This is a genomic window from Nocardioides sp. Z21_20 (assembly GCF_059766585.1).
Genome location: NZ_JCBAJX010000006.1, coordinates 1 through 114,500, shown reverse-complemented (window position 1 = coordinate 114,500; position 114,500 = coordinate 1). Strand labels below are relative to the sequence as shown.

Here is a 114,500-nt window from a genome sequence, read left to right as displayed (position 1 = left end):
CCTGAGTCTGGCCGACTACGGCCGGACCGAGATCACGCTCGCCGAGCACGAGATGCCGGGCCTGATGGCCATGCGTGAGCGCTACGGCAAGGACAAGCCGCTCGCGGGCGCCCGCATCGCCGGCTCGCTGCACATGACCGTGCAGACCGCGGTGCTCATCGAGACCCTGGTCGACCTCGGCGCCGAGGTCCGCTGGGCCTCGTGCAACATCTTCTCGACGCAGGACCACGCCGCCGCGGCGATGGTGGTGGGCCGTGAGGGCACCCCGGAGAACCCGCAGGGCGTCCCGGTCTTCGCCTGGAAGGGCGAGTCGCTGGAGGAGTACTGGTGGTGCACCCAGCAGATCCTGCTGTGGCCCGGCGGCGAGTTCGCGAACATGATCCTCGACGACGGCGGTGACGCCACGATGCTGGTCCACCTCGGCCTCGAGGCGGAGAAGACCGGCCAGGCCCCGGACCCGGCCAGCGCGAAGAGCGTCGAGCAGAAGGTCGTCTTCGAGGTCCTCCAGGCCTCGCTCGCCGAGAGCACGGACCGGTGGACCAAGGTCGCCGGCGAGCTGCGCGGCGTCACCGAGGAGACCACCACCGGCGTGCACCGCCTCTACGACATGATGCGCGAGGGCTCGCTGCTCTTCCCGGCCATCAACGTCAACGACTCGGTCACCAAGTCGAAGTTCGACAACCGCTACGGCTGCCGCCACTCGCTCATCGACGGCATCAACCGCGCCACCGACGTGCTGATCGGCGGCAAGGTCGCGGTGGTCTGCGGCTACGGCGACGTCGGCAAGGGCTGCGCCGAGTCGCTGCGCGGCCAGGGCGCCCGGGTCATCGTCACCGAGATCGACCCGATCTGCGCGCTGCAGGCCGCGATGGACGGCTACCAGGTCTCCACCCTGGAGGACGTCCTCGACGTCGCCGACATCGTCATCACCGCGACCGGCAACAAGGACGTCGTGTCCGCCGAGCAGATGTCGCGGATGAAGCACCAGGTCATCATCGGCAACATCGGTCACTTCGACAACGAGATCGACATGGCCGGTCTGGAGTCGTGGCCCGGTGTGGTGCGCAAGAACGTCAAGCCGCAGGTCGACCTGTTCAGCTTCCCGGCCGCCGACGGCCGCGACGGCCACACGGTGATCATCCTCTCCGAGGGCCGGCTGCTGAACCTCGGCAACGCGACCGGTCACCCGTCGTTCGTGATGTCGAACTCGTTCACCAACCAGGTGCTGGCGCAGATCGAGCTCTTCACCAAGCCCGAGGAGTACCCGGTCGGCGTCTACGTGCTGCCCAAGCACCTGGACGAGGAGGTCGCTCGCCTGCACCTCGACGCGCTGGGCGTGAGGCTCACGACCCTCAGCGAGGAGCAGGCGTCCTACCTCGGGCTCGACGTGTCCGGTCCCTTCAAGCCGGACCACTACCGGTACTGACCGCCTGCGGGCAACCGGCCGCAGGCACATCCGCAGCTCGGTGAGGGAAGAAACCAGCATGAACGACTTCACGCCGCGGGGGCGCGTCCTCGTCGTCGACGACGACGCGTCCCTCGCGGAGATGCTGTCGATCGTCCTGCGGCAGGAGGGCTTCGACAGCCGGGTCTGCCTGCGCGGGGACCAGGCCCTGGCAGAGTTCCGCGACTACCGCCCGGACGTGCTGCTGCTGGACCTGATGCTCCCGGGCAAGGACGGCATCGACGTCTGCAAGGAGGTCCGCGCCGAGTCCGGCGTGCCGATCGTGATGCTGACGGCCAAGGGCGACACCGTCGACATCGTGGTCGGGCTGGAGTCGGGCGCCGACGACTACGTCGTGAAGCCCTTCAAGCCCAAGGAGCTGGTGGCGCGGATCCGGGCCCGGGTGCGTCGACTCGACACACCCAGCCCGGAGACCCTCACCGTCGGCGACCTGACCATCGACGTGGCCGGGCACTCGGTGACCCGCGACGGCGCGCCGATCAACCTGACCCCGCTGGAGTTCGACCTGCTGGTCTGCCTGGCGCGCAAGCCCTGGCAGGTCTTCAGTCGTGAGGTGCTGCTGGAGCAGGTCTGGGGCTACCGCCACGCGGCCGACACCCGGCTCGTCAACGTCCACGTGCAGCGCCTGCGCTCGAAGGTCGAGCACGACCCGGAGAACCCCGAGATCGTGCTGACCGTGCGCGGCGTCGGCTACAAGGCCGGCGGCGCCTGAGCGGATCCCCCCGTTCAGCCGCGCGACCTGTCACCCTTGCGTCATGGCTGCGCGCATCCCTCCCGCCGTACGGCGGGGGCTGACGTTCTGGCGCCGCTCCATCCAGGCGCGCGTCGTGGCGAGCACCGTCCTGCTCTCCGCGGCCGTGGTCGGCGTGGTGGGGTGGTTCCTGCTCCAGCAGACCCGTGAGGGGCTGCTGGACCAGCGCGTCGAGCAGGTGCTGGCCGAGGCGGCCAACGAGACCGACGAGGCCGCGCAGCGGTTGGCGGCGGTGCCCGGCACCGACATCGACGTCGCCGGCCAGCGCTCCCAGTTGGTGGAGCCGATCATCCTGCGCGGGGCCGGCCGCGGCTTCAGCGTGGTGCTCGCGCCCCCCGCCGCCCCGGCCGGCGACCTCGCGGAGGCGGGTGCCCTGCGCACCCAGGGGCTGAGCCCGGGCAGCGTGCCCACGTCGCTGCAACGCCACTTCCAGGGCGGTGGGGACACGGCCTGGACCTACACCCGGATCACCAGCACCGACGAGGCCGGCGCGACCACCAGCGGCCCCGGCGTCGCGGTCGGCTCGCAGGTCATCCTGCCGGCCGACGGAGAGACCTACACGCTCTACTACCTGTTCCCGCTCACCGAGCAGGAGGAGACCCTCAGCCTGGTCACCCGGGCCCTGCTGACCGCGGCCGGGCTGCTGCTGGTCTTCGTGGCCGGGTTGACCTGGCTGGTGACCCGCCAGGTGGTGGCCCCGATCCGACTCGCCCGGCAGGTGGCCGAGCGGCTGGCCTCGGGGCAGCTGCAGGAGCGGCTCAAGGTCACCGGGGAGGACGACCTGGCGCGACTGGCGACCTCGTTCAACCAGATGGCCTCCAACCTCCAGCGCCAGATCCGCCAGCTCGAGGAGCTCAGCCGGATGCAGCGCCGCTTCGTCTCGGACGTCTCCCACGAGCTGCGCACCCCACTGACCACCGTGCGGATGGCCAGCGACGTCCTGCACGACGCCCGCGAGGACTTCGACCCGGTCACCGCGCGCGCCGCGGAGCTGCTGCAGCAGGAGCTCGACCGGTTCGAGATGCTGCTGGTGGACCTCCTCGAGATCAGCCGCTTCGACGCGGGCGCCGCGGTGCTCGAGCTCGAGGACGTGGACCTGGTCGACGTCGCGCAGCGGATCGTCGACACCCTCCAGCCGCTGGCGCGCCAGCGCGGCACCCGGGTGATCGTGCAGGCACCGCAGGAGCCCTGTCTCGCGGAGGCGGACGTACGGCGCGTGGAGCGGATCGTGCGCAACCTGGTGACCAACGCCATCGACCATGCCGAGACCGGAGACATCGTGGTGCATGTGGCCGGAGACGACCATGCGGCGGCCATCGCCGTACGCGACCACGGGGTGGGCCTGGCGCCGGGGGAGCCGGCGCTGGTCTTCAACCGCTTCTGGCGCGCGGACCCGGCCCGAGCCCGCACCAGCGGCGGCACCGGGCTCGGCCTCTCGATCGCGTTGGAGGACACCCACCTGCACGGGGGCTGGCTCCAGGCCTGGGGCCGCTCGGGCGAGGGCGCGCAGTTCCGGCTGACGCTGCCTCGCCGGGCCGGCACCACCCTCGGCCAGAGCCCGCTGCCGCTGGTTCCGCTGCCGGACGTGGAGCGTGCGCGATGACCGGACCTGGTCGTCTGCGAGGTCGTCGCCTCGCCATGGCGCTGCTGCTGGTGGGGATCACCGCGCTGCTCAGCGGGTGCGTCACCCTGCCGGAGAGCGGTCCGGTCCGCGAGGGCGACGCCGAGACGCAGGGCGCCGACGTGCCCGGGATCAGCTACGAGCCCCGGCCGCCGCAGCCCGGCGAGTCGGCGGCCGAGATCGTCAGCCACTTCATGGAGGCGATGACCGCCACCCCCGTCCAGACCGGGGTGGCGCGCAAGTTCCTCACCCAGGACGCCCGCAGCGTCTGGAACCCCGAGCTGGAGACGATCCTGTACGAGGACGCGGGGACCCCGCGTGGCTCCGGCGTCCTCGAGGTCGAGCTGAGCGGGGCCCACCACCTGAACTCGCGCGGAGCCTGGCTGGGTGCGCTGCCCCGCGAACGCCGCACCCTGCGGTTCACCATGGCGGTCGAGGACGGGGAGTGGCGCATCGCCAACGCGCCGAACGCGCTGGTCGTGCCCACGTCGTGGTTCGAGCAGAGGTTCCGCCAGGTCTCGCTGTTCTTCCTCGACCAGAGCGCGCGGATCCTGGTGCCCGAGCCGGTCTTCGTGCCGCGCGGGGACCAGCTGGCCACCACGCTCACCCGGGGGCTGGTCAACGGCCCCGGGCCGGGGCTGGCGCAGGTCTCGCGCACCTTCTTCCCGGCCGGCACCCGCTGGGAGCTGTCGGTCCCGGTGAGCAACGCCGGGATGGCGGAGGTCTCCCTGCAGGGGGAGCCGGGGGCGCTGACCCCGGAGGGGGCCGAGCTGGTCATGGCCCAGCTGGCCTGGACGCTGCGACAGGTGCCGACGATCCGCTCGATCCGCCTGCTCGTGGGTGGCGAGCCGGTCGCCACCCCCAACGGGGCGACCGAGTTCCCCGTCACCTACGGCACCGAGGTCGATCCCACCGTGCTCACCGCCAGCGCCCAGGTCTTCGGACTGCGCGAGGGCCGGGTCGTGCTGGCGACGCCGGACGCCGACGACGAGAGGCTGGACGGGCCCCTGGGAGCGCCGGGAGCCCGGTTGCGCGACTTCGCCGTGGACCTGCAGGCCACGCACGTCGCCGGCATCAGCCGCGACGGCAGCCGGGTACTGCTGGCCTCGCTGAACGAGCACAGCCCGGTCACCACGGCGGTCGTCGGCGCGCGCGACCTGCTGAAGCCCGCCTGGGACTTCGCCGACCGGCTCTGGCTGGTCGACCGGACCGGACGGGGCGCGGAGGTGTCGGTGCTGGTCGGCGATCGGCGGCGCGTCGTCGATGTGCCCGGCATCAGCGGGCGCCGGGTCAGTGACTTCGTCGTCTCGCGCGACGGCAGCCGCCTGGTCGTGGTCATCGACTCCGCGGCCGGCGACTCGGTGATGGTCAGCCGGATCATCAGCGACGAGCGCGGCCGGGTGCTGCGCGCCGCCCCGGCCGATCGCATCGGCTGGCCGCGCGACGAGGCGCTCGACATCCGCGACATCGGGTGGCGCACCCCCACCGCGCTCGCCCTCGCCCACGTGGTCACCCAGGACCTGGCCGAGATCCGGACCATCTCGGCCGACGGCTCCCCGGGAAGCCTGGAGGACCAGGTGGCGCCGATCCTGCTGCGCGAGGACGTCCGGCGGCTGATCAGCTCGCCGGACCTGACCGAGGAGCTCTACGTGGCCACCACCGCCGGGGTCTTCGACCTCAGCGACCGGGAGCGGGGCACCACCACCATCGACCCGGCGATCACCGCGCTGAGCTACGTGGGCTGAGGGATCGCGGGCGTCCTCCACAGGGCCGGCCGCGGGCCTTGCCAGCGCGGCCCCGGCGGGCTGCGATGGCCGCTGTGATCGATGCCGCGGCCGACCTGCTCACCGGCTCCTCGTGCGTGGGCTGCGGGCGACCCGGCAGGCTGCTGTGCCGGGCCTGCGCCGCGGCGCTCCCCGATCGCCCGTTCCCGGCCTGGCCGACCCCGGTGCCGCCCGGTCTCGCCCCGCCGTGGGCGGCCGCGGAGTACGACGCCGCGGTGCGCGAGATGGTGATCGGACACAAGGAGCACCGGCGGCTTGCCCTGCGCCCGCACCTGGCCCGGCTGCTGGCGCTCGCGGTCCACGGCGCGCTCGCCTGCGCGACCGGACCGGTGGTGCTGGTGCCGGTGCCCTCGCGCCGGGCCACGGTGCGGGCCCGGGGGCACGAGCCCACCTGGGCTCTGACCCGCGATGCGGCGCGCGTGCTGCAGGGCGACGGGCTCGCGGTTGCGGCGCGCCGGGTGCTCGCCGTACGGCGCGGCGTGCTCGACCAGGCGGGGCTGGGGGCCCAGGCCCGTGCGGCGAACCTGGCCGGCTCGCTGTGCTGCCCCACGCCCGCGCTGCGCCGACTGGGCAGGCAGCATCCGCGCGCGTGCCTGGTGGTGTGCGACGACGTGCTCACCACCGGTGCCACCGCGCGCGAGGCGCAGCGGGCACTGGAGGCGGTCGGGCTCAGCGTCCTCGGCGTCGCCGCGGTCGCGGCCACCCGCCGTCGGCACCCGCCGCGCCTCGGCGAAGGCCCTGCAGAGGTGCCCGGCGAGGGACCCGTACGGCGTGGTGACGACGGTCACCGACCACATTGAGACACCCCTCCTTTCTTCCGTCAGGCCGACGGACTAACGTCACGTCATGGAGTCCGTCCGGGTCCGTGGTTGCGTCACTGGGACGCTTCGGGTCTGCCCGGACGTCAGGTGGCAAGCCGATGCCAGTCGCAGGCGAAACGGCCCACGTAAGGCCCGCACGCGCACCTCGTCCCTGCGGGGGTCCGAGGTGATCGGGCAGCTGATCACGGTGCGGCTTAGAAGTAAGTCCTGCCTCGCCCCCGCCGTCAGATACGGCGACGGGCGGGAGAAGGTGGGTAGTGGCATCAAGCTGCGAGAACCTCAGCAGGCGATTGTGGGGACGAAGACCAGGTCGGCCGGGCGGACTCCATCCCACCCGAGCACCGGGCCCTGCGCGGCCCGCGCTGCGCCCTGCTCCCGCAGGGACATGCCCGGGAGGTGGAACAGCCATATTGGTTGCTACATGAGAAGCACGGAGGTTCACCATGGACGTCGTGGTCACCAGCAGGCACTGCGAGGTGTCGGATCGGTTCCGCAGTCACGTCGACGAGAAGCTCGCCCGGCTTGAGAAGCACGATCACCGCATCCAGCGTGTCCAGGTGGAGGTGGAGAAGGAGCGCAACCCGCGCCAGGCCGACCGCAGCGTGCGCGTCGAGCTGACCGCCTTCTCCAAGGGACCTGTGATCCGCGCCGAGGCGGCCGCCGAGGACAAGATGGGGGCCCTCGACCTCGCGATCGACAAGATGGCCGCGCAGATGCGCCGTGCCGCGGACCGGCGACGCGTCCACCGTGGACGGCACACGCCGGTCTCGGTGGGGGAGGCCCTCGCCGACGTGGTGCCCAGCAGTGACGAGAGCGACGAGTCCGAGGTGACAGAGCGTCGCGTCGGGCCGATCGCGGTGACCGGCGACGGGCCGCTGGTGGTGCGCGAGAAGACGCACGCGGCCTCGCCGATGACGCTGGACCAGGCGCTGTACGAGATGGAGCTCGTCGGCCACGACTTCTACCTGTTCGTGGACAAGGAGAGTGAGCGTCCTTCGGTGGTCTACCGCCGCCGCGGCTACGACTACGGCGTGATCTCGCTGGACCTCCAGGCCCAGACGACCGAGCTGGGCTGAGCATCCGGGGCCGCTGGCGGTCCTGAACAGCTGAGCGGCGGGGCGGTCCCTACGGGGCCGCCCCGTCGGCGTCCGGCGGGGCGTGCGCGCGTGGGCGCGGGTGGTCCTCAGCCCCGAGGGCGGGCATGATGCGTCTGTGAGCGACCCAGATGGCACCGCCGGACCAGAGCCGATCCGCGTCCTGGTCGTCGATGACCAGGAGCTGTTCCGTCGCGGGCTGACGATGCTGCTGGGGGTGGAGCCCGGCATCGACGTCGTCGGCGAGGCCGGGGACGGGATCGAGGGCACCGACCTGGCGACCCAGGTGATGCCCGATGTCGTGCTGCTCGACGTGCGGATGCCGCGCCGCTCGGGCATCGAGGCGTGCCTGGCCATCAAGGAGGCGGTCCCGTCGGCGAAGATCATCATGCTCACCGTCTCCGACGAGGAGGGCGACCTCTACGAGGCGGTGAAGAGCGGCGCCGCGGGCTATCTGCTCAAGGACTCCTCGATCGAGGAGGTGGCCCAGGCGGTCCGTCTGGTGGCCGAGGGGCAGTCGCTGATCAGCCCCTCGATGGCCGTCAAGCTCATCGACGAGTTCAAGCAGATGTCACGCTCCGAGCGCAGCCAGGTGCCGGGCCTGCGGCTCACCGAGCGTGAGCTCGAGGTGCTGCGGCTGGTCGCCCGGGGGCTCAACAACCGCGAGATCGCCCGGCAGCTGTTCATCAGCGACAACACGGTCAAGAACCACGTGCGCAACATCTTGGAGAAGCTCCAGCTGCACTCCCGGATGGAGGCCGTGATGTACGCGGTGCGGGAGAAGCTGCTCGACCTGCCGTGAGCGAGCCGAGATGAGCGGGACGAGCCTCTCCCTGGCCCAGGCCCGACGGGTGGTGCTGGGGGCCCAGGGCTTCCTGGACCGGCGCCACACACCGCCGACGATGCGCACCCTGGACCGCACCCTGACCCGTACCGGCGTGCTTCAGGTGGACTCGGTCAACGTGCTGACCCGCGCGCACTACATGCCGCTGTACTCCCGGATGGGGCCCTACGACACCGACCTGCTGCACCGCGCCAGCGAGCGCCGTCCCCGGCGGATGGTGGAGTACTGGGCGCACGCCCAGGCACTGATGCCGGTCGAGCTGTGGCCGGTGATGCACCACCGCCGCGAGCACTACCGCGCCGCCCGGGGCAAGTGGTCGGGGATGGCGGCTCGCCCCGAGCTGATGGCGTCGGTCCTGGAGCAGGTGCGGGTGCGTGGGCCGGTGACGGCTCGCGACCTCGACGACGGGCGGCCCCGCGCTCGCGAGCACTGGGGCTGGAACTGGTCGGAGGCGCGCAAGGTCCTCGACTACCTGTTCCTGGTCGGGGACGTCGCCATCGCGGGCCGCAACCGGCAGTTCGAGGTGGTCTACGACCTGCCGGAGCGGGTGCTGCCGCGCAGCGTGCTGGAGCTGCCCGTGCCCGGCGAGGCGGAGGCCCACCGCGAGCTGGTGCGCCGGGCCGCCCGCTCGCACGGGATCGCCTCCGCCCCGTGCCTGCGCGACTACTACCGGCTGCCGGCGGGGGCGGTGGAGCCGGCGATCGCCGAGCTCGTCGGGGCCGGCGAGCTGCTCCCGGTCTCCGTGCAGGGCTGGGGCCGCCCGGCGTACCTGCACCGCGACGCCCGGCTGCCGCGCAAGGTGCGCGCCCGGGCGCTGCTGAGCCCCTTCGACCCGCTGTGCTGGGAGCGCAGCCGCACCGAGTCGCTGTTCGGCTTCCGCTACCGCATCGAGATCTACGTTCCCGCCGAGCGACGCGTGCACGGCTACTACGTGCTGCCGTTCCTGCTCGGCGAGCGGATCGTGGCCCGGGTCGACCTCAAGGCCGACCGGCCGACGGGGCGACTGCTGGTGCGCGGCGCGTACGCCGAGGAGCACGCCCCCGAGGAGACGGCCGCCGAGCTGGCCGCCGAGCTGGTCCAACTGGCCGGCTGGCTCGGGGTGGGCGAGGTGGTGGTGGAGCCCCGTGGAGACCTCGCGCCTGCCCTGGCCAGCGCGCTGACCTGCCCAGACGCGCCGTAGTCGGGTTCCGTGGGCGGTGCTGGGTAGCATGACCGCTGGGGCGCCGTGTCGCGGTGCCTGCACCGTGCGGCAGCAGCTGCGCCCAGTCCACCATCCAGGAGTTCAGCCCGTGGCCATCCTCGACAGAATCCTCCGCATCGGCGAGGGCAAGATCCTCCGACAGCTCGAGGCCGTCGCCAAGGCCGTCAACGCGATCGAGGACGACTTCGTCAAGATGAGCGACGAGGAGCTGCGGGGCATGACCGCGGAGTTCCGCGAGCGCCTCGAGCAGGGCGAGAGCGTCGACGACCTGATGCCGGAGGCGTTCGCCACGGTCCGCGAGGCCGCCAAGCGGGTCATCGGCCAGCGTCACTACGACGTGCAGGTGATGGGCGGCGCCGCGCTGCACCTGGGCAACATCGCCGAGATGAAGACCGGTGAGGGCAAGACCCTGGTCGCGACCATGCCGGCGTACCTGAACGCGCTGCCGGGCAAGGGCGTGCACATCGTCACCGTCAACGACTACCTGGCGAAGTACCAGTCCGAGATGATGGGCCGCGTCTTCCACTTCCTGGGCCTCAGCGTCGGCGTCATCCTGCCGAGCATGCGCCCCGACGAGCGGCGCGCGGCGTACAACTGCGACATCACCTACGGCACCAACAACGAGCTCGGCTTCGACTACCTGCGCGACAACATGGCCAGCTCCATCGAGGAGTGCGTCCAGCGCGCCCACCACTACGCGATCGTCGACGAGGTCGACTCGATCCTGATCGACGAGGCGCGGACCCCGCTGATCATCAGCGGCCCCACCCAGGACGAGGTCCGCTGGTACGGCGAGTTCGCCAAGATCGCGCGCAAGCTCACCAAGGACGTCGACTACGAGGTCGACGAGAAGAAGCGCACGATCTCGGTGCTCGAGCCCGGCATCACCAAGGTCGAGGACCACCTCGGCATCGACAACCTCTACGACTCGGTCAACACGCCGCTGATCTCCTTCATGAACAACTCCATCAAGGCCAAGGAGCTGTTCCGCAACGACAAGGAGTACGTCGTCATGAACGGCGAGGTGCTCATCGTCGACGAGCACACCGGCCGGATGCTCGCCGGCCGGCGCTACAACGACGGCCTGCACCAGGCGATCGAGGCCAAGGAGGGCGTCGAGGTCCGCGAGGAGTACCAGACGCTCGCCACGGTCACCCTGCAGAACTACTTCCGCCTCTACGAGAAGCTCTCCGGCATGACCGGAACCGCGATGACCGAGGCGGCCGAGTTCGACAAGATCTACAAGCTCGGCGTGGTGCAGATCCCGACCAACAAGCCGATGCTGCGCATCGACCAGCCGGACCTGGTCTACCGCACCGAGGAGGCGAAGTACCTCGCCGTCGTCGAGGACATCGCCGAGCGCCACAAGAAGGGCCAGCCGGTGCTGGTCGGCACGGTCTCGGTGGAGAAGTCCGAGCACCTCTCGGCGCTGATGAAGAAGAAGGGCATCCCGCACACGGTGCTCAACGCCAAGGTGCACGCCGACGAGGCGGCCATCGTGGCGATGGCGGGTCACCGCGGCGCGATCACGGTCGCGACCAACATGGCCGGTCGAGGCACCGACATCATGCTCGGTGGGTCCGTGGAGTTCCTGGCCGACCAGGAGCTGCGCAAGAAGGGCCTGGAGCCGGTCGGGGACACCGCCGCGGAGTACGACGCGGCCTGGCCCGAGGTGCTCGAGCGGATCAAGGAGCAGGTCGCCTCCGAGCACGAGGCCGTCACCGAGCTCGGCGGGCTCTACGTCGTCGGCACCGAGCGGCACGAGTCGCGCCGCATCGACAACCAGCTGCGTGGACGCTCGGGCCGCCAGGGCGACCCGGGCGAGTCCCGCTTCTACCTGTCGCTGCAGGACGAGCTGATGCGGCTGTTCAAGTCCGACTGGGTGGACCGGGTGCTCACCGTGCTCAAGGTCCCCGACGACGTGCCGATCGAGAACAAGCGCGTCACCGGCGCGATCGCCAGCGCCCAGGGCCAGGTGGAGTCGCAGAACTTCGAGTCGCGCAAGAACGTCCTCAAGTACGACGACGTGATGAGCCGCCAGCGCGAGGTGATCTACCGCGAGCGCCGCGAGGTGCTCGAGGGCAAGGACCTCGCCGAGCAGGTGCGGACCTTCATCGAGGACGTGATGACCGGCTACGTCAACGGGTCCACCCAGGACTACCCCGAGGACTGGGACCTCGAGGGCCTGTGGACCGCGCTGGGTCAGCTCTACCCCGTCTCACTCGATCTCGAGCAGCTCGAGAAGGAGGCCGGTGGTCGCGCCAACCTGAGCCGCGAGCGCCTGGTCGAGGACCTGCGCGCGGACGCCCTGGACGCCTACGCCAAGCGGGAGGCCGAGGTCGGCGCCGAGGTGATGCGCGAGCTCGAGCGTCGGGTGCTGCTCTCGGTGATCGACCGCAAGTGGCGCGAGCACCTCTACGAGATGGACTACCTGCGCGAGGGCATCTACCTGCGGGCGTACTCGCAGCGCGACCCGCTGGTGGAGTACCAGCGCGAGGGCTTCGACATGTTCTCGGTGATGATGGACGCCATCAAGGAGGAGGCCGTCGGCTTCCTGTTCAACCTCGAGGTCCAGGTCGACGAGGTCGACGAGGAGGACCCGGCCGAGGCGGCCCAGGAGCCGGCCCAGAGCGGTCTCGGCGCGCCCGCGGTGGAGCTGGAGAAGAAGCGCGAGGCGCCGCAGATCCGGGCCAAGGGGCTCAGCAAGCCCGCTGTCCCGCAGCAGCTCACCTACTCGGCGCCCACCGAGGACGGCGACGTCGAGGTCGTCACCGAGGAGGCCGACGACCCCTACGCCGGGACCGGGCGCAACGCGGACTGCCCCTGCGGCTCGGGCAAGAAGTTCAAGAAGTGCCACGGCGCACCGGGCGGGCCGACGGGTCTCACCACGCGCGTCAACGGCTGAGCCGGGCTCAGGCGAACTCCAGGGCGGTGCACTGCCAGCGCCCGGCCAGGATCTCGAAACGGGCCGCGAGGGCACGCGAGCGCGCGCCGTACCTGACCCGGGCGCTGACCTCGGCGACGTCGCGGGAGACGAAGCTGGCGTGGATCGTCTCGACGTGGGGGCGCAGCTCGGGGCGGCGCTCGCGCCCGTGCCCGGCGCGGTGCAGGCCCGCCTGCGCCACCAGCACCGCCCGCCGGGAGAGGTCGTCGTGGACGCGCGGCGCGGTCCAGCGCACGAGCTGGGACACCGGGCGGTCGCCGTACACGATCTCGACGGCGGCCTGGGTGTAGCGCCGGGCCCACCTCTCGAGGTCGTCGCGCACGCGGACGTCGATGGAGATGACGTCCGCGCCGGCGCCGCGCGGCTCTCCGCCCGTCTCCGGCGGGTCGAGCCGCGGCTGGAGATCGAGAGCCAGGGTGCCCTGCACGCTCGCGAGAGGCACCTGCCCGCGCAGCGGCGTGACCTTGTCGTGGAAGGGCGTCATCGGATCCTCCTGGGGAGCCGCAGGGTGGTGGTGGGCAGGATGAGGTCGGGATCGGGGCCGATGCGCTCGCCGTTGGCGGCGTAGATCGCGCGCCAGCGCGCGTCGACGACGGCGGGCGAGGCGTCGTCGGGCAGCGCCGCGGCCGCGATGTCCCACAGGCTGTCGCCGGGCCGGACGACCACGACGTGGCCGCCGCGGGCCGCGGGCTGCTCCGTCCCGGGGGCGCTGTCGGGGGCGGTGGGCTCCGGGCGCTGCGGGGAGGGCGACAGGGGCCTCGGCGTGTCGCGGGGGCTCGAGGGCCGCTCCGGGAGGGGCAGCCCCTCGAGGGCCGAGCTGCCGCCCTCGTCACCGTGCACGTGGGTCGGTACGGCGTGCGCGGGCGCGGCGAGGCCGCCCACCAGGGCGACCCCGCACGCGGTGAGCAGGAGCCGGCGCAGCGCCCTGGGGCAGCCGACGGTGCGCGTCGTGGCCCGCCCGCGCGCGGCCTCGGCGGCCACCGCGGTGGTGATCAGCCACAGCCACAGGGCAGCGCCCAGGGCGAGGAGCGCGGCCAGCCAGACCAGCAGGACGTCGAAGGGCTGGGCGGCCAGCGTGGCGTGCGCCCAGGCGTGGCGCGCGGAGCGCAGCTCACCCGCGGTCGCCGCCGCGAGCAGGGCGACCAGTCCGGTCACGGCCAGCCAGACCGCGAGGCAGCGCCCGAGTGGTGCGCGTTCGACAGGTCCGGCCATCGCCCTGATCCCTTCGTTTGCGTGCGTTTACCTCATTCAAAGTCCGTTCATGGCGTTGGTCAATCGTTTGTCCACAGTGGATTCGGGAAGGCCGGCGTGGCAAGGTCGGCACATGTCCTGGGAGGAACAGCTGTTCGCGCTCTTCGACGACCTGGAGTCCCAGGCGGACACGCTCTTCCAGGCCGAGCGGGAGCTGGAGCTGGCCGACCGGATCCGCGCGGAGTACCAGCACGTCGACCTGGACAGCCGGTTGATGGCCTCGCTGGAGCGCGAGCTCACCGTGTCCCTGCGCGGCGTGGGGCAGGTCGGTGGCGTGCTGCAGCGCGTGGGCCCGGGCTGGTTCCTGCTGCAGGGTCCGGGCCAGGACTGGATCGTCGCGAGCGCCGCCGTGCTCACGCTACGGGGAGCCTCGCCACGGTCGGTGCCGCGGGAGGCCTGGTCACCGATCCACCGGCTGGGGCTGTCCTCGGCGCTGCGCCGGATCGCCGACGCCGGGGAGCGGTGCGTGGTCCACCTCGTCGACGGCGCCCGGCACGACGTCACGTTGTCCCGGGTCGGCCACGACTTCGTGGAGGTGCTCAGCGGCGAGGGACGCTCGGCGCGCTCCGTCCTGGTGGCCTACGCCGGGCTGGCGGCCGTGCAGAGCCGTGACTGAGCGCCGACGCAGCGCTCAGGTGGCGTCTACGTCGTAGGGCGGGAGCTCGCCCTCGGCGAGGGGGCGCAGGCCCTTGCGAGCGGGTGCCGCGGCGGCGGCGTCGTCGTCCTCCAGCGCCTCCATGATGTGCTTGCGGACCACGTTGCGGGGGTCGAGGTCGGTGAGCTCGAGATCGGAGAACTCCGGGCCCAGCTCGGTGCGCAGCTCGTCGCGGGTGGCGTTGGCGAAGTCACGCGCCTTGCGGACGAACTGGCCCAGCTGCTTGGCCACCTCGGGCAGCCGATCGGGGCCGAAGACGAGCACGGCGACGAAGGCGATCACCGCCAGCTCGGTCAGCCCGACACCCCACACAGGTCAGAACTTACTGGTGGGCGTGAGCCCCAGCTGCATGCCGGCCAGGCCGCGGCCGCGGCCCGCCAGTCCCTCGGCGACCTGACGCAGCACCTGGGCGGCGGGGGCGGCGGGGTCGGCCTCGACGATCGGCTTGCCGGCGTCGCCTCCCTCGCGCAGGGAGATGTCCAGCGGGATCTCCCCGAGCACGCGCACGTCGTAGCCGAACCGCTCGGAGAGCGTCTTGGCGACCCGGGCGCCACCGCCGGATCCGAAGACCTCCAGGCGGTGCTCGGGCCCGCAGTGGGGGCAGGGCAGGAAGCTCATGTTCTCGACCACGCCGACGACGCGCTGGTGCATCATCGAGGCCATCGTGCCGGCTCGCTCCGCGACCTCGGCGGCCGCCTCCTGCGGCGTGGTGACGACCACGACCTCCGCGTTGGGCAGGTGCTGGCCCAGGGAGATCGCGACGTCGCCGGTGCCCGGGGGCAGGTCGAGCAGGAGCACGTCGAGATCGCCCCAGTAGACGTCGGAGAGCATCTGGACCAGCGCCCGGTCCAGCATCGGGCCACGCCAGGCGACGACCTGGTCGCGGCGGGGCTTCAGCATCCCGATGGAGATCACCGAGACGCCGGACGCGGTGGGGACCGGCATGATCAGGTCCTCGACCTGGGTCGGGCGGGCGTCGGCGACCCCGAGCATGGCCGGCACCGAGTGGCCGTAGATGTCGGCGTCGACGACGCCGACCTTCAGGCCCAGCTGGGCCATCACCAGGGCGAGGTTGACCGTCACCGAGGACTTGCCGACGCCGCCCTTGCCGCTGGCGATCGCGAACACCTTGGTCAGCGAGCCCGGCTGGGCGAACGGGATCTCGCGCTGCGCCTGGCCGCCGCGCAGCACCTCCTGCAGGCCCTGGCGCTGCTCGCCGGTCATCACCCCCAGGTGGAGGTCCACCCCGGTCACCCCGGGCACCCGGCGCAGCGCCGCCTCGACGTCGCGGTTGATGGTGTCCTTCATCGGACAGCCGGCGACGGTGAGAAGGACGGTCAGCGCGACGGTGCCGTCGTCGCGGACCTCGACGGCCTCGACCATCCCGAGCTCGGTGATGGGGCGCTTGATCTCGGGGTCGTTCACGGTCGCCAGCGCAGCGGTGACCTGCTCGACGGTGGGGGTGCTCATGATGCGCAAGCGTAGACCTTGCGCCTCAGCGCTCCCGCCTCGGAGGGCCCTCCGTCGCACCGGCGACGCTCTCACCCTCCTCGGCGGAGCCGGACCGGGCACGCTCGTCGAGCTCGTGCAGCAGGGTGCGCAGCTCCGAGCGCAGGTAGTCGCGGGTCGCCACCTCGCCCAGCGCCATCCGCAGCGACGCCACCTCGCGGGCCAGGAACTCCATGTCGGCGTGGGCGCGTGCGTTGGCCTGCCGGTCCTGCTCGGCGATCACCTTGTCGCGCATCTCCTGGCGGTTCTGCGCGAGCAGGATCAGCGGCGCGGCGTACGACGCCTGCAGGCTGAGCATCAGCGTCAGGAAGATGAACGGGTAGGCGTCGAAGTCCATGTCGCCGGGGGCGGCCCAGTTCCAGCCCACCCAGACCAGCACGAACAGCGTCATGTAGATCAGGAAGCGCGCGGTGCCCATGAACCGGGCGAACTGCTCGGCGAAGACGCCGAACGTGTCCGAGTCGTAGGAAGGGCGCCGGACGAGGTGGCGACGGGTGTCGCGGGGCGTGTCCAGGCGCGGCGTGCGGGAGGTACGGCTCTCTGCCATCGCTCAGATCACCGACCCCGGGGCCTTGCGGTGGGCGGCGGGGCGCCCCCGTCTGGCCACCCGGTCGCGCCAGCCGTCGGGCAGCATGTGGTCGAGCAGGTCGTCCACGGTGACCGCGCCCAGCAGCCGGCCCTCCTCGTCCACGACCGGCGCGGCGACGAGGTTGTAGGTGGCGAGGTGCGCGGCCACCTCGTCGATGCCCGCCTCCGGGCGCAGCGGGTCCATCGAGGAGTCCAGCGCCGCGGCCACCAGCGTGGAGGGCGGCTCGCGCAGCAGCCGCTGGATGTGGGCGACGCCGAGCAGCTTGCCGGTGGGCGGCTCCAGCGGCTGACGACAGACGTAGACCAGGGCGGCCAGGGCGGGGGAGAGCTCGGGGTTGCGCACGTGGGCCAGGGCGTCGGCGACGGTGGCGTCGGGGCCGAGGATCACCGGCTCGGGCGTCATCATCGCGCCGGCGGTGTGCTCGGCGTACGACATCAGCCGCCGCACGTCCTCGGCCTCCGAGGGCTGCATCAGCTCGAGCAGCTGCGCGGCGGTCTCGGGCGGGAGATCGGCGATCAGGTCCGCCGCGTCGTCGGCCGACATCTCCTCGAGGACGTCGGCGGCACGCTGGGAGTCGAGGTGCTCGAGGATCTCGACCTGGTCCTCGTCGGGCAGCTCCTCGAGGACGTCGGCGAGGCGCTCGTCGTCCAGCGCGGCCACCACCGCGGTACGCCGTTCGGGGGGCAGGTCGTGGATCATGTTGGCGGCGTCGGCCGGGCGCATCTCGTTGAGCGCCGCGATCAGGTGGGTCGCGCCCTGGGAGGCCTCGCGCTGGGTGAGGTTCTCGACCTCCCACCAGTCGACGACGTGCGACTGACCCCGGCGGCGGAACCCCTTGCCGGGCTCCTGGATCGCGACCCGACTCAGCACCCAGTCGCGGTTGCGGGCCTGCTCCATGGCGACGTCGTAGACGGTGCCCACCGTGCCGGTTCCCTTGACCCGCACCTCGCGGTCCAGCATCTGGCCGATCACCAGGGTCTCGGTGGGGCGCTGCTCGAAGCGGCGCATGTTGAGCAGCCCGGTGGTGTAGACCTGACCGCTGTCGATGTTGGTGACGCGGGTCATCGGCACGAAGATCCGCCGGCGGCCGAAGACCTCGGCGACCAGGCCGAGGACGCGCGGCTGGTTGGCCTCGGTCCGCAGCGCTACGACGAGGTCGCGGACCTTGCCCACCTGGTCGCCCTGGGGGTCGAAGATCGGCAGGCCGACGAGCCGGGCGGCGTAGACGCGGGGAGGGGTGGTGCTCACCAGCGTCACGCTACCGGGTGTCCCGGGCGCGGTGCCTCAGCGGCGCCGCAGTCGGCGCAGCGCCCCGCCCACTCGTCCGGCGCCCGAGGCGGCGCGCCCGCGCCAGCCGCCGTGCGCGCGCGCCGCGGGCGTCCCCGCCGCCCCGCTGCGCTCGCGCACATCGGCGAGCAGCCGGGCGGAGAGCTCGACGGCGACCCGGGCCACCTCCGCGTCGGTCACCGAGGAGGGGTGGCGCCGCGGCGGCAGGGCGTCGGGGACCAGCAGGGAGTCCAGCTCGCCCACCACGTGGAAGCCACGTGCGCGCACCAGCTCGACCGAGGCGCGGGCCCGCTCACGGCACTCCTCCTGCTGGTCGGGGCCGGGCCAGAACCGGTCGCCGCCGCGCGGCACCAGCCGCTCGTCGGCGAGGAAGGAGCGGATCCACACGCCCCGGTCGTGGGCGCGCGAGAAGTCGTCGAGGTGCTCGTTGATCCGGCGCAGGGTCTCGGCCTCGACGACCCCCATCGAGCTGTTGGCGAAGGCGGTCGAGACCTCGAACCCGGACGGGTCCAGGCCCAGGACGCCGGCGAAGCGGTCCCACAGCGTGCTGCGCGGCGCACCGGGCGGGGGCGTGGTCAGCACGTGCACCCGCTCGCTGGGCACGAGGTCGCCCCAGCGCTCGAGCACCAGGCGCAGGTCGAGCGCGCGCCAGTCCCAGACCGTGAGCGGGTCGGGGGAGACCGTGCGCGCGTAGTCCTCGATCCGGGTGGTGCTCTTGTTCTTCAGCGACTCCTGCCAGCTGGAGGTGAACAGGCTGAGCGGCTCACGCGCGGTGACGATCACGTGCACCTCGGTGGGCGCCAGCGCCTCGACCATCTCCCGTGCCTGCTCGGCGGTGGCGGAGCAGAAGAACTCGTGGCTGATCACGGCGTCGTGCGGCCACGCGGCGACCTCGTCGCGCAGCACGTCCCACGAGGACGGCGCCCGCGGGTTGCGCCTGCCCACATGGGGGTCGCCGCGGACCACCAGCGAGGCCCAGAGGTGATCGCGCCGCTCCCGCCCCGGCAGCAGCATCCCCGCCTCGCGCAGCTCCTCGCGCTGGGCCCACATCACCGTCTGCAGGTAGCTGGTCCCGGTCTTGGGCAGCCCGATGTGGACGAAGACGCGGCGGCTCATCCCAGCTGGCTCGAGTATCGCTCGAGGAGTGTCTCCAGCTTCTCCTGGTCGCGGCGCGCGACCGGGAGCAGCAGCTCCTGGACGATGTCGGTCAGCTCGGCGACGCGCAGGTGCAGGCTCCGGCACTCCTGGACCTCCGCCTCCAGCTCGTCGAGGCGGGCCTCGAGCCGGGCCGTACCGCGAAGCCGGTCAACCAGTTTGCTCATCGTTCTCACTCCTGCCACGTGACGACCATGCGGCACGCTCGACGGTGTTGGGCCATGGCCGCGGGGTTGGGTGCCTTCATCTGCGAGGAGTCGATCGTCTCCTCGCTGAGGATGCGCGCGCCGCGTTCCTCGAGCTCGGCGCGGATCACCGCGGGGTCCAGCGCTCGCACGCCGTGCCACTCGGGCCAGGGGTCCTCGGGGTGGGTCTCGAGGAGGAACTGCAGGTGCAGCCTCCCGCCGCTGCGCCCGACGATCTCGGCGAAGCGCCACACGTTCGGGCGACCGTCCGCGGGCATCGCGTCGATCAGGTGCCGGGCCAGCACCGCGGTGGGCCCCGGCTGGTGCGCCAGCAGCGCGGCGTAGGACAGCACGTGGCGCGTCTCGAACAGGTTCATCTCGGCGAACCGCACCGGCAGCCCTTCGGCGCGCGCCTGCGCCTCGAGGGTCGGCCAGCCCAGCGAGGAGTAGTCCAGCGCCAGCACCTGCGCCCCCTGGGCGGCCAGCCAGTAGGCGTTGTGGCCGCGGCCGCAGCCGAGGTCGACGACCCGGGTGCCGGGTGGGTTCTGCTCCAGCACCTGGGCCGCGATCGGGTCCGGGCGCTGACGCGGCTGCTCGTTGCGCTGGGTGAGGTAGCGGCGGTCCCAGTCCGAGCGCCCCGGGCGGGTGCCGCGGAACCAGCCGTTGAGGCGGCGCGAGGTGGACTCGGGGGTCTCGAAGTGGAAGGCCGGGTCCGGCACCCGCCACGACGTGCCGTAGGTGACGTCGAGGAGACGCTCGGGGACGGCCGGGGCCGGCAGGGTGCGCCCGTTCAGTTCGGTGGTGCCGAGCGGGTAGAGCCACTCCTCGCGGAACGGCGCGCGGATCTCGCCCATCAGCACCAGGTAGCCGTCGGTGCCCAGGAAGCCGCCGAACACGTCGAGGCCGCGCACCCGGCCGTCGGACTCGCGGACCAGGACCTTGACCGCGGCCCCGCTGTAGCGGACCACGTCGTAGCCCATCTCGGCCAGGCGCCGCTGCAGCTGGAAGGACTCACGGATCACGTCGACGGGGGTGGTGTGCCGGCTGACGTAGCAGAGGTCGGCGTCGTTGTCGTGGCCGATCACCTTGCCGTCGCGCACCGCGCCCAGGAGCGTTCCGTAGCCGGGGAAGGCCCGCACGCCGGCGCTGGCCAACGCGCCCAGCACCTCCTCGATGGCGTCCAGGAGGGGCTCGAGGTGGGCGGCGCTGCGGGTCTCGAAGGTGAGCGTGAGCCGCCCGGACTTGTCGATGCCCAGCGGGTCGCCCTCGGCGTTGACGATCGCGATGCGCCCCTCGCCGTCGCCGAACTGCAGCTCCTCGTCGTACATCGGCTGCTCGGCGCCGTGGGCGCGCACGGTGATCCGCGCTCGCCCGTCCAGGTAGCGCTGCAGGCCGGGGGGCCAGGGCACGTGGTGGGTGTCGGGCGAGGACGCGACGGGCTCGCCGTCGCGGATCAGCCAGAAGGACCAGACCCGGCGCCCGTCGAACATCACGTCGAGCACCTGCTCCTCGGCGGAGCGCACCTGCACCCCGGTGTCGTCCACGTGGACCGCACCGAGGGCGTCATCGGCTCGGGACACGAGCACTCCTGTCGTCGAGGCGCGACCGGGTGGTGACACGCAGCAGCGGGCGCATGAGGGCCCAGTATGCACGCGAGCCGGCGCGCAGCCAGGGCGGCGCGGCCAGGCCCTCGACACCCGGCGCGAAGTCGCCGGTGAGCAGGTCGACCAGGGCGGCGTCGGGCTGCAGCCTGGACTCCTGGACCAGCCGCCGCCGGCGACGTACCGCGCCGGCGTTGCGCACCAGCCACCACCAGCCGGCGCGCTTGCGCGGTCCCCAGCCCTGCTTGGTGGCCACCGCCAGCATCGCCAGCTCCAGGGCGAGCAGCGAGGGAGCCAGCAGCAGCAGCGTGCGGGTCTGCAGCACGGTGAGCAGCATCAGCAGCCGGTTGCGCTCGAGCAGGTAGAGCTTGAGGTCGTTGCGGGAGAACTCGTAGCGGTGCAGGACCACGGCGTCGGGGACGTAGACGACGCGCCAGCCGTGCTGCCAGGCGCGCAGGCTGAGCTCGGTGTCCTCGCAGTAGGCGAACATCAGCTCGCAGAAGCCGCCGAGCGCCTCGAAGACCTCGCGGCGGCACAGGGTGGCGGCCCCCGAGGCGACGGTCACCTCGCGTCGCTCGGCGTACGACGTGGCGGGCTCGCCCAGGCCGCCGGCCCAGCTGAGCCCGGAGTAGTGCAGCGGGTTGCCGGCCGAGTTGATGGTCTGCGGGGCGTCGTAGAGACGCACCGAGCCGGTGACCAGGCCGACCTCGGGCTCCGCGGCGACCGCGGCCATCCGGGCCAACGCGGCGGGCTCGACCACGGCGTCGCCGTTCACGAAGGCGAGGTAGTCACCGCCGGCGCGCTGGGCGCCCAGGTTGCAGCCCCCGGCGAAGCCGACGTTGCCCTGGCCCTCGACGACGACGACGCCGGGCTCGGTGCGCAGCTGCTCGACCGCGTCGGAGGTGCAGCCGTTGTCGACCAGCACCACCTCGACGTCGACGTCGGTGGAGGCGAGCGCGGCACGCACCGAGGTGGTCAGCAGCGGCTCGTCACCCCAGGCCAGCACGATCGCGCTCACCCGGGGAGCGTGGGCCTGGGTCATCCGAGGGGCTCCGGGTTGCCGGGGAGCGCCGTGGGCCCCGGACACGGGCGAGCTGACGTCGCGGGGCTGGGCATGCAGGCATACTACTGACGCCTTACCGGGCCGGAGTGTGCGCGGGGGCGGACGAGGGGAGTGGCGAGTGAGCGTGGCGCTCGAGGAACGAACGGTGCGGCCCACGGCGCTGCGCAGCGTGCTCGACGCGCTGAGCGACGCCGCGGTGCTGTCCTTCGCGCTGTGGACGCTGCTCTACTGTCTCGGCCTCGCCACCCAGTGGTCGCTGTGGCCCAGCGGCTGGCTGTGGCTCCTCGCGACGCCGGTGATCATCGGCTGGCGGGTGTGGGCCGAGCTGCGCGCCCGTCCCGACTCGCCGCCCGAGCCCGCCGCCCCGACGGCCGCACCCCCCTCCGGTGCCCGACACGCCCGGCCGGCCCCCCGCAGCCTGCAGTGGGTGCCGGTGGCGGTGCTCGTCCTGGCCGCGGGGGCGGCCCTGGCCGGCCTGGTCTGGAGCCGCACCAGCTTTTGGGGCGCCTGGGTGGCCACCGTCCTGGCCGGCGTGCTGGCCCTGCTGTGGGCCTGGAGGTCGGGGTGGCTGAGCCCCGGCGAGGGCGCCCCGGACGAGGACGGCGCGAGCGCCGCGCCGCAGGCCGGTGCGCTCAACCGCTGGGGCGCCGACGTCTTCGCGCTGGTCTCCTCGCTCGGGCTGGGCGCGCTGGCGGCGTTCCTGCACCTGGCCGACACCGACGACCCCTACTACCTCAACCGCTCGGTGTGGGTGGCCGAGCGGGGCAACGCCGCGCTGCTCGACACCATGTTCACCCCGGAGATCCTCAACTCGCCGTACGGCGGGGGCATCCCGATCGCCTCGATCGAGGGACTGATCGGCGTGGTCGCGCACATGAGCGGGATGCGCGCCGGCGCGGTGACCTACCTGGTGGCCGGCCCGGTGGCGGCCTTCCTGGCGGGCTGGGCGCTGTGGCGCCTGGTCCGGGCCTGGGCGCCGCGGCGACGGGCGCTGGTGCTCGCCGGCGCACTGGTCTTCCTCCTGCTCAGCGGCGACTCGATGCTCGGCAACTTCTGGGTGCCCCGGATGTGGCAGGGCAAGGTGATGGCGGTGGCGGTGCTGATGCCGTTGCTGTGGGTCTACCTGACCCGGATCCACGAGCGCACCGGCACGCAGCGGCGTTGGGCGGGAGTGATGCTGCTCGCCGGCGGCGTCGCGTTCTTCGGTCTCACCCCCACCGCGGTGGTGTGGGGCCCGCTGATGAGCGGCGCGGCGGTGCTGGCGGCGCTGCTGCTGCGGGCCCGCGCGCTCGCGGTGGGGGCGGTGCTGCTGTCCGTGGGCCCGGTCGCCAGCGGGCTGGCGGTGATCGCGTTCTCCACCGACGTCGGCGGCAAGGACCCCGTCGCGCTGCCCGCCTTCGACTCCTTCGTACGGATCCTCGGCGAGCAGGGCCCGATGGTCGCGCTGTCCTTCTTGGCGCTTGGCCTGGCCACCCTGCTGGCCCGGCGCGGGGTGGCGGCGGCGCTGGCCGGGGCCTCGGCGCTGGTCAGCACCCTGGTCTTCGCGCCGGGGGTGCTCGAGCTCGTCAACGCCGTCACCGGCTCCGGGCCGGTCCTGTGGCGGATGCTCTACTGCGCGCCGATCCCGGTGCTGGCGGCGCTGCTGCTCGCGGTGGACGTGCCCGACCCGCGCCGGGTGCCGGCCCCGGTCGCCGGGGCCGCCCGGGCGCTGCCGTGGGTCGCCGCCGTGGTGGTGCTGGTGGCGTTCGTCGGCGGAGGCAGGCCGATCTGGGCCTACACCGGGCACGGCGGACCCGTCTCGGTCAGCTCGACCCCGCAGTGGAAGCTGGACCGGCCGGCGCTCGCGGACGTCCGCATTCTCGACGAGCAGGGACTCCAGGGGACGGTGCTGCTGCCGCCGCGTTGGATGAAGGTGCTCACCATGTACACCACCGACGCCTTCCCGGTCGTCCCCCGGGAGTGGTTCGTGGGCAACATGGAGGAGCCCCGCGAGGTACGCCGGGCGCGGATGCTGCTCTACGACCTGGCCGGCCAGAAGGCGCCGCTGCCCTCGGCCGGCAAGGTCCGTGCGGCGGTGCGGCTGCTCGACCTGAGCCTGGCCTGCGTCGGCCCGGGCCCCTACCGCGAGCGGGTGCTGGAGCTCTACGAGCAGGCCGGGCTGACCGGCGAGCGCACCGCGGGCACCCTCGAGTGCCGCACCCCCGCCGGCGCTGGTTGAGAGGCCGGCTGAGGGGCCGGGACCGTTCCCGGGCGGGCGCGGCGGCGCCTGTAGCCTGAAGGGCGCGACACGCAAGAAGCACGGCTCACTCAGAACAGGGAGAACCTCGATGCCCGGCAAGGTCTTTCTCCACCTCGGCCTGCCGAAGACAGGCACCTCCTTCCTGCAGAAGGTGCTCCAGCACAACGAGGCGCCCCTGCGCGAGCACGGCGTGATCTTCCCGAACGGGAAGGGGATGCTGATGTTCCGCGCGATGCTCGAGGTCACCGAGCGGGCGCCGAACTGGGGCCGCACCGTGGAGAGCGTCGAGGGCACCTGGCGCACGATCGTCCAGGCCGCCCGGGCCCACGACGGCACCACCGTGGTGAGCAACGAGCTCTTCTGCCTCGCCACCCCCGACCAGGTCGAGCGGATGCTCGCCGACCTCGCGGGGCTGGAGGTCCACGTGGTGCTGACCGTGCGCGACCTGGGCCGTCAGCTGCCCGCGGAGTGGCAGGAGGGCGTCAAGCACGGCCGACGGGTGGGCCTCGACGACTTCCTCTCGGTGGTCTTCGACGAGCCCAGCCCCGACCCGCGGCTGCACCAGCGGTTCTGGAGCGTCCAGGACCCGGCGGCGATCCTGCAGCGCTGGTCCGCGGTCCCGCCCGAGCGGGTCCACCTGGTCGTCAACCCGCCGTCCGGAACGCCCTCCACGCTGCTGTGGGAGCGCTTCGCCGAGGTCATCGACGTCCCCCCGGAGGCGGTGACGATGCCCGACCGGGAGGTCAACACCTCGCTGGGGATCGCCCAGACGGAGGTGCTGCGGCGGGTCAACCAGCGCCTCGACCGCGGCGGCAACCAGGTCGTCTACGGCGAGGTCGTCAAGCGTCTCTACGCCGGCCGGATCCTGGCCCCCGGCTCCACCCGGCGCGCCGGGCTGCCCGAGAAGTGGCACCCGGCGGTCCACGAGCGCGCCGCGCGCATCCTGGAGGCTCTCTCCGAGCAGCCCTACGACGTGGTCGGCGACCTGGCCGAGCTCACCCCGCGGCTGTCCGGTGGCGCTGCGCAGAGCGACACCACCACCGAGGAGCTGCTCGAGGTCGCCGTCGACGCCACCGCCGCCCTGCTCCAGGAGATCGTCGACCTGCGGGGCACCGTGACGGAACTGCGCGGCAAGGGCCCCCGACGTAGCATCAACCTCCTGCGGGCTCGCAACTGACCCGATCCGCGTCGGGCGGCCGGCGGCGACGAGCAGCAGGGGACGGAGCACGATGGTGGACGCACGCGTGGCCCTCGCCGGGGCTGCCGCCGTCCTGACGGTGGTGGCGCTGGGCGCCTGCTCGACGCCCGACGCGGGTGAGGCGGGCGACGCCGGCTCGCCGAAGGACACCGGGTCCTCGTCCTCGTCCGGCCCCGGAGCCGACGCGCAGAGCGACGCCCCCCAGGCCGTGGCCCGCCGGGTGCTCACCACCTGGTCGCGCAACGACGTCGGGTACGCCGCCTGGTGGTCCGCGCTGCGCCCGCTGCTGAGCGCGGGTGCCCGCGAGGCCTACGCGTTCACCGACCCCGCCGCCGTGCCGGACCTGGAGCTGCCCGCCGGCGGCGAGGTGAGCCCGGGGCCCTATCCGGGCACCACGACCGTGCGCTTCAAGACGACCACCGGCGTCTTCGGGGTCGACCTGGCCCGGGTCCGCGGCACCGGCCCGTGGCGTGCCGAGCGCATCATCTTCCCCGACCAGCCGTCCCTCTACTCCGAGTGAGCGAGTCAGCCGTGAAGCGTCGTTCCCGCCGTCCCCTGCTGGTGGCGCCCGCCCTGGTCCTCGCGCTGCTCCCGGCCCTGGCCGGAGCCAGCGCACCCACGGTCTCGACGCGTGCGCCGGCGCACGCGGCGCCGGGGGCGTGCGCGGCTCCCGCCCTGGCCGGCAGCATGTCGCTCACGGCGCGGGCGCCGGTGGCGGCGGGCTACGACCGCGAGCAGCTCGACCGCGCCCTGACGATCCTGGCCGTGGGGGAGCGCAGGAAGGTCCCGGCGCGCGCCCAGGCCCTGGCGCTGACCGCGGCTCTGGCCGAGTCCGGCCTGAAGCGGGGCGGTGGGCGCGCCCTCGCCGGCGTCTTCCACGGCTCCGGATCGTCCCCGGCCCTCGAGCGCCTCGGCGTGGCCGAGTTCTACGACCGGCTGCTCGCCGTACCGGGCTGGAGCACGCTGCCTGCCGAGATCGCCGTGCACCGGGTGACCCGCAACGCCGACCCGTTCCGCTACGACCCGTTCTGGGCGAGTGCCCTCGACCTCCTCGACACGCTGGCCCGCGGCCGGATGGACGTCCCGGCCACGGTCCAGTCGGGCGCCCGCTCACCGCAGTGGTGCCGCCCGGACGGCACCAGCGACGTCGCCGCGCCGTTCCCGCCGGGCACCGGCTACCGGGTCACCTCGCGCGCCAAGGTGACGCCGGCGCGCCGGGCGGCCGCGCCGCTGGAGGTGCGCAGCCACTGCGGCAGCGCCGTCCTGGCCGCCAGCTCGGGGTCGGTGGAGGTCGGCAAGCCCACCCGGACCGGGTGGGAGGTCCAGGTGGTGAACGAGGCCGCCGAGGTGGTCACCCGCTACCAGGGCCTCGTCGGGCTCACCGTCTCCGACGGCCAATCCATCGGCGCCGGCCAGCAGTTGGGCTCGCTGGGCTCGCTGGGCGCCACCGACGGCTGCTCCCTGGGCTTCCGGGTGCTGGGCGGGACCGGGCAGGACCTCACCCCGATCGACGCCTCCGCCTGGCTGCAGCGCAGCGTGACCCCGCGCTCCCGCCGCCCGGCGGCCCCCGAGCAGGAGACGGCGGCTCCGGCCCGGCCGACCACGCTGCGCCTGGCCAGCTACAACGTGCTGGGCGCCCACCACAGTGCCCCGGGGGGCAAGAACGCCGGTATGGCCGACGGTGCCTGGCGGATGCGGCAGTCCCTGGCCCGGTTGGAGGCCAATAGCGTCGACATCGCGGTGTTCAACGAGTTCGAGGGCCCGCAGGCCGCGGTCGTGCAGGGCGACGGCGACTGGACGCTGCTGCGCGCCACCGGCAACTCGCGGCTGCGCGGCGGCGACTTCTCCGGCAACGCCATCGCCTGGCGCAGCGCCGAGTGGAGCCTGGTGCGCAGCGAGGAGGTGACCGTGCCCTGGGACGTCACCCTGCACCTGCCGGTGGCTCACCTGGTGCACGTCGAGACCGGCGCCGCGGTCGTGGTGATGGGCGTGCACAACCCCGCCAGCACCCAGCGCAAGGGCAACCAGCAGGGCGCCCGGGACCGGGCCCGCGCCATCGAGAAGGCGGCGGTGAGCCGGCTGGTCGCCGAGACCGGCAACCCGGTCTTCCTGGTCGGCGACATGAACGAGCGCGCCACGGTGTTCTGCGACTTCACCTCAGACGGCCTGATGACCACCCCGTACGGCGCGGCGAGCGGCGGCGGGTGCTCCACGCCGCCGGGCTTCCACGGCGGCGTCGACTGGATCTTCGGGGCCGGCCCCCTGGTCTTCGGCGGGGGACTGGTGGACCGCTCCACCAAGGGCACGCTGAGCGACCACCCGCTGGTGATGGCCGACGTCACCGTCGGCGGCTGACCTCGCGTACTCCCGGGGCGAACGAGGCGGGCGCGAGCAGCACGATCACGCCGGTGGCGCCGAGCAGCATCGCCACCTCGACGCGCAGGAACAGCTCGAGGGGGAGGGCCAGCGCGAGGACGGTGAGGCCCACCCCCACCACCCAGGCGGTGACCACGTGCCGGTGCCGGCGCCGGGCGATGGCGGCCGACTGCAGCGTCATCGCCATCATCAGCAACCCGCTGGACGCGGCCAGCAGGGCCAGGTCCTGGCGCGGCATGTCGTAGGCCGAGCCGAACAGCAGGTGCATCGCCCACGGGCCCAGCGCCCAGGCGCCGAGCGCACCGGCCGTCGCCAAGCCGGCGGTGACCAGCACGAAGGCCCGCAGCTGGGCTCGCATCCCGCTGTGGTCGCCCACGGTGAGGTGCGCGGTGAGTCGGGGCACCTGGATCGCCTGGATCGCGGCGAAGAGCAGCATCGGGATCCGGGCCAGGGTCAGCCCCGACAGGAAGATGCCCGCGGCGGCCGACTGCTCCGGCTCGGCCAGCAGCCGCACCGCGATCGCCCCGACGTTGGCGAGCAGCTGCGAGCACAGCGCGGAGAGGACCAGCAGGCCGATGCCGCCGGCGACCTCCGCCCACGCGGCCACCGCCTGGCCCGGGGACGCCGGGGCCAGCCGGCTGACCCGAGGGGCGACGACCAGGGCGGAGAGGAGGGGAGCCAGGGCCAGGACCAGGGCGTAGGCGAGGGCGTTGTCCACGCCCAGCGCGAACAGGGCCAGGCAGGCGACCGCGCGCATCGTGCCCTCGGTCGCCAGCTGGACGCCGTACCCGGTGAAGTCCTCCCCGGCGGAGAGCACGCCGCGCTGGAGGTACTGCACCGCGAACCCGGTGCAGGTCAGCGCGGCGGCGAGCAGGAAGGGGCCGGGGCGGTCGAAGAGCAGCCCGCCCACGGGCGTGGCCAGCACGACCAGGCTCAGCGCGGCCAGCAGCGCCACCAGGACCAGGGCCGCGGTCAGCGCCGTGCGGCGCACCAGCGGACGCAGCGGGAGGCCGGCGGCGCGACGGACCACCGCCGCGTGCGACAGCTCCTGCTCGAAGGGCAGGAACAGGCCCACCCCGACCGTGTAGACGAGGGTCCACAGCACCGCGACGTTGGAGAACTCCGCAGGATCGGTGCCGCGCGCGGACACCACCAGGAAGACGCTGGCCGAGATGCCCAGGATCGCCACGCCGGCGCCGGTGCGCAGGGTGGCGTTGGGGCGCCGCGCGGAGCGGGTGCCCGGTGCCGGGTCAGTCATCCTGGTCGAGACGGTCCCGTCCCTGCTCCTCGAGGCTGAGCCGCAGCAGCGCGACCTCCTCGGCCAGCGTGCGGGTCTTCTCCTCGAGCCGGCCGAGCTCGTAGGAGTGCTGCAGGGTCAGCACCAGCAGCACCATGCTCGCCGCGAAGAACAGCAGGTTGGCCGGCACCTCGACGCCGACCACCTCCGCGGCCCAGTTCAGCGCCCCCGGGAAGGCGGAGACGCCGAGGACGCCCAGTGCGACCAGGAACCACAGCACCGCGTACTTCTCGCGCAGCGAGTGCCGGCGCAGCATCTCCAGGAGCACGGCGACGATGATCAGCGAGCCGATCAGGCCCAGCACCATGGTGGCGCTCATCGCAGGTCTCCCGCCGCGGCCGGCTCCGCGACCGCCGGCGTCTCCGGCCAGCGGCGCACGAGCGCCAGCACCAGCGCGACCACGGCGCGGGCCAGGTACAGCGTCGCCTTCAGCGTGGTCTGGCTCGCCGTGCCGGCCTGACGTACCCGCATCTCCACCGGCTCCTGGCGGATCACGCAGCCGCGCCGGATGGCGATCACCATCGACTCGACGGTGTCACCGAGGTACTCGGCCGGGTAGTGGGTGGCGAAGGCGGCGATCGCCTTGCGGTTGGCGACCCGGAAGCCGCTGGTGACGTCGGTGAGCCGGGTGCCGGCCATCCGGGACAGCACCCGGGCCAGCACCACCATCGCGAGCTTGCGCGGCAGCGACACCCGGTACGGCGTGCCCTCGCCGGCGAACCGGGCTCCGATCACCACGTCGGCGCTGTCGAGTCGGGCCAGCAGGATGGGCAGGTAGCGCGGGTCGTGCTGCCCGTCGGCGTCGATCTGCACCGCGACGTCGAAGTCGTGGCGCAGCGCGTAGCGGTAGCCGGTCCGCATGGCGCCGCCCACGCCCAGGTTGAACGGCAGCCGGCAGACCTGGGCCCCGGCCGCGCCGGCGAGCTCGGCGGTCCGGTCGCTGGAGCCGTCGTCGACGACCAGGACGGTGGAGCCCGGAACGTGCTCGTGGATCTCGCGCACGGTGCTCGCCACGGCACCCTGCTCGTTCCAGGCGGGCACGATCACCAGGATCCGGGGCGGGGTCTCGGTCGGGCCGGGCACCTGCTGGTTCATGGGGGGCACTCTAGTGGCCGGGACCCGGCGGCCGACGAGGACTGGGGCAGGGACCGGTGCGCAGGGTAGTGCCAAGATGGAGCGCATGATCTTCCAGCTGCGTTCGGGCCGGCTCGGTGAACCGAGGCGGGCAGTGGCCACGGGCTCGCAGGGCGGGCGTCGTGGCTGAGCGGATCGTCCTGCACATCGGGGCGCCGAAGTCGGGCACGACCTACCTGCAGACCATCCTGTGGCGCAACCGCGCCGCCCTGCGCAGCGCGGGGGTGTTGGTGCCCGGACAGTCGCTGGGTGACTACAACCGGGCTGCCAAGGCGCTGCGGTCCTACCGCCGCGGGAACGGGCCGGCGGTGGGCGCGTGGCGCAGGATCTGCGAGGAGAGCGCGCAGTGGCCGGGCACCGTGGTGCTGAGCAGCGAATGGTTCTGCCTGGTTCCCGAGGACCTCGTCGCGCGCGCCGTCGAGGAGCTTCCGGACGCCGAGCTGCACGTGGTCTTCACGGCGCGGGCCTTCCTCGGCCAGGTGCCGGCGGCCTGGCAGGAGACGCTCAAGCTCGGCACGGGCCAGTCCCTGGACAGCTTCGTCGACGACCTGGACAAGGACGGCGAGCGCTGGAGCTGGTGGGCGATCGACCCCGCGGAGGCCCTGGCGCGCTGGGCGGGCGCCGTACCCGCCGAGCGGCTGCACGTCGTCACGGTGCCACTACGCGGGGCGGACCCGGACCTGCTCTGGAAGCGCTTCGCCGGCCTGTGCGGGGTCGACCCGGCGCTCGCCGACACCGAGGTGGCACAGGCCAACGAGTCCCTCGGCGTCGAGGCGGCGGCGCTGCTGCAGCGCCTCGGACCGCAGGTCCACGAGCGCATCGACTTCTCCGGGCTGAGGTGGACCGAGCCGTACCGCTGGCTGCGCCGCTACCTGGGCCACGAGCTGCTGGTGCCGCTGTCCGGGGGACGGATCGCCCTGCGCGACGCCCAGCGTGAGGCCGTCCAGGCACGCAGCGAGCGCAGCGTCGCGACGCTGCGGGCGGCCGGCTACCCGGTGACCGGGGACCTCGACGAGCTGCTCGGGGGCAACCCCGCGGGCAGGCATCCCGACGAGGTGACCGCCGCGGAGATGCTGGAGCGGGCCCTGCCGGTGGCGGCCGACCTGCTCGCGCAGGTGCGCACGCAGACGCTGCGGGCCGAGGCCGCCGAGGAGCGGCTGCGTGAGCTCGAGCCGCCCCGCACCGAGGCAGCCGTGAGCGACGGCGCGGCGAGTGACGGCGCCGGCAGCGACGGCGCCGGGGATCGAGCGGCCGGGCTGCTGGCACGGGTGAGGAGACGCCGGTGAGGCCGCTGACACAGGCACGCGACATCGCCGGGCGCCGGCTGCGCTCGCTGAGGCACGCCGTACGGCCGGCGCGTCCGCGCACCGACCGGGTCTACTTCCTGATCGCCGACGCGGCCGGGCGCGGGGGAGTGGCGCGCACCGTGACGAACCTCGCCGACGCGCTCGCCGCGGACCACCAGGTCGAGATCATCAGCGTCAACCGCAACAAGCGCGAGCCCGTCTACCCCACCCAGCGCGAGGTGCCGGTGCGCTGGCTGGTCGACAAGCGCGGGCGCGCGCTGCGGCAGCTGCGCGAGAGCGACCCCACGGAGTTCGCACGGCGCCAGCGCCTGGCGGCCCAGCCCTCGCAGTACGGCGGAGGCGACGCGGCGATGACCCGCTACGCCGACGAGCGCCTCGAGGAGCTGATGGGCAGCCTGAAGCCGGGGGTGCTGATCACCACCCGGCCGAGCCTGCACCGGGCCGTCGTCCAGTTGGCGCCGCCGCACCTGCTCACCGTGGGCCAGGAGCACCTGAACTTCATCACCCGCAGCCAACGGCCCGGTCCGTTCCAGACCATCAAGCAGGCCGCCCCCGGTCTCGACGGTTTCGTCGTCCTCACCGAGGCGGACCGGCAGGACTGGGCCCGGGAGCTGGCGGGGACCGACGCCTACGTGGAGGCGATCCCGAACGGGCTCACCTGGGATCTCGGGCCGCAGGCGCCGCTGCAGGCGAAGGTGATCGTGGCGGCCGGGCGCTTCGAGGAGCGCAAGGGCTTCGTGCGGATGGTGCAGGCCTACGCCCCGCTCGCGCGCGAGCGCCCGGACTGGCAGCTGCACATCTACGGCGGCGGCGAGGAGGCGCCGGCGATCAGGCGGTGCATCGAGGAGCTCGGCGTCGGCGAGCAGGTCCGGCTGATGGGCTTCACCGACCGGCTCCAGGACGCCTTCCAGGGGGCCTCGGCGTACGCCATGACCTCCTACTTCGAGGGGCTGCCGATGGTGCTGCTCGAGGCGATGAGCCAGGGCCTGCCGCTGGTCAGCATGGACTGTCCGCGCGGGCCGGCCGAGCTCATCGAGGACGGCGTCACCGGCCGCCTCGTCGCGGACGGCGACCTGACCGGCTTCGCCGAGGCGCTGCGTTCGCTGATGGACGACGCCGACCTGCGCGCCCGGATGGGCGCGGCCGGGCTGGCCCGGGCCGCCGACTACCGCGTCAGTGCGGTGGCGCAACGCTGGACGCGCCTGTTCGAGACGCTCCTCGAGCGCCGCTCGGCCCCGCGCAGCTCCTGACGCGCGCGGTGAGCAGGGTCACGTTCTCCCCTGCCTACTCGACGGTAGGCTTCGCGCGTCACTGCTGAGAAGGGACCAGACATGAGCCGGTTGTGCCAGACCGAGGGCCTGAGCGACATCCAGGAGGAGATCCTCAAGACGATCCGTCAGTTCGTCAACGAGAAGATCCTGCCTGTCGCCACAGAGCTCGAGCACAAGGACGAGTACCCCACCGAGATCGTCGAGGGGCTCAAGGAGCTCGGTGTCTTCGGGCTGATGATCCCCGAGGAGTACGGCGGGCTCGGTGAGTCGCTGCTGACCTACGCGCTCGCGGTCGAGGAGATCGCCCGGGGCTGGATGAGCGTCTCCGGCGTCATCAACACCCACTTCATCGTCGCCTGGATGCTGATGCACCACGGCACCGAGGAGCAGAAGCAGCACTACCTGCCGCGGATGGCCACCGGCGAGGTCCGCGGTGCCTTCTCGATGTCCGAGCCCGGCTGCGGCTCCGACGTCTCCGCGATCAAGACCAAGGCCGTCAAGGGCGAAGACGGCGACTACACCATCGACGGCCAGAAGATGTGGTTGACCAACGGCGGCTCGGCCAACCTGGTCGCGGTGCTGGTCAAGACCGACGAGGGCGGATCCTCGGTCTACAAGAACATGACCACCTTCCTGGTGGAGAAGGAGTCCGGCTTCGGCGAGACGGCTCAGGGCGTCACCGTCCCGGGCAAGATCGAGAAGATGGGCTACAAGGGCGTCGACACCACCGAGCTCATCTTCGAGGGCCACAAGATCGCGGCCACGCAGATCCTGGGCGGCGAGCCGGGCAAGGGCTTCTACCAGATGATGGACGGCGTCGAGGTCGGCCGGGTCAACGTCGCCGCCCGGGGTTGCGGCGTGGCCAACCGCGCCTTCGAGCTCGGTGTCGCCTACGCCCAGCAGCGGGAGACCTTCGGCAAGAAGATCGCCGATCACCAGGCGGTGCTCTTCCGTCTCGCGGAGATGGCCACCAAGGTCGAGGCCGCCCACCAGATGATGGTCAAGGCGGCACGCACCAAGGACCTGGGCCAGCGCAACGACCTCGAGGCCGGCATGGCCAAGTACCTCGCGAGCGAGTACTGCTCGCAGGTGGTCGAGGACTCCTTCCGCATCCACGGCGGCTACGGCTTCTCCAAGGAGTACGAGATCGAGCGTCTCTACCGGGAGGCGCCGATGCTGCTGATCGGCGAGGGCACGGCCGACATCCAGCGGATGATCATCGGCCGGCGGGTGCTGGAGGACTACAAGCTCTCCTGAGCCCCAGCGGCGCTGTCGGACGGCTTCTTATCGTCACAACTGATTACTGACACCACATCAGTCCCACGGTTACCCTCGTGTCCGTGATGCTGAGAATCCGCGCGGGACACGCCGCAGCCCTGATGGCCGTGCTCGCCCTGGTGGTGCCGATGCTGGCCGTCGGGGGAGCCGCGGCCAGTCCCGCGTCGGCCGCGACGGCCAGGTCGGTCGCGCCGGCGGCCCGGGCGGTGGTGGCGTGCAGCGACGTCCTGGTGGTCGGTGTCGGCCGCGGCGCGCCGGGGTGGCGGGGCAGTGCCTCGCTCGCCCCGGCGCTCAACACCGTGACCGGCGCGTTCGCCTCGCTGGCCGAGCAGAACGGCTCGCGCGTCTCCGTGCGGCACCTCGGGGTGCGCTTCAAGCCGGCCACCGCGCTGGCTCCGGCCCGGGCCAAGAACGCCGCCCGTGCGGTCACCCGGGCGCGTGCTCGCGCCTGGGCCACCGGGGTCGACGCGGCGGTGGGCTCGGTCCTCAGCGAGCTGCGCAGCGCCGCGGCCACCTGTCCCCAGCAGTCGATCGCCCTGGTCGGGCAGGCGCAGGGCGCCAGCGTCGTGCACCGGGTGCTGGCGCGCGACGGCGACGTGGCTGCCCTCAAGGAGCTGCTGGTCGGCGCGGTGCTGGTCAGCGACGGCGACCGCCGCGCCTCGACCCGCGCCACGGTGATCGGCCGGCGCGCCGCGCTCGCCGCGGGACGCGGGGTGCTCAACCAGCGCACCAAGGCGGTGGCCGACGTCCCGACGCCGGCCCACGACCTGCGCGTGATCTCGGTCTGCTCGCGCCACGACCTGGTCTGCGACCTCGGCAAGGTCCCGGTCCGCAAGGCGCTCGCCGCGCACCGGTCCTACGACGCGGCGCCGAGCCGGGCGATCCTCCAGCGCGGCGCGGACCTGCTCTGGCAGCGGGCCGCGGCCTGGCCGCGCGTGAGCGCCGGGCAGAGCGTGATCACCCGGCCCGGCATCGCCTTCTCCCAGTCGGTCGCGGTCCGGGTGGGCTCGTCGTACGCCGCCAGCACGGTCTTCGACCAGGTGCAGGGGCTGCCGGACGGGGTGACGCTGAGCTCGGCCGGCGTGCTCTCCGGGGCGGTGGGCGCCGCCGGCAGCTGGGACGTGACGTTCCGGGTGCGCAACACCCGCCCCGGCACCGCGCCGGTCACCGGCACGGTGACGATCGTGTCCGCCGACACCGGGGCCACCTCCCAGGTCGACGCCGGGGGACAGACCTCGTGCCAGGTGAACAAGGAGGGCACCGCGTTCTGCGTGGGCAGCAACGCCGCCGGACAGATCGGGGACGGCACCAAGACCGACCGGCTCGAGCCGGTCCAGGTCGGAGCCACCGGGGAGTGGCGCTCGGTCAGCACCAGCGGGGCCACCACCTGCGGCATCAAGGTCACCGGGGCGCTGTTCTGCTGGGGGATGAACAACCGCGGCCAGCTCGGCAACGGCGGGGCCTTCCGGCTGACTCCCACCCAGGTCGGCACCAGCACCGACTGGACCCAGGTGGCGGCCGGCTGGATGCACACCTGCGCCCTCAGCGGCGCCGGTGCGCTGTGGTGCTGGGGTGAGAACTCCGACGGCCAGCTCGGCATCGGCAGCCGTGCGCAGCGCACCACGCCCACGCGGGTCGGCACGCTCCAGGACTGGACCGACGTCACGGTCGGCGGCTGGCACACCTGCGGCGTACGCCGGGACGGGTCCGCATCCTGCTGGGGGCGCAACGACCTCGGTCAGCTCGGCGTCGGCAGCACCGCGGCCCAGCTGAGCCCGGCGCGCGTGCGCTCCTCGGCCGTCTGGTCCTCGCTCGACGCGACCTGGTCGTCCACCTGCGGTCGGACCCAGGACTCGCAGATCCAGTGCTGGGGCCTCAACGACCAGGGGCAGCTCGGCGACGGGAGCCGCACCAACCGGACCGCGCCGGTGGCGCTGTCGGTGGGGCGTCGCTGGTCGACGGTCTCCCTCGGCGACGCCCACGCCTGCGCGGTGGACCTCGACGGCGCCGCCTGGTGCTGGGGCGGCAACCGCTACGGCCAGCTCGGCGACGGCACCGAGCGCACCACGCTCCGGCCGGTGGAGGTGGCCGGGAACCGACGGTGGATGGGCATCGACACCGGATGGATGCACACCTGCGCGCTGGCTCTCGACGACACCCTCCAGTGCTGGGGCAACAACGAGCGGGGCCAGCTCGCGCGCGGCGGGGCCGCTCGCGCCGATCGCGCCACGCCGCCGGGGGTGCGCGCCGCGCCTGCGCCGAGTCCCCGGGTGCGCGCCGTGCCCGAGTTCACGATGGTGTCCTTCAACGTGCTGGGCAGCCAGCACACCGAGCCGGGCGGAGGCGCTCGGAACTACGCGCCCGGCCGGATCCGCTCGGAGTGGTCCACGAACCTCCTGCAGGGCCTGAACGCCGGAGTCGTCGCGCTCCAGGAGCTCCAGGTCGACCAGTACCGCGACCTGAAGCGCTCGGTGGGGGAGACCTTCGACTTCTACCCCGCCAACACCAACCGCCCCCGCGTCGTGTGGCAGAGCGTGATGTGGAACAAGTCCCAGTGGCGACTGGTCGAGGCGGTCGACGTGACGATCCCGATGAACGGCACCACCCGGCCCAACCCGATGGTCCGGCTGAGGAACATCGCCACCGGACGCGACGTCTGGGTGCTCAACGTGCACAACTCCGCGCGCAACACCCCGCAGCGCCAGCGCGAGCGCAACCAGGCGCTACGCATCGAGATCGCCAAGATCAAGGAGCAGCGGCGCAACCAGGTCCCGGTGGTCTTCGCCGGTGACATGAACGAGCGCAAGACGGTCTTCTGCAAGGTGACCGGGCAGACGGATCTGCGGGCGGTCACGGGGGGCTCGCGCACGGCCAAGGTCTGCACGCCTCCGCGTCAGATGCGCCTGGACTGGATCTTCGCCTCGCCCGAGCTCACCCGGCGCAGCGCGGGGTTCCTCACCGATCCGCTGGTGCGCAGGATCACCGACCACGCCGTGCTCCAGGCGCGGCTCACCGCACCCAACGGCTGAGGCCGGCCGGGCGTCGTACGGCGCCCGGCTCGGCCCCGCGGCCGGTCTCCCAAAGAATCCGAACCAGCGCGTGGCCTGGGTTAGAGTCATCTTTTGGTCGACGCCCCCCAGCAACGTAGGAGTTCCACCGTGCGCTCTGCACACCTGACTCGAGGCGCCGTTCGCGTCACGCTGCTCGCGGTCCTCGCCGCGCTGCTGCCGCTCACTTTCAGCGGGGCCGCAGCCCAGCCGCAGACGAGCACCGCCAGCACCACGAAGGCGGCGAGCCCCGCGAAGGCCGCCGCCGCCGCCAAGGCTGGGCGCTGGGCCCCGCCCACCGGCGTGCTGCTCAACGACCCGACCAACGCCAGCCGGCGGGTGATCCTGGCTCGGGTGATCAAGGCGATCAACCTGACGCCGCGCGGGGAGTCCATCCGCATCCTCACCTGGAACCTCGACGACCGTCCGGTCGTCAACGCCCTGATCAAGGCTCGTCGTCGTGGGGTCACGGTCCAGGTCGTGGTCTCCGGCGTCGTCGACAACCCGAACTGGACCCGGTTGAAGACGGCGCTCGACCGCAACCGGACCGACACCAGCTTCGCCAAGAAGTGCCGCGGGGCCTGCCGCAGCAGCGGGCCGATCAGCCACTCGAAGGTCTACCTCTTCAGCCGGGTCAACAACGCGCGCTACACGTCCATGTACGGCTCGTCCAACCTCGCGACGCCGGCCGGCAACCGCCAGTGGAACGACCTGGTGACGGTGCGCAAGCAGGCCCTCTACAACTACTTCGTCAAGACGTTCAACGAGCACTCCCGCGACCGTGCGGTGGCGAACCCCTACGACGTGCGCTCGTTCGGCAACACCCGGGTCACGCTGTTCCCGGCGGGCGAGCGGAACCCGGTGCTCGAGGAGCTGCGCCGGGTGCAGTGCACCGGCGCCACCGGCAACACCGGCAACGGGGGCCGCACCCGGATCCGGATCGCGATCGCCGGCTGGTTCGACGCCTACGGCGGTGCGATCGCCAACCGGGTGCGCACGCTGTGGGATCGCGGCTGCGACGTCAAGATCGTGACCACCCTCGCCGGTGGCGGCGTGAACCGGACGCTGAAGGCGAACACGGGCCGCGGCCCGGTCCCGATCCGCAACATCAGCGTGGACAACAACGGCGACGGCGTGCCGGAGCGCTACCTGCACCTCAAGGCGCTGGCGATCAGCGGCGTCTACGACGGTGACACCTCGGCGTCGGTGTTCTTCACCGGCTCGCCGAACTGGAGCAAGCGGGCCCAGAAGTCGGACGAGGTCTGGGTCCGGATGCTCAACCGGCCCGGGATGGTCGCCCAGTACACCCGGCTGGTCAACAACCTCTACGCCTCGCCGTCCGCCTCGGCGCGGATGACGGATCCCGGCCTGACCGCCAAGCGCGGGGAGACCGACGGCGCCCCGGGCGTCTTCGAGATCAACTGATCGCTCGATCCACGCACTGGGCGGCACCGGGTCTTTATCCGGTGCCGCCCAGTGCGCATCGGTGCCATGCTGGGGATCCGCCCGAGCAGAGGAGCACCCGGTGCCGAACAGCGATGGTCCCCGCGAGGACCTGAAGGCCAAGATGCGCGCGGCGCTCGCCCGCAAGCAGAGCAACGACCGCGGCGTGGACCACGCGGCCGGCCCCCCGGAGAAGGCCCACGGCTCGGAGGTCGTGGGGGGTGCGCCCAAGATGCACCGCCGCAAGGCGGGTGGCGGAGGCTCCTGAGCCGAGCGTGACGTAGCGCACGGGCGTTGCGCCTCCCCCTGGGCCGGATCTTTCGGCACGATGGGCCCAGCCCGGGAGGCGGGCTGGAGTCGACCAGGAGGAGCACGTCGTGCAGTTCGGCCGCAGCTACGAGGAGTTCGAGGTCGGAGCGACCTACAAGCACTGGCCCGGCAAGACGGTCACCGAGTTCGACGACCACATGTTCTGCCTCCTGACCATGAACCACCACCCGCTGCACCTCGACGCGAACTACGCCGAGGAGACCACGCAGTTCGCCAAGAACGTCGTGGTGGGCAACTACGTGTACTCGATCCTGCTCGGCATGAGCGTCCCGGACATCTCCGGCAAGGCGATCGCCAACCTCGAGATCGAGTCGCTGCGCCACGTCGCCCCGACGTTCCACGGCGACACCCTCTACGGCGAGACGACCGTGCTGGACAAGTGGGAGTCGAAGTCCAAGGACGACCGCGGCGTCGTACACGTGGAGACCATCGGCTACAACCAGGACGGCAAGATCGTCTGCATCTTCCGCCGCAAGGTGATGGTCCCCAAGGACAGCTACCTCACCGCCCGCGGCGGCGAGCAGCCCGGCCGTCCGGTCCCGCAGCCGGACAAGAACTGGTCCGGCCCGCGGGGGGAGTGATCACCCGAGGATTCACGAGGTAACTCGTGGTTCCCGCACTTCCCACGCGTTCCGACGTGTGGGAAGTGCGGGTTTCACGAGGTAACTCGTGAAAGCGCGGCCGGCGCGAACGCCCGCGCCAGCGGCACGATGCCCAGCACCAGCACCATCGGTACGGCGAAGCCGACGCGCAGCGAGCCGGAGCCGACCAGGCCGATCAGCACCGAGCCGAGCAGGGCGCCGGCGTAGTTGAACTGGTTGAAGCGGGCGATGACCGCGTCGACGCGGGCCTGGCGCTGCACGGGCGCAAGCGCGGCGTCGTCGGCGATCGCGGCCGCGGCCGAGAACGACAGCGGCGCGATCACCGCGACACCGAGTCCCAGCAGCGTGAAGCCGACCACGGCGACCTGCCAGGTGGGGGCCAGGACCACCAGCGCCAGGGAGCCGGCCGCCCCCAGCGCGCCGGCCCGCAGCACCCGCACCGGCCCGTGCCGGGCGACGAGGCCGTCCCCGGCCGTCCGCATCAGCCCGGTGGCCACCAGGTAGGGCAGGGTCGCCATCGCCACCCAGCGCTGCGGCGCACCGAAGGTCTCCTCCAGATGGGTCGGGCCCCAGGTCGCGGCCGCGGTGTCGACCATGTAGAAGAGCACCAGCGCGACGCCCACCAGCAGGACGGGACGCCAGGGGAGGGCCACCGCCGGTCCCGAGGGATCGCCGACGCGCGGGAGCAGGGGCCCCAGGGACACCAGCAGGGGCACCACCGCCAGCACCGCGACCACCCTCAGCCCGGCGTCCCCGGACGCCAGGGTGCCGGCCGCGCCGACCACGCCGCCCCAGGTCCAGGCGCCGTGGAAGGACGGCAGCAGCGGGCGAGCGGCCAGACGCTCGATCGCGACCGCCTGCATGTTGCCGCACGCGTCGACCATCCCCAGCGCCACGCCGTACGCCGCGAGCCCGGCGACGAAGACCCCGAAGGCCGGCGCGAGCGCCAGCACCGGGACGGCCACCGCCATCAGCAGCAGGCCGGCCCGCAGCACCCAGGCGCTCGGGCGCCGCGACGAGAGGCGCTCGCTTGCCACGGAGCCGGCGCCGGCGAGCAGCACCATCATCAGCAGGAGCAGGGACAGGTCGGTCTCATCGACCGACCAGGTGTCCTTCACCTCGGGAAGCCGGGTGGTGAGGCTGATGAACACCAGCCCCTGGGTGAAGAAGGCGGCTGCAGCGGCCAGTCGGGCTCTGCCCAGGCGGGTGGTGGGATCCGGCTCGTCGCGCACGCTGGCATCGTGTCAGCACCCGGGTCTCGGCGGGGGACTTTCCGCCCTTGACGCATCCCCGGCCCCCGCGCACGGTGGGGCCATGCCGCTCACAGCCGCGTGTCCTAGATGTGTCTCGCCGGTGATCGAGCGCGACGACGTGTGGTCGTGTCCCGAGCACGGGAGGGTCGCGCCGCTGTGGCGCCCGCGCGAGGTCTCCTACGATGCGTTCACCGCACACCTGCGTCTGGCGGACGGCTTCCCGACCTATCTGTCGTGGCCGCTGCTCTCGGGGTGGTCCATCGCCGACTTCGGGGTGGTCTGGCAGTCGCCTGGCCAGCCCCTGGCCACCATGGCCTGCTGCTCGGGAACCAGCGCGGCGGACGGCCCGGTGGACGTCTGCGTGGTGGCCGAGGAGGTCGGGGTGGGGCTGGGCGCCCGCCTGGCCGGACGGCCCGGCGACGACCCGGGACCCGAGTTCGGCCAGGGGGCACCGGTCACCCGGGTCCGGATCGGCTCACAGGCCGTCCCCCTGTGGTGGGTGGCCACGGTCGCCGGGGCGGGGGAGGTCGACCGCGCCGTCCTCGCCGGGGAGGCGGGGGGACGGTGGCTGTGGATCCTGGTGCGCCCCGCGCCCGCGACCCTGCTCCTGCCCGAGGACTGGCTCCTGCGGGACGTGTCCGGTCTCGGAGCCGCGCTCGTCGATCTTCCCTTCGGGGGGCACCGTCCGAGCCTCTGAGGAGCGTGCCGCGGCGGGCCCGGGCGCGGCGGGCGGGGGCGTGGAGGGTGGCGTACCCCAGCCCACGCCTCGCAGCAGCGTCAGGTGCAGGTCGAGGGTCTGCGGCGACGGGTCGATGCCGAGCTCCTCGGCGAGGCTGGCCCGGTAGGTCTCGAAGACGCGCAGCGCGCTGCCGATCTCACCGAGCTCGGCGTGCGCGCGCATCAGGGCCCGCTGGGCGCGCTCGGCCGAGGGATCGAGGCTGATCGCGGCACGGGCGTGGTCGAGCGCGTGGCGATAGCGGCCCAACTCGAGGGCGGCCTCGGCCGCATCGGCCAGCAGGCTGTGCCGCTTCTCGCTGATCACCGCGCGCACCGCCACTGCCCAGCCGCTGTCGTCGTTGGAGGCCCGGAACTCTCCCGCGTACAGGTGCTCGGCCGCCTCGGTCAGCTCGAGGGCCGTGCGGAAGTCCCCGTCTCGGCAGGCCGCATGCACCTGGGCGGCGCAGATCTCGAAGGAGGCCACGTCCACCCAGGCGTGGTTGAGCACCACGCCCACCTCACGGCGGACCACGCACTGCGGGCCCAGCACCCGGCGCAGATGGCTGATCGCGGTCCGCAGGCTGGCGCGGGCGCGGTCCTCGGTGACGTCCGGCCAGAGCTTGTCGATGATGCCCGCCACCCGGACCGGGTGGCCGTTCTGGAGCGCGAGCAGTCGCAGCAGGTCGCGGTTCTTGCCGGTGCGCCACTCGTGGTCGGCGATCGACGAGCCGTCCCGGCGCAGCACGATGAAGTCGCCGAGCAGGAAGATGCGGATCCACGGCTCCCGATGCATCGACTGCCCCCCGGCTCTGTTCGGCTGGCCCGACGTTTGCAAACCCAACACAAGCGTCGCCGGCTAGAACGCTGTTCACAACGGTAACGCCGTACTCAAGGAATGTCGCCGATCGATCGGCGAGCCCTCGGCCAAGGAGGGGGCCACGCCCCTCGCCCGAGCCGGAAATGCCAGCCGGCTCACCAGCCGCTATCGGCCGCCACGACCTCCCGCCGGGGGACGGGACGGGGGGTCTACGGGGCGGGGTGACCAGACCGCGATCGGTCCGCCGCAACGGACTCGAACAGGCCGGGCTCCGCGCCTTCGAGCGGCACGGCTGGTGAGCCGGGGCAGTGCGCCGAGCCGAGGCCCGACGAGTCCACGATCTGCCAACGGGGGCTATCGGGGCATCCCCAATTCAGGGGTTCTCGGCGGCCTCGCCCCCGAGGGGAGAGCGTCAGTAGGCGCCGCGGTGGGTCAGCACCGCTCCGAGCGTGCGGCACACGATCCGGGCGTCCATCACCAGCGACCAGTTCTCGACGTACTTCAGGTCCAGGCGCACCGACTCGTCCCACGGCAGGTCCGAGCGACCCGAGACCTGCCACAGACCGGTCAGGCCCGGCTTCACCGCCAGTCGCCGGCAGGTGTCGGCGTCATAGCGGGCCACCTCCGCCGGCAGCGGGGGACGCGGGCCGACCAGCGACATCTCACCGCGCACCACGTTGACCAGCTGGGGCAGCTCGTCGAGGGAGTAGGTGCGCAGGAACCGGCCCACCCGGGTGACGCGGGGATCGGCGCGCATCTTGAACAGCACGCCGGCGCCCTCGTCCCGCTCGCGCAGCCTGGTGAGGTGGACCTCGGCGTCGGTGGTCATGGTGCGCAGCTTGAGCATGGTGAACGGGCGGCCGTCGCGGCCGATGCGCACCTGGCGGAAGAAGGCGGGGCCGCGCGAGTCGTACCTGACCGCGATCACGAGGGCGAGCAGCAGCGGTGCCGTGAGCACCAGACCGGTGGCCGCGGCGAGCCGGTCGGAGCACCCCTTGGTCACCCGGCGCACCCCCTGCAGCTCGGCGTGGCGCACGTGCACGAACGGGATGCCGCCGGCGGGGGCGAGCGTGGTGCGGGAGGCGTCGACGTCGAGCAGGCCGGGGCCGATGAACAGCTGCCGCCCCTCGCCCTCGAGCTGCCAGCCGATCCGACGCAGGGTGACCGCGTCGAGCTCCGGGCTGGGCAGGGCGATCACGGCATCGGCGTCGTGGTCGGCGACCACGTCACCCAGGGCGTCGACGCCCACCGTGCAGGGCAGGTCCGCGAGAAGCGCGGACGCGGGGCCCGAGGGCATGGACGGGACCGAGACCGCCACCACCTCGAAGCAGTGGTCGGCGGTACGGCGCAGCGCGGCGAGCACGTGGGCGACGTCGCGCTCGTGGCCGGCCAGGACCACCCGGGTGGGCCGACCGCCGAGAAGCGGCAGCCGGGTGCCCAGCCGGCCCACGACCAGGAGCCGCATCAGCACGGTCAGCGTGGTCGTGGCCACCGCCAGGGAGAGGACGTCGATCGGCGGCGTGGACAGCTGGGACAGCGAGAGCCCGGCCCAGCCCAGCAGGGCCAGGCCCACCCCGGCTCGGCCGATCCGCCGGACGTCCTCGATGTCGAAGCGGGTCCCGCGGGACTCGTGGGCGCGGGTGACCACCAGCAGCAGCGTCCACAGGACGGGCAGCACCACCACCGAGAGGGCGTCGAGGGCGACCAGCGACGTGCTCGCGTCGGGCAGCAGGTCGACCGTCGGCGTCCCACCCTGGACGACGGTGAGCGCCAGGACCGCGGCCAGCGCGTCGCAGGCATGGCCCAGCCAGGGGCTCGTGCGAGGGCCGATCCGACGCCCGGCCGGCTCGCGCTGCTCCGCGTGCTCGAGCCTGGCCACTGCGGTCATCGGCTGTTCCCTCCCCGGTGCGTGCTGCGCTGGAAAGCGCTGTCACGAACCTAGGAAGGGTGCTCGCGCGATGCATGCCGCAATCTGGGCATCTCAGCCGCCGGCGCTCAGGCCGGCACCTGCCAGCCCGCCCGGTGGGCGATGCCGACGGCGGCCAGCTGCGAGGAGACCCCGAGCTTGGCCAGGATCGACTTCACCTGCGTGCGCACGGTGGCCTCGGAGACGACCGAGCGCACGGCGATGTCGCGCACGTTCAGGCCGTCCATCAGCAGACCGAGGATCTCCGACTCCCGCCGCGTCAGCGAGTCGAGCCGCTCGCGGATCTCCTTCACCTCGTGACGCTCGCTGTGGTAGAGCCGCAGCAGGTCCTCGCGGTCCTCGTGCGAGAGCACCGAGCGCCCGTCGTTGATCAGCCGGACCGTGGCGAGGATCCGGTTGAGGGGCGAGGTCTTGCTGAGCACGATGCGGGCGCCGTTGCGCAGGCACTCGCCCCAGCGGATCTTGTCGTGGCTGGCGGTGACCACGACCACCGCGGCGCCGGTGCGCACGATGGGCTCGATCAGCGGGATGGCGCTGCCGGCCGGCCCCAGGTCGAGGTCGAGCAGCACGATCCGGGGCTGGGCGCGCACGATCGCGGGCAGCAGGGTGCTGGCGTGCGTGACCGACTCCGGCGGCGAGATGCGGCGGACGTCGTAGCCCTCGATGGTCATCGCCACGTCCAGCGACTCGGCGAAGAGCTGGTGGTCCTCGACCAGCACCACCCGGGTCAGACCGCGTGGGCGTGCCATGCCGCGTCCTCCTCGGCCAGGTCCAGGGTGATCACGAAGGCCGCGCCTCGGGGGCGTCCGCTGCGGTCGAGCTGCAGCGTGCCCCCGAGCTCGCCGACGAGCCGGCTGGCGATGTGCAGACCGATCCCGCGTCCGCGCGAGCCCGGCCGCTGCGTGCCCCACTCGAAGAGGATGCCGCTGAGTTCCTCGGGCACACCGGGTCCCTCGTCGGCGACCGTGATCCGGGCGTGCGGGCCCGCGCTCGTCACCTCCAGGGTGACCGCGGAGCCCTCGCTGTGCCGGGCCGCGTTGTCCAGCAGGATGTGGACCGCCTCGGCCACGTGATCGGCGCGTCCGAGGGCCCGTACGCCGGACGCCTCGCACCGCACCTGGTGCCCGCGCGCACGTACCGAGGTGACCACGGGCAGCAGCACGTCGTCGAGGTCGAGCGCCGTGAGGGGCTCGTCGGCGCCCCCGGCGAGCAGCCGCTCGAGGCGGGCCAGCTCGTCGGCCTGCATCCGCTCCAGGCGTGCTCGAGCGGGAGCCGGCACGGCGTGCTCGGCGCCGTGCAGGAGGCGCGAGGCGGCGGCCAGCCCGGCGACGGTGGAGCGCAGCTCGTGCAGGGTCTCCTCGTAGTGGCGCACCTCCGCGGCCAGGGTGGAGGCCCAGTCGGTCGCCGGCGGGTCGCTGGGCGAGGTGTCCCGTACGGCGCCCAGGATGCTCAGCGCGGGCACGGTGCGGCACAGCGTCAGCGCCACCCAGGCCACCAGCGCGGCGCCCCCGATGTGGGCCACGGCGATCGGCAGCCCCAGCGCCGGGGCGTCACCCAGGCTCGGTGCCGCCGCATCGGTCAGCACGATGACGAGCACGCCGGTGCTGAGCTGGGCGCCCGCCCACCGGGGCAGCTGTGAGAGGCCCGCGAGGGTGACGGCGATGGCGAGGCCGGCGCAGGCCGTGGCCAGGTGCAGGGCCGTGGCGGCGGCCGTGGACGGGTCGGTGCCGAGCTCCAGGGTGAGCAGCGTGGCCTGCAGCGTCACCGCTCCCAGGCCCAGCAGCATGCCCAGCGCCACCGGGTCCAGCGACGACGGGAGCGCGACGCCGCGCACCGCCATCACCACCAGGCCGAGCGTGGTCACCACGGTGACCAGCTCGGCGATCCCCGGGAGCGCCAGCGACGTCGTGGTTCGGGCCCCGGCGACGTCGAGCAGCGAGAAGGGGATGCCGTACGTGGCGACCGCGAAGGCCGCCGCGGCGAGCCATCCGCTGACGTCCCTGCCGCACAGGCGCCAGTGGACGTAGAACGTGACGCCACCAGCACCGAGCACGATCTGCGCGATCGCTCGGCTGATGACCTGGACGGACGCGAACGGCGCCCCTTCGTGCAGCAGGACCATGGTGGCGACCAGAGGCGGCGCCAACACGATGGTCACGAACAGGATCGTGAAAAGGCCGGTGGTCCGGCGCGAGTGCGCAAGTGTGGTGGCGGACCTGCGGGCCGCGTGTACAACGTGCATATCTGTCCCTCCGTCTCACCACAAGTAGGGATGGCGGGGCTCAAACGAACGTCAACAACGCGCAAAACCGCAGCCTTCGACGCTCACCAGCGGTCTAGAACTCCCGGCCCACTACGCTGAGCGCCGTGCGCATCGACCTCCACACCCACTCGCAGGTCAGTGACGGGACGGAGGCTCCCGCGGACGTGGTCCGAGCCGCCGCCGCCGCCGGGCTCGACGTCCTGGCCCTGACCGACCACGACACCGCCGCTGGCTGGGCGGCCGCGGCCGACGCGGCGCAGGAGGTCGGCATCACCCTGGTCCCGGGGATGGAGATCAGCACCCAGCTCGAGACGACGACCGCCGCGGGCCCGCATCGCCGTGGCGTGCACCTGCTGGCCTACCTGCCCGACCCGACCTACCCGCCCCTGGGGGCAGCCCTCGGCCGGGTCCTGGACGGGCGCAACGAGCGGGTCCCCGCGGTCCTGGCCAGGCTCGCCGACCTCGGCATCGAGGTGCCGTACGCCCACGTGGCCAGGCTCGCCGGCCCCACGGCCGCGATGGGCCGTCCGCACATCGCCGACGCCCTCGTCGACCTCGGCCTGGTCCCGGACCGCACCGAGGCCTTCCGCAGGTTCCTCAACCCCGGCCGACCGGCGTACGTCGACCGCTACGCCGCCGCGCTCGACGACATGGTGCGCCTGGTGGTGGAGGCCGGCGGGGTCGCCGTGATCGCGCACCCCTGGGGGCGCCACCGTGCCGACGGCCTGGGCGAGGAGGAGCTGGCCCGGCTGCAGGGCCTCGGGCTGTCCGGCATCGAGGTCGACCACCAGGACCACGACCCGGTCGACCGGGAGCGGCTGCGCGCCATCGCCGGCAACCTCGGGCTGCTGGTGACCGGCTCCAGCGACTACCACGGCACCGGCAAGATCGACCACGACCTGGGCTGCAACACCACCCACCCCGACGAGTACGCCCGCCTCCTGGAGCTGGCCCGCGCGGCCGCGACCCGCGCCGGCCGCAGCGGCGGCTGGGTGGTGGGCCCGTGAGCGAGTGGGTCAACCTGGTCCTGCTCACCGAGGTCTTCGTGACGCTGTTCGTGATCATGGACCCGGTCGGGACGGTGCCGGTCTTCCTGTCGCTCACCTCGGGCCGCGCCGTGGACACGGCCCGGCGCGCGGCCTGGCAGGCGGTCGCGGTCTCGTTCTCGGTGATCGTGGCGTTCGCCCTCTTCGGCCAGCAGATCCTGAGCTACCTGCACATCTCCCTGGCGGCCCTGCAATGCGCCGGCGGGCTGCTGCTGCTCATGGTGGCGCTCGAGCTGCTCACCGGCGACCAGGACAAGGAGCCCACCGCCACCTCGGGCACCAACGTCGCGCTCGTCCCGCTCGGCACCCCGATGATGGCCGGACCGGGGGCGATCGTGGCCACCATGCTGTTCGTCGAGCAGATCGACGGCGGGGCCGACCTGCTGGGAGTCAGCGCCGGCGTCGTCGGCGTGCACCTGTGCCTGTGGGCGGCGATGCGGTTCTCGCTGCCGATCCTGCGCCTGATCAAGGACAGCGGGGTCCTGCTGGTGAGCAGGATCGCGGGCCTGCTGCTGTCGGCGATCGCGGTCCAGCTGGTCGCCGACGCGGTGCGCGCGTTCGTGGTGGGCGAGGGCTGAGCGGCTACTCCCGGGCGCTGCCCGAGCGACCGAGGCTCTGCGCGCGCTGGAGCAGCGGTCCGGGCACGGCGCGGGCGGCCGCCGCGATCACCTTGTAGCGCTTGCTGGGCACCGACATCGCGACCCCGCGGTCCAGGTCGGCGAGGGCCTCGCGGACCAGGTCGTCGGCGTCGAGCCAGAGCATCGACGGGGCCGAGGCCCGCGAGACGTCCATCCGCTGGTGGAACTCGGTCTTCACGAAGCCGGGGCACAGCGCCATCACCCGCACCCCCTGCGTGCGGTACTCGTGGGCGGCCCAGGCGCTGAAGCTGTTCACCCACGCCTTGGCGGCGCTGTAGGTGCCGCGCGGCAGGAAGGCCGCCACGCTCGAGACGTTGACGATGGCCCCCTGGCCCCGCTCGGCCATCGGCCCCAGGGCGGCGTGGCTCAGTCGCAGCACCGCGGTGACCAGCACGTCCAGCATGCGCTGCTCGTCGGTGATGCTGTTGTCGGCGAAGCGCCCCTTGAGCCCGAAGCCGGCGTTGTTCACCAGCAGGTCCACCGGTCGCGCCGGGTCGCACAGCCGGTCCTCGACGCGGGCCAGCTGGTCGCGCTCGGCGAGGTCGGCGGGGAGCACCTCCACCTCGACGCCGTACGACGTGCGCAACGCGGCGGCCACCTCCTCCAGACGCTGCCGGTCGCGTGCCACCAGCACCAGGTGGTGGCCCCGGGCGGCGAGCTGGTGGGCGAACGCGTGGCCGATGCCCGCGGTGGGACCGGTGATCAGGGCGGTGCCGACGGGGATCGGGGCCGGCGTGGAGCGGCGCGCGGAGAAAGACATGCGAGGAGCCAACCGGGTCTGCTGCCTGCGGGCAAGCGAGTCGGGCATGATGGGCGCGATGACCACGACATTGGCGGTCGCCAACCAGAAGGGTGGCGTCGCGAAGACCACCACCGTCGCCTCGCTCGGTGCCGCCCTGGCCGAGCTGGGCCACTCCGTGCTGCTCGTGGATCTCGACCCGCAGGCCTGCCTGACCTTCTCGCTCGGCATCGACCCCGAGGACCTCGAGCTGTCGGTGTACCAGGTGCTCACCCAGGGGCTCGATCCCACCGAGGTGATCGTGACGACCGAGGAGGGCGTCGACCTGCTCCCGGCCACCATCGAGCTGGCCCGGGCGGAGGCGGACCTGCTCACCCGGACCGGACGCGAGCACGTGCTCGCCGGCGTGCTCGAAGCGCTGGAGGAGGCGGACGCCGGCTACGACTGGGTGCTGCTGGACTGCCCGCCCTCCCTGGGGGTGCTGACGGTGGCCGCGTTGACGGCCGCTCGAGGCGTGCTCGTCCCGCTGCAGTGCGAGACCCTGTCGCACCGCGGCGTCGGGCAGCTGCTGGACACCGTCCACGACGTACGGCGCTTCACCAACCGCGCCCTGGAGGTCTGGGGCGTCCTGCCCACGCTCTACGACGGGCGCACCAACCACGCCCGTACGGTGCTGGAGACCATCTCCGAGACCTACGACCTCGAGGTGATCGGGCCGCCGATCCCCAAGACGATCAAGTTCGCCGAGGCCCCGGCCGCCGGGCGCTCGATCCTGGCCACCAGCCGCGCCAGCAAGGGTGCCCTGGCCTACCGCGAGGTCGCGGTCGGGCTGGTCGCCCGCGCAAAGCGCCCGGCGGCGGGCCCGGCGAAGCGGGGTGGGTCGCCAAGCGCTGCGCCGCGGGCCGGGACGAGGGGCTGAGGTTGGCCCGACACCGGCGCGCGAGGACCAGGCCACGCTACGGGCGCCTGACGTTGGTCGCCTGCGCTTTGGGGATCACCGGCGTCGCGGTCCTGGGCGGTGTCGGCGTGCTGCCCTCGCCCACCGACGACTACTCCACGAGCTCGCAGGCCGCCGACGTCTCCGCCGGCGTCGCGGGCGCCGACGACCAGGCCCCCCGGGAGCCCGTGCGGGCGGCGGGCAGCGACGCCGACGACAGCGACGCCGCGGGAGGGCGCACCGCCGACCTGCGGGAGGTGGTGGCGGGAGCCCTGGAGGGCGCGTTCTCCGGCACCGCGCTGCTGCGCCACGACGTCACGCTGCCGGAGCGCTCGGGCCAGGGGCGGCGCGTGGTCTTCAGCGAGTCGCGCCAGCGGGTCTGGCTGGTGGGGGCGGACGGCCGGGTGCAGCGCACCTACCTGGTCTCGGGCAGCGTCTACGACAATCTCGACCCCGGCACCTTCGAGGTCTACTCGCGCTCGGAGCACGCGTGGGGGATCGACGACTCGGGCACGATGCGCTACTTCGTCCGGTTCACCGAGGGCGACAACGCCGCGATCGGGTTCCACGACATCCCGGTGCACGAGGGGGCCCGCGTGCAGACGCTGCGCCAGCTCGGCACCCCGCAGTCGCACGGCTGCATCCGTCAGCGTCCCCGCGACGCGATCGCGCTGTGGAGGTTCGCCCCGGTCGGCACCACCGTGGTGGTCACCCCCTGAGACGAGCCGACCCGCCGCCCGTGGTGGGCGGCGGGTCGGCGCGTGGAGCTGGGCGGGGTCAGTCGGTGCCCGAAGTGGTGCTCTCGCCGCTCGTGGCGGTCTCGCCGTCGCCGCGCGTGCCACCGGTACGACGCCGGCGGCGGTTGCGGCTCGGGCGCAGGTCGTCGGCACCCGACCCGTCGCTCGGGGCGTCCTGACGGCTCGGCGGCGCGCTCGAGGCGCCGGTCTCCGGGGAGCCACTGCCGGCGGAGCCCGAGGCGGCGCCGCCGCTGCGCGTGCGGCTACGGCCGCGGCTGCGCGGGGGACGCTCGCCACCCTCGCGCGCGGCCTCGCCACCCTCGCGGGCGGACTCGCGCGCGGTCTCGCCGCGGCCGCCGCCATCGCCGCGGCCACCGCGCTCGGGGCGGCCGCCGCGCTCGGGGCGGCCGCCCCGCTCGGGACGCTCGGAGCGCTCGCGCGGGGGCTGAGGCGCGGGGTCGACGATGCGGCCCTTGGTACCGGGGGCGATGCCCATGTCGTGGAAGAGGTGCTCGGAGGTGGAGTACGTCTCCTGCGGCTCGTCGAAGGGCAGGTCGAGCGCCTTGTTGATCATCTTCCAGCGGTGCACGTCGCCCCAGTCGACGAAGGTGACCGCGATTCCCGTCGCGCCGGCGCGGCCGGTGCGGCCGATCCGGTGCACGTAGGTCTTGTCGTCCTCGGGGCAGGTGTAGTTGATGACGTGGGAGACGCCGGCGACGTCGATGCCGCGAGCGGCGACGTCGGTGGCGACGAGCACCCGGATCTTGTCCTCGCGGAACTTGGCCAGCGCCTTCTCGCGGGCGACCTGGGCCATGTCGCCGTGCAGCGGGCTGGCCGAGAAGCCGCGCTCGGCCAGGTCGTCGGCGACGCGCTGGGCCTGGCGCTTGGTGCGGGTGAACACGATGACCTTGCCGGCGCCCTCGGCCTGCAGGATCCGGCCGATGATCTCGGGCTTGTCCAGGTCGTGGGCCTGGTAGATGAACTGGGCGGTCGCCGGCACCAGCGTGGTGTCGTAGGACGACTCGGCGCGGATGTTCATCGGGTGGCGCATGTGGGTGCGTGCCAGCGAGACGATGGCCGCGGGCATGGTGGCCGAGAACAGCATCGTCTGCCGGGTCTCGGGGGTCAGCTTGAGCAGCTTCTCGACGTCGGGCAGGAAGCCCAGGTCCAGCATCTCGTCGGCCTCGTCGAGGACCAGCGCGTGCACGTGGGAGAGGTCGAGGGCCTTGCGGTTGGCCAGGTCGATCAGCCGGCCGGGGGTGCCGACCACGATGTCGACGCCCGACTCCAGCGCGTCGAGCTGGGTGTCGTAGCCGACGCCGCCGTAGACGGTCAGCACCCGCAGGCCGCGGTCCTTGCTGGCCAGGTGTAGGTCGTTGGAGACCTGGAGCGCGAGCTCGCGCGTCGGGGCCACGATCAGGGCCTGCGGCTTGCCCTGCGGCAGGTCGGCGTAGTCGGGGTCCTTCGGCGCGACGCTGCGCTGGAGCACCGGGATGCCGAAGGCGAGGGTCTTGCCGGTGCCCGTGCGGGCCTGGCCGATCAGGTCGGTGCCCATCAGGGCGACCGAGAGGGTCATCTCCTGGATGGCGAACGGCGTGATGATGCCGGCGCGCTCGAGCGCGTCGCAAATCTCGGGCAGGACCCCGAGCTCTCGGAACGTAGTCAGTGTCTTTTCGCTTTCGTGAGTGGCTTCTGAGCGGCTGACTCATCGAAAGGGATCGAAGTCGTCTCGACAGGGTCTGCCGCGCACATGCTCGGCGGTGTCGGTCCCGAGGACCTGTCGGTGACAATCCTGTCGGTGACAGTGCGGACCGTCTCGCCGGTCGCGGGCCATCCCGGGTGACCGTGCACGGCTGACCCTGCACGGACGAGGTCGGCGACGCTGTCGTCGACCCGGTGGGCGGCACTCGATGAATCCACTGTATCGGTAGGGTGCGGGCATGTCTGAATCCCCGCTCGGGTCGGGCGCGCCGTCGGCCGCCCAGGACCCCCAGTACCGCGCTGCCGTGGTCGACCTGCTGGGCGTGATCGCCTACGGCGAGATCTCGGCGTTCGAGCGGCTGGCCGAGGACGCCAAGCTGGCGCCCTCGCTGGAGGAGAAGTACACGCTGGCCGCGATGGCGGCCACCGAGGTCGGCCACGTCGGGCCGTTGCGCGAGCGTCTGGTCGCGCTCGGTGCCGACCCGTTCGAGGCGATGGCGCCGTTCCGGGTGCCGGTCGACTCCTTCCACGAGCACACCGCCCCGGCCGACTGGTACGAGGGCCTGGTCAAGGCGTACGTCGGCGACGGGCTCGCCGCGGACTTCTACCGCGAGATCGCGCAGTTCGTCGACGCCCAGACCCGCGACCTGATCATCGCCTCGCTCAGCGACACCGGTCACGCCGGCTTCGTGGTGGACCGGGTGCGCGCCGGCATCGCCGAGGACCATCGGCTCGGGGGGAGGCTGGCGCTGTGGGGCCGCCGACTGATGGGGGAGGCGCTCTCCCAGGCGCAGCGCGTCGTCGCGGAGCGCGACGCGCTGGGGGCGCTGCTGGCCGGTGGGGTCGACCGGCCCGGCCTCGACCTGGCCGAGGTGGGGCGGATGTTCACCCGGATGACCGAGCGCCACGACCAGCGGATGGGCGAGCTGGGGCTCGACTCCTGAGCCGCCACTACCCACGACGAAGCCGACCCGGCAGAAGCGAGCTTCTGCCGGGTCGGCTCTGTTCGTCGGGGCGCTGCGCTCAGCTGCGGAAGCCGACCTGCTTCGCGCTGGGGTTGCCGAGCTCGACGTAGGCGATCCGGGAGCCGGGCACGATCACCCGCCGGCCGCGGCTGTCGGTCAGCGCGAGGACGGTCTCGCTGCTGACCGCCTCGGCGACCAGCTTCTCCACCGCCTCGGCGCTCTCGTCGCTCTCGACGAGCAGCTCACGCGGCGCGTTCTGGATGCCGATCTTGACCTCCACGGTCTCCTCCTGAAGTTCTCGGTGCTGCTGGATGACGAGGTTACGGGGTGGGTGTTCAGGCGTCCTCGGCGCGCGGGTAACCGCGGATGCCGCGCCAGGCCAGGGCGGCCACCAGCGCGGCCGCGTCGTCCTGGGTGATCCCGGATGCCTCGGTGAGCCAGAACCGCGCGCTCACCTGCGCCATTCCCACCAGGGACACCGCGAGCAGACGCGACTGCGTCGGGCTCAGGCTGGTGTCGTCGTGGATGACGTCGGCGATCATCGCGGCGGTCTCGGTGGTGACCCGCTCGACGTGCTCGCGGACGGTGGGCTCGTTGGTCAGGTCCGACTCGAAGACCAGCCGGAACGCGCCGCTCTCGGCGGCGACGTAGTCGTAGAAGACCTTGATCGCGGCCTGCACACGCTGCTTGTTGTCGTCGGTGGACAGCAGCGCGAGGCGGCAGTTCTCGATGATCGCGTCGCACGAGCTGTCGAGCAGCGCCAGGTAGAGCTCCATCTTGCCCGGGAAGTGCTGGTAGAGCACCGGCTTGGAGACCCCGGCGCGTTCGGCGATGTCGTCCATCGCCGCCGCGTGGTAGCCCTGGGCGACGAAGACCTCGAGGGCGGACTCGAGCAGCTGCGCGCGACGCTCACGGCGCGGCATCCGGGCCCCGCGCGGGCGGGGGCGGTCCGCGTCGAAGTGATCAGCGCTCAACTCGGTGCTCCTCGGGCCTCGCGGCGGGCGGCGTACCCGCGTCGTGCGGGAAGCCTACCGGTCCGTAACCTCCGTCCGGATGACGGGATGCCGCGCGGCGCGCCCCTGCGGGCGGGGGAACATCGGGGGGTTCGCCGGCGTTGTGCCGAGAACCATCGATCGTCCGCCCTGAGGAGTTACCGCCGTGTCCTTTCCCGCGCTCGTGGAGCCGGCCGCCGAGCTGACCGTCGACGAGGTACGCCGCTACAGCCGCCACCTGATCATCCCCGACGTCGGGATGACCGGGCAGAAGCGGCTCAAGAACGCCAAGGTGCTGGTGATCGGCGCCGGCGGGCTGGGCAGCCCCGCGCTGCTCTACCTGGCTGCCGCCGGGGTGGGCACGATCGGGATCGCCGAGTTCGACGAGGTCGACGAGTCGAACCTGCAGCGCCAGATCATCCACGGCCAGTCCGACATCGGGCGTCCCAAGGCGGAGTCCGCGCGCGACGCCATCAAGGAGGCCAACCCCTACGTCGACGTCGTCGTGCACGGGGAGCGCCTCGACAACGACAACGTGCTGCAGGTCTTCGAGGGCTACGACCTCATCGTCGACGGCACCGACAACTTCGCGACCCGCTACATGGTCAACGACGCGGCGTACTTCCTGCGGATCCCCTACGTGTGGGGCTCGATCTACCGCTTCGACGGTCAGGCGTCGGTCTTCTGGCCGCACGCGGTGAAGGAGGACGGCCAGAGCGCCGAGGCGCCCTGCTACCGCTGCCTCTACCCCGAGCCGCCGCCGCCGGGGATGGTGCCCTCCTGCGCCGAGGGCGGCGTGCTGGGCGTGCTGTGCGCCTCGATCGGCTCGATCCAGGTCAACGAGGCGATCAAGCTGCTGACCGGCATCGGCGACCCGCTCGTCGGCCGGCTGATGATCTACGACGCGCTCGAGATGGAGTACCGCAAGCTGCGGGTGCGCAAGGACCCCAGCTGCGCGCTGTGCGGGGAGAACCCGACGGTCACCGAGCTGATCGACTACGAGACGTTCTGTGGCGCGGTCTCCGACGAGGCGGCCGACGCCGCCGCCGGCTCGACGATCTCGGTCACCCAGCTGGAGGGCATGCTCAAGGAGCGCGAGAACGGCGAGCGCGACTTCGTCCTCATCGACGTCCGTGAGCCCAACGAGTACGAGATCAACCAGATCCCCGGGGCGGTGCTGGTCCCCAAGGGCGAGTTCCTCAACGGCAACGCGCTCGCGACGCTTCCCCCGGTCGACTCCGGGAAGCAGGTCGTCCTGCACTGCAAGAGCGGGGTGCGCTCGGCCGAGGCGCTCGCGGTCGTGAAGGGCGCGGGCTACTCCGACGCCGTCCACGTCGGCGGCGGCGTGGTGGCCTGGGTCAACCAGATCGACCCCAGCCAGCCCTCGTACTGACCTCCGCGGTCCAGCCGCCGCAGCGCAAGGCCCACCCGGGCTCTCGTAACCCGGGTGGGCCTTCGTCGTTGAGGGGTGAGTCACATGGCGTCGGCTGCACAGGTGCCGGCCCCGCGCGGGCGGTCCACGGGGCCGAGGCAAGGTCTCGGTCGTCGCTCCCGGTCACGGGGTGGGAGCGACGCCCCGGGCCGTCCGCGCAGCGCGCCCGCCCCCCTCGCCGCTAGCGTGGTGGCCATGAGCAGGATCGACCCCGAGCTGTACGCCGAGCGCGTGCTCACCTGCGTGGAGCGGGTTCCGCGCGGCCGGGTCACCACGTACGGCGCGATCGCGGAGGTCCTCGGCGCCGAGCTGGGCGGCGGGGGACCGCGCACGGTCGGCGCGGTGCTGGCGTCGTACGGCGGACCGGTGCCGTGGTGGCGGGTGGTCCGTGCGGACGGCTCGCTGCCGGCCTGCCACGAGGGCCGGGCCCGCGAGCACTACCTCGAGGAGGGCACCGCGCTGCGCCCCTCGGGCCGGATCGACCTGCGCACCGCCTTCTGGCAGCCGTAGCAAACGCCGAGTCGGCGCAGGCTCGGGAGCCTGCGCCGACTCGGCGGTTCACAGCGGCGAGTTCACGCCGACTCGGCGGTCAGGCGCGCTCGCGGGTACGGCGCGCGAGGGCGGCCAGCGCCTTGGGGAAGATCTCCTCGGGCGGGTTGACCAGACCGGCCCCGACCTGGCCCACGCCCGCCTTGGCGCCGGCCATGCCGGTGTTGATCTGCGGCAGGATCCCGGTCCGGCAGACCAGGCTCACGTCGATCCCGCTGGGGACCCCCTGGAACTCCAGCACCGGCACCGACCAGCGCGGGCTCTCGCCCAGGCAGATCTCGTGCATCCGGCGGGTGGTGGCCAGCGCGTCGGGCACGGTGCCGCCGACCAGCCGGACGATCGCCGGGGCGGTGGCCATCGCGAAGCCGCCGATGCCGGCGGTCTCGGTGATCGCGGAGTCGCCGATGTCGGGGTTGGCGTCCTCGGGCCCGTAGTCGCCGAGGTAGAGCCCCTCGGCCACCTGGGCCGGGCCGGTGAACCACTCGTCGCCGGTGCCGGCGGTCTGGATGCCGAACTCGGTGCCGTTGCGGGCCATCGCGACGACCATCGTCGAGCCCTCGATGCCGCGGGCGGCGTCCAGCGCCAGCTTGCAGGCGGGCATCGCGAGGTTGAGGAAGAAGTGGTCGTTGCCGCCGATGAAGCGCATCGCGTCGGCCACGTCGGAGGTGGCGAAGCCCGACTCGACCATCGCCGGAGCCAGGTCGCGCATCATCATCAGCGTGCCGGCGCGGTTGCGGTTGTGGGCCTCGTCGCCCATCTGCAGCATCTGGGTGAGGATGCCGGTCACGTCGACCGGGCCGCTGGCGGCGACGGTGGTGCGCACCGCCTTCTGCAGCAGCGGGCCGAGCACCCCCGACATCCAGCGCAGCCGCTCGAGCACGTCCGGGCCGTAGGCGCCGTAGCGCAGCACCTTGCCCAGGCCCTCGTTGAGCGAGCAGTAGGTGCGCTTGCCGGTGGCGGGGTCCTCGAGGACGAACATCCACATCGAGGGCGAGACCAGACCGGCCATCGGGCCGACCGCGTTGCGGTGGTGGCAGGGCCCGAGGGTGAAGCCCTTGCCGGACTCGAAGAGCGCGACCGCGTCCTCCGGGTCGTCGACGAGGCCCTCCAGCGCGGCGGCGCCCATCAGCGCGCCGCGCAGCGGGCCGGACGCGGTGTCCCAGCCGATCGGCGGGCCGGCGTGCAGGAAGTCGCCGCGCTCCAGGCCGAGGACCTCGGAGGCGGGGGCGACGTCGACGAGGACGGCCTGTACGGCGAACATCGCGGCCAGCGCGCGCTGGTTCGCCGCCAGGCGCAGCGGGTCGGCGGCGACCGTGGCGAGGTCGGCCTCGGTGCCCGGCATCGGCGGGCGCCAGTCGACCCGGCTGACCGGGACGGCCTGGGCGGCGACGGCGTCGGCGAAGAGGTCGACGCCGGTGCCGACGACGTGCCCGGGGGTGCCGGTGGTGGGGGTGCCGGTGGGCGTGGTGGTCATCGGGCGGCTCCGATCAGCTCGACCGCGCGGCGGGCTGCGGCGGCATTGGACAGGTGGACCTCGGCGCCGGCCTCGGCCAGCGTCTTGGCCTGGCGCTCGAGCTCCTGGGGGTCCAGCGAGGTCCCCACGAGCGCGATGACGACGGGCTTGCCGACCTCGGCGATCGCCGGGGCGAGCGCGGAGGCGGGGTCGGCCTCGGCGCCGTGGCCGAGGACGACGTCGAGCAGCAGGACGCCGGTGAGCGGGTCGGCCGCGGCCCGGGCGAGGTGCTCCAGGCGCAGGGTCGGGTCGATCATCGGGTGCGCGCGGCCCTGGGTGAGGCCGTCGTCGCCGAAGTCGATCATCAGGTGGGCCTCGGCGGTGAGGTCGGAGCCCAGGGCCAGCTCGGGGGAGAGCGGGATGTTGCTGCGGATCGGGCCGAGGTCGGCCCGGGCGACGAGCATCGCCTCGTCGCACAGGGTGCCGCCGGCGAAGAGCCCGCGCAGCAGCGGACCGGCCGCGACGATGGCCGGGTCGCCCCAGGTCGGCCACGTCGGCACCGGGCGCCCGAGCCGGGTCAGCACCCGCTCGGCGGCCGAGGTGAGGTCGGGCTGTCCGTCGCCCAGCAGCGCGAGCTCCACGGGGGTGGACAGGGTGGCGGCGAACTCGGTGATCGCGGCGGCGACCTCGGGGGCCGGGGGCTTGGAGACCAGCACGATCATCTCCACGGCCGGGTCCTCGTCGAGGCGGCGCAGCGCGGTGCGCGTGGACAGCCCGCCGACGTCGGTGGACAGGTCGCGACCGCCGACGCCGAGCGCGGAGGTGACCCCGACGCCGGCGTGGTCGAAGAGCGCCAGCAGCTGCTGGCAGCCGGTGCCGGAGGCGGCGACCAGGCCGACCGGACCGGGCGCGGTGATGTTGGCGAAGCCGAGGCCGAGGCCGCCGACCAGGGCGGTGCCGCAGTCGGGGCCCATCACCAGCAGGCCGCGCTCGGTGGCGGTGTGCTTGAGCGCCAGCTCGTGCTCGAGCGGCACGTTGTCGCTGAAGATCATCACGTCGCGCCCGGCGTCCAGGGCGTCCATCGCCTCGACCAGGGCGGCCTGGCCGGGCACGCTGATCAGCACGACCTCGTCGCCGGTGGCGCTGCGGCGCAGGGCGCTGCGGGTGGTGCGGGGCGCGGCGAGCTCGCTGGCCTCGGAGGACGAGGAGGAACGGGTGGCGGCCGCCAGGGCCGCGTCGACGCCGGCGAGCGCCCGCTCCAGGGCGTCCTCGGTTGCGTCGGGGGCCAGCCGGACGGCGACGACCATGTCGTTGCCGGTCGCCTCGCCGGGCACCGTGAAGCCCATCTGCTCGAGGACCTCGAGGTTGAGCGCGGTGGCCATGGCGACCTGCGCGGCGGCGACGCCGTCGATCGCGGCGACGGTCCGGCTCACCTGGAGCAGGGTGACCGAGTCCGCGTACGCGCCTCGCCTGAGCTCGACGTGAGGTGCGGTCGGCTCCACTGAGGTGGTGGTCATGCGCAACGTCTCCCTTCGGAGATGGGGATGGGGGTGGAACGGGTGAAGAGGTCAGGGTGGGCCAGGTCGCCCTCGGCCAGGTCGCCGCCGGCCAGCGCGTCGGCGGCCAGGGCGGCGGCGGCCAGGGCGGCGCCGAGCAGCAGGCCGGCTCCGGAGGTGTGCCCGACCGTGGTCAGGGCGCGGGCGGTCTCGCGCAGGCCGGTCGCCTCGCCGTCCGGCAGCTCGGCGCAGCGCAGCAGGTCGGCGAACTCGGGGAGCACCTCGCCGTGCAGCGCACAGTCCAGCAGCGCGGCCGAGAGCAGCCCGGTGCGCTCGAGCCCGTCGCGGACGGCCGCCTCGAGCGCGGGGGCGGGGACGCCGGCGGCGCGGCGCAGTGCGAGCCACCCGCACAGCACGTCGTCGCCGAGCGGGGTCAGGCCCTCGCCGAGGCCGAGCAGCGCCGCCACGGCGCCGGGGTCGCCGGTGGCCAGGCGCTGGAGGCTCCGGCGGGGCAGGGCGTGCCGGACGTGCGCGGGCACGGCCCCGCCCAGCCCGGCGAGGCGCTGCAGGCCCGCCGCGGTCAGGGGCGGCGCCTGGACGTCGAGGACCCGGCCGATGCGCAGCACGGTGTCGTCCAGCTGCAGCGCGCCACGTGAGACCCGGGCCGCGCGCGTCGAGGCGAGGGCGCCCAGCTCCGGGGAGGCCAGGCGCAGGGCGCACGGTACGGCGCTCGCCGCGGTGGAGACGACCCCGACGCAGCGGCCGGCGACCTCGACGTAGAGGGCATGGCGACCGCGGTGCACGATCCTCGCCGGGCCGTCGCTCTCGGCCAGCAGGCGGCGCACCCGGGCAGGGGCGGCGACGGCGAGAGCGAGGGGAGGCACCTGCTCGACGCTATCGGGGCACGCTACGGTTTGCCGATGTGAGGTTCTGACAAACCAATCGTGATCGAGGTGCAGAAGTTGATAACGCCCAGGCCGGCAACCGCAGAGAACGCCGCGTGGGCGCTGGCGCGGGTGGACACCCTGCACACGGCGCTGACGCAGATCGTCCTGGAGGGGGGGAACCTGAGCCAGATCACCGCCGAGGTGGCCCGGGTCCTGGACGTGGGGGTGCTGGTGACCTCGACCGACGGCCGCGAGCGCGCCGGGGTGCTCGACCCGGACATGCGCGCCGCGATGGAGGAGCTCGACCTCTTCGACCACACCGGCCGGTTCCGCGTCGAGCGGACCAGCACCCAGGGCACGCCGGCCGGCGCGGGGCAGGTCCGGATGCTGCGCGTGGTCGCGGGGGGCGCCGACCTGGCCCGACTGGTCTGCTTCCGCCCGGTCGGCGAGATCCCCTCCGACGACGTGCACGCGATGGAGCGCGCCGCGGCGGTGGCCGCCCTGCTGATCACCCGCGAGGAGGCGGTGACCGCGGTGGAGAACAAGTACCGCGGCGACTTCCTGCGCGACGTCTTCCTCGGCCGCGCCGGCGGCATCGACTACGTGATCGAGCACGCCGAGGGGTTCGGCTGGGACCTGGACCGGCCGATGGTGGTGGTGGCCGCCGAGATCGACCCGCTGCGCCCCGAGGAGGCGCCCGTCTCCAGCCGGGTGCGCCGCCGCTGGCAGGAGCGCTTCTCCTCGGCGTGGAGCCAGGTGATGCAGGGGTACGACGCCGCCGCGCCCAGCGTGGACTTCTCCTCCGAGGTGGTGACCCTGATCCCGGTGGGGGAGCCTTCCGAGGACGCCGGCGAGGCGGTCGTCAGGCGGCTGGTGACCGGTGTGCGCGGTGACAAGGGCGGCGGGCGCCGGGCGTTCTCGGTGGGGGTGAGCCGGGTGGTCACCTCCCTCGACCAGCTGCCCGAGGCCTACGCGCAGGCCCGGCGGGCGGTCGAGGTGGGGCGCCGCGTGCACGGCGGCGGCTCCACCACGCACTTCGACCAGCTCGGCGTGCACCGGCTGATCGCGCTGGTGCCGGACACCGGCGAGCTGAGGGCCTTCGCCCAGGACGTGCTCGGCCCGCTGTCGGGCGCCACCACGGAGGCGGTCGACCTGCGCGAGACCCTGCAGGTGCTGCTCGACACGAACTTCAACGTCGCCGAGGCCGCGCGGCTGCAGTTCTTCCACTACAACACGATGCGCTACCGGGTCAGCAAGCTGGAGCGGCTGCTGGGCCCGCTCTCCTCCGATCCCCATCTGCGCCTCGACGTGGCCGTCGCGCTGCGGGTCCTGGAGATCGTGGACTGAGCCGGTTCGGCTGCGATCGGGTAACCGTCCGGTCACGAGTGCAATAAATCCGGCGTTCTGCTGCGCCCACCCGTCCTCCTCCCCACAATGTCTGCCACGAGTCTCCTGGGGTGTTCGGCAACACTCGCCGTGTCTCAGGTCTCGCCCGGACTACTAGGTTCGGCACCCACATGGGGTGTGGCCCGGACCGTGACCCTCACGGTCCCCCCTAAGGAGGCAGCACTGTGTCGATGTTCAAATGGGACCTGGTGGACCCGAAGCCTGGGGAGGCGGTGGCACCCCACCAGCGATTGAGTTGGGGCAAGACCACGGGCCTCGGCGCCCAGCACGTGGTCGCGATGTTCGGTGCGACGTTCGTCTTCCCGATCGTGATGGGGCTCAACGCCAACCTCGCGATCATGATGAGCGGCATCGCGACGATCTGCTTCCTGCTCATCGTCAAGGGCAAGGTACCGAGCTACCTCGGCACCTCCGCGGCCTTCGTGGGCGGCGCAGCCGCCATCTACGACCAGGATGGCGGCCCCGCTGACGTCACCGGTGCCATCCTCGTGGCCGGCGTGGTGCTCGCGCTGGTCGGCCTGGTCATCCACTTCTTCGGCGCCGACGTGGTCAACGCGGTCCTGCCTCCCGCCGTGACCGGCGCGGTGGTGATGCTGATCGGCTTCAACCTGGCCCCGGTGGCGACCGGTACCTACATGCCGTCCGACCCCTGGCTGGCGATCCTCACGATGACCGCGGTCATCATCATGGCGGTCGCCTTCCGCGGCTTCCTGGGGCGCATCGCGATCGTGCTCGGCCTGGTCTTCGGCTACGTCGCCTCGTTCCTCGCCGACAAGATCTTCGGCAAGACCGACGCCCCGCTGCCGAGTGATGCCGACCCCGGCCCGCACTGGCGCGTCGACTGGGCCTCGGTGAGGGAGGCCGACTGGTTCGGCCTGCCCGGCAAGACCGCCGACGGCCTCGTCGGCAACCAGGCCCAGCTGGACAATCTCGGCGCGGTCGGTTGGCACCTGCCGAGCTTCTCCGTGACGTTCACGCTGCTCGTCATCCCGGCCGTCATCGCGCTGGTGGCGGAGAACGTCGGACACGTCAAGGCCGTGGCCGAGATGACCGGCAGTGACCTGGACCCCTACATGGGCCGCGCCGTCGCCGCCGACGGTGTCGCCACCGTCGTCGCCACCTCGGTGGGTGGCTCTCCCACCACCACGTACGCCGAGAACATCGGCGTGATGGCCGCGACCCGGGTCTACTCGACGGCCGCCTACTTCGTGGCCGCGCTGGTTGCGATCCTGCTCGGCCTGGTGCCGAAGTTCGGTGCGATCGTCAACGCCACGCCGCCGGCCGTCCTCGGCGGGATCACGCTCGTGCTCTACGGCATGATCGGCCTGCTCGGCGCGAAGATCTGGACCGAGAACAAGGTCAACTTCGCCAACCCGGTGAACCTCGTGCCGCTGGGCGCCGGAATCATCCTCGCCATCGGTGACGCGAAGCTGAAGTTCACCGATGACTTCGTGCTCAGCGGCATCGCTCTCGGCACCCTGGTGGCGGTCCTCGGCTACCACCTCGCCCGTCTGGTGTCTCCTCCGCGCAACTCCGACGGCAGCCTGATCGTCGTCGGTGGCCCCGGCACGAACGTCGAGGACCACGCGGCCGCGCACCACCACCCCAAGCACTGACAGGAAGTCCCCCTGTGAAACCAGCACCCTTCGCGTACGCCCGCCCCGCCACCCTCGAGGAGGCGCTCCACACCCTGGCGAACAGCCCGGAAGCGAAAGTGCTGGCCGGAGGCCAGAGCCTGGTGCCGCTGCTGTCCATGCGACTGGCAGGACCGCGCACCCTGGTCGACATCAACGCACTGCCCGACCTGGACCACGTCAGCGTCGACGCTGACGGGGTCCGGGTCGGGGCGCTGGCCCGCCACGCCGCGGTGCTGGCCCACCCGGGTGCCCGCGCCGCCCAGCCGCTGCTCGCGCTCGCGCTCGACAACGTCGCGCACGCCACCATCCGCAACCGCGGCACCACGGTCGGCTCGATCGTGCACGCCGACGCGGCGGCGGAGATGCCGGTGGTGCTCCGCCTGCTGGGCGGCTCGCTCGAGGTCGCCTCCAGCACCGGACGGCGCACGATCGCGGCCGACGACCTGTACCTCGGCCCGATGGAGTCCTCGCTCCACCACGACGAGATCGCCGTCGAGGCGTTCTTCCCGGCACTGCCCGCCGGCGCCGGGGTCGCCTTCGAGGAGCTGGCCCGCCGCCACGGCGACTACGCCATGTGCGGCATCGCGGCGCTGGTGCGCCTGGACGGCGAGTCGGTCGTCGAGGCGCGCGCCGGCTACCTGTCGGTCTGCGACGTGCCCACCGTGGTCGACCTGACCTCCGATCTGGCCGGCGGCTTGCGCGAGGAGTCCCTGGCCGCGGCGGGGGAGTCCGCGCTGGCTCAGCTCGACCCGGTCGACGACATCCACGCCACCGCCAGCTACCGCGCCCAGCTCACCCGGGTGCTCACCGCGCGCGTCCTGCGTGCGGCGTACGACGATGCGCGGGCGCGCGCGGCCTCGGCCGGCGCCCACGCGAAGGAGGACCAGGCATGACCACCGAGCAGCACATCGACACCCACACCGGCGAGGAGCTCCACACCGTCCGGCTCAGCGTCAACGGGAACGCGCACGAGATCGAGGTCCCCGCGCGCCGGCTGCTCAGCGACGCGCTGCGCCTCGACCTCGGTCTGACCGGCACCCACGTCGGCTGCGAGCACGGCGTCTGCGGCGCCTGCACGATCCTGCTCGACGGCACGCCGGTGCGCGCCTGCCTGATGTTCGCGGTCTCCGCCGAGGGCGCCGAGCTGACCACGGTGGAGGGGCTCACCGAGCCCGACGGCTCGCTCAGCCCGGTGCAGCAGGCGTTCAGCGACTGCCACGGCCTGCAGTGCGGCTTCTGCACCCCGGGCTTCCTGACCACGATCACCGCCGGGCTGCGGGAGAACCCGTGTCCCAGCCACGAGCAGGCCCGCGACATGATCGCCGGCAACCTGTGCCGCTGCACCGGCTACCAGAACATCGTCCGCTCGGTCGAGCGGGCCGCGGAGATCATCGCCGAGCGGTCCGCGCAGACCCCGCCCGGCGACGGCGACGACGAGGAGGCACCCCGATGACCACGAAGCTCTTCGGGACCCGCGTCGCCCGGGTCGAGGACCAGCGCTTCCTGCGCGGGCAGGGCCGCTACGTCGACGACGTCGGCGTCGACTCCGCGACCGACATCCTGCACGCGGCGGTGCTGCGCAGCCCGCACGCGCACGCCCGGATCCTCGACATCGACGTCGCCGACGTGCTCGAGGTCGAGGGCGTCCACGCCGTCTACACCTACGAGGACCTGCTGGGCCCGGCCGCCGAGCCGCTGCCCCTGCTGATCCCGCACCCGACGCTGACCCACGGCCGCACCCAGTACGCCCTGGCCCGCGACGAGGTCAACTACGTGGGCGAGGCGATCGCCTTCGTCGTGGCCGAGGACCGCTACGTCGCCGAGGACGCCGTCGGCCGGATCCGGGTGCAGTACGAGGTGCTGCCGGCCGTGGTCGGCATCGAGGCCTCCCGCGCCGCCGAGCACCTGGTGCACGAGGACGTGCCCGGCAACGTCGCCGCGCGCAGCGAGCAGCACAACGGCGACGCCCCCGCCGAGATCGCCAAGGCCCCGCACACGCTCTCGCTGGACCTCAGCATCGAGCGCAGCGCCTGCACCCCGATGGAGGGGCGCGGCACGGTGGCCCGCTGGGACGCCGACCAGAACCGCCTGCAGCTGTGGACCTCGACGCAGACCTCCACCGGGGTCCGGGCGGCCGTCGCGGCCAAGCTGGGCCTCGACCTCGGCCAGGTCGACGTGATCACCCCCGACACCGGCGGCGGCTTCGGCGTCAAGATCAACCACCCCTGGCCCGAGGAGGTGCTGGTGCCGCTGGCGGCTCGCGCCCTGGGCCGGATGGTGAAGTTCACCGAGGACCGTCGCGAGCACTTCATCTCCTCGGCGCACGAGCGCGGCCAGCTGCACCACGTCGAGGTCGGCTTCGACGACGACGGTCGGGTGCTGGGCCTCGACGTGATGTTCTGGCACGACCACGGCGCCTACACGCCGTACGGGCTGATCGTGCCGATCGTCGCCTCGACGCAGCTGCTCGGCCCCTACAAGCCCAAGGCCTACCGGGTCACCTTCGAGAGCATCTACACCAACACCGTCATCGTCACCCCCTACCGCGGCGCCGGACGCCCGCAGGGCTGCTTCGTGATGGAGCGGACCATGGACGCGATCGCGGCGTACCTGGGCAAGGACCGGCTCGAGGTCCGTGCGGCGAACTTCATCCAGCCCGACGAGTTCCCCTACGACCAGGGCCTGATCTTCCAGGACGGCCGGCCGCTGATCTACGACTCCGGCGACTACCCGCAGATGCTGGAGAAGACCAAGGCGCTGATCGGCTGGGACGAGTTCCCCGCCATGCAGGCCCAGGCCCGCGCGGAGGGACGCAAGCTCGGCATCGGCCTGGCCTGCTACGTCGAGGGCACCGGCGTCGGGCCCTACGAGGGCGCGCACGTGCACATCGAGACCAACGGCAAGGTCAAGGTCGCCACCGGCCTGACCACCCAGGGCCAGGGCCACCAGACGGCGTTCGCCCAGATCGTCGCCGACGAGCTCGGGGTGCCCTTCGAGGACGTCGAGATCGTCACCGGCGACACCCGCCGGATGCCGTACGCCGTGGGCACCTTCGCCTCCCGCGCCGCGGTGATGAGCGGCTCGGCGATCCACAAGGCCGCCAAGCGGACCAAGGAGAAGGCGCTGCGGATCGCCGCGGACGCGCTCGAGGTGGCCGAGGCCGACCTCGAGATCGTCGGCGGCGTGGTGCGGGTCAAGGGCTCACCCGGGTCGGCGATCGCGCTCGGCACCGTGGCGGTGCTGTCGAACCCGCTGCGCTACGCCTTCGACGAGTCCTCCAAGCAGGCCACCCAGTTCAGCGTGGGCGACCCCGCCAAGACGCCGGTGGCCGAGGGGGAGGAGCCCGGGCTGGAGGGCAAGGACTTCCACTCCGTGACCGGTGCGACGTACGCCGCGGGCATGCACGCGGCCATCGTCGAGACCGACCCGCTCACCGCGGAGATCAAGATCGTGAAGTACGTCGTGGTCCACGACTGCGGGCACCTGATCAACCCGATGCTCGTCGAGGGCCAGATCCACGGCGGTGTCGCGCAGGGCATCGGCGGCGCGCTGTACGAGAAGATGGCCTACGACGAGAACGGGCAGCTGCTCAACGCCTCCTTCATGGACTTCCTGATGCCCTTCGTCACCGAGATCCCCGACGGCATCGCGATCGACCACCTGGAGACGCCGTCTCCGTCCAACCCGCTGGGCATCAAGGGCGCCGGCGAGGCCGGGGTCATCCCCACCTCCGCCGTGTTCGCCTCGGCCATCGAGGATGCCGAGGGCTTCGACATCACCGCGATGCCGATCTCGCCCTCGGAGCTCTTCCACCTGCGCCTCGCGCACACCACCACTGACTAAGGAGCACCATGAAGATCTCCGGAGAGCACGTCCTGCACGCCCCCGTGGCGGCCGTCTGGGACGCGCTGCTCGACCCGCAGGTGCTGGTGCGCACCATCCCGGGCTGCGAGCGTCTCGAGGCGACCGGCGAGAACGCCTACGCGATGACCGTCACCGCCGGCGTCGCGTCGATCCGCGGGACCTACAACGGGGCCTGCGCGATGACCGACCTGGTCGAGCACGAGTCGCTGCGGATGAAGCTCGACGGCTCGGGCGCCCCCGGCACGGTCGACGCGACCGTCGACGTGACGTTCAGCGAGGCCGGCGAGGGCACCACGAAGATCGCCTACACCGCCGACGCCGTGGTCGGCGGGATGGTCGGCGGGGTCGGCCAGCGCATCCTCACCAGCGTGGCGCGCCGGATGGCGGGCGAGATGTTCGGCAACGTCGAGAAGGTGATCGCCGCCGGGGGAGTCAGCGCCCTGGCCGGCGAGCCGCCGGCCGCCGGCTCGGCCCCGGTGGCCCCGGTGGCCGCAGCGGGCGCCGCGGGTGTCGCTCAGCCGGCGGCCTCCGGCGCGGCGTCCGACGCAGCGCAGGTCTTCAGCGCGCCGAGCCGGCCCTCGGCCGTCGGCGGCGGCTCCGGCGAGGACTTCCTCAAGGGCGTCGGCGTGGGTGCCGGGCTGGTGCTCGTCGGCGTGCTGGTCGGCGCGCTGCTGGGCCGTCGGCGATGAGTGATCTCACCGCCGACTCCACCGCCCGGGAGATGGCGGCGGCGGTGCGGGCCAAGGAGGTCTCGGCGCGCGAGCTGCTCGAGCTGCACCTGACCCGGATCGCCGAGCGCAACCCCGAGCTCAACGCGATCGTCTCCCTCGACGAGGACCGCGCCCGGGCCGGGGCTCTCGCCGCCGACGAGGCGCTGGCCTCCGGGGAGGAGCCGGGTCCGCTGCACGGGCTGCCGTTCGCGGTCAAGGACACCCACGCGGTCGCGGGCTGGCGCACCACCTACGGCTCCCCGCTGTACGCCGAGCACGTCCCCGAGCGCGACGAGCTGCTGGTGGAGCGGATCCGGGGCGCCGGCGCGGTGCTGATCGGCAAGACCAACGTGCCGGAGTTCGCGGCCGGCTCGCACACCTTCAACAAGGTCTTCGGCACCACGCTGAACCCGCACGACCCCTCGCGCTCGGCGGGCGGGTCAAGCGGGGGAGCGGCCTGCGCGCTGGCGGCCGGCATGGTCCCGCTCGCGGACGGCTCGGACATGGGCGGCTCGCTGCGCAACCCCGCGTCGTTCTGCGGGGTGGTGGGGCTGCGCCCGTCCCTGGGCCGGGTGCCCGAGTGGCCGCTGTACAACCAGTGGGAGACCACCTCGGTGGGCGGCCCGATGGCGCGCAACGTCGGCGACCTGGCACTGCTGCTCTCGGTGCTCGCCGGCCCCGACCCGCGGGCGCCGCATGCTCTGGGCGAGCCCGGCGCCAGCTTCGCCCCGCCGCTGACCGGCTCGCTGGCCGGCTCGCTGACCGGTCTGCGGGTGGCGCTGTCGGTCGACCTGGGCGGCGCGTTCGAGGTGGACGACGAGGTCGCCTCGGTGGTCGAGGAGTCCGCGGTGGCGTTCGCCCGCGCCGGGGCCCGGGTCGTCGCCGCGACCCCGGACCTGCACGAGGCCGAGGACACCTTCCGCACCCTGCGCGCGTGGCACTTCCAGGCGAAGTTCGGGCGGCGCCTCGCCGAGCACCCCGACGCCTTCAAGGCCTCGCTGGCCGACAACATCCGGGCCGGGGAGGCGCTCACCGGCGTCGACGTGGCGCGCGCCTACAGCCAGCGCACGGCTCTGTCGGAGCGGATGCGGGTCTTCTTCGAGTCCCACGACGTGCTGGTGCTGCCGGTCTCGCAGGTGCCGCCGTTCCCCGCGGACCAGGAGTTCCCCGCCTCGATCAACGGGCGGCCGATGGAGACCTACCTGGACTGGATGCGCTCGGCGTACTTCATCACGGTGACCGGCTGCCCGGCCATCGCCGTACCCGCCGGGCTCACCTCCGACGGCCTGCCGGTCGGCATCCAGATCGTCGCGCCGCACGGCGGAGAGCGACGACTGCTGGAGGTCGCGGCGGCGTTCGAGGCGCTCAGCTCGCGCTGAGCCCCTGCGCCGGGGCCGGCTCGACGAGCCAGGCGCGCTTGCCGGGACTGTCCCAGCGGCGCAGCCTGGTCGCCGTGGCCGGCAACGGCGCGTGCTCGGTGAGCAGGTCCAGCGCCGTGGCCACCTGGGCGCTGGTCAGGGCGTGGGCCAGGCTCACGTGCGGCACCCAGCCGCCCGGCGCGCTGAGCGGCGAGCCGCCTGGCCCGAGCACGGCGTGCGCCCGCCGGTGCAGCTCCATCAGCTCGGGGGTCACCAGCACATGGCGCACCAGGACGTGGCCGCGCCGGTTGTGGAACAGCAGCGGCGCCCCGATCCGCACCTCGACCGGCAGCAGCCGCGCCACCTGCCAGAGCTCACGCTCGCGCTCGGCGGGCACGTCGTCGCGCGCATCGAGGGTGAGGTGCGGGCGGTTGGTCGCCGAGGTGTGGTGCGCCAGGCTCGGCAGCCCGGCGCCGGCGAGCACGTCCCACTGACGGCGGATCCGCTCCTCGCTCGACGGGTCGAGCAGCAGCTCGAGGGACTGCACGCGGTCAGCGGTAGGGGCCGCGCACCGCGATCGCCTGGTGCGGCATGCACGCCATCACCAGTGCCACCACCCAGCCGACCGCGGTCCAGCCGAGGAGCAGGTTCACCCAGAAGATCGCCCCGGCGTTGGACTTGCCCCGCAGCGAGGCCACCATCCAGGGCAGCATGTAGCCCAGGGACAACACGGTCACGAGGATGCTGACCAGCGCGCTGACCGGGCGCGGGCGCTGGTCGGTGACGATGCGATTCATGGCTCCACGCTACGACCATCCTGGTCGCTGCGCAGCCGAGTGTCGGTGGTGGCCGCTTGAGTGGATCCATGACCCGGACCGCGACTCCTGACACCGCTCGTGCGGTGCTGGACGCCGCCCGGGTACGGCGCACGACCGCGGATCGCGCGGAAGCCGAGCAGCTGCAGTTGGCGGTGGACTGGGCGGCGATGCACTCGGTGGAATCTCTGGAGGCGGCCGCGGTCATCCACGGGCCGTACGGCGACCACGGCATCCCCGTCGCCGGATCAGGAGCGCCGTTGGTGGCGGAGTTCGCGGTCACCGAGTTCGCCCTCGCGATCGGGATGTCCACCGACGCCGGACGGCGGTATGTGGGGCAGGCCCTGGAGCTGCGCCACCGGTTGCCAAGGGTCTGGGCGCGGGTGGTGACTGGGGACCTGGTGGCGTGGAAAGCACGACGCATCGCGGACGCGACGATGAGCCTCGTCCCGGCCGGTGCGGGGTTCGTGGACACCCACGTCGCTGCGGTGGCGCACAAGATCGGTCTCGCCGCCCTGGACCGGTTGGTCGAGGAGGCGCGGGTCCGGTTCCAGCCCGAGGAGGCTGAGGCGCGGCGCCGGGCCGCTGCGGACGGGCGGTGCTTCGACATCGACACCGATCAGGTCTCCTACGACGGCACCATGACCGTGCGCGGGGAGCTGGACCTCGCCGACGCGTTGGACCTCGACGCTGCGGTGGCTGCGGGTGCGGCCCAGCAGCAGGCGCTCGGATCGGTCGACTCGCTCGGGGTGCGGCGGGCGAAGGCCGCCGGGGAGCTCGCCCGGCGCCAGCTTGCCCTCGATCTGAACGTCGCGACATCGACTGAGGCGACCGACGGCGCGGACACCGATCAGTGCGGTGGATCCAACGCGCCAGGTGCTCCCGATCAACCGCACAACCCGCATAACGCGGGTTCTCCCGCCCACCGGTCGAGTGCAGCAGCCCGACGCCCGCGGCAGGTGGTGCTCTACGTCCACCTCTCCCACGACGCGCTACGCGCCCGAGGCCTCGACGACACCGGCGTACACCTGGCCCGCGTGGAGAACACCGCCTCCTTCGTCTCCGTCGACCAGATCCGCGACTGGTGCGCCACCCCCGACACCCAGGTCACCGTCAAGCCGGTCATCGATCTCGAGGACCACGTCCACGTCAACGCCTACGAGACCCCCGACCGCCTCGCCGAACGCCTGACCCTCATCGAGCACACCTGCGTGTTCCCTTGGTGCACCCGACCCGCCCGCAGCGTGACACCAGACGGCCACCGCGCCGACTGCGACCACATCCAAGACCACGCCACCGGCGGCACCACCTGCTCATGCAACCTCGCCCCGCTCTGCCGACGACATCACCGCCACAAGACCCACAGCCCCTGGAGCTACACGCACCTCGACACGGGCAGCTACCTCTGGACCAGCCCCCAGGGCTACCAATACCTGCGCGACCACACCGGCACCCTCGACGTCTCCCACGACCGCCGTCCGGCGCGCGCCGACCCGCCCGGCGCCGCGCACGCCGTACCTCGGCCCGACGAGTAGTGCGACCACCCGCCCCGGCGCGCCCGACGGGTGAGAGCATGAGCGCCAGATGATCTATCGAGCGCTCCACACCGTCGTCCCTCCCGTCGCCAAGGCGATCTGGCGTCCGAGCGTGCGCGGGCTGGAGAACGTGCCGGCCACCGGCGGCGTGATCCTCGCCAGCAACCACCTCAGCTTCGCCGACAGCGTGGTGATCCCGATCGTGGTGCCGCGCAAGGTGGTGTTCCTGGCCAAGTCCGACTACTTCACGGGCACCGGCGTCTCCGGGGCGCTCTCACGTGCCTGGTTCGAGGGGCTGGGAATGCTGCCCGTCGACCGCGACGACGCCAAGGCCGCGATGAGCAGCCTGGGCACCGCGCTCGAGGTACTCGCCCGGGGGGAGGCGTTCGGCCTCTACCCCGAAGGCACCCGCTCGCGCGACGGGCTCCTCTACCGCGGGCGGACCGGCGTCGCGCACCTCGCGCTGACCGCCGGCGTACCCGTCGTCCCGGTCGGACTGCGGGGCACCGAGCAGCTGCAGCCGGTCGGCGCGCGACTGCCCCGGCTGGCGAAGGTGGAGATCGAGTTCGGGACCCCGCTCGACTTCACCGGGCGGTTCGCGGGGGTGGCGCCCGGGCGGGCCCGCCGCGAGGCCACCGACGAGATCATGGCCGCCATCCAGGCCCTCAGTGGCCAGGAGATCGCCGGCGTCTACAACGAGCGCCCCGTCGACGCCTGAGGGCGCTGAAGCCTGTCGGATTCCCCGGTCGACCGGGGAACGCTGAACTTGGCGGCCGAAACCTCGCCCGACAACATCAGGGATCGCCTGCCTCAGGCCCCTCCGAGACCTCCCTCGAGCCATCCGAGACCCCAGTACGCCGCCCACCAGGAGTCGACGTACAGCATCTGCCAACGAATCGGGCTTTCGTTGGCAGATCCTGCCGTCGCCGCGGGGGTCGTGCGGGCGCTTGAATCGTGCCATGGCTGACACTGCTGCACAGGGCGCTTCGCGCATCCCGAGCCGGGTCCGGGTCGGGATCGACACGGGCGGCACCTTCACTGACGTGGTGGCCTTCGACGAGGACAGCGGCGAGCTGGTCACGACGAAGACCCCCTCCACCCCGAGCAACCCCGCGGACGGCTTCATGGCCGGGATCGACAAGGTCCTGGGCCTGCTGGGTCTGCCACCGGGCCACGGCGACGCGCTGAGCGCGGTCAGCCACGGCACCACGGTGGCGACCAACCAGCTCCTCGAGGGCAAGGTCGACGCGCTGGGCTTCATCACCACCGAGGGCTACGACGCGATGCTCGAGATCGCGCGCCAGTCGGTCCCCGACGGCTACGGCAACTCCTACTTCTGGGTCAAGCCCCCGCGGATCGTGCCCCGGCACCTGGTCAAGGGCGTCGGCGGACGGCTCGACCACACCGGCGCCGAGGTCCGGCCCTTCGACGAGGCCGGCGCCCGCGAGGTCGCCCGCTGGTTCAAGGCCCAGGGCATCGACACCCTCGGCGTCTGCTTCCTGCACGCCTACGCCAACCCCGAGCACGAGGAGCGGATGCGTCAGGTCCTCCGCGAGGAGCACCCCGAGGCCGTCGTCTCGATCTCCAGCGAGGTGCTGCGCGAGTACCGCGAGTACGAGCGCGCGATGACCACGCTCGTCGACGCCGCGGTGAAGCCCAAGCTGAGCCGCTACGTCACCAACATCAAGAACCGCCTCGAGGAGTACGTCGTCGGCGAGGGCGTCGCGGCCACCGGGGCCCGCAAGACCGTCCCCTTCTACGTGATGAAGTCCAACGGCGGCGTGCTCAGCGCCGACGAGGTCGTCCACCAGCCGATCACCACCGTGCTCTCCGGGCCCGCCGCCGGCGCGCTCGGCGCGGCCATGATCGCCAAGGTCGCCGGTTTCGACAAGGTGCTCACCAGCGACGGCGGCGGCACCTCGACCGACGTCAGCGTCGTCATCGACGGCGAGCCCACCCTCACCACCGAGGGCAGCGTCGGCGCGTTCCCCTCCAAGATCCCGATGATCGACGTCGTCACCGTCGGTGCCGGCGGCGGCTCCATCGCCTGGCTCTCGCCCGAGGGCACCCTGAAGGTCGGCCCGCACTCGGCCGGCGCCGACCCGGGCCCGCTGTGCTACGCCAAGGGCGGCAAGGACGTCACGATCACCGACGCCCACGTCTACCTCGGCCGGATCCCTCCCCACCTGCTCGGTGGCGAGATCCCGCTGGACGTCGAGGCCGCCAAGGTCGGCCTCGAGCAGCTGGCCGCCGACCTCAAGATCACCCCCGAGGCCTGCGCCACCGGCATCCTCGAGATCTCGGCGTGGAACCAGGCCAACGCGCTGCGTCAGGTGACCGTCAAGCGCGGGCTCGACGTCCGCGACTTCACCCTGACCACCTTCGGCGGCTCCGGCTCGCTGCTGCTGTGCCGCCTGGTCGACGTGCTCGGCCTGCAGGCCGTGCTGGTCCCGCCGAACCCGGGCAACGTCTCGGCGTTCGGGCTGCTCACCGTGGACGTCAAGAACGACTACGTCCGCACCCACGTGTCGCTGGCCGACCAGCTCGCCGCGTCCGACGTCCGCGAGATCATGGACGGCCTCGCCGAGCAGGCACGCGTCGCGCTGGACAAGGAGGGCTTCGCCGCCTCCGAGCACCGCTTCCAGCGCACCGCTGACCTGCGCTACTTCGGCCAGGCCTTCGAGGTGCGGGTGCCCGTACCGGAGGGGGAGATCGACGACGCCGCGCTGACGCAGGTCGCCGACCGCTTCCACGCCGAGCACAAGGCGCTCTACGGCTACGACTTCTCCGCCGACCCGACCCAGCAGGTCGAGTGGGTCAACCTGCGCGTCTCGGGCATCGGGCCCATCCAGCGCCCCGACATCGCCCGCCACGAGATCGTCGCCGACGCCGGCGCCCCCGAGCCCCGCTCGCGGCGCGAGGTCTGCTTCGAGGCAGCCGACGGGTACGTCGACACGCCGGTCTTCTGGCGTGCCGACCTGCTCCCGGGCCAGGAGATCGCCGGCCCGGCGATCATCGAGGAGTTCGGCTCCACCGTGCCGCTGCACCCGGGCTTCCACGCCCGCATCGACGCCTACCTGAACATCATCGTCACCCGCGAGGGGGAGAAGTGAGCGCCACGCACACGCACGCCCAGGGCTACGTCGACGGCGAGAGCCGTCGCGCGCCCACCGACTTCCCGTTCGGGACGCTGACCGACGACGCCGGGCGCAGTGCCGACCCGGTCGTCGTGGAGATCGTCCAGGGGAGCCTGGCCGCGGTCGAGATGGAGGTCGAGACCGCGATCGGGCGCACCTCGCGCAGCCCGATGATCCGCGACGCCCACGACTTCCGCGCGGGCATCCACGACCGGCTGCTGCGCAAGCTCACCGGCCGCTCGTACTCGGCGCTGGTGCACCCGGTGGCACGCGACTTCCCGCTGGAGGAGATGAAGCCCGGCGACGTCTTCTTCCACAACGACGTCTACCGCTCCGAGGGCGGCATCGGCCACCTGCCCGACCTGTGCGTCACGGTCCCGGTCTTCCACGACGCCGGCAACGGTCCCGAGGTCGTCGCGTTCGTGCAGGCCTTCGGCCACCACGACGACATCGGCGGCTGCGTGCCCGGCTCGATGCCCAGCGGTGCGACCACGGTCTACGAGGAGGGCCTGATGGTCCCCCCGATCAAGCTGTGGGACGCCGGGGTGCCCAACCGCTCGGCGCTGGCGATCATGACCCGCAACTCGCGGATGCCCGACAGCCTGGCCGCCGACCTCGACGCCGAGTGCTCGGCCTGCCTGATGGGCGCCCAGCGCCTCGGGGAGCTCTTCGACCGCTACGGCCGCGAGACCGTCGAGTCCTGCTTCGACGCGATCATCGACCGCACCACCGAGACCTACCGTCGCGAGATCCTCTCCAAGATCCCGGTCGGCGAGTGGGTCTGGGAGGACTACGCCGAGCACGACGGCGTCGACGACCCGCAGCTGTTCACGCAGCGGATCACGCTCACCCGCACCGGGCCCGAGGACCCGGACGGCGAGCGCCTGGTCATCGACTTCGGCGGCACGTCCCCGCAGGCCAAGGGCCCGATCAACCACTGCGGCGACTACTCCGACGGCAACTTCCTCAAGAAGTGGCTCGCGCCGATCCTGCGCAACCTCGCCGACACCCCCGAGCGGATGGCCGAGCTCGACGTCAACGAGGGCATCGTGCCGCTCATCGAGATGAAGTTCCCGCCGCCCGGGACGCTGCTGACGCCGGTCTTCCCGGCGCCGACCAACGCCCGCACGTTCGTGATCCTGCGCCTGCTCGGCGTGCTCGCCGGCGTGGTGGCCAAGGCCGTCGACGGCAAGATGCCGGCCGACCAGGAGACGATCCGCTACACCGGCGTGTACGGCGAGGACACCGAGGGCCGCTCCTACCTGATGCGCGAGGTGCTGGGCGGCGGGTCCGGCGGGCGCTACTACGCCGACGGCGAGGACACGATCCACGTCGTGCCCGACTCGCGCAACCTGCCCTCGGAGTTCACCGAGTCGCGCTTCCCGTTCCTGGTGGAGCAGCTCGGCCTGGCCATGGACTCCGGCGGCGCCGGCAAGTTCCGCGGCGGCCTGGGCTACGAGAAGCACATCCGGATGCTCAAGGACGGCCACTTCATGTCCATCGCGGACCGGTCGATCCTGGCCTGCTGGGGCGTCAAGGGCGGTCTGGCGGGCAAGCCGTTCGAGGTCGTCATCGACCCGGGCGGCCCGAACGAGCGCACCGTCGACGCCCTCGCCGACGACGAGCCGGTCAAAGCCGGAGAGGTGATCCGGATCCGCACCACCGGTGGCGGCGGCTGGGGCAACCCGCTCGAGCGCGACCCCGAGCTCGTGGTGCGCGACGTGGTGTGGCGCAAGGTCTCGCCGCAGGCCGCGTTCGCGGACTACGGCGTGGTGCTCACCGGGTCGGTCGAGGACGACACCCTCGGCTACGACGCCGAGCAGACCGTCACCGAGCGGGCCGGGCGCCCGGCCGCGTCGGAGGCCTTCTTCGACCGCGGCCCCGGCTACGCCCAGCTGGCCACCGACGGCGCCGCCTCGGCAGCGGTCGACTGGTTGTGACCGCCCGCATCGCCGTGGTCGGCGCGTCCGGGAAGACCGGGCGCGCCGTCACGGCGGCGCTGGCCGCACGAGGCGCGGAGGTCGTCCGGATCGGTCGCGCCGAGTGGCCGCACCTGGCCGACCGGCTCGCCGGCTGCGCGGCGGTGCACCTGATCGCGCCGAACCTGCACCCCGACGAGCCGGGCTTCGTGGGCGAGGTCCTCGCCGCGGCCCGGCTCGCCGGGGTGGCCCGGGTGGTCTACCACTCGGTGGCCTCGCCGTACGCCCCGGACATGCCGCACCACCTGGCCAAGGCCTGGGGCGAGGACACGGTCCGGCGCTCGGGGCTGGCCTGGACGATCCTGCAGCCGTGCGCCTACGTGCAGAACTTCGTGCCGGCGCTCGCCGCCGGTGGCGACCTGGTGGTGCCCTACGCGCTGGAGCGTCCCTTCGGGCTGGTGGACCTGGCCGACGTCGGGGAGGCCACCGCGACGGTGCTGCTCGACGACGCGCACGTGGGGGCGACCTACGAGCTGGGCGGACCGAGCCTGGTCACGGTGGCGGACGTCGCCGCGGCCGCCGGCAGGGTGCTCGGGCGACCGGTGCATGCCCGCCGCACGTCCTCGCAGGAGTGGGTGGCCACCACGGGGGGCCACCTCGACCCTCGCGAGCGGGAGCTGCTGGTGGCGATGTTCGGCTACTACGACCGCCGCGGCCTGCCGGCGGGTGGCCTGGTGCTGGGCGCGCTGCTCGGCCGGTCGCCGCGTCGACTCGTCGACGTGCTCGCCCGCGAGCTGCCGCGCGCCGGCTAGCGCTGGCCACCTCCGGCGCTACCCACCCCCGAACCCCGTCTCGGCCCGAGCCGTCGGCCTTTCCGACACTCACTGGCACAAGTTGCCAGGGCCAGCGGGGTTCGTTGGGTTTAGTTGCCGATGCCCGCGGTGCGTTCGGTCACTAGGTTTTGGCTCATGAGGGTCCTGCTAGCGCTCGGCGGAAACGCCATGACATCCCCCGACGGACGTGCGCGTCCCGAGGACCAGATCTCCGCGGTACAGACGGCGATGGCCGCCGTCGCGGAGCTGGTGACGCGTCCCGACCCGGTGGACGTCGTGCTCACGCACGGCAACGGTCCCCAGGTCGGGAACCTGCTGGTCAAGAACGAGGTGGCCGCCAGCGTCGTCCCCCCGGTGCCGCTCGACTGGTGCGGCGCCCAGACCCAGGCCACCATCGGCTACGTGCTGATGAACGCGCTCGACCACGAGCTGGCCGTGCGCGGCTCGCAGCGGCGCAGCGCCACCGTCGTCACCCGCAGCCGGGTGGACGCCGACGACCCGCTGCTGGCCAACCCGACCAAGCCGATCGGCCGCTACCTCACGCGTGAGGAGGCCGCGGTGCTGATCGAGCACGGCGAGACCTGGGAGGACCGCGGCGAGCGCGGCTGGCGCCGGATGGTCGCCTCCCCGGAGCCCGTCGAGATCCTCGACGCGGCGGCCGTGCACGCCCTGGTCGAGGCCGGCTTCATCGTGGTCAGCAACGGCGGTGGCGGCATCCCGGTGGTCCGCACCGACGAGGGGCTGGCCGGCGTCGAGGCCGTCATCGACAAGGACCTCGGGGCCGCGCTGCTGGCCGCCAGCGTCGAGGCCGACGTGCTGGTCGTCGCCACCGACGTCCCGAACGCCATCCTGCGCTTCGGCACCCCCCAGGCCGAGGCGCTCGGCAAGGTCACCGTCTCGCGGATGCGCGAGCTGGCCGCCGAGGGTCACTTCGCGGGCGGGTCGATGGGCCCCAAGGTCGACGCGGCCTGCCGCTTCGTCGAGAACGGCGGCCTGCGCTCGGTGATCACCAGCCTCGAGAACATCGTGGACGGGATCGCCGGCGCCGCCGGTACCGTCATCGTCCCCGACTGACCTCCTCTCTCTCCACCCTGCGGCCTACCCGGCCGCTGCCCCAACGAAAGGAACCGGATGCCCTCCGCCATCGAAGTACGCAAGGTCCCGATCCACTCCGTCGCCGACGCCAGCGAGCTCGCGAAGCTCATCGACGACGGCGTCATGGCCGCCGACCGGGTCATCGCGATCATCGGCAAGACCGAGGGCAACGGCGGCGTGAACGACTACACGCGCATCATCGCCGACCGTGCCTTCCGTGAGGTGCTGATCGAGAAGGGCGCCCCGGCCGACCAGGTCAAGCAGGTCCCGATCGTCTGGTCGGGCGGCACGGACGGCGTGATCAGCCCCCACGCCACGATCTTCGCCACCACCGACGCCGAGCCCTCCGACGAGCCGCGGCTGACGGTCGGCTTCGCGATGAGCGAGCAGCTGCTGCCCGAGGAGATCGGCCGCACGCCGATGATCTCCAAGGTCGCCGACGCGGTGAAGGTGGCGATGGAGAAGGCCGGGATCACCGACCCCGCCGACGTCCACTACGTGCAGACCAAGACCCCGCTGCTCACGATCGACACGATCCGCGACGCCAAGAGCCGGGGCAAGGAGGTCTGGACCGAGCACACCCACGAGTCCATGGACCTGTCCAACGGCGTCACCGCGCTCGGCATCGCCGTCGCCCTCGGCGAGATCGAGATGCCCTCCGACGAGGACGTCATGCACAACCGCGAGCTGTACTCGGCCGTGGCCTCCTGCTCCTCGGGCGTCGAGCTGGACCGCGCCCAGGTGGTCGTGGTCGGCAACGCCAAGGGCGTCGGCGGCCGCTACCGCGTCGGCCACTCGGTGATGACCGACGCGCTGGACGCCGACGGCATCTGGTCGGCCATCAAGAACGCCGGCCTGGACCTGCCCGAGCGCCCGCACCACACCGACCTCGACGGCAAGCTCGTCAACGTCTTCCTCAAGTGCGAGGCCTCGCAGGACGGCACCGTGCGCGGTCGTCGCAACGCGATGCTCGACGACTCCGACGTGCACTGGCACCGCCAGATCAAGTCGTGCGTCGGCGGCGTGACCGCTGCCGTGACCGGCGACCCGGCCGTGTTCGTCTCGGTCTCCGCGGCCCACCAGGGCCCCGAGGGTGGCGGCCCCGTCGCCGCCATCGTCGACCTGGGCTGAGTCACACGTCGTACGACGAGGGCCCCGGCCCCCACCTGCGGGTGGGGACCGGGGCCCTCGGTCGTGGTGGCCTCGTCCGGCCGGCGCCGACCGGCTAGCGCCGCACGACGCGCACCGGGGAGACGCTGCGCTGGATCAGCGGCGTCGCCCGGAACGTCGCGCGCAGCACGTGACGGCCCCGGCCCAGGCGCAGCACCACCTGCTTGCTGCCCTGCGCCGCCTGGGTGAGCGTGATCCTGCGGATCACCCGGCCCTTGTCGGTGAGGACCAGTACCCCGCGCGGGGCGGCGATGCCCGCAGCCCGCACGGACAGGATCGCCCTCACCTTGCCACCGGGCCGCTCGACGACCCGGAGCCCGGTGCGCGAGGTGGCCTTGCGGACCCGCACGGTGACGTCCGCGCTGGAGGCGTCGAACCCGGCGGCGTCCGGGGTGTACTCCACCTCGTACGACGCGGCGCCGGGCTTGAGGCCCGAGACCCTCAGGGTCGCGGCACCCTGCACGAGCTCGGCGCTGGCCAGTGCCTTGCCCCGCCGGCCGAGGAGCGTGACCGTTCCGGTGGGCTCAGCACCCTGGGAGGTGACGCGCACCCGGACGGTCGCGTCGCCCGGGTAGCGCACCGCGGGCCCGGGCACGACCCGGACCGAGGTGTTGCTCGGCGCCGCGACGCCGTCGCCCTCGGGGGCCGCCCAGAACAGCGCGCGCGCCGCCTGGCTCATGCCCCCCTTGGTGTGGGTCCGGAAGAACACCGAGGTCCCGAAGACCAGTGCCTTGGCACCGGAGGCCGCCTCGCCGGAGATCACCGCGGCGTCGCCGGCAGCGTGCTCGGGCCCGTCCGCCGGGGCCGGGATCTGCGTGCTCGGCTGCGAGACGCGCCAGTGCCCGGCCAGCAGCGGGTCGGCCCCGTAGGTCTGCTCGACGCGCGTGCCCGGGCCCAGGTCGGTAAACCAGGTGGCGGGGTAGATGAACGCCGCGTCCTGCGCGTACGGCGCGAGCACCGAGTCCGCCGGGGTGTCGACGTCGACGATGCCGTTGCCGCTCCGGTTGCCGCCGACGGCCACCGAGCTGAGCAGCTTGAAGGTGTTGGCGGCGGCGTTGGCCGCGGTGCCACGCCCCACGATGGAGTGCCCGGCGTCGACGTAGGACTGCACGGCGGCCAGGCCCGCCTGCTGGGCGGGCGTGAAGGTCAGGTTCGACCCGATCCACAGCAGGTCGGTGCCCTCGAGCACCGCCGGGTTGTCGTTGATGGCGCTGGCGGTGACCGGCACCAGGTCGTCGAAGCCGAGCTGGGTCAGCGCCAGCTTGTCCTCCTGGGTGCCGGTGTAGGCGATCGTGAGGTCGTCCAGGCCGCGGGTCTCCTCGTCGTCGAGCAGCGCCTTGTCCGCGGCGCTGGCGGGGGTGAACGCGACCCCGTGCTCCTTGGCGACCGCGCGCGCCTCGTCGTAGCCCTCCGGACCGAGCACGGCGGAGCCGTCCTCGAGCATCGAGACCGCGACGTCCTGCTCGAGCAGGTCGTTGAGCGCCTGGTAGTCCGAGACCCCGGCGACGTCGAAGCTCAGGTAGCCCCGGCGGGCCGGGACCGAGCCGTTCGCGCGTGCTGCGCGCACCGGCGTGGTGGCGCCGAGCGGTGCGTCGGTGGTGGCGCCCAGCTTGGCGACGTCGGCACCCCACAGGTAGGAGTAGCTCCACGCGGAGACGTCGTACATCGACGGCACCTTGGCGGAGATGTCGCTGCCGAGGTCCAGCAGGCTGTTGGCCAGGCCGCGCAGCGGCTGGTGCATGTCGACCACGTAGGACCCGGCCGGGTACGTCGTGCCGGCCACGGTCTTCGCCGCGTCGAGGGTGCCGACCTCGATGCCGTTGAAGAGCAGCTGGTCGACCAGGTCGGCGGCGTCGCTCATCGAGCGCTGGTCCTCACCGACGGGGATGACGTAGGCGCGGGGGAGCGTGACCGGGTCCTGGTTGTCGGCGACGTCCCAGAACGGCTTCCAGGAGTCGGGGCCCGGCACGGCGGCGACGTCGGCCTCGGTGAGGGCGGCCTTGGCGGCGCCGGCCTCGCCGCGGCGGAAGATCTCGATCTGGTTGGCGAGCATGTCGTCGCTGTTCTCCGCGACGTAGTCGACCATGCTGCTGATCGTCTGCTTGGCGACCGCGCTGTTGACGACCGCGTTGGCCGGCGTCTGCGAGGAGCCGTTGGGACGCGACTTCGGCAGCTCGACGGTGGCGGTCACCGCGCCGTGGTACGCGGCGTACTGGGCGGTGAACACCGGCGGGTAGTCGTCCCAGCCCGAGGGGGTGTCGCGGTAGGGGATCAGGATGTGGCTGGTGTCGGGGGAGGTGTTCTCCGCCACGATGTCGCCGGTGGTGATGTCGTAGTAGGTGTTGCCGGGGATCTTGGCGGCGACGACGTCCTTCTCGACGCGCTCCGCGGCGGCGTAGGCGTGGCCGATGAACAGGTCGTACTCGTAGTTCTCGCCGTGCGGGGGGCCGCAGGGCTCGACCTGGAGCACGCCGGTGTAGCCGTGCAGGTCCGCGGCGTAGAGCGGCTGGATGCTCTGGGCGGTCCGCACGAACGACACCGACTCCGGCGTCGTGCTGGTGATCATGTCCCGGTTGGCGTCCAGGCTCAGCGCGGTGGCACGGGTGCCCAGCGTGCGGCCGTCGGGGTTGAGCGACACCGAGAAGTAGAGGCGGTGACGCTTCAGCAGCTCGGTGACCTTGGCGGTGTCGCCGTGCACCAGCTCGTCGATGTAGGTCATCGCCGCGTCGGTGCCCTCCCACTCGTTGCCGTGGATGTTCGCGCTCATCCACACGGGGGTCTTGTAGCCCGCCGCCAGCGCCGCGTCCTTGGCCGCGCCGGTCGGGTCGTCCTTGATCTTCTTGCGCCACGCGGTCTGCTGCGCGGTCTGCGCGGCAGTCTCGGGGGCGGTGAGCGTGACCAGGTAGAGGTCGCGCCCTGCCGTCGACTGGCCGACGACCTGCGCCGAGATGCGGTCGCTCTCCTTCATCCAGCCGTTCAGCAGCGGCGCGATCTCGTCGTGCCCGATCAGCTGAGCGGTGTCGGAGGCGTCGGGCTGGTTGTCGGGGAAGACCTTCAGCTCCGGCTGGTGCGGGTAGGAGGCCGGCATCGCGATCGGGTCCTGCTGGCTGGCCGCCTCGGCCGCCTGCTGGGCCAGGGGTGCGGTGGAACGCTTGGCGGCGTCGTACTCGACCACGGGGCCGCGGCCCTTGGGACTGACGGGGTCGGCGGGGGCTGCCGAGGCGGGCGGGGTGAACGCCGCGAGCGCGGTGGCGGTGACGGCCAGGCTGCCCAAGCCGGCCACTGAGCGGGTGAGGAACACGGGGGTCTCATTCCTGCGCGTCGGCCCCGGGTGGGCCGTGTCACACGCATCCTGCACCCGGCCACCCCCGGCGGTCGATCAAATCCCATGCACGTAACAAATGTTCACAACCGGAGTCGGGCCCCGCCCCGCCCCCGCCCCGGGGCGGGCTCACCCCTCGTCGGCCTCCAGCCACTGCCGCACGGAGTCGTTGTGCTGGCCCAGCGTCGGGGGCGCCACGTGGGTGGGGCGTCCGCCCGAGTAGGGGTTGTCGTCGAAGCGGATCGGCGAGCCGGGCAGCTCCAGGTGACCCTGGGTGGCGTGCTCCACCTCGAGCACCAGGCCCTGGGAGCGGGTCTGCTCCCACGAGTAGACGTCGTCGAGCGAGCGCACCTTGCCCGCCGGGATGCCGGCCTGCGCCAGCTGCTCCAGCCAGTCCTCGGCGGGGGCGGAGGCGAAGAGCTCCTCGATCAGCGCGGTGAGCGCGTCGCGGTTGGCCACCCGGTCGGGGTTCGTGGCGAACCTCGGGTCGTCGGCGTCGAGGCCGAACGCGTCGGCGAACGAGCGCCACAGGCCCTCGGAGCCGCAGGCGATCTGGACGGGCGCGGTCGCGGTGGCGAACATGCCGTACGGCGAGATCGAGGGGTGGTGGCCGCCGGCCAGGCCGGGCACCTCCTTGGCCACCGTCCAGCGCGTGCCCTGGAACGCGTGCACCCCGACCATGCCGGCCAGCAGCGAGGTGCGCACGACCCGGCCGCGGCCGGTGCGGGTGCGCTCGTGGATCGCGGCCAGCACGCCGTACGCGCCGTTCATCCCGGCCAGCAGGTCGGCGATCGGCACGCCCACCTTGGTCGGCTGCTCGGTGCCGGTCAGCGACATCAGGCCGCCCTCGCCCTGGGCGATCTGGTCGTAGCCGGCGCGCTTGGCCTCGGGGCCGTCGTGGCCGAAGCCGGTGATGGAGAGGACCACCAGGCCGGGGTTGAGCTCGTGCAGCCGCTCCACGGAGAAGCCGAGGCGGTCCAGCACGCCGGTGCGGAAGTTCTCCATCAGCACGTCGGCACGCGCGACCAGGCGGGCCAGCACGTCCTTGTCGGCCTCGCTCTTCAGGTTGAGGGTGATCGACTCCTTGTTGCGGTTGGCCGAGAGGAAGTACGTCGACTCCCGCTCGCCCTCCTCGCCGATGAACGGCGGCCCCCAGGAGCGGGTGTCGTCGCCGGTGGGGGACTCGATCTTGATCACCCGGGCACCCATGTCGCCGAGCATCATCGCGGCGTGCGGTCCCGCGAGGGCGCGGGTGAGGTCGAGCACGACCAGGTCGGACAGGGGGCCCACGGGCGAGACGTCAGTCATGTCTGCACCGTAGAGGGGCCCGGAGGTCGCGACTATGGCAGGGATTGCCAACGAAACGCCGCCCCGAAGATCAACCTGTTCCGCCACTGTCGGCGCCGGATGATGGACTGTCGCCATGAGCCCGAGCCAGCCCCCGCGGTCCTCCGCGACGCGCGTTTCCGCCGACGGCGCCGCCCGCGCGTCGTACCGGCTGGTCAGCGGCGCGCACGGCCCCGTGCGCCCGCCGACGCTCGACGAGCACCAGCAGCGGGTGGTCGACCACGAGGGTGGTCCGCTGCTCGTGCTCGCCGGTCCGGGCACCGGGAAGACCACGACGCTGGTGGAGGCGATCGTGGACCGCGTCGAGACGCGGGGCGCGTCCCCGGACTCGGTGCTGGCGCTCACCTTCTCCCGCAAGGCCGCCGAGCAGCTGCGCGACCGGGTCACCGCCCGGCTGGGGCGCACCACCGCGACCACGATGAGCTCGACGTTCCACTCCTTCGCCTACGGGCTGATCCGGGCCTACGCGCCCGCCGAGCTCTACGAGGCGCCGCTGCGGCTGCTCTCGGCCCCCGAGCAGGACGTGGTGCTGCAGAAGCTGCTCACCGACGCCCCCGACTCGGTGCGCTGGCCCGAGTCGCTGCGCCGCGCCGTGGGCACCCGCGGGTTCGCCAAGGAGGTCCAGGGCGTGCTGGCCCGGGCCCGCGAGAAGGGCCTCGACGGCACCGCGCTCACCAAGCTGGGCCACGAGGCGGACCTGCCCGAGTACGTCGCCGCCGGGCTCTTCCTCGACCAGTACCTCGAGGTCCTGGACTGGCAGGGCGCGATCGACTACGCCGACCTGATCCGGCGCGCGGTGATCGAGGCCGAGGACCACCGCGAGGAGCTGCGCGCCCGCTTCCGCCACGTGTTCGTCGACGAGTACCAGGACACCGACCCCGGCCAGGTCGCGCTGCTGCGGGCGCTGGCCGGAGACGGGCGGGACCTGACCGTGGTCGGCGACCCCCACCAGTCGATCTACGGCTTCCGGGGAGCCGAGGTGCGCGGGATCCTGGAGTTCCCGACCGCGTTCGCCCGCCGCGACGGCAGGCCCGCCGACGTGGTCGCGCTGCGCACCACCCGCCGCTTCGGCCCCCGGCTGCTGCTCGCCTCGCAGCGCGTCGCGCGCAGGCTGAGCCTGAACGGCACCATCGACGAGGAGGCCCGGCGCGCCTTCCTCGAGCCGCGCGCCGTCGCCGGCCCGCTCGGAGAGGGCCGCGTCGAGGTGCTCACGTTCGACACCGAGCGGGCCGAGGCCGAGCACCTCGCCGACCTGCTGCGCCGCGCCCACCTCGAGGACGGCGTCGCCTGGTCCGACATGGCCGTGCTGGTCCGCTCCGGGCGGGTCAGCATCGCGCCGCTGCGCCGCTCCCTGGTCGCCGCCGGGGTGCCGGTCGAGGTCGCCGCCGATGACACGCCGCTGGTGCGCGAGCCCGCGGTCCAGCCGCTGCTCGACGCCCTCAACGCCGTGGTCAACCTGGACAACGACGACCCCGAGCACCCCGGCTACGTCGACGCGGTCCGGGCGGAGTCGCTGCTCGTCTCGCCGCTGGCCGGCCTGGACGCCACCGAGGTGCGCGCCCTGGCCCGTCTGCTGCGGGGGGTGGAGCGCGAGCGCGCCCGGGCCGAGGGGCGCTCGCCCCGCCCGTCCCCGGCGCTGGTGCGCGAGGCGGTGCTCGACCCCACCGCCCTGGAGCAGGCCCTGCTCGCGCAGCCGACGGCCAGGCCGGCCGGACGTCCTGGCCCCGCACAGCGCGCGCTGGCCCTGACCCGGCTGCTGCACGAGGCCCGCGCCTCCCTGGACGGCGGCTCGACGGCCGAGGAGGTGCTCTGGCAGCTCTGGGCCGGCACCTCCTGGCCCGCTCGGCTGCGCTCCTCGGCGGAGTCCGGGGGAGCGGCCGCCCGGATGGCGCACCGCGACCTCGACTCGGTCTGCGCCCTCTTCGAGACCGCGGCCCGCGCCGAGGAGCAGCGCGGGCACACCTCGGTCACCAACTTCCTCACCACGCTGGTGGCCCAGGAGATCCCCGCCGACACCCTGGCCGAGGAGGGGGTGCGCGGGGACGCCGTCCGGCTGCTCACCGCCCACCGCTCCAAGGGCCTGGAGTGGCGGCTGGTGGTCCTCGCGCACGTGCAGGAGGGCGCTTGGCCCGACCTGCGCCGGCGCGGCTCCCTGCTGCAGCCCGACCGGATCGGCGTCGACGGCATCGAGCCGCCGGTCTCCTCGCGCGAGGTGCTGATGGAGGAGCGCCGGCTGTTCTACGTCGCCAGCACCCGCGCCCGCCAGCGCCTGGTGGTCACCGCCGTCGCCTCCGCCGACGACGAGGGCGAGCAGCCCTCGCGCTTCCTCGAGGAGCTGGGGCTGCACACCCGCCACGTGCAGGGGCGCCCGGCGCGCCCGCTCTCCCTGGCCGGGCTCGTCGCCGAGCTGCGCCGTACCGTCGCCGACCCCGCGGAGCCCGAGGAGCTGCGGCAGGCGGCCGCGCGCCGGCTCGCCCGGCTCGCCGGCGAGACCGTCACCGGGCGCCCCGGGGATCGGCAGCTGGTGCCCCAGGCGGACCCGGCCTCCTGGTGGGGCACCCGGGCGGCCACCCTCGCCGACACCCCGATCCGCCCCGAGGACAAGCCGGTCACCCTCTCGGCGAGCGCGCTCACCTCGCTGCTGGCCTGCCCGGCACGCTGGTTCCTGGAGCGGGAGGCCGGCGGCACCGTCGCCTCGACCGCCTCCCAGGGCTTCGGCCTGGTCGTGCACGCCCTCGCCGAGCGGATCGCCAACGGCGAGCTCTCCGACGACCCGGCCGAGGTGGATGCGCTGATGGACCACGTCGACGCGGTCTGGGGACGGATCACCTTCCGCACGCCGTGGTCGCGCAGCCGCGAGCGCGAGGAGATCCGGGCGGCGCTGGCCCGCTTCTGCGCCTGGCACTCCCGCCCGGGCGCACGGACCCTGATCGGCACCGAGCAGAAGATCCAGGTCGAGGTGACCCTGCCCGGTGGCCAGAAGGTCGGCCTCTACGGCTTCGCCGACCGCATCGAGATCGATGACGACGGCCGCGTCGTGGTCGTCGACCTGAAGACCGGCAAGTACCCGCCCACCGGCGAGGAGGTCAAGGAGCACCCGCAGCTGGGGCTCTACCAGTACGCCGTGGCGCATGGCGCCGTCGACGAGCTGCTGCAGCGACCCGCAGAGCCCGGCGGCGCCGAGCTCGTCCACCTGCGCAAGGAGACCCGCGGGGCGGTCAAGACACAGGCCCAGCCGCCCCAGGAGCCCGGGCCCGACGGGATGCTGCCCATCGAGGGGCAGCTGCTCTCCGCGGTCGAGGCGATCCGCGCCGAACGCTTCCCGGCCCAGGCCGGCAAGCACTGCGACACCTGCCACTTCACAGCGATCTGCCCGATCAAGGGCGCCGGGACGGTGCTGTCATGAGCCATCTGTTCGAGATGCCCGCGACCTCGGGGGCCGCGCCCGACCCGGTCGAGCCGGTCACCATCGCCGGGCCCGCCGACCTGCGGCGGGTGATGAAGACGCCCTTCACGGTCAGCCCCCAGCAGTGGGCCGCGATCTCCGCGCCGCTGGAGCCCGCGGTGGTGATCGCCGGTGCCGGGTCGGGCAAGACCGCGCTGATGGCCGCGCGCGTGGTCTACCTGGTCGCCACCGGCCAGGTGAGCGCCGACCAGGTGCTCGGCCTGACGTTCACCACCAAGGCCGCCTCCGAGCTCCGCACCCGGGTCGGCGCCGCGCTCCAGGCCGCCGGCCACGGGCGAGGCCGCGGCGACGGCGACGAGGAGCTGCTCGAGCCGACGGTGGCCACCTACAACGCCTACGCCTCCGCGCTGCTCACCGAGCACGGCCTGCGGATCGGCCACGAGCCCGACACCCGGGTGATGGCCGACGCCTCGCGCTACCAGCTGGCCGCCCGGGCCATCGCCCGCCACACCGGGCGCGTCGAGCTGCTCAGCGACCACCCGCAGACGGTGGTCAACTACCTGCTGGCCCTCGAGGGCGCGATGAGCGAGCACCTCGTCGACGAGGCCGTGGTGCGCGACTTCGACCGGGTCCAGCAGGCCGCGTTCAGTGCGGCGCTGGAGGGCGCCCGCGCCAAGGCCGACATCCAGAAGGCGCTGCTGGCGCTGGGGCGGCGCGAGGAGCTGCTCGACCTGGTGCGCACCTACCGGCGGCTCAAGGGCCAGCTCGGGCTGATGGACTTCTCCGACCAGATCGCGCTGGCCGCCCGCCTCGCCGACGAGCACCCCGACGTCGGGCGCAGCGAGCGGGCGCGGTTCCGGGTGGTGCTGCTCGACGAGTACCAGGACACCTCGGTGGCCCAGGCGCTGATGCTCAGCCGGCTCTTCTCGGGCCCGAGCGCCACCGACGGGCGCGGCCACGCCGTGACCGCGGTCGGCGACCCCAACCAGGCGATCTACGGGTGGCGCGGCGCGTCGGTGTCCAACATCCTCGGCTTCGGGGAGGACTTCCCCAAGGCGGACGGCTCGGTGGAGGTCCCGACGTACCCGCTGACCGTCAACCGGCGCTCCGACCGGCGCATCCTCGAGGTGGCCAACCGGCTCGCCGGGCCCCTCTACCGGGAGTTCACGCAGGTGCGCCCGCTGGAGCCGGCCGAGGACGCCGACGCGGGGGCCGTGCGCGCGGTCGTGCACGAGACGTACGCCGAGGAGCTGGCCTGGCTGGCCGAGGAGGTGATCGCCACGCGCGGCGCGATGGCCGAGCCGTCGTGGCGCGAGATCGGGGTGCTGACCCGCGACAACGCGCACGCCGCCGACGTCTTCGACGCGCTGAGCGCCCGCGAGATCCCCGTCGAGATCGTCGGCCTGCAGGGGCTGCTGCGGCTGCCGGAGGTCGCCGAGATCGTCGCGGTGCTGACGCTGCTGCAGGACCTCACCGCCAACGCCGAGCTGCTCACCCTGCTGACCGGCCCGCGCTGGGCGATCGGACCGCGCGACCTGGCCCTGCTCGGCACCCGGGCCCGCCAGCTGGTGGTCGCCGCGGACTCCCCGCAGCGCCGGGCGCTGGCCGAGGAGCTCGCCGCCGCGGTCGAGGGGGCGGACCCCACCGAGGTCAGCTCGCTGTGCGACGCCCTGGACGACCCGGGCGACCTGCCCTACTCGCCCTCGGCCCGTGAGCGCTTCGCGCTGCTCTCCGCGGAGCTGCGCCAGCTGCGCGCGCACGCCGGGGAGCCTCTGCTCGACCTGGTGCGCCGCATCGTCGACACCACCGGCATCGACGTCGAGCTGGCCTCCTCGGTGAGCCCGGCGGCTCGGGCGCGCCGCGACAACCTGGACCTGTTCGTCAAGGCGGTGGCCGACTTCCAGGGGGTGGACGGCGACGTCAGCCTGGCGGCGCTGCTGGCCTACCTCACCGCCGAGGACGAGATGGGCACCGGGCTCGACATCGCCACCCCCACCGAGGCGGACTCGGTCAAGCTGCTCACCGTGCACCGGGCCAAGGGCCTGGAGTGGGACGCCGTCTTCTGCGTCGGGGTCTGCGAGGGGAAGTTCCCCAGCGAGCGCGCGCGGACCCAGTGGCCCACCGGCCCGGCCGTGCTGCCGTCCCCGCTGCGCGGCGACGCCCGCGACCTGCCGCAGCTGCGCGGCCACGAGAAGGCCGACCTGGACCAGCTCAAGGTCGACGCCCGCGCCCACGAGGCGCAGGAGGAGCTGAGGCTGGGCTACGTGGCGTTCACCCGGGCCCGCCACGTGCTGGTGGTCTCCTCCTACCTGTGGAACGAGTCGCGCAAGACGCCGCTGGGTCCCTCGCCCTACCAGCAGGTGGTCGTCGAGACGCTCGCCGACTGGGGTGAGCAGTCCGAGCGGTGGGCCGATCGCCCGGAGAAGGGGACCCCCAACCCGCTGCAGTCGGGGGTCGTCTCGGCGCCCTGGCCGGTGACCGAGCAGACGGCCGAGGCGCTGCGGCGCATCGACGCCGCCGAGGTCGTCCGCGCCGCGATGCGGGCAGAGGCCGACCCGGAGCCGGCCCAGGACCCCGAGCTCGACATGGTCCAGCAGGCGCGGGTGGGGGACTGGGACGCCGAGCTGGACCGGCTGGTCGCCGAGGCCCGGCGCGACCGCTCGCTGGCGATCGAGGTGCCGCTGCCCTCCAGCCTCTCCGCGACGGCGCTCACCAAGCTGCGCGAGGACCCCGAGAGCTTCGCCCGCGAGCTGGCCCGGCCGATGCCGCGCCAGCCCTCCCCGGCCGCTCGCTTCGGCACCCGGTTCCACGCCTGGGTGGAGGCCCGGTTCGGTCAGCAGGACCTCTTCGACCCCGAGGAGCTGCCCGGCCAGGGCGACAAGGGCATCGACAGCGAGAGCGACCTGGCCGAGCTGATCGCGACGTTCGAGGCCGGTCCGTTCGCCGAGCGGCGCCCGGTCGCCGTCGAGGCGCCGTTCGCGCTGGTGCTGGCCGGGCAGGTGGTGCGCGGCCGGATCGACGCGGTCTACGCCGAGCCCGGTGACGCCGGCACCGACGGGGACGAGGTGGCCGGGGGCTTCCTGGTCGTCGACTGGAAGACCAACCACACCGCCTCGGCCGACCCGCTGCAGCTGGCGATCTACCGCCAGGCGTGGGCGGAGCTCCAGGGTGTGCCGGTCGAGCGGGTGCGCGCGGCGTTCTACTACGTGCGCACCGGGCAGCTGGTCGAGCCGACGCCCGACGAGCTGCCCGACCGCGCGGCGCTGGAGGCGCTGGTCAGCCCCGGCAGTGGCTAGTCCTCGGCGAACGCCGCGGTCAGCGCCACCTCGACCATCGCGCCGAAGGTCTGCTCGCGCTCCAGCGACGTCGTCTCCTCGCCGGTGACGATGTGGTCGGAGACCGTGCAGATCGCCAGCGCCCGCCGGCCGAACTTCGCGGCCAGCGTGTAGAGCGCGCTGGCCTCCATCTCCACGGCGAGCACGCCGTACTCCGCCATCCGCGCGGTGAGCTCGGGGCGGGGGCTGTAGAAGGTGTCGCTGGAGAAGATCAGCCCGACGTGCACGCCGGTGCCGTCGGTGAGCGCGGTCGAGGCGTCGTACGCGGCGCGGGTCAGGCCGAAGTCCGCCACCGGGGCGTAGTCGAGGCCCTCGAAGCGGACCCGGTTCATCGAGGAGTCCGTGCAGGCGCCGGAGGCGATCACGAGGTCGCGGATGGCCACCTTCTCGGTGAGCGCGCCGCACGAGCCGACCCGGATCGCGGTCTGCACGTCGTACTCGGTGAAGAGCTCCTGGGCGTAGATCGCCATCGACGGCTGGCCCATCCCCGAGCCCTGGACCGAGACCGGGCGGCCGCGCCAGGTGCCGGTGTAGCCGGACATCCCGCGCACCGTGTTGTAGAGCCGAGCGTCGTCGAGGAAGGTCTCGGCGATCCAGGTGGCGCGCAGCGGGTCCCCGGGCATCAGCACGGTGGGGGCGATGGCGCCGGGAGCAGCGCCGATGTGGGTACTCATGGCGCTCACCCTAGGGCTGCGGCCGGCGAGCGGGCCCACGGGTGTGACCAGCGCCGCTAGCCTCGCTGATGTGACCCGCTCCGAGATCCCGGACCAGCCCCGCCCCACCGGCCGCCAGCTTCCGCACGTGGCGCTCTCGCAGTACGCCCACGACCGCCAGGGCGTGCTCCGCACCGACGACGAGTGGCTCGAGCAGGCCTGGCGCGCCGAGGACACTCGGGTGCTGGTGCTGTCCGGCGCGAGGCTCCGCCCGGTCGGCGGCCACATCGACTGGCAGCCCTCCGCGCAGGTGCCGGACGGCGTCCGGCTGCTGCTCGGCGAGCGCGACGGCTCGGCGCGCTTCGCGGTCATCGTCGAGCGCGACGCCGCGCCCGGCGAGGACAGCGACTGGCTGCCGCTGCGCCTGGTGCTGCAGGCGCTGGCCGACGCGGGAGGCGCCGACGCGCCCCTGGTCTTCCACGCCATCGGCCTCGCGGAGTGGCACCTGGCCACCCGGTACTGCTCGCGCTGCGGGGGCCGTCTGGTCTCCCAGCAGGCCGGGCACGTCCTGGTCTGCGCCGACTGCGCGCGCCAGCACTTCCCGCGCACCGACCCGGCGGTGATCATGCTGGTGCGCGCGGGGGAGCCGGGCAGCCCCGAGGAGCGCTGCCTGCTGGGGCGCGGTGCCGGCTGGCCGGAGGGGCGCTTCTCGACGCTGGCCGGGTTCGTCGAGCCGGGCGAGACCCTCGAGGACGCCGTACGGCGCGAGGTGCTCGAGGAGACCGGCGTGCGGGTCGGCGAGGTGAGCTACTTCGGCAGCCAGCCGTGGCCGCTGCCGGCCAGCCTGATGCTGGGCTTCGTGGCGACCGCCCTGACCACCGAGGTCGACGTGGACGGCTCGGAGGTCCTCGAGGCGCACTGGTTCACCCGGGAGGAGATGCGCGCCCGGGCGGAGGCCGGGACGCTGGTGCTGCCCGGCGGGGTCTCGATCTCGCGCTCGCTGATCGACGACTGGTACGGCGGGCGGCTCCCGGGCCACTGGTGACCCGGGAGCGGCGGCCGCGCCGGAGGGGTCAGGCCAGCGAGGCCAGCTTCTCCTTGACCTGGATGAGCGACGGGTTGGTCTGCGCGGTGCCGTCGGAGTAGACCAGCGTCGGCACGGTCTGGTTGCCGTTGTTGACCCGCTCGACGAGCTCGACGGCCTCCGGGTGCTGCTCGATGTCGACCATCTCGAAGGCGATGCCCTCGCGGTCGAGCTGGCTCTTGAGGCGGTGGCAGTAGCCGCACCAGGGCGTGCTGTACATCGTGAACGAACCGCTCATCTGGGGTGTCCCCTCCGGCGTCTAGGGTTGCTGGCATCCCCTCCAACGTCGACCCCGCAGGAGATGTTCCCCGATGCCGAGCCCCGACGAGCTGCTCGCGGCGCTCGACCCCGAGCAGCGCCGTGTCGCCGAGGCGCTGCGCGGCCCGGTCCGGGTGCTGGCCGGCGCCGGCACCGGCAAGACCCGCGCCATCACGCACCGCATCGCCTACGGCGTGGCCAGCGGCGTCTACGTGCCCACCGAGGTGCTGGCGGTCACGTTCACGACCCGCGCGGCCGGCGAGATGCGGGTGCGCCTGCGCGCCCTCGGCGCCGGCGGCGTCCAGGCCCGGACCTTCCACTCCGCCGCACTGCGCCAGCTGCGCTACTTCTGGCCGCGCGCCTACGGCTCCGAGCTGCCCGCGCTGGTGGAGTCCAAGCTGCCGCTGATGGCCAACGCCGCGCGCCGGCTGCGGCTGCCGGCCGACCAGGCGACGCTGCGCGACCTCGCCTCCGAGATCGAGTGGGCCAAGGTCAGCAACGTGCGCCCCGAGGAGTACCACCGCATCGCCGCCGCCCGGGGCCGCTCGGTCTCCGGGCACGACCACGAGACGGTCGGGCGGATCTTCGCCGGCTACGAGGACGTCAAGCGCAACCAGGGCCGGATGGACATGGAGGACGTGCTGCTGCTCAACGCGGCCATGCTCGCCGAGGACGAGCGGGTCGCCGCCCAGGTGCGGCGCCAGTACAAGTGGTTCGTGGTCGACGAGTTCCAGGACGTCTCACCGATCCAGTCCGCGCTGCTGGACCTGTGGCTGGGTGGACGCGACGAGCTCTGCGTCGTCGGCGACCCGGCCCAGACCATCTACTCCTTCGCCGGCGCCAACGCCGACTACCTGCGCGAGTTCCCCACCAAGCACCCGGGGACCACCTCGATCGAGCTGGTCCGCAACTACCGCTCGACGCCGGAGGTGGTGAGCGCGGCGAACACGCTGCTGGCCGGCACTCCCAGCAAGGGCGTCGACCTGCGCGCGCAGCGCCCCTCGGGGGCGGCGGTGAGCTACACCGGCTACAGCGACGAGGTCGCCGAGGCCGAGGCCACCGCCGCCCAGATCCTCACCCTGCGCCAGCGAGGCACGCCGCTGAGCGAGGTGGCCATCCTGTTCCGGATCAACGCCCAGTCCGAGTCGTTCGAGGAGGCCCTGGCCGCCCGCGGCATCCCGTACGTCGTGCGCGGCGCCGCGCGCTTCTTCGACCGGCCCGAGGTGCGCCAGGGGATCACCCTGCTGCGCGGCACCGCGCGCTCGGGCCAGGCCGGCGACGACGTCGTGGAGACGGTCCGGGCGACGTTCGCGGGGATGGGCTGGACCGCGGAGGCGCCCACCGCGCGCGGGCAGGCCCGGGACCGTTGGGAGTCGCTGCAGGCGCTGGTCGACCAGGCGGCGGAGTTCGTCCGCACCAGCGCCGGGAACGGGACTCCCGGCACCCTGGGCGAGTTCGTCGACGAGCTCGACCGGCGTGCCTCCGAGCAGCACGCACCGGTCGCCGAGGGCGTCACCCTGGCCACGCTGCACGCCGCCAAGGGCCTGGAGTGGGACGCGGTCTTCCTGTGCGGGATGCAGGAGGGCACCTTGCCCATCACCTACGCGGACACGCCCGCGGCGGTGGAGGAGGAGCGCCGGCTGCTCTACGTCGGGGTGACCCGAGCCCGGGTGGCCCTCTCCATCTCCTGGGCGCTGGCCCGCAACCCGGGCGGGCGGGGGAGCCGCAAGGCATCGCGCTTCCTCGACCGGGTGCTGCCCGCGGACGCCGCCGCCGGTGCGGACCCCACGAGGCGCCCGAGCCGTCCTCGTCGCGCGCCGCACTGCCGCGAGTGCAACCGGCCGCTGGACACCCCGGCCGAGAAGAAGATCGGCCGGTGCGAGGACTGCCCGGCCTCCTACGACGAGGAGCTCTTCGAGCGGCTGCGGACCTGGCGCGCGGACCGGGCCGCGGAGGAGAAGGTGCCCGCCTACGTCGTGTTCACCGACGCCACCTTGCAGCTCATCGCCGAGCACCGGCCGGGCGACGTGCGCCAGCTGCTCTCGATCAACGGCATCGGCCGCTCCAAGCTGGACAAGTACGGCGACGAGGTCCTCGAGGTGGTCCAGACCAGTTGAGGGGTCCGACGCGACTTCTGCGCGAAATACCCAATAAATCGATTGCCCGTTACCGGCCCCGGCCGATAGTTTCAACCAACGCAATCACGCGCCCCCACGGTCTCGCCACGGCCGGCGCCCGATCACCCGAAGGAGGTGGCCCACGATGAGCAGCTTCGTCCACACTTCGGCGGTTCGGATCCCGAACACGTTCGGCATGCCCGCGTCCGGCCACGCCCTCATCGGTGGCCCGGCCTGCGCGTCTGCCATGAGCGCAGCCGACGCGATTGCCCGCATGCGTCGCATCGACGGCGGCGTCATTGCCGCCGGCGCCGCCACCAAGGCCAATTTCCCGGGGACACCTGCCTGGAGACCACCGAGCTGCTGAGAGCAGCACGGCACCTCCAGGCCGCGGATCCCGATGACGGGATCCGCGGCCTTTTTGATTCCCGCACACCAGCGACCAGGTCAGCAGAGGAGGTGACACATGACCATCAGCGTTCTCAACCGACCCCCGGCCAGCACGGGGCTCGGGCTCGGGCAGCTCCACGAGGCAGCCGAGCAGGTCGAGGAGGCGGGGCTTCCGTGCCGGATCAACGACCCGGAGCTCTGGTTCGCCGAGACACCCACGGACGTAGAGAGCGCCAAGGCCCTGTGCCAGGACTGTCCCGTCCGGACGCTCTGTCTCGACGGCGCCCTCGAGCGACGTGAGCCCTGGGGCGTCTGGGGCGGCGAGCTCTTCCTGCAGGGAGCAGTGATCCCGCGCAAACGGCCTCGCGGCCGCCCGCGCAAGGACGAGGCGGCCGCCTAGCGGGGACCACCCCAGACCACCCACCCGAGCAGACACGGAGAGGCCGGAGCACACCCACCATGAACACCACCCAGAACCGGAGCACTGACATGAACCACGTACTGCACGAAGAGCTGGCACGACGGCAATGGGCCGAGCGCCTGGGAGAGGCGCAGGAAGGACGGCGCGGACGGCAGGTCGCCCGCGCACACCGCCTGACCCGCAAGGCGGAGAAGGCGGCCCAGCAGGCTCGCCTCACGCTCGCCCGCGCGCTCTGAGCGGAGCCTCGGACCCACTGCACCACCTCAGCTCGACACCACCCGGAGCCGGGCGCGACACCGTTCGCGCCCGGCTTCGGGGCGTCACGGGCAACTGCGCGGGTTGTCCACCGAGGCGCGGTAGCGTGTCGAGATGCTGACCTGCGACTTCTGTGGCCGTCGCACCGAGGAGGGGGCCGCCGCGCTGACCTGGACCACGGCCATCGAGCAGGGCCGGCGCCGCACCTTCTGCGACCGCTGCTCACGCGAGCACCTGCGCGCGATCGAGGGCAAGCTCGACAGCGAGCACTGGTAGCCGCGGCTCGGGCCGGCTCAGCCGACCTCCAGCTCCTCACCCCAGCTGCAGCCGCACTGCGGGTGGCGCAGCCAGGGCTGCGGCTCGAGCCGGAGGGCCGGGGTGACGTGCACGGTCGCCGACCAGGTGAGCGGACGCCCGCCGTCGACCCAGGTCACCAGGTCGCGCACCGCCCAGGCCGTGGCGAGCGCGACCAGGCTGGGGTCGACGGGCTCGGGCACCGCGGCCTCGCGCGCCGCGACGTACTGCTCGAGCACCAGGGGATGGGCCGGGTCGCCGTCGCGCCGGTGGGCGTCGAGGCAGCGCAGGCAGGCCGTCCGGCCCGGCACGACGAACGGGCCGAGGCGGACGTGGCCCTGGACCAGGGAGACCAGCAGGTGCGCCCGGCCGCCGTGGTGCCAGGTGTCGAGCCGCTCGCGGGCCGGCTCCCCGAGCGTCAGCAGCAGCTCGGCGACCGGTGCCGCGGGAGACGGGTGCGGGCCGGGCGTCGTCCTCAGCCCGGCGAGCTCGAGCTGGCGGCGTACCTCGTCGCGCCAGGGTTGCGCCGCCTCGACGTGCACCCAGGCCGACGCCCGCTCGCGCAGCAGCCTGGCGGCGCCGAGCCCGTGCTCGGCGAACGTCGCGGCCACCGCGCGGCGCCGTTCGGGCGCGGCGGGCAGCATGGAGAGCAGCGCGTCGGCGTCGACCACCAGGCCGGCCTCGAGCAGCATCCGGCAGCACGCGCGGGCGGCCGGGGTGCTCGGGTCCCGCGCCCGAGCCTCGCGCAGCGCCTCCAGCCAGGAGCGCACCTCGGGGACGTCGGCCACCACGACCCGCCGGCCGGGCTCGATCCCCAGCTGGAGGTGGCGCCGGTCGCGTCGGGTCAGCCGCACCCCGGGGGCCAGCATCGGCCGGCCCGGCAGCGTCCACCCCAAGCGGTCCGGCACAGAGCCATCAGAAGACATGCCAGCACCCTGCCACTCCCCGCCGCCCTCCCAGCCCCCTCCTCCACACCCCCGCCGACCCGTCACTCCCTCGACCGACACGCCGCAGGAACGCCGAGGCAGTGACGGGTCGGCATGCAAACGGCGGCGCCACCCGTGATCGGGTGACGCCGCCGTGCAAGCGTGTGGGCGGTGCTCAGGCCTTGCCGAGGATCCGGTTCAGGTTGGTCGAGCACACGGGGCAGACGGCCTTCGCCATCCGGGTCCCCTTGTCGTTGACCTTGACCTCGCCTTCAGCCTCGCGCTTCTCCTTGCACTTCACGCAGTAGAACTCGCCGCTCCAGGTCTCCGCCATGACGGCCTCCTTGCCTTCGTTAACTCGGGTCGTCGCGACGGGGATGAGGGGAAGCCCGCCGGGGTCCGGAGCCGTGCGACTCGGCGAACCGTTGGGAAGCGTACGCCACGCGGGCACGCAGGCGTGGGAGGCGGGCGCGACTGCGCGGGCGCTGGCTACGCTGCGGCGCATGTCCGACTACCTGCACCTGCGCCTCGAACGCCCCTCCGAGGGAGTCGCCCTACTCGTCCTCGACCACCCCGAACGACGCAACGCGATGTCGGGGGAGATGACCTCCTCGTGGGTCCGCGCCGTCGACGAGCTCGCCGCCGACGCATCGGTGCGGGTGGTGGTGGTCACCGGCGAGGGCTCCGCATTCAGCTCCGGCGGCGACACCGGCTGGCTGGCCGGTGAGCCCGACGCCGACGTCGCGCAGCTGCGCACCCGGATGCTCGCGTTCTACCGCGCCTGGCTGTCCATCCGCCGGCTCGAGGTGCCCACGATCGCGGCGATCAACGGCCCCGCCATCGGCGCCGGGCTGTGCCTGGCCCTGGCCTGCGACCTGAGGTACGCCGCGGCGGGGGCGCGCCTGGGAGCGCCGTTCGTGCGCCTCGGCCTGCACCCGGGGATGGCCGGCACCCACCTGCTCCCCGACGTGGTCGGCCCGGCGATCGCCCGGGACCTGCTGCTCACCGGTCGCCTCGTGCAGGCCGACGAGGCGTTGCGCCTGGGCCTGGTCTCACGGGTGATCGAGGCGGAGACCTTCCGCGAGGACGTGCTGGCGAGCGCCGCCGACATTGCGGCGACCGCGCCGCTGGCCAGCCGGCTGACGAAGATCGCCCTGGCCGGCGGCGGGCACGCCGACCTGGAGAGCGCCCTGCAGTGGGAGGCGCTGGCGCAACCGGTCACGATGGCCACCGCCGACCTCCAGGAGGGCATCCGGGCGGTGCAGGAGAAGCGGCCCCCGGTCTTCCGCGGCCGCTAGCCGGCACCTCGCCGGCCCGGCGGACGGAAGAGACCCCCGGGCCGGTGAGTCCGACACTTGCCTTCCCCTTGCGAGTGTCGGACGCCGGCCCGGGGGCCTCGTCGCCACCACGCTAGAGAGGCCCGGGCACGAGGTCAACGCGGGCTTGTCCACCTCTGTGGACGAACCTGTGGAAAACATGTGCACTCGGCCGGAAAACCAGTGGAGGACGGACCCGTCGGCTGGGGACGAGTGTGGAGGAGCGAGCCGATTTCGTCGGGTGGCAACCGGCTGACCAGTCACAATGCAGGGCAGGGCCTGTGGAGGAAAACAAATGAGAGGACATCGGCGTGTCGCGTGAGGTGGTCGAGACCGCAGACGAGTACGGCGCGGGGCCGGTGGCCGCGCTGCGCCGCATCGCGTTCCTCCTCGAGCGCGGCCGCGAGGACACCTACAAGGTGAAGGCGTTCCGCTCCGCAGCCACCGCGCTCCTCCCGCTGACGGCCGAGGAGGTCGAGCAGCGCGTCGAGCAGGGCACCCTCACCGAGCTCACCGGCGTGGGCGCCAGCACCGCGAAGGTGATCGAGGCCGCGGTGCGCGGTGTGGTGCCGGAGCGGCTGGCGCGGCTCGAGGCCGAGCACGCCGGCCCGCTGACCAGCGGTGGCGCCGACCTGCGCGCGGCCCTGCGCGGGGACCTGCACTCGCACTCGGACTGGTCCGACGGGGGATCGCCGCTGGAGGAGATGGCGTTCACCGCGATGGAGCTCGGGCACGAGTACCTGGTGCTGACCGACCACTCGCCCCGGCTCACCATCGCGCACGGACTGAGCGCGGAGCGGCTGCGCCGCCAGCTCGACGTGGTCGACGCCGTGAACGACCACCTCGGTGACGGCGGCTTCACCCTGCTCAAGGGGATCGAGGTCGACATCCTCGACAACGGCGACCTCGACCAGCGCGACGAGCTGCTCGAGCGCCTTGACGTGCGGGTGGCCAGCGTGCACTCCAAGCTGGGGATGGACCCCGACGCGATGACGCGGCGGATGGTCAACGCGGTGCGCAACCCGTTCACCAACGTGCTGGGGCACTGCACCGGCCGGCTGGTGACCGGCGGACGGGGGACGCGCAAGGAGTCCCAGTTCGATGCCCGGGCCGTCTTCGAGGCCTGCGCCGAGCACGACGTCGCGGTCGAGATCAACGCCCGACCCGAGCGCCGTGACCCTCCGAGCCGGCTGATCGAGCTGGCCCGCGATCTGGGCTGCCTGTTCTCGATCGACAGCGACGCGCACGCGCCCGGACAGCTCGACTTCCAGGTCTACGGGTGCGAGCGAGCCGAGGAGCTGGGCATCGATGCGGACCGGATCGTCAACACCTGGCCAAAGAAACGCCTGCTGACCTGGGCGAACGGCTAGCGTGCACCCATGCCCGAGATCGAGATCCGTCGCTCCAAGCGGCGTCGACGCACGGTCTCGGCCTATCGCGAGGGCGACCGGATCGTCGTGCTGCTCCCCGAGAGCCTGAGCGTGGCCCAGGAACAGCAGTGGATCGACAAGATGGTCGCCCGCCTGGAGCGCTCCGAGGCGCGCCGGCGCCCCTCCGACGACTCGCTGCTGCTGCGGGCCCGTCAGCTCAGCGACCTCTACCTGGGGGGTCTGGCCCAGCCCGACTCGGTGCGCTGGGTGGCCAACCAGCGCACCCGCTGGGGCTCGTGCACGCCCGGGGACCGCTCGATCCGGCTCTCCACCCGGCTGCGCGGGATGCCGTCGTGGGTCGTCGACTACGTGCTGGTCCACGAGCTGGCTCACCTGATCGAGGCCCAGCACGACCCGGCGTTCTGGGCCTGGGTCGACCGCTACCCCAAGGCGGAGCGAGCCAAGGGCTACCTGCTGGGCTACTCCGCGGCCAACCACCTCGGGGCGGTGCCCGACGACGACGCGACGGCCACCGAGTTCGACGCCGACACGGCGTCGCTGGACTGAGCGGCGCGGCGTGCGCGGGCCAGGGCGACCAGCTCGACCAGGTCGGGCTCGGGATCGGGCAGCGCCTCGGCCGGCCACCAGCGCAGCGCCAGCGACTCCTCGCTGATCACGTGCTCGGCCTCGGCACGGGCCACCGCGAGGTAGCGCACGTCGAGGTGGTGCACCCCGCCGCGAGCCCCGCAGAACGGCACCGCGTGCTCGCTGAGCTGGACCGGCACCGGGTCGAGGTCGAGGTCGGCGATGCCAGACTCCTCGCTCGCCTCGCGCAGCGCCGCGGCCGCCAGGCTCAGGTCGCCGTCCTCGCAGTGCCCGCCGAGCTGGAACCACCGGCGCGCCTTCGCGTGCAGGGTGAGCAGCACGTGGGCGCCGTCCGCGGAGAGCACCAGCGTGCTGGCCGTCAGATGGTCCGGGTACGACGAGCGCATCAGGCCGTCGGGACGCGCCTGCAGGTGCGCGAGGTAGCGCTCGCGCAGGCGGGACTGCTCGTCGGTCGGCGGCCGCCAGCCCCGGAGCACCGCGAGGGCGTCGGCGTGCAGTCCCCGCGGGGACGTGGTCATTCCGGCTTGTCGCCCTCGAGCAGCTTCTTCAGCTCCGCGTCGAAGTCCTCCTCGGTGAGCTCCTTCGGAGCGGCGGCGTCCTCACGGAAGCCGAGCGGGTCGTCGAGGTCGGCCGCGGTCGGCAGCAGGTCGGGGTGCATCCACACGCCGTCGCGGGCCTCGGCACCCTGCCGGGTGCGCAGCGAGCCCCACAGCGTGGAGGCGTCGCGCAGCCGGCGCGGGCGCAGCTCGAGGCCGACCAGCGAGGCGAAGGTCTGCTCCGCGGGCCCGCCGGCCGCCCGCCGGCGGCGTACCGCCTCCTGCATCTTGGCGGCGGTGGGCATCCGCTCGGCCGTGGCCTGGCCGACGACCTCGTCGACCCAGCCCTCGACCAGCGCGAGGGTGACCTCGAGGCGCTGCAGCGCGGCCTCCTGGGCGGGGGAGCGGGGGATCTCGAAGAGCCCGCCCTCCATCGCCTCCATCATCGCCTGGGGGTTGCTCGGGTCGAACCCGCGCATCTGCTCCTCCAGGCGCGCCTGCATGCCCTCGACGTCGATCTCGCTGCCGCGGGCGAAGTCGGTGACCGCGCCGATCAGGTGCTCGCGCAGCCACGGCACGTGGGCGAAGAGACGCTGGTGGGCGGCCTCGCGCAGCGCCAGGTAGAGCAGCACGTCGTCGTAGCCGACGTCGAGGCCCTCGGCGAACTCCGCGATGTTGGCGGGGATCAGGGCGGCGCGACCGGTCGGGCCGAGCGGCAGGCCGATGTCGGAGGCGGTGAGGACCTCCCCGGCCAGGGCGCCGAGGCCGGAGCCCAGCTGGGTGGCGACCATCGCGCCGGTGGCCTTGCCCAGCATCCCGATCAGCGGTCCGGCCAGGGCGCGGGCCTCCTCGGGCAGCGCCTTGCCGAGCCCTTCGACGGCCGCGACCGCGATCGGCTCGACCAGGCCCTTCCAGACGTCGGTGGTGCCGACGATCCACTCGGCGCGGCTCCAGGCCGCCGTCGAGGTGACCCCGGAGGGGAAGCCGGTGGCGGCGTCGAGCCAGTGGTCGGCCAGCTGTACGGCGTCGGCGACGGCGTCGCTCTGCTTCGACGTGGGGGTGGGGTCCGGCGAGCTCGCCACGGCCTTGCGGGCCATGTCGATCGCGTGGTCCCAGTTGATCGGGCCGTCGTGGGGCTGCATCAGCGACTGGACCTGCGACATCAGCTGGTTGAGGTCGGGCATCCCGGGGATGTTCGGCATGGAGCCGCCGGCGGTGTTGGGGTTGAACCCGAAGCCGAAGCCCGGGCCGCCGGCGCCGGCCGCGCCGGAGCCGAGCGCGCCGAAGAGCTGCTCGAAGGGGGTGCCCTTGAAGGGGTTCTGACCCGCGTTCGAACCCTCGCCGGGGTCCTCGCCGGGGGCCTGGTCGGGACCGTCACCGGTGTTGTCACTCATGGGGTCCACGTTACGCGCTGCGGCAAGACGGCGAGAGGGCCCGGGCCGCACCTGGTGGGGCCCGGCCGCACTAGGGTGGCTCGGGTGAGTGCACCTGCCCCCTCCGAGACCGTCCGCCTGGTCGACCTGCGCGAGGTACCCCTCGACGTCGCCGAGGTGGTCGCCGCCCTCGACGACGACGCTGCCGGCGGCCTGACCCTGTTCGTGGGCCGGGTCCGCGACCACGACGGCGGACGCGACGTGGACGGCCTGGACTACAGCGCGCACCCGACCGCGCTGGCGCAGTTGCGCGCGGTGTGCGAGCGCGTCGCCGCCGAGTACGACGTGCACGGCGTCGTCGCGCTGCACCGGGTCGGCACGCTGGCGATCGGGGACGTGGCCGTGATCGTGGCGACCACCTCCGCGCACCGCGACGTGGCCTTCCGGGCCTCCCGGACGCTGATCGACACCCTCAAGGCCGAGGTGCCGATCTGGAAGCACCAGCGCTTCGGCGACGGCGACGACGAGTGGGTCGGCACCCCGTGACCGGGTCTCTCGGCGAGCCGGCCCGGGCGTTTCTGCCGGCCGCGCCGCCGCGGGCTGCCTAGGCTGGGCGCGTGGAGATCCTCTTCTGGCTGCTGCCCCCTGTCGTGGTGACGGTGCTGGCGATGGCCTGGGTGTCCTGGTTCGGGCGCGAGGGCCGCGGCGAGGTGGATCGCGACGTGGCGATGGCCCGGATGGCGACGGCCATGCGCAAGCCGCTGCCGGGCCGGTCGAGCACCACCCCCACCCCGGCCCGGGACCGCAGCACCGGCATCGCCGTACGGCCGTCGCGAGCCGGCGCCGAGGACCGCTGAGACTCCTGACAGCGGCCTCCTTGCCGCACAATGAGAGGCTTGGGGCCATGAGTCAGCGCACGCTAGCCGTGATCATCGCGGCGCCGTTGGTGATCGGCCTGTGGGTGTGCGCGTTCGTGATGCCTCTGCCCTACGTCACCTACCAGCCCGGCCCCACCGTCGACGTGCTCGCCGAGACCGACGGCGACGAGATCATCGAGGTCAGCGGCCACGAGAGCTACCAGAGCGACGACGGCTCCGACGGCGAGCTCAGGATGACCACGGTCGCCGTCACCCGGGTGGGTGATCGCGTTAGCCTGGTCGACGCGATGCTGGCGTGGTTCGACAAGGACGAGGCGGTCTACCCCTACGACGCCGTCTACGCCCCCGACGAGACCCCGGAGTCCTCGCGCGAGGAGTCCGCGGTGCAGATGGTGACCTCGCAGGACACCGCGATCGCCGTCGCGCTGAGCGAGCTGGGCTACGACCTGCAGCCGGCGCTGCGGGTCAGCTCGGTGAGCGAGGGGATGCCCGCCGACGGGGTGCTGCGCCCGCGCGACCTGCTGCTCGAGGTGAACGGGAAGCCGATCCGCAGCGGAGACGACGTGGTCGCTGCCGTCGAGGACGCCGGCACGAAGCCCATCGAGCTCACCATCCGCCGCGACGGGAAGGACCGCACGGTCGAGATCACCCCCCGCAAGGTCGACGGCAAGCCCCTGATCGGCATCGGGATGGGGGTCGGCTACCGCTTCCCCTTCGACGTCGAGGTGCACATCCCCGACCAGATCGGCGGCCCGAGCGCCGGGCTGATGTTCTCGCTCGCCGTCTACGACAGCCTCACCCCCGGCTCGCTGACCGGCGGGAAGAGCGTGGCGGGCACCGGGACCGTCGACGAGAAGGGGGCCGTCGGGCCGATCGGGGGCATCCAGCAGAAGATCGTCGGCGCCCGCGAGTCGGGGGCCGAGCTCTTCCTGGTCCCGCCCGAGAACTGCGAGGCCGCACTGGGCGCTCCCGCCGGGGACATGCGCCTGGTCCGAGCCGACACCATGCACGACGCACGCGTGGCCATCGAGGCCTGGGCGAAGGACCCCGACGCGGACCTGCCCACCTGTACCGAGGAGAGCTGAGTGAACGACGACCACCATCTGGGCGACGAGCGGTCCCCCCACCCGGGCGAGGCGCAGGTGGAGCACCCTCCGCCGGTCGCGGAGCCGCAGATCATCGGCCCCGACGCCGGTGGGCTCGACGTGGACCCGGCACTGGCCTCGGCCGTCCTGGAGATCGAGAGCCACATCGCCGCCGAGGGCTGGGACCAGCCGGGGCGGCTCTACGCCCTGGTCGACACCGCCGCCCTGGTGGTGGCGGAGCCGGCGCTGGCGGCCGCGATGGGGCTCGACGACTCCAGCGCGGAGGGCTCGCTGACCGCGATCGAGCAGGACCAGCTCACGCCCGGGCAGCTGCTGGAGCAGGTGCTGGAGACCATCACCTGGCCCGAGCAGGTGGCCGGCTGCGCCGCGGTGGTCGAGCGGCTCGTGCTGCCCCCGGAGATCGACGACGAGGTGCCCGAGGACGTCGTCGCCGCCCAGGAGTTCGCCCGCCAGCACCCGCTGCGCCAGGAGGTGCGGATGGTGGCCGGCGTGACCCGCGCCGGGGCGACGTACTGCGCGCTGCGGCTGCGCTCCCACGATGACGACCAGTCGGTGGTGGGCGGGGCCGATCTGGTCCCGGCACTGCTGGAGATGCTGCGCTCCACACTCGAGGAAGAGGATCGATGAGTAACATGTTCGGCGAGGGCAGGGCGCGAGCCAAGCGCCCCGCATCGACCAACCAGCCGTCCGGGCGCTCCCGGGCGCTGCTGATCACCGCGGTGGTGCTGGTCCTGGCCTTCCTGGCACTCACCGGCATCTCGTCGTTCTGGACCGAGCGGCTGTGGTTCAACTCGCTGGACTACGGCAGCGTCTTCAGCACGCTGCTGTGGACCCGGATCGGGCTCTTCCTGGTCTTCGGCGCGGTGATGGTGCTGGCGGTGGGGGCGAACCTCTACCTCGCCTACCGGTTCCGCCCGTTGTTCCGCCCGGCCTCCTCGGAGCAGTCGAGCCTGGAGCGCTACCGCGAGGCGGTGCACCCGGTCCGGATGTGGTTGCTGGTCGGCATCTCCCTGCTGATGGGCGTCTTCGCCGGCACCTCGGCGGCGGGGCAGTGGCGGGAGTTCCAGCTGTGGCGCAACGGGGGCTCGTTCGGCTCCAAGGACGCCCAGTTCGGCCGTGACATCGGCTTCTACGTCTTCGACCTGCCCTGGCTGCACTTCCTGGTCGACTTCTCGATGGCGGTACTGATCGTCTCGCTGATGGCGGCGGCGGTCGTGCACTACGTCTACGGCGGCATCCGGCTGCAGGGGCGCGGCGACCGGCTCTCCCCGGCGGCCCAGGTCCAGCTCTCGGCGCTGCTGGGGCTGTTCGTGCTGGTGAAGGCTGTCGACTACTGGCTGGACCGCTTCGACCTGACCAGCGACAGCGGCGGGCTGTTCACCGGCCCCACCTACACCGACGTGCACGCCGTGCTGCCGGCAAAGAACATCCTGGCCGGGATCGCGCTGATCTGCGCGGTGCTGTTCTTCCTCAACGTGTGGCGCCGGACCTGGCTGCTGCCGTCGATGGGGCTGGCCATGCTCGTCCTGTCCGCGGTGCTGCTCGGCATGATCTGGCCGGCCATCGTCCAGCAGTTCCAGGTGGAGCCGTCGGAGGCCGACAAGGAGGAGAAGTACCTCGCCCGCAACATCGAGGCGACGCGCACGGCGTACGACATCGCCGACGCGGAGATCGAGGCGTTCTCCGGTGAGACCGACGTGACCTCGCAGACGCCGCAGGAGAAGGCCGCGCTGGCGCGCAGCGCGATCAACAGCCCGGGCATCCGGCTGGTGGACCCCCAGGTCGTGCAGCAGACCTTCGAGCAGCGCCAGCAGGTGCGTGGTTACTACTCGGTGGCCGACGTGCTCGACGTGGACCGCTACCAGATCGGCGGCCAGGAGCGCGACGTCGTGCTCGGCGTGCGCGAGCTGGACCAGGCCGGTATCACCGCCAGCAGCCAGAACTGGGCCAACCTGCACACCGTCTACACCCACGGGTACGGCGTGATCGCGGCGTTCGGCAACCAGCGTCCCGCCGACAACCAGGCCACCGTCCAGGGTGACGAGCCGGCCTGGGCCGAGGAGAACCTGCCGCCCACCGGCGAGCTGACGAACCTCACCGAGGACGGCTACGAGGGCCGGATCTACTTCGGCGAGAAGTCCCCGGAGTACTCCGTGGTCGGCAAGACCTCCGAGAACGCGAACGACATCGAGCTCGACCTGCCCGGCTCGTCGGGTGACGACATCGACCGCGCCACGACGTACGACGGGGAGGCCGGGGTCAAGATCGGCGGGTTCGCGCGCAAGCTGCTCTACGCGGTGAAGTTCGGCGAGCCCAACCTGGTGCTCTCCGGGCGGGTGCACGAGAACTCCAAGATCCTCTACGACCGCGACCCCGGGCTGATGGTCGAGAAGGTCGCGCCCTGGCTGACCGTGGACAGCGACCCGTTCCCCGCGGTCGTCGACGGCCGGGTGGTCTGGATGCTGGACGGCTACACCACCACCGACCAGTACCCGATGTCGGAGAAGGAGTCGTTCGAGGAGATGACCGACGACTCGCTGGCCGCCGAGACCGCGTTCCAGACGCTGCCGACCGACCAGATCAACTACATGCGCAACGCGGTCAAGGCGACCGTCGACGCCTATGACGGAACGGTGACGCTCTACGAGTGGGACGAGGAGGACCCGATCCTCGAGGCCTGGACCAAGGCCTTCCCCGACACCGTCCAGCCCAAGTCCGAGATCCCCGAGGCGCTGCTGGAGCACATGCGCTACCCCGAGGACCTGTTCAAGGTGCAGCGCTACCAGCTCGGGGCCTACCACGTGGACGACGCCAGCGACTTCTACGAGGCCAACGACCGCTGGGAGGTCCCCGCGGACCCGAACAACACCGCCAGCCTGCAGCCGCCCTACCGTCTCTCGGTGCCGACCGGGGCAGGGCAGGACCGGTTCTCGCTGACGTCGGTCTACACGCCGGCCAACCGCGAGAACCTCGCGGCCTTCGTCTCGGTGGACGCCGACGCGGCCGAGGAGGGCTACGGCACGATCCGGGTCAAGCGGCTCGGCGACACCAGCCAGATCTTCGGTCCCGGTCAGATCGCGAACCAGATCCAGTCCGACGACGTGGTCCGCGATGCCCTGTTCAAGTTCAACCAGGGCGACACGCGGGTGGTCAACGGCAACCTGCTGACGCTGCCGGTCGGCGAGGGCCTGCTCTACGTGCAGCCGCTCTACACGCTGCGCACCACCGGCGACGGCAACTTCCCGGTGCTGCGCTTCGTGGCGGTCTCGTTCGGCGACAACAACGTCGGCATCGGCTCCACGCTCGGTGAGGCGATCTTCGACGTCCTGCAGCTGACCGGCGACCCCGGTGACACGCCGGCGGGCGGCGGGGAGCCGGAGGCCGAGCCCCAGACCGGTGGCGGCGGTGGCGAGCCGCTCAGCGGCACGGTGGCCGAGCGGGTGCGCCAGCTGCTGACCCAGGCCGACGAGCTGTACGCCGAGGCCGACGCCGCGCTCGCGGACGGTGACCCGTCGCTGTGGGCGGAGAAGTCGCGCGACGCTCAGAAGCTGGTGGAGCAGGCGCTCGAGGAGGCCGGCGGCGAGGCCGGTCCGGCCGACGCCGAGCAGGGTGGGGGAGGCGCCGACGACGCCGGGTGACCGGGGTCACGGGGAAGCGATTTGGCTCCGCCCTGCCACTCACGTACTGTTCTACTCAGCGGCGCGGGGTGGAGCAGTTCGGTAGCTCGCTGGGCTCATAACCCAGAGGTCGCAGGTTCAAATCCTGCCCCCGCTACTAAGACTTCAGCCCCCCAGGCTCAGCCTGGGGGGCTGAAGTCATTTCGTCGTGGCTTGCCCTACAGTCACCTCCCATGAAGGTCCGGGACTCCCACGGCAGGGTGTGGCGCGTCTCGCGGCGGTGGCTGCCCTGGCGTCGGCGCGGTGAGTTCTCCGACCAGGTGGAGGGCCTGGGGTTCCTCGAGGCGGAGCCGGACGACCCGATCGGCTGCGTCCTGTGGCTGGTCGGGCTCGCGCTCGCGATCCCGACCCTGATCCTCGCCGCGATCGGCGTCACCTTCGCCCTCGTCGAGCTCCTCGCGCTGGTGGTGCTGCTCCCGTTCGCGGTGCTCGCCCGGGTGGTGTTCGGCCGGCACTGGCACGTCGAGGTGCGGCACGGGTTCGAGCGCATCTGGGAGACCGACGCCGGCGACTGGGCCGCCAGCCGGGAGGCCATCGCCGCCAACGCCGAGCTGCTGCGCCGCGACGAGCATCCCGCCCAGCGCCAGGTCCCGGTGCAGCCGCCGCAGGCGCCGCGGCCGCGGCCGGCCGGTCCAGGCGGTCGGCACGCCCGTCGCGACGAGGGCACGTGAACGACGAGGCCGCGAGGTCGCCCGGGCGCAGGGTGATGGTCGGCACCGAGTTAACTGGAGTCCGACTCCAGATGTCTTCTCCCGAAAGCGATGCCGCCATGACGCAGACCCCGCCACGGCCGACGCCCAGCCCCGAGGCGGCCGACCATTCGGCCGCGGAGCCGGACCCGGCGACCTGGGATGCCGTGGTGGTGGGGGCGGGGCCCGGTGGCCTCACCTGCGCCGCGTACCTGGCCGCCGCCGGCAAGCGGGTCCTGGTGCTGGAGGCCAACCAGGTGGTCGGCGGCAGCACCCAGGTCTTCCGCCGGGCGGGCAACAAGTTCGAGTTCGACGTCGGCACCCACTACGTCGGCGAGTGCGGCCCCGGCGGCCGGATGCAGACCGCGCTCTCCGGGCTGGCGCTGACCGAGCGGATCAAGTGGCTGCGCCAGCGCCCGGAGGGTCACTGCCAGATCATGATCCCGGGCACCACGTTCCAGACGCCGACCGGCTGGGACACCTACCTGGAGCGCCTGGTCGCGGCGTTCCCCGAGGAGGAGGCGGGTCTGCGCCGGTGCGTGCGGATCATGCGCACCATCGCCACCCACGAGCACCCGCGCCGGCGTCCGCTCGCCCTGCTGCGCTGGGGCGTGCGGCCGATCACGACGCTGATGGCGGCGTGCGGGCTCAGCGCCGACGCCCAGGCGGTGATCCTGGCGGAGAACGGCGACTACACCTGGCCGCCGCACCGCACGCCCACCGCCATGCACGCCGGCTTCCTGCACCACTACCTCCAGGCCGGCGCCTACTACCCGCGGGGCGGGGGACAGGTGATCGGCGCGCACCTGACCGACGTCGTGCAGACCCACGGCGGGAAGGTCCGCACCAAGGCCCGGGTCGAGCGGATCCTGATCGAGGACGGGCGCGCGGTCGGCGTACGCCTGCGCGGCGGTGAGGAGATCCGCGCCGAGGCGGTGGTCTCCGCGGCGGACTTCAAGAAGACCTGGGCCGAGCTCGTCGGCGCGGAGCACCTGACCCGCCGGCTGCGGCGCAGGCTGGAGCGCCTGGAGATGACGCTGCCGATGTTCGCGGTCTACGTCGCGCTCGACGTCGACCTGCGTGAGCGCGACACCCCGCCGCTGGCCTGGGTGTGGCCCACCAACGACGTCGACGGCTACTACCGCGAGGTGGCCGCGGGGCGCTGCCCCGAGCGGATGCCGGTGGGCATCAGCTGCCCCACCGCCAAGGACCCCGAGGGCACGCACTCGGCGCCGCCGGGATACTCGACGCTCGAGCTGGTGAGCTGGGCGCCCAAGGACCACGCGTTCTGGAACGTCGAGACCAGCCCCGCCGACGGCGGCTACGGCCGCGACGAGCGCTACCTGCAGCTCAAGGAGGAGCTCACCCAGCGGGTGCTCGACACCGCCGAGCTGATGATCCCCGACCTGCGCGAGCGGATGGTCTTCTGCGAGGCGTCCACGCCGATCACCCAGGAGCGCTTCACGCTCACCAGCGACGGCTCCTGCTACGGCATCGCCCCGCTGCTGAGGAACCTCGGCCCGTTCCGGCCGCGCGTCACCACCCACATCCCGGGCCTGTTCCTGGCCGGCGGCAGCACCGAGCACATGTTCGGCATCAACGCCACCATCTGGGGCGGGATGGGCACCGCCGGAGCCGTGCTCGGGCGCGACCTCGTCCAGGAGGTGCGCGAGGGCGCCGTGCTCGTGGACGAGGCCCGCCTGACCCCGCTCACCGACGACTTCGACCCGCTGCTCGCCTCCAAGCCCGGCTCGGTCATCCGCCGGCCGGCACGGCGCCGACCCCGGGCGACCGCCTGAGCGACGTCGTCCGCCCGCCGCGGTGGGGCTGGTGTGACCTCTGGGGGCGGGGGAGGGTAACCTCGTCCTCAGCGACGCGGGGTGGAGCAGTTCGGTAGCTCGCTGGGCTCATAACCCAGAGGTCGCAGGTTCAAATCCTGCCCCCGCTACCAAGAGATTCGAATAGATTCGCACCTTGGCCCCTACGTCTTGTGGGGGCCAACGTGCATTTCTGGGCCTATCTGGTGTCCGGCCGAGCTTTTCCCACGGCCTCGAGGCGGGTCCACTACGGTCCGACCATGAGAGCGATCGTCCAGAGCGGCTACGGATCCGTCGACCGTCTCAGCCTGAGCGATGTCCCCCGTCCTGTGCCGGTCGAGGACGAGGTGTTGGTCCGGGTGCGGGCAGCCTCCGTGCATCCGGATGTGTGGCACGTCGTGGCTGGCCGGCCGGCGGTGCTCCGGCTCATGGGATCCGGGATCAGGCGCCCCCGGGTGCGAGTGCCCGGGACCGACGTCGCCGGGGTGGTGGAGTCCGTCGGCAACGCGGTGACCAGGTTCGCGCCGGGTGACGAGGTGTTCGGGGAGACCCTTCGCGGTATGCAGTGGAGCAACGGCGGTGCATTCGCCGAGTACGCCACTGCCCCCGAGGAAGGGGTGGTGCTCAAGCCTTCCGGCGTCAGCTTCGAGGAGGCGGCCGCGGTGCCGACCGCCGGGCTCATCGCTCTGAACAACCTGCCGCAACGCCGCGTGCCCTCCGGGTCGCGAGTCCTGGTCAACGGTGCCGCGGGAGGCGTCGGCGCGATCGCCGTACAGCTCGCCAAGGCGTACGGCGCGCAGGTCACCGGTGTCGATCACACGCGCAAGCTCCCACTCGTGCGGTCCCTGGGCGCGGACCGAGTCATCGACTACACGTCAGAGGACTTCACGCGCAGCGGTGAGCAGTGGGACCTCATCTTCGACGTGCCCGGCAACCACTCCTTCGGGGCGATACGCCGTGCACTGGACCCGCGAGGGCAATACGTCCTGATCGGGCACGACGCATTCGGCGCGACCGGGCACCGCTGGCTCGGCAGCATCCCGCGCCTCCTGGGACTCATGGTGCGCTCGGCTGTGTCCCCCCAGCTACGCGGCGGGTCCTTCGCGTCACCGGACAAGCGGCAGTTGCTGGGCACGCTTGCAAGCCTCATGGAGACGGGACACGTGCGCGTCGTGGTCGACTCGACCTTTCCCCTGGACCAGGTGCCAGAGGCGATGCGCCACCTCATGTCCGGCCAGCCGCTAGGACGGGTCGTCGTCCGCATCGACTGAAGCACTGCCGGGTCAACTGGGTCATCGGGGAGGGTCCAGCCTCACGCGGACGGTGGACGTGGCTGACCTGTGCCACCGGACCGATGGCCGGCTCCCACGGCGCGCTCCGCTCGCCACCGCTCCGGCGCCCGCTTCGCCTACCCGCAGGTAACTGGTGGATCGCACGCACCAGGTGAAGGGGAATCTCCAGTTACCCGAAGGTCACTGGGCGGGGGTTACCGGCGCCGGCCAGGCGCGCGGATCTGCACCTCGCGCAGCCGTAGCGTCCTCAGCGACCTGCGTCGTCTTCAAGTCGCTGCGGGGCAGCACGGGAGGACTGGTACTGGTACTGGCACTGGCTGCTGCAGCACTTCCTCATCGACGGCCACCACAAGGTCGAGGCGGCGGCCAGGTCCGGACAAGCGGTCCGGCTCCTGACGTTCGTCGACGAGGCCATCAGCATGGCCGACCCCGCAGAGCTGGCCCGGATGGTCGAGGTGCGAGGCGCCGCTCGCCTATCGCCGTCCGTGACCTGGACGCGACGATCGCCTTCTTCACCGACCTCGGGCTGAGCCTCCTGGGCCGGGACACGGTGAGCGGTGAGTGGGCCGACACCGCCGTCGGCCTGGACGGCAACCACGTCAAGATCGCCATGCTCCAGACGCCGGATGGCCACGGCCGCCTCGAGCTCTTCGAGTACCTCCACCCCGAAGCGATCGAGACGGAGCCGACCCGGCCCCACGAGATCGGCATGCACCGGGTCGCCTTCTCGGTCGACGACCTCGACGAGGCGCTCGCGATCGCCGCCAGGCACGGCTGTCACCCGCTACGCGGCGTGGCGACGTACGGCGACGTCTACCGGCTCACCTACGTCCGTGGCCCCAGCGGCATCATCGTGATGCTCGCCGAGGAGCTGAACAAAGGCTGACCGCTGACCCGTTATTCGCGGTGAGGCGATCTGCTGCGAGGAATTGGAATTCTCCCTATTTGAATTCGCACCACGCCGCGGTCGCATTTCGCGCCGCCGCGCACGGAACTCAGGAATCCGAGCCCGAGGTGCCGCTCTCCAGGATGCTGACGATCGAATAGAGCGTGAAGCAGACGGCGCCGAGCCCTACGAGCACCCGGGCGGCGATGAAGACGTTGGTGTCGGTGACCGCGGCCTGGAACACGAACGCGGCCAGGAACAGGCACGAGAGCGCGGTGGCGATCGGGATCAGCGGCACCCGGTTGGCGAGGGCGAACGTGCGGCGCCAGACCAGAGCGAGGAGGCCGACCTTGCTGAGGATGCTGAAGCAGATCAGCCCCAGTCCGATCAGCACGAAGCCGGGGGTGCGGTAGTAGGGCTCGCTGTCCAGCACCCGCACCACCACCCCCCAGACCAGCGCGGTCGTCCCCATCGCGATCACCAGTCCCGGCCACAGGAGCCGCTCGCGTGGGCCGTAGGTGTCGTTGATCTGGCGCAGGATGCTCAGCACCAGCCCGATCAGGCTGGTACAGATCATCGCGAGCCCGGAGACGACGTGGCCCACCGTGAAGCGCGCAGGCGAGACCGGCAGCGCCAGGTTGGTGATCGCGACGCCCCAGGTCACCAGTGCGAGGACGACGGGGATGGCCGCCAGCACCAGCATCCCCGAGCGTGGGAAGGCTCCCGCCGGCGGCGTCCGGTCGCCCACGGGCCGGCTCGAGTTCGCGGGGATCAGCGAGAACCTCGTGGAGACCGTCGCGACGGTCGAGACGCAGCCGCTGATCAGGGCGATCCCGAGGATCACGTGCCCGGCCACGTAGTGGTCGTTCACACCCGCCCCGGACTCGCCCGCGAACAGTGACACGCCGTAGGCCGCGGTGAGGACGGCGGTGAGGTAGCCGAGCGCCGGGTACAAGACGCGGTCGACCGCGTTGAAGCGCCCGATCAGCTGGCGGATGATCGTCGCGGCGGTGCAGAACAGGCACAGGCAGATCGCGCCGAGCGCCGTCAGCACCCGCCCGGCGACGAAGTTCCCCGGCGCGTCGCCCGCGCTCGCGACGTACAGGCCGAGGCCGACGCAGACGGCCATCATCGCCAGCGGGATGGCCCGGAAGATGACGCTCACGACATAGTTCACGACGTTCCTTCCCGAGACGAAGGGTCCTGGGGAGAGTGTAGGCCAGTGTGACGTGGATCTCGTTCAGGTGCGCGTCTCGGCTCGTGCGACACGTCGTCTTCGTTACCCAAGCGAGATCGGATCGTCGACGCCGGATTGCTGACGTCGCGCGTTGTGAATTCTTGACGAATCGCCACCGGCGAAATGCCCAAGTAAGGCAGACCTGCGAGAGCCCCGTCACGGTTCGCTTGGTCCTTTAGTCCCTGCCGCAACCCTTGCAAGAATTCGTACGGTGAGGCGACTTCGGAATTCGGAGTCCCCCCCCGAACCCTGCCAGGAGTGGCTATGCCGTCATTTCCCCCCATCGTCGCCGAGACATTGGAGACGTCCGTACGACGGCGGAACTTCGTCAAGTGGAGTGCCGCGGCCGGGGGAGCGGCGGCCGTCACCGGTGGAGCCGGGTACGGCCTGCTGCCGATGAGCGCCGCGGGTGAGAGCGACACGGCGGGTAGCGAGCAGAAGATCGTGTGGAGCGCGTGCATGGTCAACTGCGGCAGCCGGTGCCCGCTGCGCCTGGTCGTCGAGGACGGCCGGATCGTCCGGGTGCTGTCCGACGACA

The 114,500-nt window shown here is 72.7% G+C and carries 99 protein-coding genes, 2 tRNA genes and 1 pseudogene (1 of these 102 running past the window's edge); 66 read left to right on the top strand and 36 right to left on the bottom strand.

Going from position 1 to position 114,500, the window contains the following annotated elements; all coding sequences use genetic code 11:
- The 9 genes from ahcY to secA all read left to right on the top strand — a co-directional run.
- A protein-coding gene (gene ahcY / locus AC6EH9_RS11750; protein WP_498423322.1) for an adenosylhomocysteinase crosses the window boundary here: on the top strand, window positions 1-1,426 show its 3' portion. Its footprint begins 20 nt before the window's first position; 1,426 of the gene's 1,446 nt are visible here — the last part of the coding sequence; its start codon lies off the left edge, out of view; its stop codon occupies window positions 1,424-1,426.
- A gap of 58 nt (window positions 1,427-1,484) precedes the next feature.
- Window positions 1,485-2,177, top strand: coding sequence for an MtrAB system response regulator MtrA (gene mtrA / locus AC6EH9_RS11745; protein WP_498423320.1), 693 nt, complete (start codon window positions 1,485-1,487; stop codon window positions 2,175-2,177).
- Between the two features lie 43 nt (window positions 2,178-2,220).
- Complete coding sequence (gene mtrB / locus AC6EH9_RS11740; RefSeq protein WP_498423318.1) at window positions 2,221-3,819, top strand: MtrAB system histidine kinase MtrB; 1,599 nt, start codon at window positions 2,221-2,223, stop codon at window positions 3,817-3,819.
- Window positions 3,816-5,582: an LpqB family beta-propeller domain-containing protein gene (locus AC6EH9_RS11735; RefSeq protein ID WP_498423316.1), complete on the top strand. Its 1,767-nt coding sequence runs from the start codon at window positions 3,816-3,818 to the stop codon at window positions 5,580-5,582. The genes mtrB and AC6EH9_RS11735 overlap by 4 nt, the downstream gene beginning before the upstream one ends.
- A 65-nt stretch (window positions 5,583-5,647) precedes the next feature.
- Complete coding sequence (locus tag AC6EH9_RS11730) at window positions 5,648-6,421, top strand: ComF family protein (RefSeq protein ID WP_498423314.1); 774 nt, start codon at window positions 5,648-5,650, stop codon at window positions 6,419-6,421.
- Window positions 6,422-6,885: 464 nt separating this feature from the next.
- On the top strand, window positions 6,886-7,518 hold the full coding sequence (gene hpf / locus AC6EH9_RS11725; RefSeq protein WP_498423312.1) for a ribosome hibernation-promoting factor, HPF/YfiA family: 633 nt from the start codon (window positions 6,886-6,888) through the stop codon (window positions 7,516-7,518).
- 136 nt (window positions 7,519-7,654) lie between these two features.
- Window positions 7,655-8,338: a response regulator gene (locus tag AC6EH9_RS11720; RefSeq protein WP_498423310.1), complete on the top strand. Its 684-nt coding sequence runs from the start codon at window positions 7,655-7,657 to the stop codon at window positions 8,336-8,338.
- A gap of 10 nt (window positions 8,339-8,348) precedes the next feature.
- Complete coding sequence (locus AC6EH9_RS11715; RefSeq protein ID WP_498423308.1) at window positions 8,349-9,560, top strand: winged helix-turn-helix domain-containing protein; 1,212 nt, start codon at window positions 8,349-8,351, stop codon at window positions 9,558-9,560.
- Window positions 9,561-9,669: 109 nt separating this feature from the next.
- On the top strand, window positions 9,670-12,486 hold the full coding sequence (secA, locus tag AC6EH9_RS11710) for a preprotein translocase subunit SecA (RefSeq protein WP_498423306.1): 2,817 nt from the start codon (window positions 9,670-9,672) through the stop codon (window positions 12,484-12,486).
- A 7-nt stretch (window positions 12,487-12,493) separates the two neighbouring features.
- Here the strand turns inward: secA and AC6EH9_RS11705 are convergent, their stop codons facing one another.
- A complete protein-coding gene (locus tag AC6EH9_RS11705; protein WP_498423304.1) occupies window positions 12,494-13,009 on the bottom strand; it encodes an Rv3235 family protein in 516 nt (171 codons plus the stop codon).
- Window positions 13,006-13,737 (bottom strand): LysM peptidoglycan-binding domain-containing protein, encoded by a 732-nt coding sequence (locus tag AC6EH9_RS11700; RefSeq protein WP_498423303.1) that lies wholly within the window; start codon window positions 13,735-13,737, stop codon window positions 13,006-13,008. The genes AC6EH9_RS11705 and AC6EH9_RS11700 overlap by 4 nt, the downstream gene beginning before the upstream one ends.
- 112 nt (window positions 13,738-13,849) lie before the next feature.
- Here AC6EH9_RS11700 and AC6EH9_RS11695 point away from each other — a divergent pair, with 112 nt between their 5' ends.
- Window positions 13,850-14,392 carry a hypothetical protein gene (locus AC6EH9_RS11695; protein ID WP_498423301.1) on the top strand — a complete coding sequence of 181 codons (543 nt, stop codon included), beginning with the start codon at window positions 13,850-13,852 and terminating at the stop codon, window positions 14,390-14,392.
- Window positions 14,393-14,407: 15 nt separating this feature from the next.
- On the opposite strand, the gene AC6EH9_RS11690 is transcribed toward AC6EH9_RS11695, so the two are convergent.
- From AC6EH9_RS11690 to AC6EH9_RS11655, 8 genes are read right to left on the bottom strand one after another with little or no spacing between them, the layout of a single operon-like run.
- Window positions 14,408-14,743, bottom strand: a complete 336-nt coding sequence (locus AC6EH9_RS11690; RefSeq protein WP_498423299.1) for a sec-independent translocase — start codon at window positions 14,741-14,743, stop codon at window positions 14,408-14,410.
- A gap of 3 nt (window positions 14,744-14,746) precedes the next feature.
- Complete coding sequence (locus AC6EH9_RS11685) at window positions 14,747-15,901, bottom strand: Mrp/NBP35 family ATP-binding protein (protein ID WP_498423297.1); 1,155 nt, start codon at window positions 15,899-15,901, stop codon at window positions 14,747-14,749.
- Between the two features lie 25 nt (window positions 15,902-15,926).
- Entirely contained in the window at window positions 15,927-16,487 is a 561-nt protein-coding gene (locus tag AC6EH9_RS11680; RefSeq protein ID WP_498423296.1) for a DUF1003 domain-containing protein, read from the bottom strand.
- 3 nt (window positions 16,488-16,490) lie between these two features.
- Window positions 16,491-17,777 (bottom strand): magnesium transporter MgtE N-terminal domain-containing protein, encoded by a 1,287-nt coding sequence (locus tag AC6EH9_RS11675; protein ID WP_498423294.1) that lies wholly within the window; start codon window positions 17,775-17,777, stop codon window positions 16,491-16,493.
- A gap of 36 nt (window positions 17,778-17,813) precedes the next feature.
- Complete coding sequence (locus AC6EH9_RS11670) at window positions 17,814-18,932, bottom strand: hypothetical protein (protein ID WP_498423292.1); 1,119 nt, start codon at window positions 18,930-18,932, stop codon at window positions 17,814-17,816.
- Window positions 18,929-19,138, bottom strand: coding sequence for a DUF6752 domain-containing protein (locus tag AC6EH9_RS11665; RefSeq protein ID WP_498423291.1), 210 nt, complete (start codon window positions 19,136-19,138; stop codon window positions 18,929-18,931). The genes AC6EH9_RS11670 and AC6EH9_RS11665 overlap by 4 nt, the downstream gene beginning before the upstream one ends.
- Window positions 19,139-19,143: 5 nt before the next feature.
- Window positions 19,144-20,736, bottom strand: a complete 1,593-nt coding sequence (locus AC6EH9_RS11660) for a LicD family protein (protein ID WP_498423290.1) — start codon at window positions 20,734-20,736, stop codon at window positions 19,144-19,146.
- A complete protein-coding gene (locus AC6EH9_RS11655; protein WP_498423288.1) occupies window positions 20,720-21,775 on the bottom strand; it encodes a glycosyltransferase family 2 protein in 1,056 nt (351 codons plus the stop codon). The genes AC6EH9_RS11660 and AC6EH9_RS11655 overlap by 17 nt, the downstream gene beginning before the upstream one ends.
- A gap of 163 nt (window positions 21,776-21,938) precedes the next feature.
- Here AC6EH9_RS11655 and AC6EH9_RS11650 point away from each other — a divergent pair, with 163 nt between their 5' ends.
- The 4 genes from AC6EH9_RS11650 (at window position 21,939) to AC6EH9_RS11635 (ending at window position 27,612) form a co-directional block, all read left to right on the top strand.
- Window positions 21,939-24,038: a DUF6077 domain-containing protein gene (locus AC6EH9_RS11650; protein ID WP_498423287.1), complete on the top strand. Its 2,100-nt coding sequence runs from the start codon at window positions 21,939-21,941 to the stop codon at window positions 24,036-24,038.
- A gap of 109 nt (window positions 24,039-24,147) precedes the next feature.
- On the top strand, window positions 24,148-25,236 hold the full coding sequence (locus AC6EH9_RS11645; RefSeq protein WP_498423285.1) for a hypothetical protein: 1,089 nt from the start codon (window positions 24,148-24,150) through the stop codon (window positions 25,234-25,236).
- A gap of 52 nt (window positions 25,237-25,288) precedes the next feature.
- Window positions 25,289-25,777: a hypothetical protein gene (locus tag AC6EH9_RS11640; RefSeq protein ID WP_498423283.1), complete on the top strand. Its 489-nt coding sequence runs from the start codon at window positions 25,289-25,291 to the stop codon at window positions 25,775-25,777.
- A gap of 11 nt (window positions 25,778-25,788) precedes the next feature.
- On the top strand, window positions 25,789-27,612 hold the full coding sequence (locus tag AC6EH9_RS11635) for an endonuclease/exonuclease/phosphatase family protein (protein ID WP_498423282.1): 1,824 nt from the start codon (window positions 25,789-25,791) through the stop codon (window positions 27,610-27,612).
- Here AC6EH9_RS11635 and AC6EH9_RS11630 read toward each other — a convergent pair.
- Genes AC6EH9_RS11630 through AC6EH9_RS11620 form a run of 3 tightly spaced genes read right to left on the bottom strand, consistent with a single transcriptional unit; the run spans window position 27,596 to window position 30,025 of the window.
- The gene (locus AC6EH9_RS11630) at window positions 27,596-28,891 is read right to left on the bottom strand and encodes a lipopolysaccharide biosynthesis protein (RefSeq protein ID WP_498423280.1); all 1,296 of its coding nucleotides are present in this window, start codon (window positions 28,889-28,891) and stop codon (window positions 27,596-27,598) included. The genes AC6EH9_RS11635 and AC6EH9_RS11630 overlap by 17 nt on opposite strands.
- Window positions 28,884-29,249 carry a DUF2304 domain-containing protein gene (locus AC6EH9_RS11625; protein WP_498423279.1) on the bottom strand — a complete coding sequence of 122 codons (366 nt, stop codon included), beginning with the start codon at window positions 29,247-29,249 and terminating at the stop codon, window positions 28,884-28,886. Before AC6EH9_RS11625 ends, AC6EH9_RS11630 begins: the two co-directional genes overlap by 8 nt.
- Window positions 29,246-30,025: a glycosyltransferase family 2 protein gene (locus tag AC6EH9_RS11620; protein ID WP_498423277.1), complete on the bottom strand. Its 780-nt coding sequence runs from the start codon at window positions 30,023-30,025 to the stop codon at window positions 29,246-29,248. The genes AC6EH9_RS11625 and AC6EH9_RS11620 overlap by 4 nt, the downstream gene beginning before the upstream one ends.
- Window positions 30,026-30,186: 161 nt before the next feature.
- Between AC6EH9_RS11620 and AC6EH9_RS11615 the strand changes: the two genes are divergently transcribed.
- The 7 genes from AC6EH9_RS11615 (at window position 30,187) to AC6EH9_RS11585 (ending at window position 39,321) form a co-directional block, all read left to right on the top strand.
- The gene (locus AC6EH9_RS11615) at window positions 30,187-31,350 is read left to right on the top strand and encodes a hypothetical protein (RefSeq protein WP_498423276.1); all 1,164 of its coding nucleotides are present in this window, start codon (window positions 30,187-30,189) and stop codon (window positions 31,348-31,350) included.
- Entirely contained in the window at window positions 31,347-32,621 is a 1,275-nt protein-coding gene (locus AC6EH9_RS11610; RefSeq protein ID WP_498423274.1) for a glycosyltransferase family 4 protein, read from the top strand. The genes AC6EH9_RS11615 and AC6EH9_RS11610 overlap by 4 nt, the downstream gene beginning before the upstream one ends.
- A gap of 81 nt (window positions 32,622-32,702) precedes the next feature.
- A complete protein-coding gene (locus AC6EH9_RS11605) occupies window positions 32,703-33,899 on the top strand; it encodes an acyl-CoA dehydrogenase family protein (RefSeq protein WP_498423272.1) in 1,197 nt (398 codons plus the stop codon).
- Between the two features lie 86 nt (window positions 33,900-33,985).
- Window positions 33,986-36,949 carry an RCC1 domain-containing protein gene (locus AC6EH9_RS11600; RefSeq protein WP_498423521.1) on the top strand — a complete coding sequence of 988 codons (2,964 nt, stop codon included), beginning with the start codon at window positions 33,986-33,988 and terminating at the stop codon, window positions 36,947-36,949.
- Window positions 36,950-37,078: 129 nt separating this feature from the next.
- Entirely contained in the window at window positions 37,079-38,392 is a 1,314-nt protein-coding gene (locus AC6EH9_RS11595) for a phospholipase D-like domain-containing protein (protein ID WP_498423270.1), read from the top strand.
- A gap of 100 nt (window positions 38,393-38,492) precedes the next feature.
- The gene (locus AC6EH9_RS11590) at window positions 38,493-38,678 is read left to right on the top strand and encodes a DUF5302 family protein (RefSeq protein WP_498423267.1); all 186 of its coding nucleotides are present in this window, start codon (window positions 38,493-38,495) and stop codon (window positions 38,676-38,678) included.
- Window positions 38,679-38,787: 109 nt separating this feature from the next.
- Entirely contained in the window at window positions 38,788-39,321 is a 534-nt protein-coding gene (locus AC6EH9_RS11585; protein ID WP_498423265.1) for a MaoC family dehydratase, read from the top strand.
- A 74-nt stretch (window positions 39,322-39,395) separates the two neighbouring features.
- On the opposite strand, the gene AC6EH9_RS11580 is transcribed toward AC6EH9_RS11585, so the two are convergent.
- A complete protein-coding gene (locus AC6EH9_RS11580) occupies window positions 39,396-40,574 on the bottom strand; it encodes an MFS transporter (RefSeq protein WP_498423264.1) in 1,179 nt (392 codons plus the stop codon).
- Between AC6EH9_RS11580 and AC6EH9_RS11575 the strand changes: the two genes are divergently transcribed.
- Window positions 40,486-41,292, top strand: a complete 807-nt coding sequence (locus AC6EH9_RS11575; protein ID WP_498423262.1) for a DUF6758 family protein — start codon at window positions 40,486-40,488, stop codon at window positions 41,290-41,292. The two genes, AC6EH9_RS11580 and AC6EH9_RS11575, sit on opposite strands and share 89 nt — an antisense overlap.
- Window positions 41,293-41,376: 84 nt before the next feature.
- Here the strand turns inward: AC6EH9_RS11575 and AC6EH9_RS11570 are convergent.
- The 4 genes and pseudogenes from AC6EH9_RS11570 to AC6EH9_RS11555 all read right to left on the bottom strand — a co-directional run.
- Window positions 41,377-42,105: pseudogene (locus AC6EH9_RS11570) on the bottom strand (AfsR/SARP family transcriptional regulator); the annotation flags it as partial.
- 436 nt (window positions 42,106-42,541) lie between these two features.
- Window positions 42,542-44,017: a sugar transferase gene (locus AC6EH9_RS11565; RefSeq protein WP_498423260.1), complete on the bottom strand. Its 1,476-nt coding sequence runs from the start codon at window positions 44,015-44,017 to the stop codon at window positions 42,542-42,544.
- Window positions 44,018-44,124: 107 nt separating this feature from the next.
- Window positions 44,125-44,805 carry a LuxR C-terminal-related transcriptional regulator gene (locus tag AC6EH9_RS11560; protein WP_498423258.1) on the bottom strand — a complete coding sequence of 227 codons (681 nt, stop codon included), beginning with the start codon at window positions 44,803-44,805 and terminating at the stop codon, window positions 44,125-44,127.
- Complete coding sequence (locus tag AC6EH9_RS11555) at window positions 44,784-46,214, bottom strand: sensor histidine kinase (protein ID WP_498423256.1); 1,431 nt, start codon at window positions 46,212-46,214, stop codon at window positions 44,784-44,786. Before AC6EH9_RS11555 ends, AC6EH9_RS11560 begins: the two co-directional genes overlap by 22 nt.
- A gap of 209 nt (window positions 46,215-46,423) precedes the next feature.
- Here AC6EH9_RS11555 and AC6EH9_RS11550 point away from each other — a divergent pair, with 209 nt between their 5' ends.
- Complete coding sequence (locus AC6EH9_RS11550) at window positions 46,424-47,326, top strand: PHP domain-containing protein (RefSeq protein WP_498423254.1); 903 nt, start codon at window positions 46,424-46,426, stop codon at window positions 47,324-47,326.
- Window positions 47,323-47,943 carry a MarC family protein gene (locus AC6EH9_RS11545; RefSeq protein WP_498423252.1) on the top strand — a complete coding sequence of 207 codons (621 nt, stop codon included), beginning with the start codon at window positions 47,323-47,325 and terminating at the stop codon, window positions 47,941-47,943. Before AC6EH9_RS11550 ends, AC6EH9_RS11545 begins: the two co-directional genes overlap by 4 nt.
- Before the next feature lie 4 nt (window positions 47,944-47,947).
- Here the strand turns inward: AC6EH9_RS11545 and AC6EH9_RS11540 are convergent, their stop codons facing one another.
- A complete protein-coding gene (locus AC6EH9_RS11540) occupies window positions 47,948-48,763 on the bottom strand; it encodes an SDR family NAD(P)-dependent oxidoreductase (RefSeq protein ID WP_498423250.1) in 816 nt (271 codons plus the stop codon).
- A 58-nt stretch (window positions 48,764-48,821) separates the two neighbouring features.
- Here AC6EH9_RS11540 and AC6EH9_RS11535 point away from each other — a divergent pair, with 58 nt between their 5' ends.
- Window positions 48,822-49,661, top strand: coding sequence for a ParA family protein (locus AC6EH9_RS11535; RefSeq protein ID WP_498423248.1), 840 nt, complete (start codon window positions 48,822-48,824; stop codon window positions 49,659-49,661).
- A 53-nt stretch (window positions 49,662-49,714) separates the two neighbouring features.
- Complete coding sequence (locus AC6EH9_RS11530; RefSeq protein WP_498423247.1) at window positions 49,715-50,398, top strand: L,D-transpeptidase; 684 nt, start codon at window positions 49,715-49,717, stop codon at window positions 50,396-50,398.
- A gap of 58 nt (window positions 50,399-50,456) precedes the next feature.
- Here AC6EH9_RS11530 and AC6EH9_RS11525 read toward each other — a convergent pair whose 3' ends face one another.
- Entirely contained in the window at window positions 50,457-51,992 is a 1,536-nt protein-coding gene (locus AC6EH9_RS11525; RefSeq protein WP_498423245.1) for a DEAD/DEAH box helicase, read from the bottom strand.
- 364 nt (window positions 51,993-52,356) lie between these two features.
- On the opposite strand from AC6EH9_RS11525, the gene AC6EH9_RS11520 reads away from it, so the two are divergent.
- Window positions 52,357-53,061 carry a ferritin-like fold-containing protein gene (locus AC6EH9_RS11520; protein WP_498423243.1) on the top strand — a complete coding sequence of 235 codons (705 nt, stop codon included), beginning with the start codon at window positions 52,357-52,359 and terminating at the stop codon, window positions 53,059-53,061.
- Between the two features lie 79 nt (window positions 53,062-53,140).
- Here AC6EH9_RS11520 and AC6EH9_RS11515 read toward each other — a convergent pair whose 3' ends face one another.
- Complete coding sequence (locus tag AC6EH9_RS11515) at window positions 53,141-53,362, bottom strand: DUF3107 domain-containing protein (RefSeq protein WP_498423242.1); 222 nt, start codon at window positions 53,360-53,362, stop codon at window positions 53,141-53,143.
- Between the two features lie 55 nt (window positions 53,363-53,417).
- Window positions 53,418-54,056 carry a TetR/AcrR family transcriptional regulator gene (locus AC6EH9_RS11510; RefSeq protein WP_498423239.1) on the bottom strand — a complete coding sequence of 213 codons (639 nt, stop codon included), beginning with the start codon at window positions 54,054-54,056 and terminating at the stop codon, window positions 53,418-53,420.
- Window positions 54,057-54,240: 184 nt separating this feature from the next.
- On the opposite strand from AC6EH9_RS11510, the gene moeZ reads away from it, so the two are divergent.
- The gene (gene moeZ, locus AC6EH9_RS11505; protein ID WP_498423238.1) at window positions 54,241-55,467 is read left to right on the top strand and encodes an adenylyltransferase/sulfurtransferase MoeZ; all 1,227 of its coding nucleotides are present in this window, start codon (window positions 54,241-54,243) and stop codon (window positions 55,465-55,467) included.
- Between the two features lie 234 nt (window positions 55,468-55,701).
- Entirely contained in the window at window positions 55,702-56,016 is a 315-nt protein-coding gene (locus AC6EH9_RS11500) for an MGMT family protein (RefSeq protein ID WP_498423235.1), read from the top strand.
- Between the two features lie 79 nt (window positions 56,017-56,095).
- Here AC6EH9_RS11500 and AC6EH9_RS11495 read toward each other — a convergent pair whose 3' ends face one another.
- Genes AC6EH9_RS11495 through AC6EH9_RS11485 form a run of 3 tightly spaced genes read right to left on the bottom strand, consistent with a single transcriptional unit; the run spans window position 56,096 to window position 59,888 of the window.
- On the bottom strand, window positions 56,096-57,529 hold the full coding sequence (locus AC6EH9_RS11495; RefSeq protein WP_498423233.1) for a YlbE family protein: 1,434 nt from the start codon (window positions 57,527-57,529) through the stop codon (window positions 56,096-56,098).
- Window positions 57,526-59,025, bottom strand: coding sequence for an AllF/FdrA family protein (locus AC6EH9_RS11490; RefSeq protein ID WP_498423230.1), 1,500 nt, complete (start codon window positions 59,023-59,025; stop codon window positions 57,526-57,528). Before AC6EH9_RS11490 ends, AC6EH9_RS11495 begins: the two co-directional genes overlap by 4 nt.
- Window positions 59,022-59,888: an oxamate carbamoyltransferase subunit AllH family protein gene (locus tag AC6EH9_RS11485; RefSeq protein WP_498423228.1), complete on the bottom strand. Its 867-nt coding sequence runs from the start codon at window positions 59,886-59,888 to the stop codon at window positions 59,022-59,024. Before AC6EH9_RS11485 ends, AC6EH9_RS11490 begins: the two co-directional genes overlap by 4 nt.
- Window positions 59,889-59,957: 69 nt before the next feature.
- Between AC6EH9_RS11485 and AC6EH9_RS11480 the strand changes: the two genes are divergently transcribed.
- The 7 genes from AC6EH9_RS11480 (at window position 59,958) to AC6EH9_RS11450 (ending at window position 68,888) form a co-directional block, all read left to right on the top strand.
- On the top strand, window positions 59,958-61,238 hold the full coding sequence (locus tag AC6EH9_RS11480) for a PucR family transcriptional regulator (RefSeq protein WP_498423226.1): 1,281 nt from the start codon (window positions 59,958-59,960) through the stop codon (window positions 61,236-61,238).
- Between the two features lie 230 nt (window positions 61,239-61,468).
- Window positions 61,469-62,914, top strand: a complete 1,446-nt coding sequence (locus AC6EH9_RS11475) for a uracil-xanthine permease family protein (RefSeq protein ID WP_498423519.1) — start codon at window positions 61,469-61,471, stop codon at window positions 62,912-62,914.
- A 14-nt stretch (window positions 62,915-62,928) separates the two neighbouring features.
- Entirely contained in the window at window positions 62,929-63,828 is a 900-nt protein-coding gene (locus tag AC6EH9_RS11470) for an FAD binding domain-containing protein (protein ID WP_498423224.1), read from the top strand.
- Window positions 63,825-64,388, top strand: a complete 564-nt coding sequence (locus AC6EH9_RS11465) for a (2Fe-2S)-binding protein (protein ID WP_498423222.1) — start codon at window positions 63,825-63,827, stop codon at window positions 64,386-64,388. Before AC6EH9_RS11470 ends, AC6EH9_RS11465 begins: the two co-directional genes overlap by 4 nt.
- On the top strand, window positions 64,385-66,778 hold the full coding sequence (gene cutA, locus AC6EH9_RS11460) for an aerobic carbon-monoxide dehydrogenase large subunit (RefSeq protein ID WP_498423220.1): 2,394 nt from the start codon (window positions 64,385-64,387) through the stop codon (window positions 66,776-66,778). The genes AC6EH9_RS11465 and cutA overlap by 4 nt, the downstream gene beginning before the upstream one ends.
- Before the next feature lie 8 nt (window positions 66,779-66,786).
- A complete protein-coding gene (locus AC6EH9_RS11455; RefSeq protein ID WP_498423217.1) occupies window positions 66,787-67,488 on the top strand; it encodes an SRPBCC family protein in 702 nt (233 codons plus the stop codon).
- Window positions 67,485-68,888 (top strand): amidase, encoded by a 1,404-nt coding sequence (locus tag AC6EH9_RS11450; RefSeq protein ID WP_498423215.1) that lies wholly within the window; start codon window positions 67,485-67,487, stop codon window positions 68,886-68,888. The genes AC6EH9_RS11455 and AC6EH9_RS11450 overlap by 4 nt, the downstream gene beginning before the upstream one ends.
- Here AC6EH9_RS11450 and AC6EH9_RS11445 read toward each other — a convergent pair.
- Entirely contained in the window at window positions 68,875-69,414 is a 540-nt protein-coding gene (locus tag AC6EH9_RS11445; protein WP_498423213.1) for a 2'-5' RNA ligase family protein, read from the bottom strand. The genes AC6EH9_RS11450 and AC6EH9_RS11445 overlap by 14 nt on opposite strands.
- 4 nt (window positions 69,415-69,418) lie before the next feature.
- Window positions 69,419-69,664 carry a superinfection immunity protein gene (locus AC6EH9_RS11440; protein ID WP_498423211.1) on the bottom strand — a complete coding sequence of 82 codons (246 nt, stop codon included), beginning with the start codon at window positions 69,662-69,664 and terminating at the stop codon, window positions 69,419-69,421.
- Between the two features lie 68 nt (window positions 69,665-69,732).
- Between AC6EH9_RS11440 and AC6EH9_RS11435 the strand changes: the two genes are divergently transcribed.
- The 7 genes from AC6EH9_RS11435 (at window position 69,733) to bar (ending at window position 79,332) form a co-directional block, all read left to right on the top strand.
- Window positions 69,733-71,217: an HNH endonuclease gene (locus AC6EH9_RS11435; RefSeq protein ID WP_498423210.1), complete on the top strand. Its 1,485-nt coding sequence runs from the start codon at window positions 69,733-69,735 to the stop codon at window positions 71,215-71,217.
- A gap of 49 nt (window positions 71,218-71,266) precedes the next feature.
- Complete coding sequence (locus AC6EH9_RS11430; protein WP_498423208.1) at window positions 71,267-71,935, top strand: lysophospholipid acyltransferase family protein; 669 nt, start codon at window positions 71,267-71,269, stop codon at window positions 71,933-71,935.
- A 241-nt stretch (window positions 71,936-72,176) separates the two neighbouring features.
- Window positions 72,177-74,330 carry a hydantoinase/oxoprolinase family protein gene (locus AC6EH9_RS11425; RefSeq protein ID WP_498423206.1) on the top strand — a complete coding sequence of 718 codons (2,154 nt, stop codon included), beginning with the start codon at window positions 72,177-72,179 and terminating at the stop codon, window positions 74,328-74,330.
- Entirely contained in the window at window positions 74,327-76,294 is a 1,968-nt protein-coding gene (locus tag AC6EH9_RS11420; RefSeq protein ID WP_498423204.1) for a hydantoinase B/oxoprolinase family protein, read from the top strand. The genes AC6EH9_RS11425 and AC6EH9_RS11420 overlap by 4 nt, the downstream gene beginning before the upstream one ends.
- Complete coding sequence (locus AC6EH9_RS11415) at window positions 76,291-77,085, top strand: SDR family oxidoreductase (RefSeq protein WP_498423202.1); 795 nt, start codon at window positions 76,291-76,293, stop codon at window positions 77,083-77,085. Before AC6EH9_RS11420 ends, AC6EH9_RS11415 begins: the two co-directional genes overlap by 4 nt.
- 120 nt (window positions 77,086-77,205) lie before the next feature.
- A complete protein-coding gene (locus tag AC6EH9_RS11410) occupies window positions 77,206-78,180 on the top strand; it encodes a carbamate kinase (protein WP_498423200.1) in 975 nt (324 codons plus the stop codon).
- Between the two features lie 57 nt (window positions 78,181-78,237).
- On the top strand, window positions 78,238-79,332 hold the full coding sequence (gene bar, locus AC6EH9_RS11405) for a barbiturase (protein WP_498423199.1): 1,095 nt from the start codon (window positions 78,238-78,240) through the stop codon (window positions 79,330-79,332).
- Between the two features lie 94 nt (window positions 79,333-79,426).
- Here the strand turns inward: bar and AC6EH9_RS11400 are convergent, their stop codons facing one another.
- Both AC6EH9_RS11400 and AC6EH9_RS11395 read right to left on the bottom strand, forming a co-directional pair.
- Window positions 79,427-82,672 (bottom strand): M14 family metallopeptidase, encoded by a 3,246-nt coding sequence (locus AC6EH9_RS11400; RefSeq protein ID WP_498423198.1) that lies wholly within the window; start codon window positions 82,670-82,672, stop codon window positions 79,427-79,429.
- A 150-nt stretch (window positions 82,673-82,822) separates the two neighbouring features.
- Complete coding sequence (locus AC6EH9_RS11395; protein ID WP_498423197.1) at window positions 82,823-84,001, bottom strand: CaiB/BaiF CoA transferase family protein; 1,179 nt, start codon at window positions 83,999-84,001, stop codon at window positions 82,823-82,825.
- A gap of 115 nt (window positions 84,002-84,116) precedes the next feature.
- Between AC6EH9_RS11395 and AC6EH9_RS11390 the strand changes: the two genes are divergently transcribed.
- Both AC6EH9_RS11390 and AC6EH9_RS11385 read left to right on the top strand, forming a co-directional pair.
- Window positions 84,117-87,446: an ATP-dependent helicase gene (locus AC6EH9_RS11390; RefSeq protein ID WP_498423195.1), complete on the top strand. Its 3,330-nt coding sequence runs from the start codon at window positions 84,117-84,119 to the stop codon at window positions 87,444-87,446.
- The gene (locus tag AC6EH9_RS11385; RefSeq protein ID WP_498423194.1) at window positions 87,443-90,742 is read left to right on the top strand and encodes an ATP-dependent helicase; all 3,300 of its coding nucleotides are present in this window, start codon (window positions 87,443-87,445) and stop codon (window positions 90,740-90,742) included. The genes AC6EH9_RS11390 and AC6EH9_RS11385 overlap by 4 nt, the downstream gene beginning before the upstream one ends.
- Here the strand turns inward: AC6EH9_RS11385 and deoD are convergent.
- Complete coding sequence (gene deoD / locus AC6EH9_RS11380) at window positions 90,739-91,455, bottom strand: purine-nucleoside phosphorylase (protein WP_498423192.1); 717 nt, start codon at window positions 91,453-91,455, stop codon at window positions 90,739-90,741. The two genes, AC6EH9_RS11385 and deoD, sit on opposite strands and share 4 nt — an antisense overlap.
- 70 nt (window positions 91,456-91,525) lie before the next feature.
- On the opposite strand from deoD, the gene nudC reads away from it, so the two are divergent.
- On the top strand, window positions 91,526-92,479 hold the full coding sequence (nudC, locus tag AC6EH9_RS11375; RefSeq protein WP_498423190.1) for an NAD(+) diphosphatase: 954 nt from the start codon (window positions 91,526-91,528) through the stop codon (window positions 92,477-92,479).
- A 28-nt stretch (window positions 92,480-92,507) separates the two neighbouring features.
- On the opposite strand, the gene AC6EH9_RS11370 is transcribed toward nudC, so the two are convergent.
- Window positions 92,508-92,756, bottom strand: a complete 249-nt coding sequence (locus AC6EH9_RS11370; protein WP_498423188.1) for a mycoredoxin — start codon at window positions 92,754-92,756, stop codon at window positions 92,508-92,510.
- Between the two features lie 73 nt (window positions 92,757-92,829).
- Between AC6EH9_RS11370 and AC6EH9_RS11365 the strand changes: the two genes are divergently transcribed.
- From AC6EH9_RS11365 to AC6EH9_RS11345, 5 genes are all read left to right on the top strand, one after another.
- Window positions 92,830-94,893, top strand: a complete 2,064-nt coding sequence (locus AC6EH9_RS11365) for a UvrD-helicase domain-containing protein (protein ID WP_498423187.1) — start codon at window positions 92,830-92,832, stop codon at window positions 94,891-94,893.
- A gap of 145 nt (window positions 94,894-95,038) precedes the next feature.
- Window positions 95,039-95,260 carry a hypothetical protein gene (locus tag AC6EH9_RS11360; RefSeq protein ID WP_498423185.1) on the top strand — a complete coding sequence of 74 codons (222 nt, stop codon included), beginning with the start codon at window positions 95,039-95,041 and terminating at the stop codon, window positions 95,258-95,260.
- A gap of 99 nt (window positions 95,261-95,359) precedes the next feature.
- The gene (locus tag AC6EH9_RS11355) at window positions 95,360-95,683 is read left to right on the top strand and encodes a WhiB family transcriptional regulator (protein ID WP_498423183.1); all 324 of its coding nucleotides are present in this window, start codon (window positions 95,360-95,362) and stop codon (window positions 95,681-95,683) included.
- Window positions 95,587-95,940 carry a putative WhiB-interacting protein gene (locus AC6EH9_RS11350; protein WP_498423517.1) on the top strand — a complete coding sequence of 118 codons (354 nt, stop codon included), beginning with the start codon at window positions 95,587-95,589 and terminating at the stop codon, window positions 95,938-95,940. Before AC6EH9_RS11355 ends, AC6EH9_RS11350 begins: the two co-directional genes overlap by 97 nt.
- 133 nt (window positions 95,941-96,073) lie before the next feature.
- On the top strand, window positions 96,074-96,235 hold the full coding sequence (locus tag AC6EH9_RS11345; RefSeq protein ID WP_498423181.1) for a hypothetical protein: 162 nt from the start codon (window positions 96,074-96,076) through the stop codon (window positions 96,233-96,235).
- A 17-nt stretch (window positions 96,236-96,252) separates the two neighbouring features.
- On the opposite strand, the gene AC6EH9_RS11340 is transcribed toward AC6EH9_RS11345, so the two are convergent.
- Together AC6EH9_RS11340 and AC6EH9_RS11335 are read right to left on the bottom strand one after the other, a co-directional pair.
- Window positions 96,253-97,161, bottom strand: coding sequence for a hypothetical protein (locus tag AC6EH9_RS11340; RefSeq protein ID WP_498423179.1), 909 nt, complete (start codon window positions 97,159-97,161; stop codon window positions 96,253-96,255).
- 193 nt (window positions 97,162-97,354) lie between these two features.
- Window positions 97,355-97,513: a DUF5679 domain-containing protein gene (locus AC6EH9_RS11335; protein ID WP_091115022.1), complete on the bottom strand. Its 159-nt coding sequence runs from the start codon at window positions 97,511-97,513 to the stop codon at window positions 97,355-97,357.
- Window positions 97,514-97,682: 169 nt separating this feature from the next.
- Here AC6EH9_RS11335 and AC6EH9_RS11330 point away from each other — a divergent pair, with 169 nt between their 5' ends.
- The 3 genes from AC6EH9_RS11330 to AC6EH9_RS11320 all read left to right on the top strand — a co-directional run bounded on the left by AC6EH9_RS11330 (window position 97,683) and on the right by AC6EH9_RS11320 (window position 100,432).
- Entirely contained in the window at window positions 97,683-98,477 is a 795-nt protein-coding gene (locus AC6EH9_RS11330) for an enoyl-CoA hydratase/isomerase family protein (protein ID WP_498423176.1), read from the top strand.
- Window positions 98,478-98,806: 329 nt separating this feature from the next.
- Window positions 98,807-99,865 (top strand): PHP domain-containing protein, encoded by a 1,059-nt coding sequence (locus AC6EH9_RS11325; RefSeq protein ID WP_498423174.1) that lies wholly within the window; start codon window positions 98,807-98,809, stop codon window positions 99,863-99,865.
- Window positions 99,866-99,874: 9 nt separating this feature from the next.
- On the top strand, window positions 99,875-100,432 hold the full coding sequence (locus AC6EH9_RS11320) for a M48 metallopeptidase family protein (protein ID WP_498423171.1): 558 nt from the start codon (window positions 99,875-99,877) through the stop codon (window positions 100,430-100,432).
- Here the strand turns inward: AC6EH9_RS11320 and AC6EH9_RS11315 are convergent.
- The gene (locus AC6EH9_RS11315) at window positions 100,345-100,989 is read right to left on the bottom strand and encodes an NUDIX hydrolase (RefSeq protein WP_498423169.1); all 645 of its coding nucleotides are present in this window, start codon (window positions 100,987-100,989) and stop codon (window positions 100,345-100,347) included. The two genes, AC6EH9_RS11320 and AC6EH9_RS11315, sit on opposite strands and share 88 nt — an antisense overlap.
- Window positions 100,986-102,401, bottom strand: a complete 1,416-nt coding sequence (locus AC6EH9_RS11310; RefSeq protein WP_498423168.1) for a zinc-dependent metalloprotease — start codon at window positions 102,399-102,401, stop codon at window positions 100,986-100,988. Before AC6EH9_RS11310 ends, AC6EH9_RS11315 begins: the two co-directional genes overlap by 4 nt.
- An 84-nt stretch (window positions 102,402-102,485) precedes the next feature.
- On the opposite strand from AC6EH9_RS11310, the gene AC6EH9_RS11305 reads away from it, so the two are divergent.
- From AC6EH9_RS11305 to AC6EH9_RS11255, 11 genes are all read left to right on the top strand, one after another.
- Entirely contained in the window at window positions 102,486-102,926 is a 441-nt protein-coding gene (locus tag AC6EH9_RS11305; RefSeq protein ID WP_498423166.1) for a molybdenum cofactor biosynthesis protein MoaE, read from the top strand.
- Window positions 102,927-102,997: 71 nt separating this feature from the next.
- Entirely contained in the window at window positions 102,998-103,237 is a 240-nt protein-coding gene (locus tag AC6EH9_RS11300; protein ID WP_498423164.1) for a hypothetical protein, read from the top strand.
- Between the two features lie 47 nt (window positions 103,238-103,284).
- Window positions 103,285-104,343 (top strand): YlbL family protein, encoded by a 1,059-nt coding sequence (locus tag AC6EH9_RS11295; RefSeq protein ID WP_498423162.1) that lies wholly within the window; start codon window positions 103,285-103,287, stop codon window positions 104,341-104,343.
- Window positions 104,344-104,991 (top strand): PPA1309 family protein, encoded by a 648-nt coding sequence (locus tag AC6EH9_RS11290; protein ID WP_498423160.1) that lies wholly within the window; start codon window positions 104,344-104,346, stop codon window positions 104,989-104,991.
- Window positions 104,988-108,002: a UPF0182 family membrane protein gene (locus AC6EH9_RS11285; RefSeq protein ID WP_498423158.1), complete on the top strand. Its 3,015-nt coding sequence runs from the start codon at window positions 104,988-104,990 to the stop codon at window positions 108,000-108,002. Before AC6EH9_RS11290 ends, AC6EH9_RS11285 begins: the two co-directional genes overlap by 4 nt.
- A 62-nt stretch (window positions 108,003-108,064) precedes the next feature.
- Window positions 108,065-108,138 (top strand) — tRNA-Met (locus tag AC6EH9_RS11280).
- Between the two features lie 76 nt (window positions 108,139-108,214).
- Window positions 108,215-108,712, top strand: a complete 498-nt coding sequence (locus tag AC6EH9_RS11275; protein WP_498423156.1) for a hypothetical protein — start codon at window positions 108,215-108,217, stop codon at window positions 108,710-108,712.
- Between the two features lie 98 nt (window positions 108,713-108,810).
- Complete coding sequence (locus AC6EH9_RS11270) at window positions 108,811-110,529, top strand: phytoene desaturase family protein (protein WP_498423154.1); 1,719 nt, start codon at window positions 108,811-108,813, stop codon at window positions 110,527-110,529.
- 75 nt (window positions 110,530-110,604) lie between these two features.
- A tRNA-Met gene (locus tag AC6EH9_RS11265) sits at window positions 110,605-110,681 on the top strand.
- 126 nt (window positions 110,682-110,807) lie between these two features.
- Window positions 110,808-111,818 carry an NAD(P)-dependent alcohol dehydrogenase gene (locus AC6EH9_RS11260; RefSeq protein ID WP_498423152.1) on the top strand — a complete coding sequence of 337 codons (1,011 nt, stop codon included), beginning with the start codon at window positions 110,808-110,810 and terminating at the stop codon, window positions 111,816-111,818.
- A 154-nt stretch (window positions 111,819-111,972) separates the two neighbouring features.
- Window positions 111,973-112,725, top strand: a complete 753-nt coding sequence (locus tag AC6EH9_RS11255; RefSeq protein WP_498423150.1) for a VOC family protein — start codon at window positions 111,973-111,975, stop codon at window positions 112,723-112,725.
- A 109-nt stretch (window positions 112,726-112,834) separates the two neighbouring features.
- Here the strand turns inward: AC6EH9_RS11255 and AC6EH9_RS11250 are convergent, their stop codons facing one another.
- Window positions 112,835-113,902 carry a DUF2776 family protein gene (locus tag AC6EH9_RS11250; RefSeq protein ID WP_498423148.1) on the bottom strand — a complete coding sequence of 356 codons (1,068 nt, stop codon included), beginning with the start codon at window positions 113,900-113,902 and terminating at the stop codon, window positions 112,835-112,837.
- Window positions 113,903-114,226: 324 nt separating this feature from the next.
- Between AC6EH9_RS11250 and AC6EH9_RS11245 the strand changes: the two genes are divergently transcribed.
- On the top strand, window positions 114,227-114,500 hold a 274-nt coding region (locus tag AC6EH9_RS11245), incomplete at its 3' end, for a twin-arginine translocation signal domain-containing protein (RefSeq protein ID WP_498423146.1).

Excerpts from the sequence above, each read along its gene's own strand:
- mtrA (WP_498423320.1), top strand. The coding sequence starts at position 1,485 with ATGAACGACTTCACGCCGCGGGGGCGCGTCCTCGTCGTCGACGACGAC.
- mtrB (WP_498423318.1), top strand. The coding sequence starts at position 2,221 with ATGGCTGCGCGCATCCCTCCCGCCGTACGGCGGGGGCTGACGTTCTGG.
- AC6EH9_RS11735 (WP_498423316.1), top strand. The coding sequence starts at position 3,816 with ATGACCGGACCTGGTCGTCTGCGAGGTCGTCGCCTCGCCATGGCGCTG.
- AC6EH9_RS11730 (WP_498423314.1), top strand. The coding sequence starts at position 5,648 with ATGGCCGCTGTGATCGATGCCGCGGCCGACCTGCTCACCGGCTCCTCG.
- hpf (WP_498423312.1), top strand. The coding sequence starts at position 6,886 with ATGGACGTCGTGGTCACCAGCAGGCACTGCGAGGTGTCGGATCGGTTC.
- AC6EH9_RS11715 (WP_498423308.1), top strand. The coding sequence starts at position 8,349 with ATGAGCGGGACGAGCCTCTCCCTGGCCCAGGCCCGACGGGTGGTGCTG.
- AC6EH9_RS11705 (WP_498423304.1), bottom strand. The coding sequence starts at position 13,009 with ATGACGCCCTTCCACGACAAGGTCACGCCGCTGCGCGGGCAGGTGCCT.
- AC6EH9_RS11700 (WP_498423303.1), bottom strand. The coding sequence starts at position 13,737 with ATGGCCGGACCTGTCGAACGCGCACCACTCGGGCGCTGCCTCGCGGTC.
- AC6EH9_RS11695 (WP_498423301.1), top strand. The coding sequence starts at position 13,850 with ATGTCCTGGGAGGAACAGCTGTTCGCGCTCTTCGACGACCTGGAGTCC.
- AC6EH9_RS11685 (WP_498423297.1), bottom strand. The coding sequence starts at position 15,901 with ATGAGCACCCCCACCGTCGAGCAGGTCACCGCTGCGCTGGCGACCGTG.
- AC6EH9_RS11680 (WP_498423296.1), bottom strand. The coding sequence starts at position 16,487 with ATGGCAGAGAGCCGTACCTCCCGCACGCCGCGCCTGGACACGCCCCGC.
- AC6EH9_RS11670 (WP_498423292.1), bottom strand. The coding sequence starts at position 18,932 with ATGAGCCGCCGCGTCTTCGTCCACATCGGGCTGCCCAAGACCGGGACC.
- AC6EH9_RS11665 (WP_498423291.1), bottom strand. The coding sequence starts at position 19,138 with ATGAGCAAACTGGTTGACCGGCTTCGCGGTACGGCCCGGCTCGAGGCC.
- AC6EH9_RS11645 (WP_498423285.1), top strand. The coding sequence starts at position 24,148 with ATGCCCGGCAAGGTCTTTCTCCACCTCGGCCTGCCGAAGACAGGCACC.
- AC6EH9_RS11640 (WP_498423283.1), top strand. The coding sequence starts at position 25,289 with ATGGTGGACGCACGCGTGGCCCTCGCCGGGGCTGCCGCCGTCCTGACG.
- AC6EH9_RS11630 (WP_498423280.1), bottom strand. The coding sequence starts at position 28,891 with ATGACTGACCCGGCACCGGGCACCCGCTCCGCGCGGCGCCCCAACGCC.
- AC6EH9_RS11625 (WP_498423279.1), bottom strand. The coding sequence starts at position 29,249 with ATGAGCGCCACCATGGTGCTGGGCCTGATCGGCTCGCTGATCATCGTC.
- AC6EH9_RS11620 (WP_498423277.1), bottom strand. The coding sequence starts at position 30,025 with ATGAACCAGCAGGTGCCCGGCCCGACCGAGACCCCGCCCCGGATCCTG.
- AC6EH9_RS11605 (WP_498423272.1), top strand. The coding sequence starts at position 32,703 with ATGAGCCGGTTGTGCCAGACCGAGGGCCTGAGCGACATCCAGGAGGAG.
- AC6EH9_RS11600 (WP_498423521.1), top strand. The coding sequence starts at position 33,986 with ATGCTGAGAATCCGCGCGGGACACGCCGCAGCCCTGATGGCCGTGCTC.
- AC6EH9_RS11575 (WP_498423262.1), top strand. The coding sequence starts at position 40,486 with ATGAACACCAGCCCCTGGGTGAAGAAGGCGGCTGCAGCGGCCAGTCGG.
- AC6EH9_RS11565 (WP_498423260.1), bottom strand. The coding sequence starts at position 44,017 with ATGACCGCAGTGGCCAGGCTCGAGCACGCGGAGCAGCGCGAGCCGGCC.
- AC6EH9_RS11560 (WP_498423258.1), bottom strand. The coding sequence starts at position 44,805 with ATGGCACGCCCACGCGGTCTGACCCGGGTGGTGCTGGTCGAGGACCAC.
- AC6EH9_RS11540 (WP_498423250.1), bottom strand. The coding sequence starts at position 48,763 with ATGTCTTTCTCCGCGCGCCGCTCCACGCCGGCCCCGATCCCCGTCGGC.
- AC6EH9_RS11535 (WP_498423248.1), top strand. The coding sequence starts at position 48,822 with ATGACCACGACATTGGCGGTCGCCAACCAGAAGGGTGGCGTCGCGAAG.
- AC6EH9_RS11525 (WP_498423245.1), bottom strand. The coding sequence starts at position 51,992 with ATGACCCTCTCGGTCGCCCTGATGGGCACCGACCTGATCGGCCAGGCC.
- AC6EH9_RS11520 (WP_498423243.1), top strand. The coding sequence starts at position 52,357 with ATGTCTGAATCCCCGCTCGGGTCGGGCGCGCCGTCGGCCGCCCAGGAC.
- AC6EH9_RS11500 (WP_498423235.1), top strand. The coding sequence starts at position 55,702 with ATGAGCAGGATCGACCCCGAGCTGTACGCCGAGCGCGTGCTCACCTGC.
- AC6EH9_RS11495 (WP_498423233.1), bottom strand. The coding sequence starts at position 57,529 with ATGACCACCACGCCCACCGGCACCCCCACCACCGGCACCCCCGGGCAC.
- AC6EH9_RS11490 (WP_498423230.1), bottom strand. The coding sequence starts at position 59,025 with ATGACCACCACCTCAGTGGAGCCGACCGCACCTCACGTCGAGCTCAGG.
- AC6EH9_RS11475 (WP_498423519.1), top strand. The coding sequence starts at position 61,469 with ATGTTCAAATGGGACCTGGTGGACCCGAAGCCTGGGGAGGCGGTGGCA.
- AC6EH9_RS11465 (WP_498423222.1), top strand. The coding sequence starts at position 63,825 with ATGACCACCGAGCAGCACATCGACACCCACACCGGCGAGGAGCTCCAC.
- cutA (WP_498423220.1), top strand. The coding sequence starts at position 64,385 with ATGACCACGAAGCTCTTCGGGACCCGCGTCGCCCGGGTCGAGGACCAG.
- AC6EH9_RS11455 (WP_498423217.1), top strand. The coding sequence starts at position 66,787 with ATGAAGATCTCCGGAGAGCACGTCCTGCACGCCCCCGTGGCGGCCGTC.
- AC6EH9_RS11450 (WP_498423215.1), top strand. The coding sequence starts at position 67,485 with ATGAGTGATCTCACCGCCGACTCCACCGCCCGGGAGATGGCGGCGGCG.
- AC6EH9_RS11440 (WP_498423211.1), bottom strand. The coding sequence starts at position 69,664 with ATGAATCGCATCGTCACCGACCAGCGCCCGCGCCCGGTCAGCGCGCTG.
- AC6EH9_RS11435 (WP_498423210.1), top strand. The coding sequence starts at position 69,733 with ATGACCCGGACCGCGACTCCTGACACCGCTCGTGCGGTGCTGGACGCC.
- AC6EH9_RS11430 (WP_498423208.1), top strand. The coding sequence starts at position 71,267 with ATGATCTATCGAGCGCTCCACACCGTCGTCCCTCCCGTCGCCAAGGCG.
- AC6EH9_RS11425 (WP_498423206.1), top strand. The coding sequence starts at position 72,177 with ATGGCTGACACTGCTGCACAGGGCGCTTCGCGCATCCCGAGCCGGGTC.
- AC6EH9_RS11410 (WP_498423200.1), top strand. The coding sequence starts at position 77,206 with ATGCCCGCGGTGCGTTCGGTCACTAGGTTTTGGCTCATGAGGGTCCTG.
- bar (WP_498423199.1), top strand. The coding sequence starts at position 78,238 with ATGCCCTCCGCCATCGAAGTACGCAAGGTCCCGATCCACTCCGTCGCC.
- AC6EH9_RS11395 (WP_498423197.1), bottom strand. The coding sequence starts at position 84,001 with ATGACTGACGTCTCGCCCGTGGGCCCCCTGTCCGACCTGGTCGTGCTC.
- AC6EH9_RS11390 (WP_498423195.1), top strand. The coding sequence starts at position 84,117 with ATGAGCCCGAGCCAGCCCCCGCGGTCCTCCGCGACGCGCGTTTCCGCC.
- AC6EH9_RS11385 (WP_498423194.1), top strand. The coding sequence starts at position 87,443 with ATGAGCCATCTGTTCGAGATGCCCGCGACCTCGGGGGCCGCGCCCGAC.
- deoD (WP_498423192.1), bottom strand. The coding sequence starts at position 91,455 with ATGAGTACCCACATCGGCGCTGCTCCCGGCGCCATCGCCCCCACCGTG.
- AC6EH9_RS11370 (WP_498423188.1), bottom strand. The coding sequence starts at position 92,756 with ATGAGCGGTTCGTTCACGATGTACAGCACGCCCTGGTGCGGCTACTGC.
- AC6EH9_RS11365 (WP_498423187.1), top strand. The coding sequence starts at position 92,830 with ATGCCGAGCCCCGACGAGCTGCTCGCGGCGCTCGACCCCGAGCAGCGC.
- AC6EH9_RS11360 (WP_498423185.1), top strand. The coding sequence starts at position 95,039 with ATGAGCAGCTTCGTCCACACTTCGGCGGTTCGGATCCCGAACACGTTC.
- AC6EH9_RS11355 (WP_498423183.1), top strand. The coding sequence starts at position 95,360 with ATGACCATCAGCGTTCTCAACCGACCCCCGGCCAGCACGGGGCTCGGG.
- AC6EH9_RS11345 (WP_498423181.1), top strand. The coding sequence starts at position 96,074 with ATGCTGACCTGCGACTTCTGTGGCCGTCGCACCGAGGAGGGGGCCGCC.
- AC6EH9_RS11335 (WP_091115022.1), bottom strand. The coding sequence starts at position 97,513 with ATGGCGGAGACCTGGAGCGGCGAGTTCTACTGCGTGAAGTGCAAGGAG.
- AC6EH9_RS11330 (WP_498423176.1), top strand. The coding sequence starts at position 97,683 with ATGTCCGACTACCTGCACCTGCGCCTCGAACGCCCCTCCGAGGGAGTC.
- AC6EH9_RS11320 (WP_498423171.1), top strand. The coding sequence starts at position 99,875 with ATGCCCGAGATCGAGATCCGTCGCTCCAAGCGGCGTCGACGCACGGTC.
- AC6EH9_RS11315 (WP_498423169.1), bottom strand. The coding sequence starts at position 100,989 with ATGACCACGTCCCCGCGGGGACTGCACGCCGACGCCCTCGCGGTGCTC.
- AC6EH9_RS11310 (WP_498423168.1), bottom strand. The coding sequence starts at position 102,401 with ATGAGTGACAACACCGGTGACGGTCCCGACCAGGCCCCCGGCGAGGAC.
- AC6EH9_RS11295 (WP_498423162.1), top strand. The coding sequence starts at position 103,285 with ATGAGTCAGCGCACGCTAGCCGTGATCATCGCGGCGCCGTTGGTGATC.
- AC6EH9_RS11285 (WP_498423158.1), top strand. The coding sequence starts at position 104,988 with ATGAGTAACATGTTCGGCGAGGGCAGGGCGCGAGCCAAGCGCCCCGCA.
- AC6EH9_RS11275 (WP_498423156.1), top strand. The coding sequence starts at position 108,215 with ATGAAGGTCCGGGACTCCCACGGCAGGGTGTGGCGCGTCTCGCGGCGG.
- AC6EH9_RS11270 (WP_498423154.1), top strand. The coding sequence starts at position 108,811 with ATGACGCAGACCCCGCCACGGCCGACGCCCAGCCCCGAGGCGGCCGAC.
- AC6EH9_RS11260 (WP_498423152.1), top strand. The coding sequence starts at position 110,808 with ATGAGAGCGATCGTCCAGAGCGGCTACGGATCCGTCGACCGTCTCAGC.